This is a genomic window from Micromonospora sp. NPDC005220 (assembly GCF_040607895.1).
GTDB lineage: Bacteria > Actinomycetota > Actinomycetes > Mycobacteriales > Micromonosporaceae > Micromonospora.
In genome coordinates, this window is record NZ_JBEXHP010000006.1 from 8,600 (window position 1) to 122,566 (window position 113,967).

Genomic DNA, 113,967 nt, shown 5'->3' on the forward strand with positions numbered 1-113,967 from the left:
TGGGCGGTGGTTTGTGCGGCCGGTGTCCCCGGGGGGGGCCCGCCGGCCCCGCCGCCCCCGCCACCGGTAGGGTCTGGTCATGGCAGACCTGCTCACCGCGGACGCGGTGCGAGAAGAGCTGGGCCGGTTGCCCGACTGGTCGGGTGACCCGACCGGCATCGGTCGTACCGTCCAGCTCGGCAGTTTCCCGGACGCCATCGCTGTGGTGGACCGGGTGGCGGCGGTGGCCGAGGAGCTCGACCACCATCCCGACATCGACATCCGATGGCGGACCCTGACCTTCCGCTGTGTCACGCACTCGGCCGGTGGGGTCACCCACCGGGATATCGAGCTGGCCCGGCGCATTGACGACATCGTCCGGAGTGCGGCATGAGATTCGAGATCAGCAAGGTTCTGGATGCCATCGAGGGGCGGGTCTGCACGGACCCGTCACTGGCCCGAGCAGTGGTCGACCTGGCCGAGGTGATCCGCTACCAGGACATCGACGGTGGTCGCCCGGCCAGCCTGCTACGCCTCGGCATGGTCATCGACGCGCTCTCCCGCGAGCTGGAGGAGGACAGCGTCCAGGTGTACGCGGTGGTGCACCGGGCGTTGCTCTCCGACGCCGACCTCACCTCGAACGAGCGGATGGTGGTCCGCCGCTGGGCCGACGACGGGCTCGTCGAGGTGCTCGACAATCCGGGCGACCGGATGTTGGAGGTCGCCGACCTGCTCGGTCTGCCGGTGCTCAGCCGGGTCCGCTTCGACGGGCTGCGCGGGCGTTTCCCGTGGCTGGTCGAGCAGCCCGGCCGGGTCGTCGCGCCGGTGCCGGGCGCCGGCGGGCCGGTGTTCATCGCGCACGTCGGTGGTGGGCCCTCGCCGGTGGCCGGCAAGCGGTCGCCGACCGGTGTCAAGCTGCTGGCCCGCCAGTGGCGCTGCCCGGAGTCGGGCTGCGCGCTGTTCGGCGGCGGTGGTGGGGGTGGCGCTTTCGCCGACCTGGCCGGGGGTGCCGACCGCAGCCCCGCCGCGCAGCCGCCGCCCGCGCTGCGCAACGGCGTGCCGACCTGCCCCCGACACGGCGTACGGCTCGGTGACGCCGGCCCGCGCCCGCGTACCGAGGTGCTCGCGGTGCGCGTCGGCGGCCTGGTTCGGCGACGGTTCGTGCTCAGCGAGGAGCAGCCGATCGTGGCTGGCCGGGCTCCCGAGCAGGACGGCGGGATCATGCTCGGGCAGTGGCTCAACGACGAGGCCCGACGCTGGATCAGCCGGGGTCACGTCCGTTTCGAGCTGCGGGTCGGCGAGGTCATCGTGACCGACGTCAGCACCAACGGCTCCGGCATCCGCCCGGCCGGTTCGATGAACGAGGCGGACCGGATCCCGCTGGCCCCGCAGCAGTCCCGGGTGCTGGGTGAGAACGACATGATCGAGCTGTACCCCGGCGTGCAGATCGGCCGCGCCGAGGAGCTGCCCACAGGTGCCCCCTTCACCCCCACCTCGGTGATGGCCGAGGCCCCGACGATGGCCATGCGCCTACCCCGCCCCTGACGCGCCCCGCCCCGCCCCGCCCCGCGCCGCGCGCCCCGCCCCGCGCCGCGCCGGAGGGGCGCGGTGGGGTGCGGCGCGGCAAGATCCGCACAAAAACACGGAAAGTGCTGCCTCAGATGGTGTCGAGGCAGCACTTTCCCTGTAGTTGCGCAGATCTTGGCCAACGCGGTTGGTCAGGCGGTCAGTACCTCGGCCAGCTGGGCTACCGCCAGGTCGATCTCGTCCTCGGTGATGACCAGCGGCGGGGCGAGCCGGATGGTGGAGCCGTGGGTGTCCTTGGCGAGCACGCCGCGCTCGGCGAGCCGCTCACACGCCTCCCGACCGCTCATCAGCGTCGGGTCGATGTCCAGGCCGGCCCACAGGCCACGGACGCGAACCGCCACCAGACCCTTGCCGACCAGCCCTTCCAGGCCGGCCCGCAGCCGCTCACCCAGCTCGGCCGAGCGGCGCTGGAACTCGCCGGTGGCCAGCAGCCGGACCACCTCGATGGCGACAGCGCAGGCCAGCGGGTTACCGCCGAAGGTGGAGCCGTGCTGGCCGGGCTTGAGCACCCCGAGCACGTCGGCGTTCGCGGCCACCGCGGAGACCGGCACGATGCCGCCGCCGAGCGCCTTGCCGAGCAGGTACATGTCGGGCACGACGCCCTCGTGGTCACAGGCGAAGGTCCTACCGGTACGCCCCAGCCCCGACTGGATCTCGTCGGCGATGAAGAGCACGTTCCGCTCGGTGCAGACCTGGCCTACGCCCGGCAGGTAGCCCTCCGGTGGCACCACCACGCCCTGCTCGCCCTGGATGGGCTCCAGCAGCACGGCGACGGTGTTCTCGTCGATCGCGGCGGCCAGGGCGTCCAGGTCGCCGTACGGCACGACGGTGAACCCCGGGGTGTACGGCCCGAAGTCGGCGCGGGCGTCCTCGTCGGTGGAGAAGCTCACGATGGTGGTGGTCCGGCCGTGGAAGTTGCCGTCGGCCACCACGATGTTGGCCTGGCCGGCGGGCACGCCCTTGACCTGGTAGCCCCACTTGCGGGCCACCTTGATCCCGGTCTCCACGGCCTCGGCGCCGGTGTTCATCGGCAGCACGAGGTCCTTGCCGCACAGCTCGGCCAGCTCCCGGCAGAAGTCGGCGAACTGGTCGTGGATGAACGCCCGGCTGGTCAGCGTGAGCCGGTCCAGTTGGGCGTGCGCGGCGGCGATCAGCTGCGGGTGCCGGTGACCGAAGTTCAGCGCCGAGTAGCCGGCCAGGCAGTCCAGGTAGCGGCGGCCGTCCACGTCGGTGAGCCAGGCGCCCTCGGCGGACGAGATCACCACCGGCAGCGGGTGGTAGTTGTGCGCGGTCCAGCGCTCGGCGTCCCGGACCGCTCCCGGCGTCCGCAGCTTGTCATCCACGATCACTTGCTTGCCTTTCCCTGACGGAGTCGCAGCGTGCAGCACTTCGGTCCGCCGCCGGCCTTACGTAGCTCGGAGAGGTCGACCCCGATGGTTTCGTAGCCCCGGTCGCGCAGCTTGGCGGCCAGGTCGGTGGCCTGCGCGGGCAGCACCACGTGCCGTCCGTCGCTGACCGCGTTCAGCCCCAGCACCTCGGCGTCGGCCATGGTGGCGTGCACCGCGTCGGGGAAGAGCCGGCGCAGTACGGCCTGGCTGCCGGGGGAGAACGCCTCCGGCAGGTACGCCACGGTCCGCTCGTCGAGCACCGTCAGCGCGGTGTCCAGGTGGTAGAAGCGCGGGTCGACCAGTTGCATGGTGATCACCGGGTAGCCGAAGACCTCCTGCAACTGGGCGTGGGAGGCGTGCGCCGTACGGAAGCCGGTGCCGGCCAGCAGGTGGTCACCGGCCAGCAGGACGTCGCCTTCGCCCTCGTTGATGTGCTTCGGGTCGTACATCTCGAAGCCGGCGGCCTCGAACCAGGCCCGGTACGCCGGCGCCTCGTCGGCGCGCTGCGGGTCGCGGAACTGCACGGCCATCGCCTTGCCGTCGATAACGGTGCCGCCGTTGGCGGCGAAGACCATGTCGGGCAGGCCGGGCACCGGAGTGATCTCCTCGACGGTGTGGCCCAGGTCAAGGTACGTCTGGCGCAGCTGCTCCCACTGCCGGACGGCCAGTGCGGCGTCGACCGGCGCGCTCGGGTCCATCCAGGGGTTGATGGCGTAATCGACGGCGAAGTACGTCGGCCGGCACATCAACAGGCGCTGGCTGGTGGCGTCCATCGTCATTGTCCTGCTCCCAGGGGTCGGGCGCGCCCGGCCACCGTGGCCCACGGGCTGGCGCCGTGGCTCAACGTTATGCGGCGTCAGCGTCAGGATCCACCGCCGAGAGTTGCGCAGGCCGTAGATCCGTTGCGTGTGGTGAGCTATCTGAAGCGATTCGTTGCGTTGGAGCGTGGAGTGTCGTCTCGTGCCGTGGCCGAGTGGCCCGGAGTCGGGGTCGAGGGCCGGGGTGGGGGGCCGGGAGGCGAGCGCCGCGAGGACGGCGAGGGCCGCGAGGACGGCGAGGGCCGCGAGGGGCCGCGAGGCTCGTTCGCACCCTTTGCTCTGCTGCCTTATAGGCGCCATCAGACGGGGGCCACCCGCACCGACGAGTACCGGAACCGGTGGCCATTTTCCGGCGCTACGCGTCGGAGGCTCGCCGGACACTCGGTGGCGCATATAGGGCAGCAGAGCAAAGGGTGGCGTACGTGTTTCTGGCGGCTGCCGGGATGCGTGAGATCGCCGCGCGGTGACCTGGACCGGAACCGTCGAACGCCAAAAACACTTCAGGGGCGGCGAACCGCCGCCCCTGAAAAAGGGTGTCGCCCGGCCGGTGAACCACCGGACTGGTCGGGCTGCCGGCGAACCGCCGGCCGTTCGCCGGTGGATCACCGGCGAACGGAACAGTGCCCGCTAGAAACGATCGACAAACTGTGAGTCGAGCCACTCACGGAAGCGCTGCACCCAGTCGCCGTCGGTGGTCGGCCAGTCGAACTGACCGGTCATCGCGAGCACCCCGATCACGACCGCGGCCAGCCCGATCAGCACGCCGAAGAGCGCGTCGGTCTTGCCGGCGACGTGCCGACGGCGGGTGGCCATCAGACCGAGCACGGCGAGCACCGCGCCGAACGCGCCGAGCCCGATGCCGTAACCGGCCAGGGTGCCGGTCAGCACGAACATCGCACCGGCGACCGACACGATCAGGCCGAGGGTGGCGAGCAGGCTGGCCCGTGGCTTCGGGCCACGCGTCACCGGCGGCTCGGGCGTGGTCACGCCAGGGGTCGCGTCGACGGGGCGGTCGGTGGTGACCCGGTCGGTGGTGTCCGGCCGACGGCTGGTGGTGTCGAGGTCGGCGTCCCGCTCGGCGGTGCCCGCCGTGGTCGGGGCAACGGTGGGCTTGGCCTCGGTCTCCACCTTCTCGGCGGTGCGCGGCTCGGGTGCGACCGGGCGGGTCGTGCCGTTCGAGGGTTCGGGTGCGACCGGGCGGGTCGTGCCGTTCGAGGGCTCGGGCGCGACCGGGCGGGCGCTGACGGCCCTGGGCTCGGTCTCCACCGGTCGCGTGGTGGCGGCTCGGGCCACCGCCGCCCGCTCGTTGGCCCGTCGCTCGGCCTCGCTGGTCTTGCCGCCGGTCGCGCCGGCGCTGCGGTACGTCGTCTGGTCGGCGTCTCGGTCGGTGACCACCGGGCGACCGACGCCGTCGTCGGACTGGCCGGTCTCGGTGACCGGGGTGTCGCGGCCGTCCACGCGGCCGTCGAGGTTCTCGTCCCGCGTCGGTGCCGGCTCGGACCGGCGGGACAGCGAAGGAATCCTGACCACTACACACCTCCTGATGAATGCGTGGTGGCCGACGGAGAGGGTGGCACCCACGCGGTGTCGCCCCTCAAATACCCACCTGGGCGTTTCCTGACACCAATCCGGGGTACGGCGGCCTAAGCCGGCCGGGGGCGGTGCACGGCACCGACTGCCCGGTGCGGACGACGTGCCGGGTGCGGGGCGGAGCGCGCGGGGTGCGGGCGCGGGCGCGGCGCGGAGCACCCGTACGCCGGCCTTTTGCACGAACACCTCCCGCTTGTCGACGGCCCGGCCCTTGTCGTCCAGTACGTAACCGCTCAGCCAGACCCACCCGTGGTAGGTCGGGCGCGGGTCCACGTTCACCAGTCGAAGACGCAGCGCCCGGTCACCGGTGAACTGCACCGAACACGCCTCGCCGATCAGCAGCAGGTCGCCGGGCTTCAGGTCGGTCACGTCGGCCAGTGCCCGCGGTTGATCGGGATGCGGTGGCGCGCCCGGCAGGGCAGCTCGGCGCCGCAGCGACACACCGTGCGCCAGCGCGTCCAGCTCCAGACGGGCCGGTGTCGACGGGCGAGGGTCAGCGCGGTGACCAAGAGGTATTCGTTGTACGACACGCGCACGGTGACGTCCTTCCCGAAGAACAGCGTCGCGCCGATTCACGGTTCATACGTGCGCGCGGGCTATTGTCGACGCCATTCCCGACGCCATTCTGGCTTCTCCTGACGCGTGACAGCATGTTCCACGCTGGCCACCTTGTGCAACGCCGAAACCCGCCCTAACCTCAGGCCATATCGACGCACGAGGAATGGTAAGGAAATGCGGGCGGGGTGAAACATTCGGTGTTGCAGGAGGAGAGCGGTGATGTTGCATGGTGGATGAAACAAGCGGGTCCACGGTCCCTCGGCGGCAGCTCGGACGGCTGCTCACGCAGCTCCGCGAGGATGCCTCGGTGACGCTGGACGCCGCGGCCGAAGCACTTGACTGCTCGCGGCAGAAGGTGTGGCGCATCGAGAAAGGGCTGGTCCCCGTGCGCGTGGTGGACGCCCGCGCGATGTGCGTTCTCTATCGGGTTACCGACGCCATGGGGGAGATCGTGGCCGGCCTCGCGAAAGAGACTCGCGCCCGGGGCTGGTGGCATTCGTACGGTGATGTCGTCCCGGCGTGGTTCTCGCTGTACGTCGGCCTGGAATCGTCGGCCATACTGATTCGCCGATATGATTCGGAGTTGATCCCAGGGCTTCTGCAAACCCGGGAGTACGCCAGCGAGTTGTTCCGCCGGAAGAATCCGACGATGCGCGCGGAGGACCGGGAAAAGTTGGTGGAGGTGCGGCTGCAACGGCAGGGCATCCTCGTGCGCCGGCTGCCCACCGCGCCCACCCTGCGGGTCGTCCTGAGCGAGGCCGTGCTGCGGCGCACGATCCCCGATCGGCGGGCGATGGCTCAGCAGTTGCGGCACCTGCTCGACGTGGCCGCGCTGCCGAACGTGAGTCTGCGGGTGCTGCCGCTCGCCGCCGGTCCGCCGTTGGCCAGCGAGACCGGCACCTTCGTCCTGCTGGACTTCCCGCAGGCGTTCGGCCGGGCGTCGACCGAACCGACCACCGTCTACCTGGAGAACATCACCGGCGCGCTCTATCTGGACAAGCCAGCCGAGGTCGCCGCCTTCGAACATGTCTGGTCGGATCTGGAGGCGCTCGCGTCGGGTGAGGCAGAATCAGAGAAAATGATCACTTCGATCATCGAGGAGCATCATGACTGACCTTGCCGGTGCCACCTGGCGCAAGAGCACCCGCAGCGGCGGGAGCGGCGGTGACTGCGTCGAGGTGGCCGACAACCTGCCCGACGTCGTGGGCGTACGGGACAGCAAGGACCCGAGCGGTCCGGCGCTGGCCTTCGCCCCGACCACCTGGGCCGCATTCGTGAGCGGCGTCAAGGGGCAGCGCCAGAGCTGACCACGCCGTCAGGGAATCGGAGCGCGGGCCGGTCCGGCGGGGCTGGGTATCGTTGGCACCCGTGCCAGAGGGACACACGATCCATCGCCTGGCGGCCCGGCACGCCGAGCTGTTCGCCGGGGACAAGCTGCACGCCGCGAGCCCGCAGGGGCGCTTCGCCGAGGGTGCCGCCCGGCTCTCCGGGACGGTGCTGGAGGGCACCGAGGCGTACGGCAAGCACCTGCTGCACCACTACGCCGGCGAGCTGATTCTGCACGTACACCTTGGGTTGTATGGCAAGTTCACCGACGGGCCGGGAGAGCCGCCGGAGCCGGTCGGTCAGCTGCGGCTGCGGCTGGCCAGCGACCGGCACTGGCTGGACCTGCGCGGGCCCACGGCCTGCGAGCTGCTCACCCCACCCGAGGTGGCCGCGCTGCGGGGCCGCCTCGGGCCGGACCCGCTGCGCGCCGACGCCGACCCGGAGCGGGCGTACGCCCGGATCTCGCGCAGCCCCACGCCCCTCGCCGCGCTGCTGCTGGACCAGTCGGTGGTGGCCGGCACCGGCTTGATCTTCGTGACCGAGGCGCTGTTCCGGGCGGGGCTGCCGCCGAGGATGCCGGGCCGGCAGCTGACCAGAACCGGCTGGGACGCGCTCTGGGCCGACCTGGTCGGGCTGATGCGGCTCGCGGTCGAGCACGGCCGGATCGACACCGTCCGCGACGTGCACCTGCCGGAGGCGATGGGCCGCCCGGCGCGGGTGGACCGGCACGGTGGCGAGGTGTACGTCTACCGCCGCCCGGGAGCGCCCTGCCACGTCTGCGGCACCGAGGTCAGCCGCGGTGAGCTGGCCGGTCGCAACCTCTACTGGTGCCGTACCTGTCAGGCCGCCTGACCCACCGGGTCCCGCCGCCCGGGTTCGGGGGACTGGCGCGCTGCCCGACCCCTGCGCGATCGTGCGTCGGGTTCGGGGGATTCGCGACGCTGCCGGGCCTCATTCGTCGTCGAGTAACCAGCGGACCACGTCGATCTGCTGCGAAAAGACGACGTCGCCGGCTACGCCCCAGGCCAGCGTGTGCCCGATTGTCCAGCCTCGGACCCGCTCCCGGTCCAGCCCCAACTGGGTGCTGAGCCGGTCCAGCCGGTGCCGGACGGCGTCCGGTGCGTGACCCAACTCCGGGCCGCGCACCATCGGCACGACCGAGAACTCCCGTTCCCCGGTCAACGGCTTGGGGTCGATCGCCAGCCACGGCCCCCGGTCCGCGGCGAGCGCGTCAGCGGCGAGGATGTTGCCGGCGTGCAGGTCCTGGTTGACCAGCACCTGCTCACTCTGGCTCGACGCCAGGCCGGTGAGCAGGTCGAGCGCCGCGTCGAGCAGCCGCCGCTCGTACGGTCGGCCGGTCCGCTCCCAGGCTCGGGGCATCCGGTCGATCCAGCCGGCGGCCTCCTGCGCCAGCGGGGTGAACGGCGCGCCGGCCGGCCGCCAGAGTCGGGGGAGCAGCCCGGTCACCGCGTCCAGCGCTCGGCTCGGCGGAAGGTCGTGCAGGGGAGTGCCGGGTCGGCAGCGTTCCAGCAGCAGGGCACGCCGTTGCGGATCGTGGGCGAGCAGCCGGATCGCCCCGTCGCCGTCCCAGTGGGCCAGCGCGTCGGCTTCGTAGCGGCTCTCCTCGTCGGGGTACTGGAGTTTCAGCACCGCCGCTGTGCCGTCGGGCAGGTCGACGGGGAGCGCCAGTGAGGCGTACGCGTACCGGAAGGGTGGCCCGATCCGCAGCGACCAGCGCTCGGCGCACTCGGTCAGCCACGTCGGGAGCGTGGCCAGCCAGTCGCGGCCGGCCGGTGACCCGCGTACCCAGTCAAGTCCCTCGGGCAGATCCATCTGGCCCTCCTGAGCCGTGCGTGGTTCGTGCCGGCCGCCCGGGTGTGCTTCCGCCGGATCACGGCGTTCCCACGCCGGTCCACAGTGGCTAGCGTAGGGCCCGTGCGAATTGGCGCGAACGAGATCCGCCAGCCCGAACGCGCGTGGCGAACCCTTGCGGCCGTGGCCGCGTACCGCACATCCCAGGAGGACCGATGACCCCCGATGACGAGACGTTTCTCCGCCACGCGGTGGAGATCGCCAGCCGGGCCGGGGCTTCCGGCGAACGGCCGTTCGGGTCGTTGCTGGTCGACGCGGACGGCGTCGTCCTGATCGAGGACCACAACACCGTGGTCTCCGACGCGGACATCAGCGCCCACCCGGAGTTGAAGTTGGCCCGCTGGGCGGCTCGGGAGCTCGCGCCCGAGGTGGCCGCCGGCACCACCATGTTCACCAGTTGCCAACCCTGCGCGATGTGCGCGACGGCGATCGAGCGGTCCGGCCTCGGGCGGGTGGTGTACGCCCTGTCGACCGAGCAGTTCGAGGAGGTCAAGCCGGCCAGCCCGCCGCTGCCTCCGGTCCGTTACGAGGGGCCGGCGCTGTTCGACGTGGCGCGCCAGCCGATCGACGACTACTACTGACCGAGGCCGTCCTTGGGCGGTGTGACGCAGCCGGGATTGACAGTCGGCCGGCTGCCGGAGCAGGGTTGAACGCGTGACAACGATGTCAACGGACAAAAGGGAAGAGGGGTCCTACGTATGATCTTCTCCCGGTCGCACCCGGTGCGCGCTGTCCCGTTGACGGTTTCCCGGCGCGGACCTGGTCCGTCCACCGATCCTGGCCGTATGTCCCTTTTCCTACCCCACGGTGACCAACTGAGATGACCGACGTGCCCCGATCCGACGCCGTAACCACCCCCGCTCCGGCGGGTTCGCCAGACCTGCCCGACCTTGACGAACTCCTCGTCGACCAGACCCGGACGCTGCTCGACACCGCCCGCCGCTCGGTCCGGCCCGAGGGCGGCTTCTGGTGGCTCACCGACGACCGCACCCCGGATCGTGGCGAACCGATCCACACCTGGATCACCTGCCGGATGACCTACGTCGCCTCCCTCGCCCTTCGTAACGGCGACCCGGACGCCGCCGCCCTGGTCGACCACGGGATCGCCGCGCTCAGCACGCTGCTGCGCGACGACCGGTACGGCGGCTGGTTCGGCGCGGTGGATCAGCAGGGCGTACCCGTCAACGATCGCAAGGCCGGCTACGACCACGCGTTCGTACTGCTCGCCGCCTCCAGCGCCGCGCGCGCCGGACGGCCCGGCGCGGACCGGTTGCTCGCCGACGCGCTGACCGTCGTACGGGACCGGTTCTGGGACGACGACGCCGGCGCGGTCCGGGAATCGTGGAACCGGGACTGGACGGTCACCGAGGACTACCGCGGTGCCAACAGCAGCATGCACATGGTCGAGGCGTTCCTCGCCGCTGCCGCCGCCACCGGCGACGCGAGCTGGGCCGACCGGGCCCGGCAGATCGCCACCCACCTCGTGCACGGTGAGGCGGCCCGGCACGATTGGCGGCTGCCCGAGCACTTCACCGCCGACTGGACGCCGCTGCCCGACTACAACCGGGACCAGCCCGCCGACCCGTTCCGGCCCTACGGCTCCACCGTCGGGCACTGGCTGGAGTGGGCCCGGCTGCTGCTGGAGTTGGAGGCGGTGCTGCCGCAGCCGCCCCGCTGGCTGCTCGCCGACGCCCGTGCCCTGTTCGCCGCCGCCGTGCGTCGCGGCTGGGCGGTCGACGGCGCGGACGGCTTCGTCTACACCATCGACTGGGACGACCGGCCGGTGGTGCGCTCCCGGATGCACTGGGTTCTCGCCGAGGCGATCGGGGCGGCGATCACCCTGCACCGCCGCACCGGGGACGAGGTCTACCTCGACTGGTACCGCGTCTTCTGGGCGTACGCCCGCCGCACCCTCCTCGACCAGACCGGATGGCGGCACGAGTTGGACGCGCAGAACCTGCCCGCCGACACGGTCTGGCACGGCCGACCGGACGTCTACCACGCCTACCAGGCGGTACTGCTGTCCCGCGCGGCCGACGGGCTCGGTGGCCCCGGCCCGCTCGCACCGGAGGGGGTGGCCGCGTGATCGTCGTCGCGGGTGAGGCACTGATCGACCTGGTCGTCACCGGGGAGGGGCAGCGGGCGGTGCCGGGTGGCTCCCCGGCGAACGTCGCGGTCACAGTGGCCCGGCTCGACCAACCGGTACGGCTGCTGGCCCGGCTCGCCGACGACGAGTACGGTCGGCAGCTCGTCGCGCATCTGAGCGCCAACCGGGTGGACCTGGAGTGGGCGGTGCGCGCCGAGGAGCCCACCTCGGTGGCGGTGGCCACCCTGAACGCCGCCGGGCAGGCCAGCTACGAGTTCCGGCTGGCCGGTGCGGCGGACTGGCAGTGGACGCCGCAGGAGCTGCCCGAGCTGGCCGGCTCGCCGGCGGTCGCGCTGCACACCGGGTCCCTCGCGCTCGCGTTGGCACCCGGCGCGGCGGCGCTGGAGGGCCTGCTCGCCCGGGAACGCCGACGGGACGGGCTCACCCTCTCCATCGACCTCAACCTGCGGCCGAGCATCGTCACCGACCGGGCCGCGGAGCAGCAGCGGGTACGCCGGCAGGTACGCCTCGCGCACCTGGTCAAGGCCAGCGACGAGGACCTGGCCTGGCTCTACCCGGACCGTTCGGCGGCCGACGTGATGACCGAATGGCGTACGGCCGGCGTCTCCTGCGCCGTGGTGACCCGGGGCGGGGAGGGCGCCTGGCTGCTCGCGCCCGACGGCTCGCTGCACGAGGAGCCAGCGGTCCGCACCACAGTGGTCGACACCGTCGGCGCCGGCGACTCGTTCACCGGTGGCCTGCTGGCCGCGCTGGCCGACCTCGACGCGCTCGGCGTCCACCCGGCCGACCGGCTCGCCAAGGTGACCCCGCAGCAGTGGGCGGAGGTGCTCCGGCAGGCCGCCACGGTGGCCGCGTTGACCTGCGCCCGCCGAGGCGCCAACCCGCCGACCCGCGCCGAGGTCGAAGCCCCGCTCAGTACGCCTTAGGTCAGGCCGCGCTTCAGCAGGCGGGTGGGGAGGACCGTGGTGGTGGGCGGGGTGTCGTCTCCGGCGATGCGTTGGAACAGGCGCTCGGTGGCCACCCTCGCCAGCTCCCTGGTGTCGTACGCGACGACGGTCAGCGGGCGGGGCATCAGGTGGGACAGTTCGAAGTCGTCGAAGCCGACCAGCGCGGCGTCGCTGCCCCGCCGATGCAGCTCCTGGAGCGCGCCGACGGTGAGCCGGTTGTTGGCGCAGAAGAACGCGGTGGGCGGCTCCGGGAGGTCGAGCAGCGCGGCGACGGCCCGGCCGGCCTCCTCGGGAGCGATCAGCCGTTCGCGGATCAGCGACTCGTCCGGCTCGACCCCGGCGGCGTCCAGCGCGGCCCGTGCCCCGGTCAGCCGCTCACGCATGGTGGGCACGCTCGGCGCGCCGAGCAGCAGCCCCACCCGTCGGTGCCCCTCGTCGAGCAGCGCGTTCACCCCGGCGTGGCTGCCACCCCGGTTGTCCAACAGCACCGCGTCGGCCTGCAACCCCTGCGGAGGCCGGTCCAGGAACACCACAGGCATGCCCAGCTCGACCTCACGGCGCAGGAACGAGTGGTCGAGGCCGGCCGGCACCACCAGCAGACCGTCGACCCGGCGCTGGGTGAAGTCCTGGAGCAGTGCGCGTTCCCGCTCCGGGTCCTCCTCCGACGACGCGGTGATCAGCATGGTGCCGTGGGCGGCGGCGATCTCGGCGGCGACGCTGGCGATGGTCGCGTAGAACGGGTTGGCGATCTCCTCGATGAGCAGCCCGACGGTGGCGTTGAGCTGCCGGGAGCGCAGGTTACGAGCGATGTCGTTGCGCCGGAAGCCCAGCTCGGCGATGGCGGCCAGCACCCGGCCGACCAACTCCTGCCCCACCGGCTCGTCATTGACGACCCGGGAGACCGTCTTCAGGCTGACGTCGGCGCGCCGGGCCACGTCGACCATGGTGGGACGCCGACGCGTGGTCGGTCGGGTCGGGGTCTGGGTCACGGGGTGGTCCTCCACGGCGGGCGCGGGTCAACGGTCGAGGGCGGCGAGCGCGTCGACCGCTTTTCGGGCGGCGATAAGCACCGGATCCCACACCGGCGCGTACGGCGGAGCGTAGCCCAGGTCCAGTGCCGTCATATCGTCCACCGTCATGCCGTTCCACAGTGCCACGGCCAGCGTGTCGATCCGTTTGGCCGCCTCGGACCACCCGACGATCTGCGCGCCGAGCAACCGGCCGCTGGGGCGCTCGGCGATCAGCTTGACCGTCATCGGCCGGGCACCCGGGTAGTAACCGGCCCGGTTGGTCGACTCGGCGATCACCGAGACGAAGTCGAAGCCGGCCGCCCTGGCCTCGCGCTCGCGGAGGCCCGTCCGACCCACCTCCAGGTCGCAGACCTTGGTCACCGCCGTGCCGATCACGCCGGCGAAGGTGGCGTACCCGCCGCCGATGTTGATTCCGGCCACCCGACCCTGCTTGTTGGCGTGCGTGCCCAGCGGCACGTGCACCGGCATGCCGCTGACCCGGTGCAGCGTCTCCACGCAGTCACCGGCAGCCCAGATTCCGGGCTGTCCCGGAACTCGCATCTGGCGGTCCACCCGAACCCCACCGGTCGGCCCGATCGGCAGCCCGGCAGCCTCGGCCAGCGCGGCGTTGGGGCGTACGCCGAGGCCCAGGACCACCACGTCGGTCGGAATCGGCCCCTCGGCGGTGACCACCGCGGACACCCGGCCGTCCCGCTGCTCCAGGCCGGTCACCAGCAGGCCGGTGCAGATGGTGATGCCGAGGCCGCGCATGGCGTCGGCCACCAGCTCGCCCATGTCGCCGTCCACCGTCGACATGGGCTGTTCGCCCGCCTCGATCAGGGTCACCGAGAGGCCGCGGAGGAGGAGCGCCTCGGCGATCTCGACGCCGATGTAGCCGCCGCCGACCACCACGGCCCGGCGCGGCTGCGGGTCGGCGTCCAGCCACTCGCGCAGCGCCGCACCGTCGTCGAGGGTCTGCATGCCGAACACGCCGCCCGCGTCGGTGACCGCCCACGGCGGCTTCACCGGCATCGCGCCGGTGGCGTACACCAGGTCGTCGAAGCGCTCGCGGACCTCGTCGCCGCCGTCCAGGTCCCGGGCCACCACCTCGCGGCGTTCCAGGTCGATGGTCGTGACCTCGTGGCGCATCCGGACGTCCATCGCGTACTCCGTGCGGAACGTCTCCGGGTCCCGGGCGATCAACGCTTCGGGGCCGGGCACCAGTCCACTGATCCAGTAGGGGATGCCGCACGCCGAGTAGGAGGTGAAGTGGCCCCGCTCGAAGACCACGATCTCCAGGTCGGCACGCTTTCGGCGGCGTCGGGCCTGGGACGCCGCCGACATTCCGGCGGCGTCCCCGCCGATGACGATCAGCCGCTGCGCCACGGGGTCCATCCTGTCACGTGGTGATCAGCCGCGGGTCTGTCGTGCGACGTCCTGCACCACGTCGGTGAGGCTGCCGGTGCGCTCGAACACCGCGCGCTGCCGTGCCGCGCCGCTGCCGTGCCGGCGCAGGCCACCCAGCAGGTCGGTCACCTCGGCCCAGTCGCCGTGCTGCTCCAGCGCCGGCCGCATCCGCTCCACGAACCGGTCCAGCAACTCCCAGGCCGGGCGCAGCTCGCCGGTGGTGACGTCGACGGCCTCACCCTCCAGGCCGTCGTGGGCGGCCCGCCAGTGCGCCCCGACCAGCAGGTGGTGGTCGGTCTGCAACGCCGGCCGGCCGGCCTCGACATCCGCCATCGCGGTCGCGACCAGTGCCCGGACCAGCGCGGCGACCAGCACCGCGTCGTCCACCGACGGGCAGACGTCGCCGATCCGCAGCTCCACCGTCGGGTACTTCGCGGACAGGCGGGCGTACCAGTAGAGCATCCCCTCGTCGAGCATCACCCCGCTGGAGATCAACTGACGGATCAGCCGCTGGTAGTGCTCGTGCGACTCCAAGAACGGCGTCGGCGCCACCGACGGCCAGCGCTCCCACTCCACCGAACGCCAACTGGCATAGCCGGTGTCCTCGCTCCGGGAGAACGGCGAGTTGGTGGTCACGGCGTGCAGCATCGGCAGCCACGGCCGCACGTGATTGAGCACCTGCACGCCGGTGTCCGGGTCGGGCACCCCCACGTGCACGTGCATGCCGTTGTTGCCCGGCCCGGGAACGAGCAGCCGGAACCGCTCGATCATCCGGTCGAAGCGAGGCTTGTCCACCACCGGTGGCACCGGGCCGTCCACCGGGCCGGTGCCGATGGCGAGCAGGCGTACACCGGCCCGCTCGGCGGCGTCGGAGAGCGCCCGACGCAGTACGCCGAGGGAGTGTCGGATCGACGAGAGTTCCAGGCCGGGCGGGCTGCCGATCTCGATCTGACTGGTCTGGAACTCCCGCTCCACCTGTCCGCGAAGCTCGGCCGGCACCTGCTCCATGACCAGGTCCACGGCCGGAACCGCGGCCCCGGTGTGTGGGTCGACGAGCAGGAACTCCTCCTCGACACCCACGGTGAGCAACCCGGTCGCCGCAGCCATGTCGCTGGGCGCCTCCGCCACCTGACCGGTCATCGACATCACCCGTCCGTTTCTACCGTTCGCGGTCCGTCCGCGTCGGTCCGCCGTTGGTTACCCAACGTGGCGATGCCGGGAAACGTGGCGGCGGCACGTCGTACTCCGGGCGGGCCGCCGGATGCGGCTGTGACGTGACAGCCGGTCCTATGCTGAGCCCGTGCCGGTGCTGCTGGGCTATGTCGGGGTTGCGTGGATGTCCGCGTTCGCCCAGCTCACAGTGCTCGCGGGCCGGCCGGTCGACCTGCTCGCCGGGGCCGCTCTGACCGCTCTGGTGCTGCTCGCGGTGGTGCTGGCGGCGCGGCTGCACGGCCGGGCGGGCACGCCCGGCGGCGGGCCCCGGTGGGCCGGTCTGCGGGCCCGCTCCCGAAGTCGCCGAATGCCCCGCCAGCTCGACCCGGATGCCGCCGGTCGGCCTCGTCCCCGTGCTCCGGGGCACCCCTCGGCCGCGTAGCGTCTCGCCGCCGCGCGGCCGATCCCGCCGTCACCGGCCCCCCTTGTCGAGCGGATGCCGCCCGGGGGAGGGCCTCACCGGAATCGGACCGAGGGGTTTTCCCATGCTTGCCTTCGCACCACTGCACGACGCCGTCGGCGCTGCCGGCAGCGCGTTGTCCTGGCTCACCGAGCTGCTCGAACCACTGGCCGGCGGTGCGGCGACCGCCGCCGCCATCGTGCTCTTCACCATCGCCGTCCGGCTGCTGATCTCGCCGCTGACCGCCGCGCAGGTCCGCGGCGAGCGGCGCCGCGCGGCGCTCGCCCCACAGGTGCGTGACCTTCGGCAGCGGTACGCCGACGACCCGGCGACGCTTCAGCGCGAGGTGTTCACGCTGTACCGCGAAGCCGGCGCGAACCCGATCGCCGGCTGCCTGCCGTTGCTCCTCCAGGCGCCGTTTCTGCTGGTGCTGTACCGGTTGTTCGGCACCAGCGAGGGTGGCACCGGGCTGCTCGACGAGCGGTTGGCCGGGGTGCCACTGGGTCACCACCTCAACGACGGGCTGGCCGGTGCGGCCGGGCCGCTGTTCGGCGTACTGCTGGTGGTGTTGCTGGTGGTGGCCTGGTGGTCGTCGCGCCGGGCATCGGCGGCGGTCGGCACGGTGGCCGGTACGCCGACCGAAGGGGCGGGTGCGGCGACGCTCGGCCGGCTGCTGCCCCTGCTGCCGTTCACGACGGTGCTGGTGGCGCTGGTGCTGCCGCTCGCCGCGGTGATCTACCTGGTGACCACGAGCGTGTGGTCGGCGGTCGAGCAGGCCGTGCTCCGCCGACCGCAGGCGGCACCGCCGACCGCAGGCGGCACCGGCGAACGCTGACATAGATCGACGTTGACAACTGTCCTGGCGAGACGTACAACTCTGAGAGAGCGCTCTCTCGACCCGTCCCCCCGCAGAGAGGCACGTCCATGCCACCTCCTCCGGCGGCCACCGCCACCCCGCCCGTCCGACGCCGCCTGCTGGCGTCCGTCCTGCTCATCGCCACCACCACCGCCCTGGCCGGCATCACCATGAACGCGCAGGCCGCCGTTCCGCCTCCCGCCGCCGGCTGGAGCACGGTCTGGAGCGACGACTTCACCGGCGCGGCCGGCACCCTGCCGTCGGCCGCCAACTGGATCATCGACACCGGGCACAACTACCCCGGCGGCCCGGCCAACTGGGGCACCGGCGAGATCCAGAACTACACCGCCAGCACCGCCAACGTCAGCCACGACGGCGGCGGCAACCTGCGGATCACACCGCTGCGCGACAGTGGGGGAGGCTGGACCTCCGCCCGGATCGAGACCGTCCGCAGCGACTTCAAGGCCCCGGCCGGCGGCGTGCTGGCCATCGAGGGCCGGATCCAGATGCCGAACGTCACCGGAGCGGCGGCCGCCGGCTACTGGCCCGCGTTCTGGGCGCTCGGCGCGCCCTATCGGGGCAACTATCAGAACTGGCCGGGCATCGGCGAGTTCGACGTGATGGAGAACGTCAACGGCATCAACTCGGTCTGGGGCGTGCTGCACTGCGGCGTCGCCCCGGGTGGGCCGTGCGACGAGTTCAACGGCATCGGCGCGTCCCGGGCCTGCCCGGGGGCCAGCTGCCAGTCGGCGTTCCACACCTACCGGTTCGAGTGGGACGCCTCGATCAGCCCCCAGCAACTGCGCTGGTACGTCGACGGGCAGCTTTACCACACCGTCACGCAGAGCCGGGTCGGCGAGCCGGCCTGGTCGCAGATGACCTCGCACGCGGGCTACTTCCTGCTGCTCAACGTGGCGATGGGTGGGGCGTTCCCGAACGGGGTGGCCGGCAGTGGCACGCCCACCGCCGCGACCGTCCCGGGTCGGCCGATGCTGGTCGACTACGTGGCGGTGTACCGCCGCGGCGGCGGGACCACCCCGCCCCCCACCACGCCGCCGCCCGGCGGCACGAGGGACGCGTACGCGCAGGTCGAGGCAGAGTCGTTCAACGGGCAGAACGGGGTGCTCGTCGAGGCGTGCTCGGAGGGCGGGCAGAACATCGCCGCGCTGCGTAACGGGGACTGGGTTCGCTACGACAACGTCGAGTTCGGCTCCACCCCGGCCCGGGACTTCGTGGCGCGGGTGGCCTCCGGCGCGGGCAGCGGGGTGAGTGGCCTGGTGGAGGTGCGGCTGGACAGCCCGACGGCGGCGCCCATCGGCAGCTTCGCGATCGGCAACACGGGCGGCTGGCAGAGCTGGCGCTCGGTGCCCGGCAACGTCGGCGCGGTGACCGGCCGGCACGCCGTCTACCTCACCTTCAGCAGTGGCCAACCGAACGACTTCGTCAACGTCAACTGGTTCACCTTCCGCCGCTGAGGCGGGCCTTCCCGGTTCTCCCGTCGGTCGCCTTCTCCCGTCGGTCGCCGCCCGACGGGAGAACCGGTTGTCCACGTCAGCCCCTGGACAGAAACAGTTAACTATCTTAATAATAGTCCGACGTTGACACCCGTGGATGCCCGTACGGGCGTGGAGGGCCGCATGAAACCAGCCAGACCCCTTGTCCTGTCCCTGGTCGCCGCCCTCGCGGCAACACTCGGCGCGGCCTGGGTGGCGCTGCCCGCGTACGCCGCCGGAGCCACCGCCAGCTTCGCCAAGACCGCCGACTGGGGCTCCGGCTGGGAGGGGAAGTACACCATCACCAACGGCGGCAGCTCGACCATCAACGGCTGGAGCCTCACCTTCGACCTGCCGTCCGGCACCACCCTCGGCAGCTACTGGGACGCCCTGCTCAGCTCCGCCGGCCAACGGCACACCTTCACCAACCGGTCCTGGAACGGCACCATCGCCCCCGGCGCTTCGGTCTCCTTCGGCTTCCTGGCCAGCGGCTCCGGCTCGCCGAGCGGCTGCCAGCTCAACGGCACGTCCTGCGGCGGCGGCACCCCGCCCACCACGCCCCCGCCCACCACGCCTCCGCCCACCACGCCTCCGCCCACCACCCCGCCGCCGACGGAGCCGCCCACCGGTGGGCTGCCGAAGCACCTGCTCACCGGGTACTGGCACAACTTCGACAACCCGGCCGTCGAACTGCGGCTGCGCGACGTCCCCGCCGAGTACGACCTGGTGGCGGTCGCCTTCGCCGAAGCCACCGCGACGCCCGGCGCGCTCACCTTCGGCATCGACCCCGGCCTGGCCGCCGCGCTCGGCGGCTACACCGACGCGGACTTCACCGCCGACGTCCGCACCCTGCACAGCCGGGGCAAGCGGGTCATCCTCTCCGTCGGCGGCGAGACCGGCCGGGTCACCGTGAACACCGCCGCCTCGGCCACCGCGTTCGCCGACACGGCCGCCGCGCTGATCGCCCGGTACGGCTTCGACGGGATCGACATCGACCTGGAGAACGGGCTCAACCCGACGTACATGGCGCAGGCGCTGCGCGCGCTACGTGCCAAGGTCGGGTCGGGTCTGATCATCGCGATGGCGCCGCAGACCATCGACATGCAGAACCCGGCCGGCGGCTACTTCAAGCTGGCGCTCGACATCAAGGACATCCTCACCGTCGTCAACACCCAGTACTACAACTCCGGCGCGATGCTCGGCTGCGACCAGAACGCGGCGTACGGCCAGGGCACTGTGAACTTCATCGTCGCGTTGGCCTGCATCCAGTTGGAGGCCGGACTCCGCCCCGACCAGGTCGGCCTGGGCCTGCCCGCCGGAGCGGGGGCGGCCGGCGGCGGCATCGTCGCGCCCAGCGTGGTCAACGCCGCCCTGGACTGCCTGGCCCGGGGCACCAACTGCGGCAGCTTCCGCCCGCCGCGCACCTACCCCGGCATCCGGGGCGCGATGACCTGGTCGGTGAACTGGGACGTCAGCAACGGCAACGGCTTCGCCAACACGGTGGGCCCGCACCTGGACACCCTGCCCTGACCGTGCTCGCCGGCGTCCGCTCCGGGCGCCGGCGGCACGCGGCAACGCGGATCAGCGACCGGCGGTCACCGACCGCCGGTCGTCGCGCTCCCGACGCTTGCGGACCTTACGGATCACCCAACTGACCACCATCACCGCGAAGACCGCGCCGATGGCGTAGTTGAACCAGTCGCTGTAGCGGGCCACGTCCTGCCACTGGCTGCCCAGCGCGTACCCGGCGCCCACGATGAGACCGTTCCACACGCCGCTGCCGATGGTGGTGAGCAGGATGAACTCGCCCAGCGGCATCCGGTTGGCCCCGGCCGGCACGGAGACCAGGCTGCGGACCACAGGCACCACCCGGCCGATCAGCACCGCCCACCGACCGTGCCGCTCGAACCACCTGTCGGCCTTCTCCAGGTCGTCGCGATCCACCAGCGGGATGTGGTCCAACCAGCGTTTGAGCCGTTCCTCGCCGAGCGCCGCCCCGAGCCAGTAGAGCACCAGCGCGCCGACCAGCGAACCGACCGTCGCGGCCAGCATCACCACGACGACGTTGAACTTGCCCTGGTGCGCCAGGAAGCCGGCGAGCGCCAGCACGATCTCGCTGGGGATCGGCGGGACGATGCTCTCCAACGCCACCAGCAGCGCCACGCCGACCGGGCCCATCGCCTCGATCACCGAGGCCACCCAGCCGGTCAACCCGGTGAACTCGGACGGGTCGCCAGCCTGGGCGTACGCCATGGTCGTCCTTCCGGTCGGCTCGGCTTTGGGGATCGGAGGGCCATACCCGCCTGGGCCCGATCTACACCTCCGGGTGCAGCGCGGTGTCCGCCGGCCCCTGTCGCCAGCCGGTGAACACCACCGTCAGGCCGGCGCGGGACGGCGCGCAGCAGAACGGGCCGGCCATCGCGTCGGCCGCCGGGTCCAGCGGGGCGAGGCGGACCAGTTGCCACGGCTCGTCGTCGACCCGGGCGCGGACGGTCAACGCGTCACCGGCCCGGCTGACCCGGACGGTCACCTCCCGACCCGCCCACGCCGGGATCGGCCCCACCGACCAGTCGGAGAACTCCCGGGTCACCACGGCGCCGAGCTGCACCTCGCCGTCGCTGATCTCGACACCGGCCTTGGTCCAGGTCCGTTCGTCGACCCGGACGAACGCGCCGGCCTGGTCGAACTGCGCCGAGAAGTCGAGCCGGAAGCTCACCTCCATGGCGGTGCCCACCGGCAGCGGCGCCAGCAGGGCCGGGCCGTTGTCGTGGACGAAGCCGTAGCTGGTCCGCCGCCAGAAGTCGCTGTCCGCCGCCGGCTCGACGACCAGCTCACCGGCCGGGCCCTCCTCGACGCGTACCGGCGGGTGCAGCCAGCTGCCCCGGGACCAGTCCAACAGTTCGCTCGGCGGTACGAGGTCGTTCTCCATGACGGCACGGTAACCAACGCCGCCGGACACCCGCGGAACGGGTTTGCCGCGGTGATCAATCGGAGATGTTCCTTCGGCATGGGTGACCGTTGGTATTCCGAAGCCGTCGTCTACTGCCTCGACATCGACACGTACGCCGACTCAGACGGCGACGGGGTCGGTGACATCCGTGGGTTGATCGGGAGGCTGGACTACCTGGCCCGGCTCGGGGTGACCTGCCTGTGGCTGCACCCGATCCACCCGTCGCCCAACCGCGACGACGGCTACGACGTCACCGACTTCTACAACGTGGACCCGCGCTTCGGCACCCTGGGTGACTTCGCCGAGCTGCTGCACCAGGCGCAGAACCGGGGCATCCGCGTGATCATCGACCTGGTGGTCAACCACACCTCCGACGAGCACCCGTGGTTCCAGTCCGCCCGATCGTCGCCGGACTCGCCGTACCGGGACTGGTTCGTCTGGTCCGACACCGAGCCGGCCGACCGGCACCAGGGCATGGTCTTCCCCGGCGAGCAGAAGGAGACGTGGAGCTACGACCGGACCGCCAAGGCGTGGTTCTACCACCGGTTCTACAAGTTCCAGCCGGACCTCAACTTCGCCAACCCGGAGGTCCGGGCCGAGGTCAAGAAGATCATGTCGTTCTGGCTCCAGCTCGGTGTCTCCGGCTTCCGGATGGACGCGGTGCCGTTCATCATCGAGCTGACCGAGCCGGGCAACCCGAACTCGCCGAAGGACTTCGAGTTCCTCACCGAGATGCGCCAGCACGTGCAGTGGCGGCGCGGCGACGCCGTCCTGCTGGCCGAGGCGAACGTCGAACCGGACCAGCTGCCCACGTTCTTCGGCGACACCAGCGGCTCCGGCAACCGCATCCACATGCTGTTCGACTTCATGCTCAACGGTCGGCTCATGCTCGCCCTGGCCCGCGAGGACCCGGAGTCGCTGATCGAGGCGCTCCGCGACACCCCGAAGCTGCCGGTCGGTGGGCAGTGGGCCACCTTCCTGCGCAACCACGACGAGATCGACCTGTCCCGGTTGACCACCGAACAGCGCAACCAGGTGTACGCCAAGTTCGGCCCGGACGAGACCATGCGCATCTACGACCGGGGCATCCGTCGCCGGCTCGCCCCGATGCTCGGCAACGACCGACGGCGCATCGAGCTGGCGTACGCCCTGCAGTTCTCGATGCGCGGCACGCCGGTGCTGCGCTACGGCGAGGAGATCGGGATGGGCGAGGACCTGTCGCTGCCCGGTCGGGAGGCGATCCGTACCCCGATGCAGTGGTCGTACCAGCCGAACGCCGGCTTCTCCACCGCGGACCCGGAGAAGCTGGTCCGGCCGGTGATCGACAAGGGTGAGTTCGGCTACCAGAACGTCAACGTCACCGCCCAGCGCAGCGACTCGAAGTCGCTGCTCGCCTGGTTCGAGCGCATGATCCGTACGCTGCGGGAGGCCCCGGAGATCGGTTCCGGCTCGACCACCCACATCGACGTGGCGATGCCGGCCGGAGTGCTCGCGCACCGGGCCGACGGGCCGACCGGGACGATGGTCTTCGTGCACAACCTGGGCACCGACGACGTCGAGGTGGACCTCAGCAGCCTTGAGCCGGAGGCCGACCTGCCGATCGACGTGCTCGCCGACCGGGGCTACGGCGAGTTGGGCAAGCTCGGCGCGGTGAAGGTCTCCGGCCACGGATACCGGTGGATTCGCCTATGCCGGGGTCGGGGGTTCTGACGTTAAGCTCCTCCGATCGACCCCAAGTTACCCGGAGGTAGTCATGTCGGAGGAGTCCCGCGTCGCCATCGTCACCGGAGCCGCACGCGGCATCGGCGCGGCCACCGCCCGACGGCTGGCCGCCGACGGCATGGCCGTCGCCGTGGTCGACATCGAGGAGGCGGCCACCAAGGAGACGGTGGACGCCATCGCCGCGGCCGGCGGCCGGGCGCTCGGTGTGGGCGCCGACGTGTCCGACCGGGACCAGGTCGAGGCGGCGGTGAGCCGGGTCGCCGCCGAGCTGGGCGCGCCCACCGTGCTGGTCAACAACGCCGGTGTGCTCCGCGACAACCTGCTGTTCAAGATGACCAGCGCCGACTGGGACACGGTGATGGGAGTGCACCTGCGCGGCGCGTTCCTGTTCAGCCAGGCCGCCCAGAAGCACATGGTGGACCGGAAGTGGGGGCGGATCGTCAACCTCTCCAGCACCTCCGCGCTGGGCAACCGGGGCCAGGCGAACTACGCCGCCGCCAAGGCCGGTCTGCAGGGCTTCACCAAGACGCTCGCGATCGAGCTGGGTCCGTTCGGGGTGACCGCGAACGCGGTCGCACCCGGCTTCATCGTCACCGACATGACCGCGGCCACCGCCGCCCGCATGAAGGTCGACTTCGACGACCTCCAGAAGCACGCCGCCGCCGAGATCCCGGTCCGTCGCCCGGGCCGGCCGGAGGACGTCGCGCACACCATCTCGTTCCTGGCGAGCGAGGGTGCCGGCTTCGTCTCCGGTCAGGTCATCTACGTCGCGGGCGGCCCACGGGGCTGACAGGTACTCCCGACGAGGGCGCTCCCGGAAACGGGGCCGCCCTCGTCGTTCAGTCCTCGCCGGGTGCGCGCCGGCCAGACCGCTACGCGGCCGTCAGCGGGGTGCGCGGCGGGTCAGGCGGGTGTGCGGCGGGTGCGCCAGAGCCAGATCAGGCCGAGCACCGGCAGCACCAGTGGGATGTAGCCGTACCCGCTGCCGAACTGCGACCAGACCGTCTCGTCCGGGAACAGCTCCTTGTCGACCAGGCTGAGGACGCCGACCGCGACCACCCCGACCAGCTCCACCGAACAGCACGCCACCGCGACCCGGCGGCCGATGTGCCCGGCGCGGGCCAACCCCACCGCCGCCACGATGTAGATGAGCGCGGCCACCGCGGAGAGCAGGTACGCCACCGGCGCCTCGTCGAACTTGGTGGCGATCTGGAGGCCCGCCCGACTCGTCGCGGCGATGGCGAAGAGCAGGTAGACAGCGATCAGCAGCCGACCCGGGCCGGAGTTCGTACGCTGCCGAGCCGGTTCTGTGTCAACCACCGAGCACCTCCCAGGTCTGCTGCAACCGGACCACCACCACCGGGGCCACCAGGCAGACCGCGCACACGATCGCCGAACCCCAGCGGGTCGGTTCCATCCGGGCCAGCACCCAGGCCAGTGGCGGCAGGCACACCAGCGTGACCAGGTAGCCGAAGAAGGCGCCGGGCTCGCCGGGCCGATCCCCGCCGCCGACCGCGACGAGCGCCAGCACGCTCAACACCAGCAACGCCACTTCGAGTACGGCCAGACCGACGAACTGCATCCGGTCCGGTGGCCGGTGGCGTACCGCCGCCACCAGCGCCCACGCCGCGACGAGCAGCGACAGCACGATCGGCACGGTCGCGACGATCCCGTCCACCGGTGAGTCGGTGCCCACGCTGGTCACCGGACCCACCCGGTCGTTGCCTCAGTCACCGGCACAGCCTACTAACCGTCGTAGTAATCGGTTGACCCCGCCTGGCCACTGCCCGCTTGGCCGTTCCCTGCTTGGTCGCTGGCTGCTTGGTCGCTGCCTGCTTGGTCGCTGCCCGCCTGGCCACTGCCCGCTTGGCCGTTCCCTGCTTGGTCGCTGGCTGCCTGGTTGCTGGCCGTCTGGCTGCTGCCGGTCTGGTCGTCTTCGGGGCCGGGCGACTCCGGGCCTGGCTGCTCCCGGCGTCTCTGCTGGGGGTCGGCCGTCTTGCGCCGCCCGTCGCACGCCGTCTCGGCCCCGTTTCGGCTCTGTATCGTGAGATCTTGGACAGTTTCCGTTAGCAGCTAACGGAAACTGTCCAAGATCTGCGAGCCGCCATCGACCGAACCCCTTCTTTGCCTGCCGGACGACCTGGCAGCGCGTCATATCCAGCCGCGACCAGCGAGCGGGTGCCTACGGCGGGACGTGGCCGCGCCCGCCGCTCCTGTCGACCTGGCCTGGGTTGGGCGCGCGAGAGCTGCCGAGCACATGGCGCGTGAAAGCTGCCGAGCGCAGGGCGCGTGAAAGCTGCCCCGCACATGGCGCGTGAAAGCTGCCCCGCACATGGCGCGTGAAAGCTGCCGTGCACATGGCGCGTGAAAGCTGCCGCGACTGACGCGCGTCAGGTGGCGGGTGGGCCGCCCCAGAGCTGGAGGTCTACAGCCATCGACCGAACCGGGTCCGACCTCTGCGACATGGGCCGTGAGCTGCGCCGGTTGGTCGACCCGCCGCCGGTTCCCCCGGTCGGGCGACTAGCGTGGATCAGGTCCGTGGCGTTGCCGCGGTGCGGGGAGACAGCGGAGGTACACGTGCTGCGGTTCGGTTTGTTCGGCACCGGTCACTGGGCGATCGAGACGCACGGGAAGGCGCTGCACGCCCATCCCGACGCGGAGCTGGTGGGGGTGTGGGGTCGCAACCCGGAACGGGCGTCCGCGCTGGCCGAGCGGTACGGGGTGCCCGCCTACGCCGACGTCGACGCGCTGATCGAGCAGTGCGAGGCGATCGCGGTCGCCCTGCCGCCGGACATCCAGGCCGACATCGCGGTCCGGGCGGCCCGCGCCGGTCGGCACCTGCTGCTGGACAAGCCGCTGGCGCTCAGCGTGGCCGACGCCGACCGCGTGGTGGCCGCGGCCGATGAGTCCGGTGTCGCCTCGGTCGTCTTCTTCACCCAGCGGTTCCAGCCGAACGTGACAGCGTTCCTCGCCGCCACCGCCGCCGCCGGGGGCTGGCAGCACGGCCGGACCACCGCGTTCGCCTCGATCTTCCAGGACGGCAGCCCGTACGGCGGCTCGCTGTGGCGTCGGGAGCACGGGGCGCTCTGGGACATCGCCCCGCACGCCCTCTCGATCCTGCTGCCGGTGCTGGGCCGGGTGACGCAGGTGGCGGCGATGGACGGACCGAGCGGGATGGTGCACCTGCTGCTCACCCACGAAGGCGGTGCCACGAGCAGTGCTTCGCTCTCCCTGGATGCCCCGACCGAGTCGATGGCTCGGGAGTTCGTGTTCTACGGCGAGAACGGCATCGAGAACGTCCCGTTCGGCGAGAACGACCCTGCCATCGCGTTCGGCGTCGCCATCGATCAGCTCATCGAGCAGGTGCGGGCCGGCACCCAGGACCACCGCTGCGACGTCCACTTCGGCCGCGAGGTCGTCGCCATCCTCGCCGCCGCCGAAACCGCCCGCACCGAATCCCGCACCATCCCCCTCCCCTAACCCCACCCACCAGTCCAGGTTGATCAAGAGGTTTGCGTCACGACACGCCACTCGGCATGACGCAAACCTCTTGATCACCGGGCCGGGCCGAGCCGGGCCGGGCCGAGCCGGGCCGGGCCGGGCCGAGCCGGGGCGGAGCCGGGGCGGAGCCGGGGCGGAGCCGGGCCGGGGGCTGGGTTGGGCGGGGCTGGTTGGGCTGTTAGGTGAGGGTGGAGAGGGCTGCGTTCAGTTCGTCGGGGGAGTTGAACTGCTCTGGTGGCAGGGCCTGCAGCATCTGCAACATCGCCGTGCTGGCGCCGTTCTCCTGTCCCCAGCGGATCAGGTCCTCCCGCGAGACCGGGTAGTCGAGCCCGGCCAGGTACTCCTGCAACTGAACGCCGGTGACGGTCATGTCGGTCGGCTACCCGCTCGCGGTGGTCGTACACCGGCTTGGTTGGGCCTACGACGGCCCCGGCGGCCGGCGTGTCGGCCCGCGACGCGCGCAACGGTTTGCCGCAGCGGCGGCCGGGTAGCCGCTGGCATGCTGGTTCAGCGGCTCGGCGCGCCGAGCGACTTCGACCCGATGCTGGAGCGCGTTCGCGACGCCCGGGTGGTGATGATCGGAGAGTCCACCCACGGCAGCTACGACTACTACCGGTTGCGTGAGCAGCTCACCCGCCGGTTGATCGCGGAGTGCGGCTTCTCCTTCGTGGCGGTGGAGGGTGACTGGCCGGACTGTGATCGGGTGCACCGCTCGGTGACCGCCGCGCCGGGTGGCGCGCTCGAACCGCAGCTCGCCCTCGAGCAGTTCGAGCGGTGGCCGACCTGGATGTGGGCCAATGCCGAGGTGGCCCGGTTCGCCAGCTGGCTGCGGGCCTGGAACGTGGAGCGGCCGGAGGGGCAGCGGGCCGGGTTCCACGGGCTCGACGTGTACAGCCTCTGGGAGTCGATGCAGGCGATCTTCGACTACCTGGGGGAGGAGGACCCGAAGTCGCTGGAGGCGGCGCAGGACGCGTACCGGTGCTTCGAGCCGTACGGCAAGCGGGTCGAGGAGTACGGCGCGGCCAGCCGGTTCGTCTCCGCCCGCTGCGAGGAGGAGGTCGTCCGGCTGCTGGCCCGGACCCGTGAACACGCCCTCTCCGACGGCCCGGATCGCTTCTCGGCCTGGCAGAACGCCGAGGTGGTGGCCGGCGCGGAGCGCTACTACCGGGCGATGGTGGCCGGCGGCCCGGACTCGTGGAACATCCGCGACACCCACATGCAGGACACCCTGGACCGGCTGCTGGACCGCTACGGCCCCGACGCCCGGGGCATCGTCTGGGCGCACAACACGCACGTCGGGGACGCGCGGGCCACCGACATGGCCGCCGACGGGATGGTCAACATTGGTCAGTTGGCCCGGGAGCGGCATGGAGAGGACGCGGTGGCCCTGATCGGCTTCGGCAGCTACCGGGGCACGGTGATCGCCGCACCCCGGTGGGGTTCGCCTCCCGAGGCGATGGTGGTGCCCCCGGCCCGGGAGGGATCGATCGAGCGGCGGTTGCACGAGCTGATGCCGGAGCGGGCGGTGCTGATCTTCGGCGGCGACGATCAGCCGGGCTGGGTCACCGACACCGCGGACCACCGGGCGATCGGGGTGGTCTACGACCCGTCCTTCGAGTCCTGGGGCAACTACGTGCCCACCCGGCTCGGCGACCGCTACGACGCCTTCATCTGGTGCGACGACACCACGGCCCTGCACCCGCTACCGGTCCCGGCCGCCTCCGGCGAGATGGAGACCTACCCGGCGGGCGTCTGACGCAGCGCCTGATCGCGCCGATCATGGAGTTGTGGTGCTGGACGAAGGCCTCTCATCGGGGCACGACGGGCACCACAACTCCATGATCGACAATGGTGGTGCGGGTCAGACGTGCGTGGGGGTGCGGTCTTCGAGGTGCTCGCGTAGGCCTTCGCCTTCGATGTCCACGTTGGGCAGGGCGCGGTCGAGCCAGCGGGGGAGCCACCAGGCACGGTCGCCGAGCAGGGACATGACCGCCGGCACGATGGTCATCCGGACCACGAAGGCGTCGATGGCCACGCCGATGGCGAGCGCGAAGCCCATCGACTTGATCACCGGGTCCTCCAGGAACACGAAGCCCCCGAAGACCGAGATCATGATCAGCGCGGCGGCCGTGACCACCCGTGCGCCGTGCCCCATGCCGCTGATGGTGGCCTGTCGGGCGGTCTCACCGTGGACGAAGTCCTCTCGCATCCGGGACACCAGGAACACCTCGTAGTCCATGGCGAGCCCGAACAGGATGCCGATGAGCAGGATCGGCAGGAAGCTGATCAGCGGGCCGGGCGTGTCCAGGCCGACGAGGTCGGCGAGGTGTCCCTGCTGGAAGACGGCCACCGTGATGCCGAACGTGGCGGCGACGGTGAGCAGGAAGCCCAGCGCCGCCTTGATCGGCACGAGAAGTGAGCGGAACACCAGCATCAGCAGCAGCACCGAGAGCCCGACCACCAGCAGCAGGTAGATCGGCAGCGCGTCGGAGAGCTTCTCGGAGACGTCGATGCCGATGGCGGTGACGCCGGTGAGCAGCACGTCCGCGTCGGGGATCCCACTGACCGCGCCACGGATGTCGTGGACCAGGGTCTCGGTGGCCTCGTCGGTCGGGCCGGTCTTCGGCACCACACCGAGCAGTGCGGTCCGACCGTCCGGGCTGAGCTGGGGCGGGGCCACCGCGAGGACGTTCTCGGTGCGCTGGAGCAGGGCGGTCACCTGCGGCACGGCGGCCGAGGTGGCCTGGGGCGTGTCACCGGCGACGACCACCGCGAGCCGGCCGGTGAAGCCCGGTCCGAAGCCCTCGACGGTCAGGTCGTTCGCCACCCGGGCGGGTGAGCCGACGGCCGCCGTCGCGGCGCCCGGCAGGGCCAGCCGCATGTCCGGCGTGGGCAGCGCGAGCAGCCCCAGGCCGAGCAGGCCGACCAGGATGACGGGTACGCGGAACCGGGTGACCAGTCGCGCCCAGCGGAAGCCGAACCGGTTGCGGTCCTCGGTGGTGGTCGTCTGCGCGGCCGGCCGATCGGTGATGTCCGAGTCGTCCTCGTCGTCGGCGGTGCTGTCGGTGGCGACGGCGCGCAGCCGGCGGGGGAGCACCCGGCGACCGGCGAAACCGAGCAGTGCCGGCTGGAGGGTGATGGCGACGAGTACGGCGACGGTGACCGTGCCGGCGGCGGCGAGGCCCATCACGGTGAGGAACGGGATGTCCACCACGGCGAGCCCGGCCAGGGCGATGACAACTGTGGCGCCGGCGAAGACCACTGCCGAGCCGGCGGTGCCCACGGCCCGGCCGACCGCCTCCTCCGGGGACAGGCCGTCGAGCAGGTTCTGCCGGTGCCGGGAGGTGATGAAGAGCGAGTAGTCGATGCCGACCGCGAGACCGAGCATCAGCGCCAGGATGGGTGCGGTGCTGGTGAGCTGGACGACACCGCTCAGCGCGAACAGGCCGGCCATGCCGACGCCCACGCCGATCAGCGCGTTGAGCATGGTCATGCCGGCGGCGACCAGTGAACCGAACGTGATGATCAGGACGATCGCGGCGACCAGTACGCCGAGCGCCTCGGTGGAGCCGATCTCCGGCTCACCACCGAGCACCTCGCCACCCGGGGCGACCTGCCAACCCTTCGCCTCGGCGGCAGCACCGACCTTCTCGTACGCGGTGCGCTGCTCGTCGGTCACCTCGTCGCCGCCGGTGGCGAACTGGACCTGGACCAGCGCGTACCGGCCGTTGGGCGAGACCGCGCCGACCTGGAACGGGCTGACCGCGCCGACCACGCCGGGCAGTGTCGAGGCCTCCTGGACCAGCTCCTGCACCACGCCCTGACCCTCGGGGGTGGCCAGTTGGCCGTCGGCCGGCGCCTTGACCGCGATGGTGCCGGTGGCGCCGCTGGCCGCGGGGAACTGGTCGGCCAGCAGGTCGAGCGCGCGCTGGCTCTCGGTGCCGGGCATGGTGAAGTTGCTCGCCGTCGGGCCGCGCAGGGTCGCCGCGGCCAGGCCGGCGACGACGAGTACGACGAGCCAGAGCGCGACGACGAGCCGTCGCCGGCGCAACGCGCCCCGGCCGAGCCGGTAGAGCAGGGTGGCCATCAGGAGTCCTTGTCCTCGGTCGTGGGTGGTTGGGGCAGAGGTGCGTCGACGGGTTCGACGGCCCGCCGGACGAGGGTGAGCAGGGCGGAGCGCAGGTCGTCGTCGGTGATGTCGGCGAACTCGCCGCACGCCTCGGAGATCCCGGCGAGCAGCACCAGCGCGGCGATCCGCGCACCGGGCCGCTCGGAGTGCCCGGCCAACGCGTCCCGCAGCCGGTCGGAGATCTGCTGGATGTGCGCGAAGGCCGGCTGGCACAGCAGCTCCGGGAACTCGCCGCGCAGCACGGCGATCTCCCGCCGGAACCGGACCGCGAGGTCGACGAAGCCCTGTGCGGCGACCTCCTGCGCGGCCGCTCCGGTCAGGCCGGCAAGTCGGTCGTCGAGGTCCCGCAGCACGTCGATAGCGGGGGCCATCAGCTCGGCGAGCAGGGCTTCCTTGTTGGCGAAGTGGTAGAGCACGGTGGCCTTGGAGCAGCCGACCTCACGGGCGATGTCCTGCAGGGAGGTGCCCCGGTAGCCGGTCACCGTGAACTGCCGCGCCGCCGCGGCGAGGATCTCGCCGTGCGTACCGGGTACCGCTCGAACCATGGCCGGTCCACCTCCCGCAAACCAGCATGCCTGACCGATCGGTCAGACACTGACCGATCGGTCAGACGGAAGCGGTGGCGTTCACCACACCCCGCGAGGGGTTTACCCGGCGTGCTCGGCGTCGTACCTGGTCCGCGCCTCGGCGATGGCCCGGCGGTGCCGTTCGGCCCAGCTGGTCAGCGCGACAAGCGATTCGTACAGCTCCAGTGCCATCGGGGTGGCGGTGTACTCGACCTTGGGTGGGACGGTCGGATAGACCGTGCGGCGCAGCAGGCCGTCCCGTTCCAGATTGCGCAGCGTCAGCGTGAGCATCCGGCGGCTGATGCCCTCGATGTGCCGCTCCAGCTCGGTGAAGCGCACCGGCCCGTTCGAGGCGGCCACCAGGATGCCGATGCTCCACTTGCCGCCGACCCGGTCGAGCACCTCGCGGACGGTGCACGCCCGCGCCTGCCCCGGGGTGAACGGCACGTTCTCGGCCGCGCAGGTCAACTCGGCCTCGACCAGCACGGACACATCGCTGTTCCTCTGGGACATCACAGTGCCTCCTTCCGCTCCGGTTCATGGTCACAGACGATGACCTCGGTAACAAACCGTGCACCAAGGAGGTTTTCATGGACCGTGTCGTCCCGTCCCGCTGGCCAGCGCTGCTGGTGCTCTGCGCCGGCAGCCTGATGATCATTCTGGATGGCACCGTCGTCGCGGTGGCGCTGCCCGCCGTGCAACGCGACCTGGGCTTCACCGCCGCCGGTCTGGCCTGGGTGGTGAACGCCTACCTGGTCGCGTTCGGCGGGCTGCTGCTGCTGCTCGCCGGCCGGCTCGGCGACCTGCTGGGCCGGCGCGGGGTCTTCCTGGCCGGCGTCGCGCTGTTCACAGTGGCCTCGCTGGCCTGTGCGGTCGCCACCGGGCCGGCCCTGCTGGTGGGCGCGCGGTTCGGGCAGGGCGTCGGCGGGGCGCTGGCGATGGCGGTCGGCCTCGGCATGATCGTCCGGCTCTACCCCGATCCGGTCGAGCGGGCCCGCGCCATCGCCGTCTTCAGCTTCACCGGCGCGGCCGGCGCGTCGGTCGGCACGGTCGCCGGAGGGGTGCTCACCCAGGCCGCCGGGTGGCGGACGATCTTCCTGGTCAACGTGCCGATCGGGGCGGCCATCCTCGTCGCGGCCCTGCGCCGGCTCCCGGCCGAACGGGGGATCGGCCTGCGGGCCGGCCTGGACCTGCCCGGCGCGCTGCTCGCCACCGCCGGTCTGATGGCCGCCATCCTGGGCATCGTGGGGACGGGCGAGCACGGCTGGACCAGCCCCCGGACCCTCGGCGCGATGGCAGTCGCTGCGCTGCTGCTCGGCGGGTTCGCGCTGCGCCAACGGGTGGCGGCCACCCCACTGGTGCCGTCCCGGGTGCTGCGCATCCCGGGTCTGGTGGCGGCGAACGCCGTGCAGTTCCTCATGGTCTGCGCGTACTTCGGGTTCCAGTTCCTGCTCGCCGTGGAGCTGCAACTCGTGCTGGGGCTGGACGCCGCCGCGACCGGCTGGGCCTTCCTGCCCACCCCGGTCGTGATCGCCGTGGTCTCGCTCGGCCTGGCTGGTCGGCTGATCGCCCGCTGGGGCGCCCGGACTGTCCTGCTGGCCGGGCTCGCCCTGGCGACGGTCGGCTTCCTCCTGCTCGCCCGGCTGCCCGCCGACGGCGCCTACGTCGTCGACGTACTCCCGGCGATGTTGATCTTTGGGGTGGCCGGTGGCCTGACCCTGCCGGCGGTCACCACGGTGGCCATGGCCGGCGCGACCGACACCGACGCTGGTCTCGCCTCCGGTCTGGCCAACACCACCCAACAGGTCGGTGGGGCGGTCGGCCTGGCCGTGCTGGCCACCCTGGCCGCCGCCCGCAGCGACGGGCTGCGGGCCGTCGGTTGGGCCGAGACCGCCGCGCTCGCCGGCGGCTACCGGACCGCGTTCGCCGTGGCCGCCGGTCTCGTGATCGCCGCGTGGCTGGTGGCACTGACCACGCTGCCCCGACGCTCGACCGGGCCGTCGGCGGCCACCGATCCGTCGGCCCCCGCCACGGTGGGTGCCGGAACCGATCCGTACCGAAGCGCCGCGTCCGGTTGACCGACGGCGGCGAGGCCGGGAGGGTGGTCGGGTGAGTGAGGCCGACGAGACCCGGGACGGCGTGGCCCTGACCAACCTGGACCAGCCGCTGTCCGACCGCGACGACGCGACAAAGCGTGACCTGGTCGACTACCTCGACGCGGTCGGGGACCGGATCCTCCCGCACCTGCGGGGCCGGCCGCTGTCGGTGATCAGGGTCCGCCCCGGCCAGCCGCCGTTCATGCAGAAGAACCTGCCCCGCTACACCCCGGACTGGGTCCGCCGGGCCCAGATCTGGGCGGAGGCGTCGCACCGGGAGATCTCGTACGCCCTCTGCGACGACCGCCGCACCCTGCTCTGGTTCGCGAACCAGAGGGCGGTCGAGTACCACCCGACGCTGGCCACCGTGGCGGATCTGCACCGGCCGACCCACCTGGTCCTCGACCTGGACCCGCCGGACGGCGACGGGTTCCGCGCGGCGGTCGACGCGGCCCTGCTGGTGCGCCAGGCGCTCGCCGACGCCGGCCTGGCCGGTGCGGTAAAGACCAGCGGCGCCAAGGGCGTGCACGTCTTCGTCCCGGTGACCGACGAACCCACGGCCGAGGAGTTGGCCGCCGCCACCCGGGCGCTCGCCGTCCGCGCCGAGCGGCTCGACCCGGCGCTGGCCACCACTGCGTACATCAAGGAGGACCGGGGTGGCCGGGTCTTCGTGGACGCCACCCGGGCGGGCGGGGCGACAGTGGCCGCCGCGTACAGCCCCCGGCTGCGCCCCGGCATGCCGGTCTCGTTCCCGGTCGACTGGGCCGAGCTGAGCGAGGTGACCCCCGCCGACTTCACCATCCGGACCGCGCCGGCGCTGCTCGCCGACGGTGACCCCTGGTCCGCGCTGATGCCGGCCCCGCAACCGCTCCCCGCGGACCTGGTCGCGGAGGGGCGGACCATCCCGGTGGCCCGGGTGCAGGCCATGCACGAGGGCAAGCGCCGGGCCCGCGCCCGTCGCGAGGCCGGCTGACCGCTCGTCAGCCCCCCGCCCGCGCCCGACGACGGCGGTTTGTCGGTGGGTTGTGGCACGATTTCCCAGGTGAGCAGCAAATCCGACGCGACCCAGCGACTGGCCGACCTGGCTCGACTGCGCCGGGTCCGCGACCGGATCGACCGGCAGTACGCGTCTCCGCTGGACGTCGAGGCGCTCGCCCGTGGCGCGCACATGTCCGCCGGGCACCTCAGCCGCGAGTTCCGGCTCGCCTATGGCGAATCGCCCTACAGCTACCTGATGACCCGACGGATCGAGCGGGCGATGGCCCTGCTGCGCCGGGGCGACCTGAGCGTCACCGATGTCTGTTTCGCGGTCGGATGTTCGTCGCTGGGCACCTTCAGCACCCGCTTCACCGAGCTGGTCGGCGTGCCGCCCAGCGTCTACCGGCGGCAGGCGGCCCAGGCGACGGCGGGGATGCCGTCGTGCGTGGCCAAGCAGGTGACCAGACCGGTCAGGAATCGAGAAGCGCGGGTCACCGCGGCGCAACTAGCGTGACCAGCATGGACATCACCATTCACTCCAGTTTCCTGCCGCACACCGACCCGGACGCCTCGCTGGCCTTCTACCGCGACATCCTCGGCTTCGAGGTCCGCCTCGACGTCGGCTACGAGGGGATGCGGTGGATCACGGTCGGGCCGGTCGACCAGCCCAGCACGGCCATCGTGCTGCACCCACCGACCGCCAACCCCGGCATCACCGACGACGAGCGGCAGACCATCCTCGAGCTGATGGCCAAGGGCAGCTACTTCGGCGTCAACCTGGCCACCACCGATCTCGACGCCACCTTCGCCAAGCTGGAGGCCAGCGACGCCGAGGTCGTCCAGGAGCCGACCGAGCAGCCGTACGGCGTGCGCGACGCTGCCTTCCGGGACCCGGCCGGCAATATGGTCCGCATCCAGGAAGTGCGCTGAACCGTCCGCGCGCGACACAGGGAGACACGATGAGCACGGCCAGCAAGCCGCACGTCGCCGACAGCCATGACCTGATCCGGGTGCAGGGCGCGCGGGTGAACAACCTCAAGGACGTCAGCGTCGAGATCCCGAAGCGGCGGCTGACCGTGTTCACCGGTGTCTCCGGCTCCGGCAAGAGCTCGCTGGTGTTCGGCACCATCGCGGCCGAGTCGCAGCGGATGATCAACGAGACCTACAGCGCCTTCGTGCAGGGTTTCATGCCGACGCTGGCGCGGCCCGAGGTCGACCTGCTGGATGGCCTGACCACGGCGATCATCGTGGATCAGGAGCGGATGGGCGCCAACTCCCGCTCCACCGTCGGCACCGCCACCGACGCCAACGCGATGCTGCGCATCCTGTTCAGCCGGCTCGGGCAGCCGCACATCGGCTCGCCCAACGCGTACTCCTTCAACGTCCCCTCGGTGAAGGCGACCGGTGCGATCACCGTCGATCGCGGCGCCGGCAGGACGAAGACCGAGAAGGCGACCTTCAACCGTCTCGGCGGCATGTGCCCGCGGTGCGAGGGCATGGGCGCGGTGACCGATATCGACCTGTCGGCGCTCTACGACGACAACCTCTCGCTCAACGAGGGCGCGATCACCATCCCGGGTTACAGCATGGAGGGCTGGTACGGCCGGATCTTCCGGGGCTGCGGCTACTTCGACCCGGACAAGCCGATCGCCAAGTTCAGCAAGCGGGAGCTGCACGATCTGCTCCACCGGGAGCCCACCAAGATCAAAATCGATGGGATCAACCTGACGTACGCGGGCCTGATCCCGTCGATCCAGAAGTCCTTCCTGGCCAAGGACATCGACGCGTTGCAGCCGCACATCCGCGCCTTCGTGGAGCGCGCGGTGACCTTCACGACCTGTCCCGACTGCGCCGGCACCCGGCTCAGCCAGGAGGCCCGGTCGTCGAAGATCAAGGGAAGGAACATCGCCGACGTGTGCGCGATGCAGATCAGTGACCTGGCCGCCTGGGTGCGCGAGATCGAAGAGCCGTCGGTGGCCCCGCTGCTGGCGGGCCTGCAACACCTCCTCGACTCGTTCGAGGAGATCGGGCTGGGTTACCTGTCGCTCGATCGGCCGTCGGGCACCCTCTCCGGTGGCGAGGCGCAGCGCACCAAGATGATCCGCCATCTCGGCTCCTCGCTCACCGACGTCACCTACGTCTTCGACGAGCCGACGATCGGGCTGCACCCGCACGACATCCAACGGATGAACGAGCTGCTGCTCCAGCTGCGCGACAAGGGCAACACAGTGCTGGTCGTGGAGCACAAGCCGGAGGCCATCGTGATCGCCGACCACGTCGTCGATCTCGGTCCGGGAGCTGGCACCGACGGCGGCACGGTCTGCTACCAGGGCACCGTGGCGGGCCTGCGGGCCAGCGGCACCATCACCGGCCGCCACTTCGACGACCGGGCGACGCTCAAGGAGACGGTGCGGACGCCCACCGGCAAGCTGGAGATCCGGGGCGCCACTGCCAACAACCTCCAGGACGTGAACGTCGACGTACCCCTCGGGGTGCTCGTCGTCGTGACCGGCGTCGCCGGCTCCGGCAAGAGTTCGCTCGTGCACGGGTCGATCCCGGCCGGCGCGGGTGTGGTCTCGATCGACCAGGGCGCGATCCGCGGCTCACGGCGCAGCAACCCGGCCACCTACACCGGGCTGCTCGACCCGATCCGCAAGGCGTTCGCGAAGGCCAACGGTGTGAAGCCGGCGCTGTTCAGCGCCAACTCCGAGGGCGCCTGCCCCACCTGCAACGGCGCCGGCGTGATCTACACCGACCTGGGGATGATGGCCGGCGTCGCCGCCCCCTGCGAGGACTGCGAAGGTAGGCGGTTCCAGGCGTCGGTGCTGGAATACCGTCTCGGCGGGCGCGACATCAGCGAGGTGCTCGCGATGTCGGTGACCGAGGCCGAGAAGTTCTTCGGTGCCGGCGAGGCGCGTACGCCGGCAGCGCACGCCATCCTCGACCGGCTCGCCGACGTCGGGCTCGGCTACCTGAGCCTGGGTCAGCCGCTCACCACCCTCTCCGGCGGCGAGCGGCAACGACTCAAGCTGGCCACCCACATGGCCGAGAAGGGCGGCGTCTACGTCCTCGACGAGCCGACCACCGGCCTGCACCTGGCCGACGTCGCGCAACTGCTCGGCCTGCTCGACCGCCTGGTCGACGCCGGCAAGTCGGTGATCGTCATCGAGCATCACCAGGCGGTCATGGCGCACGCGGACTGGATCATCGATCTCGGCCCCGGCGCCGGCCACGACGGGGGCCGGATCGTCTTCGAGGGCACACCGGCCGACCTCGTCGCCGCCCGCTCCACCCTCACCGGCGAGCACCTGGCGGCGTACGTCGGCGGCTGACGGGCTCCTGCTCAGGCGGTGGGTGAGTGCAGCGGCGCCTAACTTCCCGTCCTTCAGGCGCTCCGGTGGTAAGCCTTGTTGGCGATGCGCCAACTGTCGTTGACGCGGACCAGCAGAAAGACGTCGGTGAAGGTGTCCGCGCCATGCCAGAGCGTCATCGAGGCGGTCGCAACGGTGCCATGGACGTCGATGGCGTCGATGCGGCGGGAGCGGGTTGATTCGTCCGGGGCTGGCAGACCGCGAAAGAGGGCGCAGTATTCGTCCAGGCGCCACGACACGAATTCGCCATCCCGGATTCCCTCGATGTGGGCGGTGGGCAAGAACGCGTCGCGGAAGTGGGCGGGGTCTGCGGTGGCGTGTCCGCGGATGTATGCGCGTAGCGGTTCGAGTACCGCATCACCCACGGCGGGGACGGTGGCGGCAACGGCGATGTCTGCCTCAGGGTCGGCAGGGGTGTCGGCCAGATCGGCTGCGTTGTGCAGGGGCGTGTTTGACGCGGCGGCCAGCAGTGCCATGTCCTTGGCCAGGGCGCCGATCGTAAATTCGGCAGTGGCCGTGGCGGCGGTCGGCTGATTTGTGAGGAAGGTTCGCTTGCGGGCGACGAGCCCGCCGAGCTGGCCGAGTTCGAGGACGTCCAGCACCTTGTCACGTGGCAGGCCCAAGGCGTCGGCTTGCCGCAGTGAGTCGCGCAGCGCGAAGACGGCGCCCGCGAGACTGCTGTTGGCGACCAGCTTGAGTGTGGCGGCGGTTGCGACGTCGTTGACGTGCCGCACGGTGCCGAGCGCTTCCAGAACCGGCCGGACACGATCGAGCGCGTCTTGGTCGGCGGCGGCGAAAATCTGCAGCGCGCCGGCGGCGGCAGCCGGTACGGAGCCGAGCACGGGTGCGTGGACGTAGGACGGACCGAGCCGCCGGGCCATCCGCGACGCCTCTTCGGGCGCGATCGTGCTGGTGTTCAGCACGATCGTGTCCGTTCGCAGCGATCTGCGGACCCGTTCGAGGACCTGTTCGCACGCTTTGCCGTCGAACAGAGCCAGGAGCGCGATGTCGGCCTTCGCCACAGCCTCGTTCGGGTCGCCGGTCGTCTCGACAGCGCCAACCGTGCGCCCGGAACGTGTCCAACCGACGACGTCCCAGCCGTGGTCGATGAGTCGTGTCGCTATCGCGGAGCCCATGCGGCCCAGGCCGAGGACGGCGATCGTGTGCGGTGCGGTCATGGATCCCACTGTCGGGCACCGCGACGGATGCGACAAGCGCAGAGTTGGCAGGGCAGCGATGCGGGTCACGCATATCGGCGCTGGGCATACTCGTGCCATGGAGTTGACTGCGTGGCGGACGTTTGTCATGGCTTGCCAGCTCGGATCGCTGTCGGCGGCGGCCGCCGAACTCGGTTACACACAGTCCGCCGTCTCGCGGCAGATCGCCGGGCTGGAGCGCCGACTCGGAGTGCCGCTGGTGCAACGGCACGTGCGCGGCGTGCGTCCGACGCCTGCCGGCGGGGTGTTTCTTCACCACGCCTTGGTCGTGCTGAAGGAGATCGACCGCGCGGTAAGCGCCGTACGGGATGCTGTGGACGGGGCGCTCAGCCGGCCGCTGACCGTCGGCGCGACTCCGTCTCTGGCTGCCGGGATAGTGCCCGCCGCGATCCGCCGCTTGCTGGACAGCGCCGGCCCTCTCCGGTGGAGCCTGTTGCCCGGGCTGAGCGCACAACTGCACGACCGAGTGATCGCCGGCGATCTCGACCTCGCCGTTGTCACCGACGCGCCACCGGGGTTACCCAACGACCCGCGTGTCGAACGACGGTTCCTGGGAATGGACGAGATGGTTGTCGTGCTGCCCGTCGGCCATCCGTGGGCCGGGCGCGGTCCGGTGCACATTCAGGCGCTTGCCAACCAGACCTGGGTCGAGGACAACGACGGCTCGGCCGCGCTGCTGCGCCAGCACGCCGCCCGCGCCGGAGTCACCACGCATATCGACCTCACTGCGGCCGATCTGCCCGGCAAGGTAGCCCTGGTAGCAACCGGCCACGCCATCGCCCTGATACCCGGGGTGCTGACGTGCGCGCTGCGAACCGACGTCACTACGGTGACTCTTGTCGATCCCCCAACCCGCGGCATCTACATGATCACACCACGTCGCGACCCACACCCATCCGCGACGCCACTGTTCGACCAGTTCGTGTCAGCATTCGGGCACGCCGACCCACCTCAGCCGCGTCGCCCGGCTGAGGTGGAGGCACGTCCCTGGTGATGCGTACGGCGCGTGCGGCTCCGCGCACAGCGCCAAAGCGGGTGCGCCTGTCGAGCACGACAGTTCGGAGAAGCCGCCGACCTGAGGCTTGGGCACGCGCTTGCAAGCCAGCCGTCAAACACCTGTGGTGCGCTGGCGGAGGAACCGTGACCACCCTGAGCGAGGTCACATGCCCGATCCTGCCGCGATCCGGGTGCTTTCGGCGTCCGCACATTGAGGCAACACGCCGATGCCCCGGCCGGGCGGCCGGGGCATCCTTGATCGTCTAATCCCACGCGAGGCTGACTTTCACGATCAGTGATCGACCGGTCGCATTTCGCGTTTGCAGTTCTGTGATGTGCCCCCGGCAGGATTCGAACCTGCGCCCCCGCCTCCGGAGGGCGGTGCTCTATCCCCTGAGCTACGGGGGCTCAGCGACTGGAGAAGACTAGCAAACGTCCCCTGCGTACGCCGAATCGGTATCGGGTGAGCCGATCGGGTCGGCCCGGCCCACCCGGTGCCTGGACGATCTATTCCAAGGGACCTGACCGCCGACGCCCGTTGGTTGGAAACGTGTCGCGGCGAGTCGACCTCCGGCTGCGACAGGGACCAGATACTCCCGTGCGGCACGACCTCGGGCCCGCTCCACCCGCCATCGCCGGCAATCTTGGACACTTTCCGTCAGCTGCTAACGGAAACTGTCCAAGATCTACCCGGTCAACCGCCTTGGAAGGCGTCGCCGGCACGGTCTTCGACTCTCAGGCGCACCACCACCACCCCCGCTCACCGAACCCTTGGAATAGATCGTCTAGGCGGCTACCGCTCGCCCGCAGCTGGGCAGCGGGTGCAGGACGATCCGCCGGGGAAGCCGGCGGGGCCACTCGTTGCGGGGCCAGGAGCCGTCCACGATCAGGTGGACGGTGCGCTGCTCCTCGCCGCTGAGCCGCAACACGAAATCGCGGGGGAGCGGCGGGTCCACCGTCGGTGTGGTGATCATGAAGCGCACCCGACCGCGGGACGACACGGCAGAGATCACGTCGGCCGCCGGCATGGTGCCGCGTAGCCGGATCCGGCCGATCCAGTAGACCTCCGCGAGGTGCTCCTGGGCGGCCCGGGTGATCGCCGGGTACTCGCTGCGGACCCAGCGCTCGACCGCGCTCACGCAGAGCCCACAGGCCCGCTCGCGCGGCTCGCGCGGACCCAGCCCCCAGGCCCGCAGGTACGCCCCGACCGCGCCGGCGTCCAACGGCAGGTCGAAGCGCCGCTGGATGAGCGTCGTGAGGCTCTGCCGCGTCCACAACTCCTCGTCCAGGCCGAACTCGTCGGGGTGGACGCCCCGCAGTGTGTCGATCAGTTCGAGTTCCTGTTCACGGCTGAGCATTCCCGGCTCGCCCTGCCGCTGTCCGCGACGGACGGCTGCCACCGCCCCGTCACCGCCGATGGTGTGGCGTCGGCACCAACTGGTGACCGAACGCCGTGCGTCTCTGAGTGCAACCCCCACGTCTTGCGCAACGAGCCCGAATCACTACTGGTCACGATATGTGGGGAGAAAACTCTCTAAGCGACGTAATCACCTGTGCGACGCAAAACGACCACAAGGTATGAAGTTGGGCGATCGGGTCACGCGTGTGGGCCCGGCCGCCTTGATCGACTCGGGTTCCTGGAAGTCGGGGTGTCCCGGCCGCTCGGACAGCGCGGTTTCCTGAAAGCCGAGTCGATCAAGGCGGCCGGGCGGCCGGGGCTGGGAGGTCAGGCTGCCGGGGCTGGGAGGCCCGGGGACCGGAGGCCGGGCGGCGGGATGCGTTGGTGGGGACATGGTGCGGCCCGGGCGGCGGGGTGCGTTGGTGGGGACATGGTGCCGCCCGGGCGGCGGGGTGCGTTGGTGGGGGACATGGTGCGGCCCGGGCGGCGGATGCGTTGGTGGGGACATGGTGCGGCCCGCGCCTCCGCCGTGGCGGTGACGCGGGCCTGGTGCGTACGCCCGATCCGGTCAGCCCCTGGCTGCCTGCGCCTGGAGCTGCCGGAGGTTGTTCAGCTCGGTCTGCTGGGTGTTCTTCATGGTCTGGGCCACCCGCACGACCTCGGCGTTGTCGGTCTCGTCGAGTGCCGCGTCGATCATGTGGATGCCGCCCAGGTGGTGGGCGTACATCAGGGTCAGGAACTGCCTGTCCACCTCGATGCCCTGAGCGTCGCGCAGGGCGGTCATCTGCTGCGGCGTGGCCATGCCCGGCATCAGACCGTCAGTGACGGTGGTGCCGTCGGACATCCACGACATCGGCGGCTTCGACCCGGTCGGGCTGAGGTCCCATTCGCGCAGCCAGGTCTGCATGGCGCCGATCTCGCCCTGCTGCCCGGTGGCGATGTCGACGGCGATCTGACGCACCTCGGGGAGGGTCGCCGACCGGTACGCGATCAGGCTCATCTCCACCGCCTGCGCGTGGTGGGTGGTCATGTCCCGGGCGAAGCCCGCCTCGACCGAGGCGTCACCGGGGCGGGTGAGCCGAGGGGTGAGGAGCCCGCCGGCGTACCCGAGCAGGAGCCCCACCACCAGCAGGGCGGCCAGCGCGAGCACCCCGTAGCGCCGCGCCGGGGCCCGGCCGCCCTCCTCCGGGACGGCCTCGGCCTCGTCGTACTCGCTGTCGGTGGTGGTGGGGGCTGTCATCGACGTCCTTACTGGGTGGGCGGCTGCTGCTGGAGCTCACGCGGCGTGGTGCCGGTGGCGGTGATGCCGGTGTTGCAGAGCGCCGTCGGGCCCTCGGCGGAGGCGTTCACCCGCAGGTCCTTGATGAACTCGTCGATCCGCGAGTCGTCGGCGTTGTCGACCTTGAGCTGGTAACCCCAGGCCTGCAGCGAGATCGGCTTGTCCAGGCCCTCGTACGGGCTCATCAGCGTCTTTTCGACACCGCGCACCTTGCCGGCGAGCTTGTCGACCTGGTCCTTGGGCAGGTCCGGGCGGTAGGTGATCCACACCGCACCGTGCTCCAGGCTGTGCACCGCGTGCTCGCTGGCGATCGGGGCGTCGTACACGTCGCCCATGCAGTTCTGCCAGGCGGCGTTGTGCACCCCACCCACCGGGGGCGAGTACTTCCAGGTCAGCGGGCCCGACTTGTGCGACTCGTACTTGAGGCTCTCCGGGTCGGACTTGCGGATGTTGACGATGCCGTCGATGGCGTTGGCCCGCTTGTCCCACGGCTTGGAGCCCTGGAACGACGCCCAGGCGCCGTACCCGATGATGCCGGCCGCGAGCACGCCCACCGCGACGAAGAGCGCGATCGGACCCCAGGCGCGGCCCTGGCTCACCTTGACCGGGGTGACCGGCTTGCGCGGGCCCTTGCCGCCGGCCCGGGGGGAGCCCGTCGGCTTGCCGGAACCGGCCTTGGCGCCGGACGCCGGCCGGCCTGCGGCCGGCTTCTTGCCGGTGCTGACCACGGTCGGGCGGCGCTCAGGGCCACCCGGGGTGCTGATGCTCATCGTGCCTCGTCAAGTCGGTCGGTCAGGGGAGTGGCGGGCCGGATGACGCGCAGGGGAGCCGCCGAGTGCCCGAGTCTACCCCCGATAACATGGTTGGGTGACTCCTGCAGAACTAGCCTCGGTCGTCCTTGCCGCCGTCCACGCCGTCTTCGAGCAGCGTGGGCTCGACCGCGCCGCGCTGCCGGCGAGCACTGTGGTGGAGCGACCGCGCAACCCCGAGCACGGCGACTACGCCTCGACGCTCGCGCTGCAGTTGAGCAAGAAGGTGGGCGTCCCGCCCCGGGAGTTGGCGACGGCCCTGGCCGACGAGCTGGGTCGGGCACCGGGTATCAAATCGGTGGAAATCGCCGGGCCGGGCTTCCTGAACATCCGGCTCGACGCCGCGGCAGCCGGTCAGCTCGCCCGGGTGATCGTCGAGGCCGGCGCGGAGTACGGCCGCAGCGACCGGCTCGCCGGCGAGAAGATCAACCTGGAGTTCGTCTCGGCCAACCCGACCGGGCCGGTGCACATCGGCGGGGTGCGTTGGGCGGCAGTCGGTGACGCGCTGAGCCGGCTGCTGCGGGCCACCGGCGCCGACGTCGGCACGGAGTACTACTTCAACGACGCCGGTTCGCAGATCGACCGGTTCGCCCGGTCGCTGCTCGCCGCCGCCAAGGGCGAGCCGGCGCCGGAGGACGGTTACGGCGGTGCGTACATCGCCGAGATCGCCGCCGAGGTGCAGGCCCGCCGGCCGGAGGTGCGCTCGCTGGACGACGCCGCCGCCCAGGAGATTTTCCGGGTCGAGGGCGTCGCGCTGATGTTCGACGAGATCCGCACCTCGCTGCGCGACTTCGGGGTGGAGTTCGACACCTACTTCAACGAGAAGGACCTGCACGACCGGGGTGAACTGGACCTGGCGTTGAACCGGCTGCGCGAGCAGGGGCACCTCTACGAGTCCGAGGGCGCCACCTGGCTGCGCACCACCGACTTCGGCGACGACAAGGACCGGGTGCTGCGCAAGTCCAACGGCGAGTGGACGTACTTCGCCGCGGACTGCGCCTACTACCTGGACAAGCGGGAGCGCGGCTTCGAGCGGGTCGTGATCATGCTGGGCGCCGACCACCACGGCTACATCGGCCGGATGAAGGCGATGGCCGCCTGCTTCGGCGACGACCCGGAGCGCAACCTGGAGATCCTCATCGGGCAGCTGGTCAACCTGCTGCGCGACGGCGCGCCGATGCGGATGAGCAAGCGGGCCGGCACCGTGATCACCCTGGAGGACCTGGTCGAGGCGATCGGCGTGGACGCCTCCCGGTACGCGTTGGCCCGCTACTCCAGCGACTCCCCGATCGACATCGACATCGAGCTGTGGACCCGGGCGACCCGCGACAACCCGGTCTACTACGTGCAGTACGTGGCGGCCCGGACGGCGGGCGTGGCCCGCCAGGCCGCCGAAGTAGGCCTGGTTCGGGGCGACGCCGACGCCTTCCGCCCCGAGCTGCTCGGGCACGAGAAGGAGAACGAGCTGCTCAAGGCGCTCGCCGAGTTCCCGGCCGTGGTGGCGACCGCCGCCGAGCTGCGCGAGCCGCACCGGGTCGCGCGCTACCTGGAGGAGAGCGTCGCCGCCTCCTACCACCGGTTCTACGACACCTGCCGGGTGTTGCCGCTGGGCGACGAGGAGATCACCGACCTGCACCGCGCCCGGCTCTGGCTCAACGACGCCACCCGCACGGTGATCGCCAACGGCCTGCACCTGCTCGGCGTCTCCGCGCCCGAGAGGATGTGACATGCGGGCTCACGAGGCTGGTGCGCTGCACGCGGACATCAGCAACCAGGGGCCGGCCTGGCTGCGTACCCCGGCCGACGTCAACGACCTCGTGCCGGCGCTGTGGCCGCGGTCGGTGACCCGCGGCGCGGACGGCGCGGTCGCCGTCGCGGGCCTGAGCGTCCGCGACATCGCGGCCGAGTTCGGCACCCCGGTGTACGTCCTCGACGAGGCCGACCTGCGCTCGCGCTGCCGCGACTTCCGGGCGGCCTTCCCGACCGAGGACGTCTTCTACGCGGGTAAGGCGTTCCTCTGCCGGGCGGTGGTCCGGATGATCGCCGAGGAGGGGCTGTACCTGGACGTCTGCACCGGCGGCGAGCTGGCCACCGCGCTCTCGGCCGGGATGCCGCCGGAGCGGATCGGCTTCCACGGCAACAACAAGTCGGTCGCCGAGCTGGGTCGGGCGTTGGACGCCGGGGTGGGCCGGATCATCGTCGACTCGTTCACCGAGATCGACCGGCTCACCGCGCTGGCCCGCGAGCGCGGGGTCCGGCCCCGCGTGCTGGTCCGGGTCACGGTGGGCGTCGAGGCGCACACCCACGAGTTCATCGCCACCGCCCACGAGGACCAGAAGTTCGGCTTCTCCCTCGCGGGCGGTGCCGCCGCGAACGCCGCGTTCAAGATCCTCGACGAGGACGTGCTGGAGCTGCGCGGTCTGCACTCGCACATCGGCTCGCAGATCTTCGACGCCAGCGGCTTCGAGGTCTCGGCCCGTCGGGTGCTCGCCCTCCAGGCGCAGATCCGGGACGCGCGCGGGGTGGAGCTGCCCGAGCTGGACCTGGGCGGCGGCTTCGGCATCGCGTACACCACCCAGGACGACCCGGCGACGCCGCAGGATCTGGCCAAGCGGCTTCGCAAGATCGTCGATTCAGAGTGCGCGGCGGAGAACCTGGCCGTGCCGCACCTGTCGATCGAGCCGGGCCGGGCCATCGTCGGGCCGGCCGTGTTCAACCTCTACGAGGTCGGCACGGTGAAGGATCTCGACGGCATCCGGACGTACGTCAGCGTCGACGGCGGGATGAGCGACAACATCCGCACCGCCCTCTACGACGCGTCCTACTCGGCCACGCTGGCCTCGCGGGCCTCCGGCGCGCAGCCGTTGCTCGCCCGCGTGGTGGGAAAGCACTGTGAGTCCGGGGACATCGTGGTGAAGGATGAATTCCTGCCCGCCGACGTGCAGCCCGGAGATCTTGTCGCAGTGCCCGGCACCGGCGCCTACTGCCGGAGCATGGCCAGCAACTACAACCACGTGCCCCGGCCGCCGGTCGTGGCGGTGCGCGACGGCCAGGCGCGTCTGATCGTCCGGCGGGAGACCGAAGACGATCTGCTGGCATTGGATGTGGGATGACGTCACCTGTGCGCTTGGCACTGCTCGGCTGCGGCACGGTCGGCCAGGAGGTGGTCCGGCTGCTGCACGAGCAGTCGGCCGACCTGGCCGCCCGGATCGGCGCTCCGCTGGAGATCGCCGGCATCGCCGTCCGTCGGCTCGGCCGCGACCGCGGTGACCTGCCGGTCGACGAGAGCCTGTTCACCACCGACGCGCTCGGCCTGATCAAGCGCGACGACGTGGACGTGGTGGTCGAGGTCGTCGGCGGCATCGAGCCGGCCCGGGGCTGGCTGGTCGAGGCGCTGCGCGCCGGCAAGAGCGTGGTCACCGCCAACAAGGCGCTGCTGGCCGAGGACGGCGTGGCCCTGCACGAGGCGGCGGCCGAGGGCGGCGGCGACCTCTACTACGAGGCGTCAGTGGCCGGGGCCATCCCGCTGCTGCGCCCGCTGCGTGAGTCGCTGCACGGCGATCGGATCAACCGGGTCACCGGCATCGTCAACGGCACCACCAACTTCATCCTCTCCGCGATGGACGCGACCGGCGCCGGCTTCGCCGAGGCCCTGGAAGAGGCCACCGCTCTGGGGTACGCGGAGGCCGACCCGACCGCCGACGTGGAGGGCTTCGACGCGGCGGCGAAGGCGGCGATCCTCGCCTCGCTGGCGTTCCACACCCGGGTCGGCGCGGCCGACGTGCACCGCGAGGGCATCACCGAGGTGACCGCCGCGGACATGGCCAGCGCCCAGGCGATGGGCTGCACGATCAAGCTGCTCTGCATCGCGGCCCGGGGCGTCGACCCCACCGGCCGGGAGACGGTCAGCGTCCGGGTGCACCCGGCGATGATCCCGCGCAGCCACCCGCTGGCCAGCGTCGGGGACGCGTTCAACGCGGTCTTCGTGGAGGCGGACGCGGCCGGGCAGCTCATGTTCTACGGTCGCGGTGCGGGCGGCGCCCCGACCGCCAGCGCGGTGCTCGGCGACGTGGTGGCGGTGTCCCGTAACCGGCTCGCCGGGGTGCGCGCGGCCAGCGAGAGCGCGTACGCGGCCCTGGCGGTCCGGCCGATGGGTGAGGCGTTGACCCGCTACCACGTGAGCCTGGACGTGGCCGACCGCCCGGGTGTGCTGGCCTCGGTGGCGAGCGTGTTCGCCCGGCACGACGTGTCGATCGCGACAGTGCGGCAGGGCTCGGCCGGCGGGCCGGCGGGCCGCGACGGCGACGCCGAGTTGGTCATCGTGACGCATGTGGCGCCGGACGCCGCGCTCGCCGCCACCGTCGGCGAGCTGCGCGGTCTGGACATTGTCCGGTCCGTGACCAGTGTGCTGCGGGTCGAGGGCGACGCCTGAGTCGTTGCATCATCGACGGGGCGGCTCGCGCGTCCCGCCAGGTGGGTAAGCCGGGGTGTGCCATCGACCGCTCCGGCAGGCTGGTCCAAGGTGGCCCTGCTGTTCGGCTGGGCGCGGTGGTAGAGGCGAGGAGAGCGACATGTGGCGGGGTCTGATCGAGGCGTACCGGGATCGGCTGCCGGTCACCGCGGCCACGCCCGTCGTCACTCTGCACGAGGGGAACACCCCGCTGTTGCCGGCGCCGGTGCTGTCCGCCCGGCTCGGTTGCGACGTGTACCTGAAGGTCGAGGGCGCCAACCCGACCGGTTCGTTCAAGGACCGGGGGATGACCCTCGCGGTGTCCAAGGCGGTCGAGGCCGGTAACAAGGCCATCATCTGCGCCTCCACCGGCAACACCAGCGCCTCCGCCGCGGCGTACGCGGCTCGGGCCGGGTTGACCTGTGCCGTGTTGGTGCCGCAGGGCAAGATCGCGTTGGGCAAGCTGGCCCAGGCCCTTGTGCACGGCGCGAAGCTGCTCCAGGTGAACGGCAACTTCGACGACTGCCTCGCGACGGCCGCCAAGCTCGCCCAGGACTACCCGGTCGCGTTGGTCAACTCGGTCAACATCGACCGGTTGCACGGCCAGAAGACCGCCGCCTTCGAGATCGTCGAGGCGCTCGGTGACGCGCCCGACATCCACTGCCTGCCGGTCGGCAACGCCGGCAACATCTCCGCGTACTGGATGGGATATTCGGAGGAGATGGCCGCCGGCGCGACCACCCGGACGCCGAAGATGTACGGCTTCCAGGCCGCCGGCGCGGCCCCGATCGTGACCGGCCAGGTGGTGCCGGAGCCGTCGACCATCGCCACCGCGATCCGGATCGGCAACCCGGCGAGCTGGACCAAGGCGTTGGATGCCCGGGACGCCTCCGGTGGCCTGATCGTGTCGGTGACCGACCGGGAGATCCTCTCCGCGTACCGCCTGCTCGCCCGCGAGGTGGGCGTCTTCGTCGAGTTGGGCAGCGCGGCCAGCGTGGCCGGCCTGCTCCAGCAGGCCGCGGCGGGCGCGGTGCCGCCCGGTTCCACTGTGGTGTGCACGGTGACCGGCCACGGGCTCAAGGACCCGGAGTGGGCGATCTCCACCGCGCCGGCGCCGGTGACCATCGCGAACGACCCGCTGGCCGCGGCCCGCGCCCTCGACCTGGCCTGAGCGGCTGGTGCTCGACGGCGGGCAGGCGGCACGCGGGACGGCCCGGGGGCGGCGGGGGCCCAGGTAGGCGAGTCCGGCACACTTTCGGGTATCCCCGCCCGCATTCTCGTTCAGGAGTGAGCCAGGCCGATGTCGCTGCTCGCCAGATTCAGCCTCGCCAACCGAGGGTTGATTGCCCTCATCGCGGTGGTGACCACGGTGTTCGGAGCGTTCGCCGTGCCGTCGCTGAAGCAGCAACTGCTGCCGTCGCTCGAGTTCCCGGCCGCGTTCATCGTGGCCCCCTACCCCGGCGCCGGCCCCGAGGTCGTCGAGTCGCAGGTGACCGAGCCGATCGAGAACGCCCTCCAGGGCATCCCCGGGCTGGACAAGGTCACCTCCACGTCCCGCGAGGGTTCGGCCACCGTCCAGGTGATGTACGAGTTCGGCACCGACCTCGACGACGTGGTCAACAAGATGCAGACCGCGCTGAGCCGGATCGACTCCCAGCTTCCGGAGGGCGTCGACCCGCAGGTCATCGCGGGTAGCACCGACGACCTTCCGGCGGTGGTGCTGGCCGCCGCCGGTGGGGGCGACGAGCGGGCGCTCGCCGAGAAGCTGCGCGCGACCGTGGTGCCGGAGCTGGAGAGCATCGAGGGGGTCCGCACGGTCGAGGTGACCGGCACCCGCGACGACGTCGTGGTGGTCACCCCGGACCCGGTGAAGTTGGCCGCCGCGAAGATCCAGCCGACGGCGATCGGCGCGGCGCTGAAGACCAACGGCGTGGCGGTTCCGGCCGGCGCGGTGACCGACGGCGCGCTGGCTCTCCCGGTGCAGGTCGGCACGCCGATCGCCACCCTGGAGGAGCTGCGCGGAATCGTGATCGCCCCGGCCGCGGCACCGGTCCGCCTCGGTGACGTGGCGACCGTCGAGCAGCAGCTCGCGCCGGCCACGGCGATCACCCGGACCAACGGCAAGGACAGCCTCGGCATCGCGGTCACCGCGGCGCCGGACGGCAACGCCGTGCAGATCTCGCACGAGATCCGCGACCGGCTCGACGACCTGAAGGACGCCGCCGGCGCGGAACTGACAGTGGTCTTCGACCAGGCGCCGTTCGTCGAGAAGTCGATCGAGTCGCTGACCACCGAGGGCCTGCTGGGCCTGGTGATGGCGGTCATCGTCATCCTGGTCTTCCTGCTGTCGGTGCGCTCGACGGTGGTCACCGCGGTCTCCATCCCGCTCTCCGTGCTGGTGGCGCTGATCGCCCTGTGGATCGGTGACTACTCGCTCAACCTGCTCACCCTCGGCGCGTTGACCATCGCGGTCGGTCGGGTGGTCGACGACTCGATCGTGGTGTTGGAGAACATCAAACGACACCTGGAGTACGGCGAGGAGAAGCGGCACGCCATCGTCACCGGCGTCCGCGAGGTGGCCGGTGCGGTGACCGCGTCCACCCTCACCACGGTGGCGGTGTTCGCGCCGATCGCGCTGGTCGGCGGGTTCGTGGGCCAGCTCTTCGCGCCGTTCGCGATCACCGTGACGGTGGCCCTGCTCGCCTCGCTGCTGGTGTCGCTGACCGTGATCCCGGTCCTGGCGTACTGGTTCCTCAAGCCGCGCGGCGGCACCGCGGACGACGAGGCGGTGCGGCACGCCGCGGAGGAGAAGGAGCTGCGCAGCCCGTTGCAGCGGGCGTACCTGCCGGTGATCGGGTTCGCCACCCGCAAGCGGTCGACCCGCTGGATCACCGTCGGGCTCGGCCTGCTGGTGCTCTTCGGCACCTTTGGTCTGGCACAGAAGTTGGAGACCAACTTCCTGGACGACTCCGGCCAGGACACCCTCAACATGAGCCAGGAGCTGCCGGCCGGCAGTGGCCTGGCGGCCACCGACGCGGCGGCCAAGCAGATCGAGTCGGTGCTGTCCCGCACCGAGGGCGTCGAGACGTACCAGGTGACGGCGGGCGGTGGGGACAACCCGTGGGCGGGCGGCGGCGGCAACAACGTCGCCAACTGGTCGCTGGCGCTCGACGGCGACACCGACGCGAAGCAGATGCGTGAGGTGCTGCGCAAGGAGTTCGACAAGCTCGGCACCGGGGTGGGTGAGATCAGCTTCGGTGGCGGGCAGGAGGCGTCGACCAGCCAGCTGGAGGTGATCGTCCAGGCCAGCGACCCGGAGGTGTTGACCCGGGCCGCCGAGGAGGCGCGGGCCGCAATGGCCGGCGTTCCGGACGTCGAGGATGTCTCGACCAGCCTGGCCGAGCGGGTGCCGCGGGTCGACGTGACTGTCGACCGGGTCGCCGCCGGGCGGGTCGGGCTCACCGAGGCCGCCGTTGGGCAGCTCGTGTCGCAGGCGTTCCGGGGAGCGCCGCTGGGTCAGGTCGCGCTCGACGGCCAGCAGCAGAACGTGGTGCTGCGGTTGGGCACGCAACCGCCGATGACAGTGGAGGAGCTGCGGGCACTGCCGGTGGGTCCGGTCAAGCTGGGCGACATCGCGCAGGTCACCCAGGGCGAGGGTCCGCAGCAGGTGACCCGGATCGACGGTGAGCGCAGCGTGTCGGTGACCGGCGCGGCGACCGGCTCGAACCTGGGCGCGACCAGCACGGAGTTGCAGAAGCGGCTGGACGCCATCGACGTGCCGGGCGCGAGCTTCACCATCGGTGGTGTCAGCGCGGATCAGGCCGACGCCTTCGCGGACCTGGGCCTGGCGGTGCTGGCCGCGATCGCGATCGTCTTCCTGATCATGGTGGCCACGTTCCGTAGCCTCACCCAGGCGCTGATCCTGCTGATCTCCATCCCGTTCGCGGCGACCGGCGCGATCGGCCTGCTGTTGATCACCGGGACGCCGCTCGGTGTGCCGGCGCTGATCGGTGTGCTGATGCTGGTCGGCATCGTGGTGACAAACGCGATCGTGTTGCTCGACCTGATCAACCAGTACCGGGCGCAGGGCATGGGGGTCCAGGAGGCGGTGGTCGAAGGTGGCCGTCGCCGGCTGCGCCCGATCCTGATGACGGCGGTGGCGACCATCTTCGCGCTGCTGCCGATGGCGCTCGGGTTGACCGGTGAGGGCGGCTTCATCTCTCAGCCGCTGGCGGTCGTGGTGATCGGTGGTCTGCTCAGCTCGACGCTGCTCACGCTGATCCTGGTGCCGGCGCTGTACTCGATGGTGGAGCACACCACGGAGTCGCTGCGCACCCGGCGCGCCCGGCGGCGCTCCGGCGGGCCGGCGGTGACCACGACGGAGACCGACGAGGTGTCGGCCCCGAACCAGGTCGCGGTGCCGAGCGGCGCGCCGGCCCCGGCCGAGGGTACGCAGCCGGCCGGGCCGCCCGCGCCGTCGGCCGCGCTGGTCGAGGGTACGGACCAGTTCGAGGTGCTCCGGCTGCCCCGTAGCCGTACCTCGCCCCTGCCTCCGGCGGAGCCGACCGAGTAGGTCGCAGAGTGGTTCGGAGCGCCCCCGGCGGATTTCCGCCGGGGGCGTTCCCGTTCATCCGGCCGAAAACACTCCGACCCGACCGCCCCCACACTTTGTGTAACTTCTTGCATACTCCTCGTAGATGCGTGGGGGTGTGGGTGGATCGGGGCGGGCAGATGGCCGAAAGCGGGCGCGGGTGGGGGCGACGCGACCTGCTGCGCCGTGGCCTGCTGGTGGTGGGCGGTCTGGCCGTCGGAGCGGGGACGTCCGAGGCGTGGTGGATCACCCATCGCGAGCTGCCGATCGCCGGCGGCCCGGCCAGTGCCACCCTCGGTAGCGGCCAGCAGGATGTCGGCTCCGGCGCGCTGGAGGTCGTCTGGTCGGGGCGGACCAACCAACGCCTGGTGGCCCTCACCTTCGACGACGGCCCCGCACCACAGTGGACTCCAATGGTGCTCGACACCCTGGCCCAGCACCGGGTTCCGGCCACCTTCTTCATGGTCGGGGCGCAGGTCCGCCGGCACGCCGACGTCGTCCGCGACCGGCTCGCCGGACACGAGGTGGGCAACCACAGCTGGGAGCACCGGGACCTGGCGAAGTTGGACGCCGGCGAGGCGTACGACGACCTGCGCCGCAGCCACGACGCGATCGCCGAGCTGACCGGGACGCCGCCGGTGCTGCTTCGTCCGCCGTACGGCCACCTCGGCGGTGCGGTGCTGCACGCGGCGGCCCGGCTGGACTATCGGCTGGTGCTCTGGTCGTTGCAGATGGTGGAGCGTCAGTTCCCCGACGATCCGGCCGGCCACGCCCGGCGGATCGTGGCCGAGGTCCGACCGGGAACGATCGTGCTCGGCCACGATGTCGGGTCACCCCGGCGGCTGGTCGCGTTGCGCGGTCTGACCGACATGATCAACGGGCTACGGTCGCGCGGTTACACATTCGTCACGGTCTCGGCGCTGCTGGGAGCGGGCCTGGCTCCGAAACCGACCAGGTAGGGTCGCGCTCCGTGGCGTCCACCCTCTCTGTTCTGACCGGCAATCGGAGCTTCCGCAACCTGTTCCTCGCCGAGTTGGTGGTCTTCGGCGCCGACTGGTTCGTCATGGTGCCGCTGCTGGTGCTGCTGCCGCAGTTGACCGGCAGCGGAGTCTGGGGCGCGCTGGTGTTGGCGGTGGACACCGGCATCGTGGCGTTGCTGCTGCCGTACACCGGCACGATCGCCGACCGGTTCGACCGCCGGAAGATCATGATCGCCGCGAACGTGGCCGCGCTGGCTGGCGTGCTGTTGCTGCTGGGCGTGCGGAACGCCGGGACGGCGTGGCTGGCACTGGTCGCGATCGGCGTGGTGGCGGTCGCCAAGGCGTTCTACTCGCCGGCCGCCCAGGCCGCGCTGCCCAACGTGCTGGAGCCGCACGAACTGGCCGCCGGCAACGCCGTCGCCGGCTCGGCCTGGGGCACCATGACCGTGGTCGGTGCCTCGCTCGGCGGCGTGCTCAGCACCGCTGCCGGCCCGTACGCCTGCTTCTGGGTGGCGGCGGGCGGCCTGGCGGTGGCCGCGGGCCTCGCCACCCGGATCCGCCGGCCGTTGCAGGCCCCCCGGGACGCCGACCAACCGGCCCAGCGGACCTGGTCGGCGGTCCGCGAGGCGCTCGGCTACATCGGTCACCGCCCCCGGGTGCTCGCGCTGGTCACGGTGAAGTCGGCGGTGGGCCTGGGCAACGGCGTGCTGACCGTGTTCCCACTGCTGGCCGGGGTCTACGGTGTCGGCTCGCTCGGTGCCGGCCTGCTCTTCGCGGTACGCGGCGCGGGAGCGTTGGTGGGGCCGATCCTGATGCGCCGGGTGCTCACCAACCGGGCCTGGCTGCTGCCCGGGCTCGCGCTGTCCATGTCGCTCTACGGCCTGTCTTACCTGGGCACCTCGGTGGTGCGATGGTTCCCGCTGGTGCTGCTGCTGGTCTTCGTGGCGCACTTCGCCGGTGGCAGCAACTGGGTGATGTCGAACTTCGCGCTTCAGGGCGAGGTCCCGGACCGGCTGCGCGGCCGCGTCTTCGCCACCGACATGATGCTGGCGACGCTGGCGATCTCGGTGAGCCAACTGGCGGTGGCCCTGGTGGTGGACTCGGTCGACGAACGGGTGGTGCTCGCCGGCTGCGGTCTGATCACCGTCGTGTACGCGGTCGGCTGGCGGATCGCCACCCGTCGGCTCTCGCTCACCGATTCGGCCGCTGAGCAGGCCGCCGAGCCGGTCCCGGACCGGGCCGGCTGAGTTCGGCGGTCCCAGGCAGCGGGCGCGCCGCCGGTTCGTCGGGGCCGAGCCCTAGCATGAGCGCGTGCCGACGAACTTCACCGCCGGGCCGGTCCGGGTCCGGACTCCCGCGACCAGCGCCAACCTGGGCCCGGGCTTCGACGCGCTGGGTCTCGCCCTCGGGCTCTACGACGACGTGGCCGCGGAGGTCGCGCCGAGCGGTGCCCGGGTGACAGTGACCGGGCAGGGTGCCGGCGAGCTGCCCGACGACGACCGACACCTGGTGGTGCGGGCCATGCGCGCCGCGTTCGACGTGCTCGGGGCCCACCCCGACGGGCTGAGCGTGGAGTGCGTCAACCGGATCCCCCAGGCGCGGGGGCTGGGCTCCTCGTCCGCCGCGATCGTCGCCGGGGTGCTGCTGGCCCGTGCCCTCGTCGTCGACGGGGAGCACCGCCTCGACGACGCTGGCGCGCTCCGGCTGGCCGCCGAGATCGAGGGCCACCCCGACAACGTGGCGCCGTGCCTGCTCGGCGGTTTCACAGTGGCCTGGTCCGAGCCGGGCGGTGCCCGGGCGGTGTCCCTGCCGGTCGCCGACGCGGTGCGGCCCACAGTTTTCGTCCCGGCGGAACGCGGACTGACCGCGACCGCGCGGGCGGCTCTGCCGGCCACCGTGCCGCATGGCGACGCCGCGTTCACCGCGGGGCGGGCGGCTCTGCTGGTGCACGCGCTCACCACGGACCCGACCCTGCTGCTGCCGGCCACCGTCGACCGGCTCCATCAGGATTACCGCGCAGCCGGGATGCCAGGCACATTTTCCCTGGTCAGCGCGTTGCGTGCGGCGGGTGTGGCGGCTGTGGTCAGTGGGGCGGGGCCGACTGTCCTGGCGCTCAGCGAGCCTCCAGCGGGCTTCGGAGTGGGAACAGACTGGGAGATCTGGCAGTTACCGATAGACGTCAGCGGCGCGCGGGCCGCACGGGGTAGACTTGGACACGCCGAGCGGGACCCTGTTGCCGCAGGTCGGAAGAGTTGATTACGCTCTAGACCTAGCACAGCCGCGAAGCACGCGATCTCCTGCGGGGCGGCGCACCCCCGAAGCTCTCGGCGGTCAGCCCGTCTACCCCTGCCAAGGCCCACGCCGCACCGCAGTTTCCACAGGTCGCCGCAGACGGCGAGACCTGCTCACCGACGTTGGTGAGTCGGGATACCGACCGGCTGCTGTGTCACAGACTCCCGCGACGCGTCCTTGCGAGGCGGGTGCACCGAGGCCGCCCGGCCACCTGAGTTCCGACTCCGGGCAGTCCCGGCCTTATCGAGGGAAGGAATCCATTGAGCGACACCACCGACGTGACGTCGGATGTTTCCAACGTCGCTGGCGATGCCACCGCCGCCGCTCCCGCCCGTCGTCGGCGTAGCGGCACCGGTCTGTCGGCGATGCTGCTGCCAGAGCTGCAGAGCCTGGCTGCGTCGCTCGGCATCTCCGGCACGGCTCGCATGCGCAAGGGCGAGCTGATCGCCGCGATTTCCGAGCGGCAGGGCGGCAACGCCGCCGGGACCCCTCGACCGCGGGCCGAGGTCGCGGCCGCGGCCGCCCCGACCCGTGAGGGGGTGCGCGCCGAGGTGCGGGAGACCGCCGACCGGCCGGCAGCCGAAGGGCGCGGTGCCGAGCAGGCGCCAGCCGAGCCGGCTGCCGAGACCGAGGGCCGTAGCCGCACCCGGCGGAGCCGGACCGCGACGGCGGAGGCCCGTGCCACCGAGGCACGCCCCGCTGAGGCGCGTGCGACCGAGACGCGCACCGACGAGGCGGAAGCCGGCGAGCGGGCCGACCGTGGCGAGAACCGCCGCGACCGGGCCGAGCGTCCGGAGCGGGCCGAGCGCACCGACCGGACCGAGCGTGCCGATCGCGGTGACCGTTCCGATCGGGGTGAGCGTTCCGATCGGGGTGAGCGTTCCGATCGGGGCGAGCGTGCCGACCGGGGCGAGCGTGCCGATCGCGGCGAGCGTGCCGACCGGGGCGAGCGTTCCGATCGGGGCGAGCGTTCCGATCGGGGCGAGCGTGCCGAGCGCAACGACCGGCCCGACCGCAACGACCGCAACGACCGTGGTCAGCGCGCCGAGCGGGACAGCGACGACGAGGACGGCGAGGGTGGCGGCCGGCGCGGCCGGCGCAGCCGTTTCCGGGACCGTCGCCGTGGGCGCGGCGAGCGCACCGAGACCGGTGCCGACACCGGCGGGCGTGAGCCGCAGGTCAACGAGGACGACGTGCTCGTCCCGGTGGCCGGAATCATCGACGTGCTCGACAACTACGCCTTCGTGCGGACCACCGGTTACCTGGCCGGCCCGAACGACGTGTACGTCTCGATGTCTCAGATCAAGAAGTACGGCCTGCGCCGCGGTGACGCGATCACCGGTGCGGTGCGGGCGGCCCGCGAGGGCGGCAACAGCGGTGACCAGCGGCGCGACAAGTACAACCCGCTGATGCGGCTGGACACGATCAACGGGATGGAGCCGGAGGAGGCGCGGCGTCGTCCGGAGTTCTACAAGCTCACTCCGCTCTACCCGCAGGAGCGCCTGCGGCTGGAGACCGAGCCGCACATCCTGACCACCCGGGTCATCGACCTGGTCATGCCGATCGGCAAGGGCCAGCGGGCACTCATCCAGTCTCCGCCCAAGGCGGGTAAGACGATGGTGCTGCAGGCGATCGCGAACGCGATCACCCGCAACAACCCGGAGTGCCACCTGATGGTGGTGCTGGTGGACGAGCGGCCCGAAGAGGTCACCGACATGCAGCGGTCGATCAAGGGCGAGGTCATCGCGGCCACGTTCGACCGTCCGCCGCAGGACCACACCACTGTGGCGGAGCTGGCCATCGAGCGGGCCAAGCGCCTCGTCGAGCTTGGCCACGACGTCGTCGTGCTGCTCGACTCGGTGACCCGGCTCGGTCGGTCGTACAACCTGGCGGCGCCGGCCAGCGGCCGGATCATGTCGGGTGGTATCGACTCCACCGCGCTCTACCCGCCGAAGCGCTTCCTCGGCGCGGCCCGCAACATCGAGAACGGCGGGTCGCTGACCATCATCGCCACGGCGCTGGTGGAGACCGGGTCCATGGCGGACACGGTCATCTTCGAGGAGTTCAAGGGCACCGGCAACGCCGAGTTGAAGCTGGACCGGAAGATCGCCGACAAGCGGACCTTCCCGGCCATCGACATCAACCCGTCGGGTACGCGTAAGGAAGAGGTCCTGCTCGCACCTGAGGAGCTGGCCATCATCCACAAGCTCCGGAAGGTGCTGCACTCGCTGGACTCGCAGGCCGCGATGGATCTCCTGCTGGACCGGCTCAAGCAGTCCCGCACGAACATCGAGTTCCTGATGCAGATCGCGAAGTCGACGCCGGGGGAGTGACCCTCCTCCGCTGACCGACGACGAAGGGGCACGGCCACTGTGGCCGTGCCCCTTCGTCATGTCGAGGGCTCTCGGGCCGTCAGAAGTCGCCGTCGGCCACTTGGAAGACGGTGAGGCCGAGGGCTCGCCACATCCTGACCACTTGGACGCGGTCGTCGAAGACGCCGGCCACCCGGTAACGGTCCCGGATCTCCCGGTCGTAGATCTCCCGCTTGACGATCGAGTCCTTTCGGGAGTCGCCGACGGCCCGCAGGTGCAGGCCCAGGTAGGGCACTCGGACGTGCCGGGCCAGCCACGCCTCGGTGGCCGCGCGGGCGTAGGCGTCCCGCCCCGAGCAGAAGACCACCCCGTACCCGGCGGCGTGCATCGCCCGGACCGCCGCGATCACCGCCGTGTTCGGCTGGTCCTCGCCCACCCGGGTCATGTCGTACGGGCTGCGCGAGACGGCCAGAGCGACGGTGCCGTCGATGTCCACCAGCACGATCTCCGGTGGCTCGGTCGACGGCGGGTGCAGAACGGCGGGGCGTCCGGTGCGTGCCTCGGGCACCGGCAACGGCAGGGTCCGTCCCTCCAGGTACCGCTCGTGCAGCCGGCGGATCGCGTCCGCGCCGACCTGGTCGGCGGCCGGGCGGGCGGCGTCGCGGCGCAGGCACTCGTCCAGCGGTACGTCGGTGAAGTCGTGCACCTCGAAATCCGCGCCGTGCCGGGCGGCCAGATCGGCCCAGCCCCGCAGGGTCCGCGCGCGCAGGTTCGTGTCGTCCACGCAGACGTCCGCGCGGGCCCGCAGCAGCGCCTCTACCTGAGCCTGCTGTACGGCGGTCACCTGCGCCTCGGCCCACTGGGTGAAGAGACGCTCGCCATGCAGCATCCGGCGCAGGTCGTCCCGGTTGACCCGGGCGACGGACGGCTGGAGCGTGCGGGCGAACGTGGTCTTGCCCGAGGCGGGCAGTCCCCGGGTGGCGATCAGGCGGGTCATCGGGGCCCCTCGGGCTCGGCTGGCGTACCCCCGGCGGGGCACGCGGCGTCGGTTCGCCGGATGCGCGAATGCCCCGCCGGGCGGCGGGAATGCGGACGGGTAGGCACGTGTTGACGATGCCGGACGAGGTGTGCGGCCCGATTACCGGGTCGGCTCAGGCCCATGGCACACTGGTCAATCGGCCACCGGTTCCGGTTCACGCCCGAGCCCGTCGCGTACGGCGCGACGAGTGATGACGGCGACCCGGCGACCACCAACGAGAGGACCGAGGCGACATGAAGGCAAACATCCACCCGGAGTACGTGACCACCGAGGTCAGCTGCTCCTGTGGCAACACGTTCACGACCCGCAGCACCGCCAAGGGCGGGGCGATCCACGCCGAGACCTGCAGCGCCTGCCACCCGTTCTACACCGGTAAGCAGCGCGTTCTCGACACCGCCGGCCGGGTCGCGAAGTTCCAGCAGAAGTACGCCAAGGTTCAGGCCAAGAAGGCCAAGTAACTCCTCGTTCGGCGCCCGCGTCCGGTTTCCACCGGACGCGGGCGCCGTCCGCGTTTTCCCCCGTTTCCGTCCCGGCCGCTGGCCTCCCGGCCCGGCCCGGTCGTCGCGCACCGTCGAAGGAGCATCCGCAGCATGAGCAGCGAGCGTCTGGCCGGCCTTCTCGACGAGTACGCGGAGCTGGAGAAGCGGTTGGCCGATCCGGCCATCCACGCCGACCAGGCCACCGCGCGCAGGGTCGGCCGCCGGTACGCGGAGCTGGTGCCGCTGCACAAGGCCGCCGGCGAGTTGGAGCAGGCCCGCGCCGATCTGGCCGCGGCTCGCGAGCTGGCTGCCGAGGACCCGTCCTTCGCCGGTGAGGCGGACGCCATCGCCGGCTCCCTGCCGGTGCTGGAGGAGCGCCTCGCCGAGCTGCTCATCCCGCGCGATCCGCACGACGCCAAGGACGTGATCGTCGAGATCAAGGCCGGTGAGGGTGGCGAGGAGTCGGCGCTGTTCGCCGGTGACCTGCTGCGGATGTACACCCGGTACGCCGAGCGGCACGGCTGGGTGACCGAGGTGATCGACGCGCAGGATTCCGACCTCGGCGGGGTCAAGGACGTCTCCCTGGCGATCAAGACCAAGGGTGTGCCGGAGGGCGGCAACGGCGTCTGGTCGCGGCTCAAGTGGGAGGGCGGCGTACACCGGGTGCAGCGTGTCCCGGTGACCGAGTCGCAGGGCCGGATCCACACCAGCGCCGCCGGGGTGCTGGTGCTGCCGGAGGCCGAGGACGTCGACGTCACGATCGACCAGAACGAACTGCGCATCGACGTGTTCCGCTCGTCCGGCCCGGGTGGCCAGTCGGTGAACACCACCGACTCGGCGGTGCGGATCACCCACCTGCCGACCGGCATCGTGGTCTCCTGCCAGAACGAGAAGTCCCAGTTGCAGAACCGGGAGCAGGCGATGCGGATCCTGCGGGCCCGGCTGCTCGCCGCCGCCCAGGAGCAGGCCGACGCCGCCGCCTCGGACGCGCGCAAGGCCCAGGTGCGCACCGTGGACCGCTCGGAGCGGATCCGCACCTACAACTTCCCGCAGAACCGGATCACCGACCACCGGATCGGCTACACCGCGTACAACCTGGACCTGGCGCTCGGCGGCGACCTGGACGGGGTGCTGGACGCCCTCACCGAGGCCGACCGCGCCGCCCGCCTGGCCGGCGACACCGAACTGTCCCGCCGCTGACCGCGACCGGACTGTCCCGCCGCTGACCGCGGCCTGACGACGGCACGCCCGGTCGATCATGCAGTTATGGTGGGTGATTGTGGTGTTGTGGGCTTTTTGTGAGGCACCACAACTCCTTGATCGACCCCGCCCGGCCGGGGGGCGGGGGGCGGTCAGCTCGCGCGGGGGCGGGTCTTGGCGCGGAGCATCTCGCGGTCGGCCTGCTCGAACGCGACGCTGAGCGCGTCGCGCAGCCCGCTGCCGCCGGAGACCTCGGCGAAGCCGATGCTGACCCCGACCGGGGTGCCCGGCACCAACGATTCCCAGTCCTCCAGGCGGACCGCGGCCTCGATCCGGCGGGCCACCTCGGCGGCCTCGGCCATGCCGGTGTCCGGCAGCACCACCACGAACTCGTCGCCGCCGTAGCGGGCCACGAAGTCGCCCCGGCGCATCACCCGGTTGATCACCCCGGCGATGCGTTGCAGCACCAGGTCGCCCGAGTGGTGCCCGTGCCGGGTGTTGACCGCCTTGAAGCCGTCCAGGTCGCAGACCCCGATCACCACCCGTTCGCCGCGGGTGACCACGGCGGTGATGTACCGCTCCAACCGGCGGCGGTTGGGCAGCCCGGTGAGCGGGTCGGTCAACGCCTCGCCCTCGAAGCGCGCCGCCTCGCGGCGCATCTCCTCGTGGTCGATGCGGGCGGCGATGCCGTCGATGTACACGTCGCGCAGTCGGTCGTTGCGCTGCGCGGCGAGCCGGAACGCCAGCCGGTCGGCCCGGTGCGCCGCCAGGTGGTCCCCGGCGCGGGTCAACGCGATGCTGCGCAGCCGGGCGGGCTCGGCCGCCCCGAGCGTCTCGTTGGAGACCCGGACGGTGTCCAGTCGGGCGACCGCCTCGATCGGCCGTCCGTCGGCGACGGCGAGGCACACCTGCCCGAGCTGACGCAGGTCGCGGGCGCGGGCGCTGTCCCCACCGTGGCTGATCAACCGGGCCGGCTGGGCGCCTTCGGTCGCCACCTGGTCGCCGAGGGCGGCCTGTCGGGCGGCCGCGTAGCCGTACGCGGCGAGGCTGCTCGGGCGCAGCTGGCCGGCCCGCCCGCTGCGCACGAAGCGGGCCAGGTCGGCGGCCACGTCCCGGAGCACCCGCAGGCAACCGTCGCTGTCGCCGTTGTGGTCCAGGGCCACGGCGTTGCGCAGCCGGATGCCCGGTGCGGCGAACGTCTCCTCCGGGATTCCGGCGGTCAGCCCGAGCTGCCGGGCCCGCTCGATGGCACCCAGCGCGTACCCGTGGAAGCTGAGGTAGCTGTAGGCCATGGCCAGGTCGTGCCAGCCCCAGGCGGTGTCCCGGTCCGGGTCGGCGACGGCGCCCAGCGCCCGGGCGGCTCGGACGAGGTGCATGACGCAGCGGTCCAGTGCGCCCTGGTGGTGCGCGGCGAGCGCGGCGAGGGCGTTGAGGTGGCCGTGCAGATAGGGCTCAGCGAGGTCGCGGACCGCCGCCGACGCCTCTTCGATGGCCCGGGTGAGCTCAGCGGTCCGACCGAGATTGATCAGCGCGGAGAGGCGCTGCACCATGGCGTCCGCCCGCGCCGCCGGGTCGGTGGTGGTGCGGATCACACGCTCCAGCAGCACGTACGACTCCGCGGAGCGGCTGGCCTCCTGCAACGCTCGGGCGTGCGTGAGGGCGTCAACCTGGTCATCGACCCGGTCGAGCCAGCCCACCCGCCAACCTCCTGTCGTGCGCCTCGGGGCGCACCTGGTCGTCGCGTCGCCCGCGACGCTTCATGATTATGTCGTGAGTACTTTGCCGCAACACCCCTCCGAAGGGACAGGCCCCATCCGGCCGTCCGCCGCGGTGGCCCGAACGGCCCGCGCGCTCGCTGCCGCCGGGGTCGGCTCCGCCCGGGTGGAGGCGGAGCTGTTGGCGGCGTACGTGCTGGGTGTTCCCCGGGGTCGGCTGGCGCTCGCCGACGACCTCGGTGCCGACGAGCTGGTCCGGCTCGACGAGCTGACGCGCCGCCGCGCCGCGCGTGAGCCGTTGCAGTACCTGACCGGTCGAGCCGGGTTCCGGCACCTGGAGCTGTCGGTCGGCCCGGGGGTCTTCGTGCCCCGGCCGGAGACCGAGCTGTTGGCCGGCTGGGGCGTCGAGCAGGCCCAGGGCCGGCCCGACCCGGTGGTGGTGGACCTGTGCAGCGGCTCGGGCGCGATCGCGCTGGCGGTGGCTCAGGAGCTGCCGGCGGCGCGGGTGATCGCGGTGGAGCGGTCCCCGGCGGCGCTGGCCTGGCTGCGGCGCAACGCGGCGGAGCGGGCCGCGGCGGGGGACCGGCCGATCGAGGTGGTCGAGGCCGACGTGACAGCGCCGGACCTGCTGGCCGAACTGGTGGGCCGGGTGGACGTGCTGCTCTGCAACCCGCCGTACGTGCCGGACGACGTGCCGGTCCCGCCGGAGGTGGCCGGGCACGACCCGGCGGAGGCGGTCTTCGGCGGCCCGGACGGTCTGGTGGTGATCCGGCCGGTCATCGCCCGGGCGGCGGTGCTGCTGCGCCCGGGGGGCGTGGTCGGCGTCGAGCATGATGACACCCACGGCGCGGCGGTGCCGGCACTGCTCGCCGAGGACGGCCGCTTCACCGCTGTCGCGGAACATCTGGACCTCACCGGGCGTCCCCGCTACGCGACCGCGTCCCGACGGGCGGACGGCCAGCACGCCCCGATCGGGGCGGCGTGGCAGACTGACTCCTCGTGATGCTCTACGACTGCCGGTCGCCCGCCGATCGGGACCGCGGCATCGCTGCGGCCATCGAGGCGGTCAAGAACGGCGAGCTGGTTGTTCTTCCGACGGACACCGTGTATGGGATCGGCGCGGACGCGTTCACCCCGTACGCGGTGAAGGCGCTGCTGGATGCCAAGGGCCGGGGTCGGCAGATGCCGCCGCCGGTGCTGATCGGCTCGCGGCACACCCTGGACGGGTTGGTCTTCTCGCTGCCCACCGCCGCGCGGGACCTGGTGGAGGCGTTCTGGCCGGGTGCGCTGACCATCGTGGTCGAGCACTCGCCGAGCCTCCAGTGGGACCTGGGCGACAAGACCGGCACGGTGGCGGTGCGGATGCCGCTGCACCCGGTGGCGTTGGAGGTGCTGCGCGAGACCGGCCCGATGGCGGTGTCGTCGGCCAACAAGACCGGCCAACCGGCCGCGGTCACCGCCGACGAGGCACGTGACCAGCTCAGCTACTCGGTGCGGGCCTATCTGGAGGCCGGGCCCTGCCCGGACCCGGTGCCCAGCACGATCGTGGATCTGACCGGTGAGGTGCCGCAGCTGTTGCGGGCCGGGGCGATCCCACTGGAGAAGCTGCGCGACGTGGTTCCGGATCTCGTCGACATTCGGGCGGTCTGAGTGCCCCCGTTCACGGTTCTGCACGTCTGCATGGGCAACATCTGCCGCTCGCCGATGGCGGAGCGGCTGCTCGCCCTGGCGGTGCGGGAGCGGCTGACCCGGCGTGCGCAGGACCCGGCTCAGGCTGAGGGGCTGGTGCACAGCCACAGCGCCGGCACGGGTGGCTGGCACGCGGGCGAGGAGATGAACCCGCCGGCGGCGCGGCAGGTCACCGGCCGTGGTGGGGACGTGGCGGGGTTCGCCGCGCGCAAGCTGCGCTCGGACCACATCGACGCCGCCGACCTGATCCTGACCGCCACCGCCGACCAGCAGGAGTACGTGGTGGCGCTCCGTCCGGACGCGGCGGCCCGCACGTTCGTGCTGGGCGAGTTCGGCCGGCTGCTGGCCGCGGTGGACGCCGCCGCACTGCCGTCGGGCGAGGCCACCCCGGAGGCTGTGTACGCCCGGGGTGTGGCCCTGGTGGCGGCGGCTCACGACGCGCGGCTGGGCGCCTCGGCGCTGCCCACCGATGATCTGGACGACCCGTGGGGTCGTGGTGACCAGTGCTTCAGCCGGGTCGCCGACGAGATCGAGGAGACGGTCCACCCGCTGGCCGGCGTGCTGCTGCCCTGAGCGTGGCGCGAGTTTCCTCCGGGTTTGGGGAAAACCCGGGGCTAAAGGGGTGTTCCGGGTCATTCTGAACGGGTCCTAGCGTGACCGGCTCCTGCGGGGAGAGCTGATGATCCGGGCCCAATTCGACAAACTGCTGACCGTGGTGATCGCCGGTGTGCTGGCCGGGTTGGTGCTGGCCGTCGCCGCACTGCCGGCGGCCCTGGTGTTCGGGATCGGCTTCAGCGCCCTGTCGACGCCGTACTCGGAACTGCCGAACACACTGCTTACGCCGCCCACCGCGCAGCGCTCCAACCTCTACGCCAACGACGGCACCACACTGATCACCTCCTTCTACCAGGAGGACCGGGTGGACGTGCCGCTGCACGAGGTCGCCCCGGTGATGCGCAAGGCGATAGTGGCCGCCGAGGACGTCCGGTTCTACCAGCACAGCGGGGTCGACCTGCGGGGCGTGGTGCGCGCGTTCACCGTCAACAAGCGTGACGGCCAGACCCGGCAGGGCGCCTCCACGCTGACCATGCAGTATGTCCGCAACGTGCTCAGCAACGACCCCCGACTGACCGAGGCGCAGCGGAACGCCGCCAGCGAACTCACCACCGTGCGCAAGCTCCAGGAGATGCGGTACGCGCTCGCGTTGGAGCGGGAACTCGACAAGGAGGAAATCCTCACCCGCTACCTCAACATCGCCTACTTCGGCGCCGGGGCGTACGGCATCGCGGCGGCCAGCAAGCGGTACTTCTCCCGGTCCCCGGCCGAGTTGACCCTGGCCCAGGCGGCACTGCTCGCCGGGCTGGTGCGCTCACCGGACAGCGACGATCCGATCAACGGCGACGCCGACAGCGCGGTGGCCCGGCGGTCGTACGTGTTGGAACGGCTGGTCGAGACGGGGCAGGTGCCGGCGGACGCGGCGGCGGCGGCGCGGGCCGAACCGCTGCAACTGCGGCCCAGCGAGACCCCGAACGACTGCACCGGCGTGCCCGAGGCGCACAACGACTGGGGCTTCTTCTGCGACTGGTTCAGCCGCTGGTGGAGCAGCCAGTCCGCGTTCGGGGCGACCGCCGACGAGCGGCAGCGCACCCTGCGCCGGGGCGGGTTCTCCATCGTGTCGTCGCTGGACCCGGGGGTGCAGCGGGCCACCACCGAGCAGGTGCTGAAGATCTATCCGAGGACGAAGGCCGAGGCGGTGCCCACCGCCGTGGTGCAACCGGGCACCGGCCGGGTGCTGGCGATGTCGGTGAACCGCGCCTACAGCGTGGCGGACAACCCGATCGGGCAGAAGAACCGCCCGAACACCGTCAACCAGCTGGTCGCCGGCGGCGGCGCGATCGAGGGGTACCAGGGCGGCTCGACGTTCAAGCTCTTCACCCTGTTGGCCGCGCTGGAGGCCGGCCTGCCGCTGTCGACCGACTTCGTGGCGCCGACCCAGTTGCTCACCCGCTTCCCGGTGACCGGGGAGGCGAGTTGCGACGGACGGTGGTGCCCGGTGAACGCCAGCCCGTCGTCGATGGACGGCCCGCGCACCATGTGGAGCGCGTTCGGCCGCTCGGTGAACACCTACTTCGCCTGGCTCACCGAGAAGGTCGGTGCCGACCGGGTGGTGGAGATGGCCGAGCGGCTCGGCATCGTGCTGCGGGCCGAGTCCGACGCCAAGCTGGCCCGCTACGGCGCGAAGGACTGGGGTCCGTTCACCCTGGGGGTGGCCGCCACCACCCCGTTGGACCTGGCCACCGCGTACGCCACGGTGGCGGCCGAGGGGACCTGGTGCGCGCCGCTGCCGGTGGTGTCGATCACCGACTCGGCCGGCCGGCCGGTCGACGCCGCCAAGCCGGACTGCCGACAGGTGCTCGACACCGACGTGGCGCGGGCGGCCACCGACGCGGCCCGCTGCCCGGTCGGCGACCAGTCGATGTACGGGGGCTGCGACGGTGCCACCGCAGCGGGGCTGCGGGCGAAGCTCGGCCGACCGGTGGCGGGCAAGACCGGCAGCTCGGAACGGTACGAGACGGAGACGGTGGTGGCGTTCACGCCGCAGCTCACGGTCGCCTCGATGGCCGCGAACCCGGACGATCCTCGGGACGCCGTCGGTCAGGCCGTGCAGGCCCAGATGGTGAACGCGGTAGGTGAGGTGCTCGCCTTCGCCCTGCGCGATCAACCGGTCCGCGACTTCGTACCGCCCAGCGAACGAACCGCCTTCCAGACCCAACCCCGAGCCGGCAACTGACCCACGACGTCAGCGGGGGTGTTCGGCGTTGCGGGCTATGTTGCGGGCCATTCCGCCGAAGACCACCGCGTGGAACGGGGCCACCGACCCCCAGTAGGCGTGCCCGGCCAGGCCGCGCGGCAGGAAGACGGCGCGCTGCTGGTAGCGGCTGCGGCCGCCGTCGGCCGGCAGCACCCGCATCTCCAGCCAGGCCCGGCCGGGCAGCCGCATCTCGGCGCGTAGGCGCAGCAACTCGCCCGGGACGATCTCCTCGACCCGCCAGAAGTCCAGCGCCTCACCGACCTGGAGGCGGTGCGGGTCGCGTCGCCCCCGCCGCAGCCCGACCCCGCCGACCAGCCGGTCCAGCCAGCCTCGGATCGACCAGGCCAGCGGGAACGAGTACCAGCCGTGTTCGCCGCCGACGCCTTCGACGACCCGCCAGAGCGCCGCGGGTGGCGCGTCGACCGCCCGCTCCCGAACGTCGGTGTACGCGGTGCCGCCGGACCAGTCCGGGTCGGTGGGCAGCGGCTCGGCGGGCGCGTCCGGGCCGCTCGCGGTGGACCAGCGGGTCTCCACCTGGGCGTCGCGCACCTTGGCCAGCGCGAGTGCCACCGCCTCGTCGAAGCCGGTCAGCCCGCCGGGCGGGTCCGGGACGTACCGGGCGATGTCGTGTTCGTGGGCGACCGCCTCGTGGATGAGGCTCTCCACCAGCGGGCGGGCGATCTTGTTCGGCACCGGGGTGATCAGACCGACCCAGTGCGAGGAGAGCGACGGGGTGAGCGGACGGACCGGCACGATGATCCGCCGACGCAGCCCGGCCACCCGCGCGTAGCGCTGCATCATGTCGCGGAAGGTCAGCACGTCCGGCCCGCCGACGTCGAAGCCCCGGTTGACCTCCGCCGGCAGGTCGGCGCAGCCGGCCAGGTAGTGCAGCACGTCACGGACCGCGATCGGTTGGATCCGGTTGCGAACCCAGCGCGGGGTGACCATGGCGGGCAGCCGCTCGGTCAGGTAGCGCAGCATCTCGAACGACGCCGAACCGGACCCGATGATCACTGCGGCCCGGAGCACCGCCGTGGGTACCCCGCTGTCCAGCAGGATCCGGCCCACCTCCGCGCGGGAGCGCAGGTGTGGGGAGGGCACCTCCGCGTCGGGCGCCGGCTCCGGGCCGCCGAGGTAGACGATCCGGCGTACGCCGGCCGCGCGCGCCGCCGCCGCGAAGTTGGTCGCCGCCGCCCGGTCGGCCGCCTCGAAGTCGGACCGGCCCAGCGAGTGCACCAGGAAGTACGCGACGTCCACGTCGGCGAACGCGGCGGCCAGCGTCTCCGGTCGGCTCAGGTCTCCTTCGACGATCTCGGCCGCCGAGGCCCAGGGCACGTCCCGCAGCCGCACCGCCTTGCGGGCGAGGCAGCGCACGGTGTGCCCGTCGGCCAGCAGCAGCGGCGTCAGCCGCCCACCGATGTACCCGGTCGCGCCGGTGACGAGGCATCTCACGGATCCCAGTGTGCGGCCGCCTAGACTCGTTCGCTGTGGAGACCGAGACGAGCACCTTCTGGGGGCCGGATTTCGCGCAGCTCAGGGCCACCGATCCGGAGATCGCCGGGGTGGTCCTCGGCGAACTGGACCGGTTGCGGGGCGGCCTACAGCTCATCGCCAGCGAAAACCTGACCTCGCCGGCGGTGCTGGCGGCGCTCGGTTCGACGCTGACCAACAAGTACGCCGAGGGTTACCCGGGCCGGCGCTACTACGGCGGCTGCGCCGAGGTGGACCGGGCCGAGGAGATCGGCATCGCCCGGGCCAAGGAACTCTTCGGGGCCGAGCACGCCAACCTTCAACCGCACTCCGGGGCGAGCGCCAACCTGGCCGCGTACGCCGCGCTGGTGCAGCCGGGGGACACGGTGCTGGCGATGGACCTGCCGCACGGCGGGCACCTCACCCACGGCAGCCGGGTGAACTTCTCCGGCAAGTGGTTCCACCCGGTCGGCTACCCGGTCCGGCCGGACACCGAGCTGATCGACTACGACGAGGTACGGGACCTGGCGCGGGCGCACCGACCCAAGCTGATCATCTGTGGCGCCACCGCGTACCCGCGCCTGATCGACTTCGCGCGGTTCCGGGAGATCGCCGACGAGGTCGGCGCGTACCTGATGGTGGACGCGGCGCACTTCATCGGCCTGGTCGCCGGTCGGGCCATCCCGTCCCCGGTGCCGTACGCCGACGTCGTCTGCGCCACCACCCACAAGGTGCTGCGCGGGCCGCGCGGCGGCATGATCCTGTGCCGCGAGTCGCTGGCTCAGCGGATCGACAAGGCGGTCTTCCCGTTCACCCAGGGTGGCCCGCTGATGCACGCGGTCGCGGCCAAGGCGGTCGCGCTGCGGGAGGCGGCCCAGCCGGAGTTCCAGACGTACGCCCGGCAGGTGGTCAGCAACGCCCAGGCGCTCGCCGCCGGGCTGGCGGACGAGGGGATGCGGCCGGTGTCCGGTGGCACCGACACCCATCTCGCCCTGATCGACCTGCGGGAGCTGGGGGTGACCGGCACCGAGGCCGAGCGTCGCTGCGACGCCGCGTCGATCACCCTGAACAAGAACGCCATCCCGTACGACCCGCAGCCACCGATGGTGGCCTCCGGCATCCGGGTCGGTACGCCGAGCGTCACCACCCAGGGGATGCGCGAGGGGGAGCTGCGTCAGGTGGCGACCCTGATCGCCCGCGCGGTGCGCACCGATCCCGGCGCTCCGGGCGGGGCGGACGAGCTGACCCGGCTCGGTGCCGAGGTGGCCGAGCTGGTCGCGGCGTTTCCGGCGTACCCCCGTGGCTGAGCCCGGGGTGGTCGAGCCGGACACCGACCGGCGGTGGCGGTTGCGCCACCTGCCGGTGCTGCTGGGGGCGTCGCTCGCGCTGGCCGCGGTCGCCGCGGTGGTGGGTGCGGTGACCGGCGGCGCGACGGCCGCGCTCGGCGCGGCGGCCGGGGTGGGCGTCACGGTGCTCAGCTACACCCTCACCACAGTGGTGTTGGCCCGAGCCGACCAGATCAACCCGCAGTTGCTGCTGCCGCTCGGCCTGGGCCTGTACGTGCTGAAATTCAGCCTGCTGGGTGCGGTGCTGGTGGCGGTGGCGTCAACCGGTTGGCCCGGTTTGATCCCTCTCTGCCTCGGCATCGTCGCCGGGGTGGCAGTGTGGACGGCGGTACACATCTGGTGGCTGACCACGGTGCACGCTCGTCGGGCGCACGGCTGACGCGACAGTCGTCCCATTTTTCGGACGCGCGGCAATGTATCGGCCTCCGGTCATTTTCCGACGGGCGGAAGGGGAGTAGCGTGCCCACAGACGACGGCGCCCACGAGAAGCCCACACAACGACGGTTGTGCGGGGGGTGAGGCACAGCCTCGTCTTCCCGGCTGATATCGTTCGCCCCGTCATGGCTGGTGACCAAACCCCCCGTCCAGCCGGTGAACCGGACGACTATCCGTCCGGCGCCGGTCAGGGTTGGACCGCGCTCAGCTACCTCATCGGAGGCATGCTCGTGTGGGGTTTCATCGGTTGGCTTGTTGACCAGTGGCTCGACACCGGCGGCGTCGCCACCGGGATCGGCGTCGTGCTCGGTATGGCCGGGGGCATCATCCTGGTCGTCCGCCGACTCGGCACGCCTACTTAGGAAGGGACGCGGTGTTCGGACAGGCGAACGTTCTGGCAGCGGGCCAGGCGGGATTCCCACCCACGGTGGACGACTTCTACCTGCCCAGCATCCTGCCCTGGGGTGTGGAGAACTCGTACTGGTTCACCAAGGTCACGGCGATGGTCTGGATCGCGGTCGGCGTCCTGATCATCTTCTTCCTGGCGACCTACCGGAACCCGCAGTTGGTGCCGACCAAGAAGCAGTGGTTCGCCGAGTCGATCTACGGCTTCGTGCGCAACAACATCGCGGTCGACATGATCGGGCACCGGGGTGTGCGGTTCGCGCCCTACTTCACGACGCTCTTCTGCTTCGTGCTGCTGACGAACGCGTTCGCGATCATCCCGTTCTTCCAGATCTCGCCGAACTCGCACATCGCCTTCCCGGCGATCCTCGCGATCATCAGCTACGTGCTGTTCAACTACATCGGCATCAAGCAGCACGGCTTCGTCAAGTACTTCAAGAACTCGCTGGTCCCGCCGGCACCGTGGTACATCCTGCCGCTGCTGATCCCGATCGAGCTCTTCTCCACCTTCATCGTCCGGCCGTTCTCGCTCGCGGTTCGTCTCTTCGCGAACATGTTCGCCGGTCACATGCTCCTGCTGGTCTTCACGCTCGGCGGCTTCGCGATGCTGAGCGCCAACGCCTGGCTGGCTCCGGTCTCGGTGCTCTCCTGGGTGATGACCATCGCGCTCACCTTCCTCGAGTTCCTGGTGATCTGCCTGCAGGCATACGTCTTCACCGTCCTCACCGCCAGCTACGTACAGGGCGCGCTCGCCGAAGAGCACTGATCCACCGCACCAACCGTTGTCGTCCCGCGTGAGAGTCACGCGTGATAACCAGGAGGAACCACACCAATGGACGCTAGCGTTCTCGCCGAGGTCACCGGTAGCACCGCTGCCATCGGCTACGGTCTCGCCGCCATCGGCCCGGGTATCGGCGTTGGCCTGGTCTTCGCTGCCTACATCCAGTCGACCGCCCGCCAGCCGGAGTCGTCGCGGATGACCCTGCCGTACGTCTGGATCGGCTTCGCCGTCATCGAGGCGCTGGCGCTGCTCGGCATCGCCTTCGGCTTCATCTGGGCCGGCTCCGCCGCCTGATCCAGCCCCTTTGACCGGGAGGTCTTCCATGTACTTCCTCGCCGCTGAGGGTGGTGAGTCCGCCCACAACCCGATTCTCCCGCTCTGGCAGGAGATCGTCGTTGGCTCGGTGGCCTTCGCCGTGCTCTGCTTCGTGCTGATGAAGTTCGTCTTCCCGCGCATGGAGCAGACGTTCCAGGCTCGGGTCGACGCGATCGAGGGCGGCATCAAGCGCGCCGAGGCCGCCCAGGCCGAGGCGAACCAGCTGCTCGAGCAGTACCGTGCCCAGCTCGCTGAGGCCCGGACCGACGCCGCCAAGATCCGTGACGACGCGCGGGCCGACGCCGAGGGCATCCGGCAGGACATCCTCGCGAAGGCGCGGGAAGAGTCCGACCGGGTCATCCAGGCCGGCAAGGACGCGCTCGCCGCTGAGCGGGCCACCATCGTGCGCGAGCTGCGCGCGGAGGTCGGCACGATCGCGGTGGACCTGGCCAGCAAGATCGTTGGCGAGTCGCTGGCCGACGAGGCGCGGCGTAAGGGCACCGTCGACCGGTTCCTGAGCGGTCTCGAGAGCACGGGGGCCCGCTGATGCAGGCCGCCAGCCGGGAGTCGTACAAGGTCGCGGCCGAGCGCCTCGACGCGTACGTCCGCGGCGCGGAGCCGTCGGCGGTGACCTCCACCGCCGACGCCATCCTCTCCGTGGCGACCCTGCTGCGGCGTGAGCCGCGGCTGCGCCGGGCGCTGTCCGAGCCGGCTCGTTCCGGTGCGGATCGCGGCGCCCTGCTCGGCGACATGCTGGGCGGGCGGATCGGCGCCGACGCGCTCGACCTGCTCGTGGTGCTGGTGTCCGGCCGCTGGTCGACACCGTCGGAGCTGCTCGACGGCGCCGAGCGCCTCGGCGTGGAGGCGCTGCTGGCCAGCGCCGACAAGGCCGGCGAGCTGGGCGAGGTCGAGGACGAGCTGTTCCGCTTCGGTCAGGTCGTGGCCGGTCAGTCGGCGCTGAGCAACACGCTCGCCGACCCGGTCGCCCCGGTCGAGCAGCGGGCCACCCTGGCCCGCGAGCTGCTCGCCGACAAGGCCCGTCCGGTCACCGTCCGCCTCGTCGAGGTCGCACTCGGCGGGTTCGGGGGACGTTCCTTCAGTGGGGCGCTCACCCGGTTGGTCGAGCTCGCCGCCGACCGGCGTGACCGGCAGGTGGCGTACGTGACCGTCGCGGCCCCGTTGAGTGACGAGGACGAGCGTCGACTGGGTGCGAGCCTCACCGCGATATACGGTCGAGAGGTGTCCGTCAAGCAGACGGTCGACCCCGCCGTCCTGGGTGGCGTGAGCGTCCGGGTCGGTTCCGACCTGTACGACGGCACCATCCTGCGCCGCCTCAACGAGACCCGCAACGCGCTCGCGAAGCGCTGAGCGGCTTCGCCGCCCAGTGTCAGGGCGGTTGTGTCGCCCAGCATCCGGGCGGCTCCGCCGCCCAGCGCTCGGATTGACAGACGCCATTCGGACCGGTCGGTACTAGGTATCCCGGGCCCCTGAATTTTAAGGAAGCAGAGGATGGCCGAGCTGACCATCTCGACGGAGGAGATCCGCGGCGCCCTGGAGCGCTACGTCTCTTCCTACTCGTCCGACGTCTCCCGCGAGGAGGTCGGCACCGTCGCCGACACCGGTGACGGTATCGCCCACGTCGAGGGCCTGCCCTCGACCATGACCAACGAGCTCCTGGAGTTCGAGGACGGCACGCTCGGCGTGGCGTTGAACCTCGACGTCCGGGAGATCGGTGTCGTCGTTCTCGGTGACTCCGCCAAGCTGGAGGAGGGGCAGCGCGTCAAGCGCACCGAGCGGGTTCTCTCCGTTCCGGTCGGCGACGCCTTCCTCGGCCGCGTGGTCGACGCGCTCGGCCAGCCGATCGACGGCCTCGGTGACATCGCCAACGAGGGCTACCGCGAGCTGGAGCTGCAGGCTCCGAACGTGATGGCCCGGCAGTCGGTGTTCGAGCCGCTGCAGACCGGCATCAAGGCCATCGACGCGATGACGCCGATCGGCCGGGGTCAGCGGCAGCTGATCATCGGTGACCGGAAGACCGGCAAGACCACCGTCGCCCTGGACGCCATCCTCAACCAGCGGGACAACTGGCGCACCGGCGACCCGAAGAAGCAGGTCCGCTGCATCTACGTCGCCATCGGCCAGAAGGCCTCCACCATCGCCTCGATCAAGGGGCAGCTGGAGGAGGCGGGCGCGATGGAGTACACGACCATCGTCGCCTCGCCGGCGTCCGACCCGGCCGGCTTCAAGTACCTGGCCCCGTACACCGGCTCGTCCATCGGGCAGCACTGGATGTACGGCGGCAAGCACGTCCTGATCGTCTTCGACGACCTGAGCAAGCAGGCCGAGGCGTACCGGGCCGTGTCGCTGCTGCTGCGTCGCCCGCCGGGCCGTGAGGCGTACCCGGGTGACGTCTTCTACCTGCACTCCCGCCTGCTGGAGCGCTGCGCGAAGCTCTCCGACGAGCTGGGTGGCGGCTCGATGACCGGTCTGCCGATCATCGAGACGAAGGCCAACGACATCTCGGCCTTCATCCCGACCAACGTCATCTCGATCACCGACGGCCAGATCTTCCTGGAGACCGACCTGTTCAACCAGGGCGTCCGTCCGGCGATCAACGTCGGCACCTCGGTCTCCCGGGTCGGTGGCGCCGCCCAGGTGAAGCCGATGAAGAAGGTCTCCGGTTCGCTGCGGCTCAACCTGGCCCAGTACCGCGAGCTGGAGGCGTTCGCCGCCTTCGCCTCCGACCTGGACAAGGCCTCGCAGAACCAGCTGAACCGGGGTTCGCGTCTGGTGGAGCTGCTCAAGCAGTCGAACTACTCGCCGTACCCGGTGCAGGAAGAGGTCGTCTCGGTCTGGTCCGGCGTCGAGGGCAAGCTCGACGACATCCCGGTCGGCGAGGTGCGGCGCTTCGAGTCGGAGTTCCTCCAGTACATGCGGCACAAGCACGAGGGTGTCCTCGCGGCGATCGCCGACAACCAGTGGAACGACGACATCACCAGCTCTCTGGACACCGCGATCGCGGAGTTCAAGCAGGTCTTCCTCGGCAAGGAGGACGAGCGCAAGGTCAACGACGCGCCGGCCGCCCCGCTTGAGGGCGACGAGAACCGCGAGACGGTGACCCGCTTCCGCGACAGCGCGACCGACCGCCCGGCCGAGAGCTGATCCCATGGCGGCTCAGGTTCGCGTTCTTCGTCAACGGATCCGCTCGGCGAAGTCGATGAAGAAGATCACCAAGGCGATGGAGCTCGTGGCGACGAGCCGGATCGCCAAGGCCCAGGCCCGGGTGCAGGCGTCCCTGCCGTACGCCCAGGCCATCACCAGTGTGCTCACGGCGCTGGCATCCAACGCGCGGATCGACCACCCGCTGCTCACCCCGCGCGAGCGGGTGCGGCGGGCGGGCGTCCTGTTGGTCACCAGCGACCGTGGCCTGGCCGGCGGTTACAGCTCCAACGCGATCAGGATGGCCGAGTCGCTGATCGCGCGGCTCAAGGCGGACGGCAAGGAGCCGGTGCTCTACGTCATCGGGCGTAAGGGCGTCGGGTTCTACCGGTTCCGCGACCGGCCGATCGAGGCGAACTGGACCGGCTTCAGCGAGCAGCCGTCGTTCGAGGACGCCCGTGCCGTGGGTGAAACGCTGATCAAGGCGTTCACGGCCGGTGCGGACGACGCCGACGGCGGCGCGGGGGCGGACGGGGTGCGCGGCGTCGACGAGTTGCACATCGTCTACACCGAGTTCCACTCGCTCATGACGCAGACCCCGGTCACCAAGATCATCGGTCCGATGCAGGTGGAGGACCGGCCGCGCTCCGAGGGGCTGCTGCCGGCGTACGAGTTCGAGCCGGAGGCGGAGGCGCTGCTCGACGCGCTGCTGCCGAGATACATCAACACGCGGATCTACGCGGCGTTGATCGAGTCGGCGGCCAGCGAGTCGGCGGCCCGGCGGCGGGCGATGAAAGCCGCCACCGACAATGCCGAAGACATGATCGAGAAGTACACGCGCGAGATGAACTCGGCTCGCCAGGCCGGGATCACCCAGGAGATCAGCGAGATCGTCGGCGGCGCCAACGCGCTTGCCGCGTCGGGAAGTGAAGTGTGATGACTGCACCAGTAGAGACCAAGACGGCCACGGGTCGCGTGGTCCGGGTCATCGGCCCGGTCGTCGACGCCGAGTTCCCGCGCGACGCCATGCCGGCCCTGTTCAACGCGCTCAACGTCAACGTGAACCTGTCCGGCGGTGAGAAGACGCTGACCCTGGAGGTTGCCCAGCACCTGGGTGACAACCTGGTCCGCGCCATCTCGATGCAGCCGACGGATGGTCTGGTTCGCGGCGCGGAGGTTCGTGACTCCGGTAAGCCGATCACCGTTCCGGTGGGCGACGCGGTCAAGGGCCACGTGTTCAACGCGATCGGCGAGGTGCTCAACCTCAAGGAGGGCGAGACCCTCAACCCGGACGACCACTGGGGTATCCACCGCAAGGCCCCGGCCTTCGCGGACCTGGAGCCGAAGACCGAGATGCTGGAGACCGGCATCAAGGTCATCGACCTGCTCGCCCCGTACGTCAAGGGCGGCAAGATCGGCCTGTTCGGCGGCGCGGGCGTGGGCAAGACGGTGCTCATCCAGGAGATGATCACCCGGGTTGCCCGCAACTTCGGTGGTACCTCGGTCTTCGCCGGCGTGGGTGAGCGCACCCGTGAGGGCAACGACCTCATCGCTGAGATGACCGAGTCCGGCGTCATCGACAAGACCGCGCTGGTCTACGGCCAGATGGACGAGCCGCCGGGCACCCGGCTGCGGGTGGCGCTCTCCGCGCTGACCATGGCGGAGTACTTCCGGGACGTGAAGAAGCAGGAGGTGCTGCTCTTCATCGACAACATCTTCCGCTTCACCCAGGCTGGTTCGGAGGTCTCCACCCTGCTCGGCCGTATGCCGAGCGCCGTGGGTTACCAGCCGACCCTGGCCGACGAGATGGGCGAGCTCCAGGAGCGGATCACCTCCGTCCGGGGTCAGGCCATCACCTCCATGCAGGCGATCTACGTGCCGGCGGACGACTACACCGACCCCGCCCCGGCCACCACGTTCGCCCACCTGGACGCGACCACCAACCTGGAGCGGTCGATCTCCGACAAGGGCATCTACCCGGCCGTGGACCCGCTGGCGTCCTCGTCCCGGATCCTCGCCCCGGAGTTCGTCGGCCAGGACCACTTCCAGGTCGCCACCGAGGTGAAGCGGATCCTGCAGCGCTACCGCGACCTGCAGGACATCATCGCCATCCTCGGTATCGAGGAGCTCTCCGAGGAAGACAAGATCACCGTGGCCCGCGCCCGGCGGATCGAGCGCTTCCTCTCGCAGAACACCTACGCGGCGGAGCAGTTCACCGGCGTGCCGGGCTCGACGGTCCCGATCAAGGAGACCATCGAGGCGTTCCGCAAGATCAGTGAGGGTGAGTACGATCACTTCCCCGAGCAGGCGTTCTTCATGTGCGGCGGCCTCGAGGACCTTGAGAAGAAGGCTGAGGAGCTGATGAAGGGCTGACCAGCCCCCATCCGATTCGTAGCAAAAAGACTGCCCCGGCAATGCCGGGGCAGTCTTTTGTTCATGTTGGCGTCCTACCATCGTCGCGGTCCGTTACTCGTTGTCGTCACTCCCGAGGCTTCCGAGATACGGTTCGTTCCGCGCGCTCACCTGAACGAGCGTTGATCTTTGCAACCTTTCGACGACGTGCGCCCGTCTTTCCCTCGTGTGGGCGTAACGAACGGAGATGCTCGTGGGTAAGGCCGGCAAGAGTGGCCGCAAGCCGTCCATCTGGCGGGGTGTGCCGCGGTGGGCCAGGCTCTGCACGGTGTTCGGCACCGTGCTGACCATGCTCAGCGGCGCCGTGCTGGTCGGCACCGAGGTGCTGATGGCCCGCTACGAGGGGGCTGTCGGCAAGGCCGACCTCTTCGGCGACCAGGCGGCCGGCGCCCAGGCGAAGAAGAGCGAGATCAAGGGTCCGCTCAACATTCTGCTCGTCGGCATCGACCCGCGTACGCCGACGGCCGCGCCGCTTGCCGACTCGATCATGGTGCTGCACGTGCCGGCCTCGATGGACCGGGCCTACCTGTTCTCCGTGCCACGTGATCTCTACGTGGACATCCCCCCGTTCAAGAAGGCCGAATTCCCGGGCGAGACCACGAAGATCAACGCCGCGATGTCGTTCGGCAGCAAGGTGCCGGGGGCCAACCCCGACGCGGCACGGGGCTTCGAGCTGCTGGCCACCACAGTGCAGAAGGTGACCGGAATCAAGCGCTTCGACGCTGGCGCGATCATCAACTTCACCGGCTTCCAGAAGATCGTCGACGCCATGGGTGGTGTCAACATGTACATCGAGCGCGACGTGAAGTCCGAGCACAAGCAGCCGGACGGCAAGCCGCGGCCGGGCAACACCCGTGGCGAGGGCTACGTCGGCCCGCAGGCGCTCTACAAGAAGGGCAACCAGCACCTGAGTGGGTGGCAGGCGTTGGACTACGTCCGGCAGCGCTACCCGAAGAACGGCGTCCCGGATTCCGACTATGGCCGGCAGCGTCACCAGCAGCAGTTCGTCAAGGCCATGGTCGGCCAGGCGTTCAGCGCCGACGTGGTGTCCAACCCGATCAAGCTGGACAAGGTGCTCCGCGCCGCCGGCCAGTCACTGATCTTCAACGGTCGGGGTAACAGCGTGGTCGACTTCGGGCTCGCCCTGAAGGACATCCGCCCGAACACGATCGAGATGATCAAGCTCCCCGGTGGTGGCGTCTTCGAGGGCAAGAGGTACCTGGGCGAGCAGTTCCAGCCGGGGGTCCCGGACTTCTTCACCGCCCTGCACAACGAGCAACTCGACCCGTTCCTGCTCGAGCACCCGGAATTCGTGAACAAGACCAAGTAGTCAGGCCGGCGTTGTCCCCACCCGCGTTGGGCGCGCCGCGTCGTCAGGCTAGACTTTCGGCAATCCGTAGCCGCAGCAAGGAGACAGCGTGGCACAGCAGCTTCACGTCGAGCTCGTCGCCGTCGAGGAGAAGGTCTGGTCCGGTGACGCCGAGATGGTCGTCGCCCGGACGACCGAGGGCGAGCTCGGTGTCCTGCCGGGGCACGCGCCGCTGCTCGGCCAGCTCGCTGAGCCCGGCCAGGTACGCATCAAGCTGGCCGGTGGCCAGCAGGTCGCCTACGACGTGGCCGGCGGCTTCCTCTCGGTGAGCGCCGACGGTGTGACCGTGCTGGCCGAGAGCGCAACCCCGGTTTCCGCGCCGAGCCGCTGAGCCACACCGGGGATGGAGATCGTCGAAGGAATCGGAATCGGCGTTGTCGTCATCCTCGGCGCGCTTCTGACCCTCTTCGTCCGGCGAGCTCTCGTCACCCGCAGCGGTGGCATCATCCGGCTCAGCGTCCGGGTCTCCACCATGCTCGACGGCCGCGGCTGGTCGCCCGGCTTCGGCCGGTTCGCCGGTGACGAGCTGCGCTGGTACCGAATGTTCAGCTTCGCCATCCGGCCCAAGCGGGTGCTCTCCCGCAAGGACCTGGCCGTGGAGCGCCGACGGTTGCCCGAAGGCCAGGAACGGTTCTCCATGCCGGCCGACTGGGTGATCCTCCGCTGTACCAGTCACCACGCACCGGTGGAGATCGCCATGGCGCGATCGACCGTGACCGGTTTTCTCTCTTGGCTCGAGGCCGCCCCTCCGGGGGCGGTCTCGCCGCGTATGGCCTCCCAGGACTGGCCGGCTGCCTGATCTGCTCATCTGTGGTTGCTCTTGGGTCTGTGGTCGCTCTTGCGGGTTTCCGGGGCAGCCCACCCGGCTCCGGGCGGTCAGGCTTGATCCCTCCGCCGGGCGGGCTGCCCCGGAAACCCTGTCGTTGCCGCTGTGCGTCGGTCCGGCACCTTTTCTGATCACCTGCCGTTACCGGTGCGGTCGGTCCCGCCTTTCTTGCGGGTGATCGACTCGGATTCCTTGAAATAGTGGTGTCCAGGTGGCCGGGATAGCCCGACTTCAAGGAACCCGAGTCGATCTAGACGCTGGGCCGCCCGACGGACGAGTCAGCCGTCGCGACGCGTGGTGGCGGGCAGAGTGGGAACCCAGACCTCGACGTGGTGCGGAGCGCCGACGTTCAGCGCTTGCCGCCCGGCACCCATAGCACATCTCCTGCCGGATTTGCCGTTCTTGACAGGATAAAGAGCAGATCGGAGAGCCGGTTGAGATACTTTGCCGGGAGCGTGCTGGTTCGTTCCGGATCGTGGCTGAGCAGCGCCCACGCTGCCCGTTCGGCACGCCGGGCGACGGTCCGCGCCACGTGCAGCAGTGCCGCGCCTGCGGTGCCGCCGGGGAGGATGAAGGAGTCGAGCTTGCTCAGGCGTGCGTTGTACTCGTCGCACCAGCCCTCCAGGCGCTCGACGTACTCCTCGGTCACCCGCAGCGGCGGGTACTTCGGCTCCGGCTCGACCGGGGTGGACAGGTCGGCACCGACGTCGAACAGGTCGTTCTGCACCGACCCCAGTACGCCACGCAGCTCCTCGTCGAGGTTTCCCAGCGCGAGCGCCACGCCGAGCGCCGCGTTGCACTCGTCGACGTCGGCGTACGCGGCGATCCGTGGGTCGGTCTTCGGCACCTGCTCGTTGTTGCTCAGCCTGGTCATGCCGGCGTCGCCGGCCCTGGTGTAGATGCGCGTGAGGTGGACGGCCATGACGCACAGCCTACGGATTCCCGACCTGACGATCCCGGCGCGGCCGGACAGCACCGCCGGCTGGCCGGTGGTGGGCCCCGGCGACGCCGGCGATACGGCGGTCAACGACGTCGACGTCATCCGGGTCCGCGGTGACGCCCGGCTGGCCGGCACCGTGCACGTGGTCGGTGCCAAGAACTCGGCGTTGAAGCTGATGGCCGCCGCGCTGCTCGCGCCGGGCCGCAGTGTGATCACCAACGTTCCCCGGATCACCGACATCGCGATCATGGGGGAGGTGCTGCGCCGACTGGGCTGCGACGTCCAGTTCGACGCGGACGACCCGGTCGATCCGATGGTCGCTCGTGGCGGCGTGGCCCGGTCCCGGTCGGTGACGATCGACGTACCCGAGCAGCCGGGCGCGGAGGCCGACTATGACCTGGTCCGACGGTTGCGGGCGTCGATCTGCGTGCTCGGCCCGCTGCTGGCCCGTCGGGGGTACGTGCGGGTGGCCCATCCCGGCGGCGACGCGATCGGCTCGCGGGGGTTGGACATGCACATCTCCGGGCTGACCCGGATGGGCGCGGAGATCTCCGGTGAGCACGGGTTCGTCATCGCCTCCGCCCCGCACGGGCTGCGCGGCGCCGACATCGTGTTGGACTTTCCGAGCGTGGGCGCGACCGAGAACCTGGTGATGGCGGCGGTGCTGGCGCAGGGCACCACGATGATCGACAACGCGGCCCGGGAGCCGGAGATCGTCGACATCTGCACGATGCTCAACCAGATGGGCGCGCGTATCGCCGGCGCGGGCACGTCCACGTTGCGGATCACCGGTGTGCCCGGTCTGCGTCCGGTGCGTCACGCCACGGTGGGGGACCGGATCGTCGCCGGCACCTGGGCGTTCGGCGCGGCGATGACCCGGGGCGACGTGACGGTGACCGGGCTGGACCCGGCCTTCCTGGAGGTCGCCCTGGACAAGGTGGTGGCCGCCGGCGGGCTGGTGGAGACCCGGGGGGACGGCTTCCGGGTACGGATGGACGAGCGGCCCCGGGCGGTGGACGTGGTGACGTTGCCGTACCCCGGCTTCGCCACCGACCTGCTGCCGATGGCGATCGGGCTGGCGGCCGTCAGCGACGGCGCCTCCCTGATCACCGAAAACATCTTCGACGGCCGGTTCATGTTCGCCAACGAGATGATGCGGCTCGGCGCGGACATCAAGACCGATGGGCATCACGCGGTGGTTCGCGGCCGGGATCGGCTCTCCGGTGCCCCGGTGCGGGCCACCGACATCCGGGCCGGAGCGGGGCTGATCATCGCCGGGCTCTGCGCGGAGGGCGTCACCGAGGTCTCCCACGTGCACCACGTGGACCGGGGTTACCCGGACTTCGTGGCCGACCTGCGGGCGCTCGGGGTGGCGGTGGAGCGGGGCACCACGCCGGAGGAGCCGGCACTGGAGATCTGAGGTCGACCCGCGACCCCGGCCCGACCGCCACTTAGCCATCGTTCAGGCTCGCCGACTAGGGTGCAGGCAGGCACTCAATCGCAGCGAGGGAGAAACAGATGGCGGGTCGACTCGCGGTCGTCGGGGCCGGGTTGATGGGTTCCGGCATCGCCCAGGTGGCGGCGCAGGCGGGCTGGCAGGTGACGCTGCGCGACCTGGACGACGCGGCCACCACCCGGGGTCTGGGCGGCATTCGGAAGTCACTGGAGAAGTTCGCCGAGAAGGGCCGGATCGAGGCGTCGGAGGTCGAGGCGACGCTGGCTCGGATCACCCCGACCACCGACCTGGAGGCGGCGGCGGACGCGGACATCGTGGTCGAGGCGGTCTTCGAGCGGCTGGACATCAAGCACGAGGTGTTCCGCGCCCTGGACAAGATCTGCAAGGCGGACGCGGTGCTCGCCACCAACACCTCGGCCATCCCGGTCACCCAGATCGCCGCGGTGACCGAGCGGCCCGAGGCGGTCGTCGGCACCCACTTCTTCTCCCCGGTGCCGATGATGCAGCTCTGCGAGCTGGTCCGCGGTTACAAGACCAGCGACGCCACGCTGAACACCGCGCGGGTCTTCGCCGAGGAGATCGGCAAGACGGTCGTCGTGGTCAACCGGGACATCGCCGGTTTCGTCACCACCCGGCTGATCTCCGCCCTGGTGATGGAGGCGGTCAAGCTGGTCGAGGCCGGCGTGGTGTCCGCGGAGGACCTGGACACCGCCTGCCGGCTCGGCTTCGGGCACGCGATGGGCCCGCTGGCCACCACCGACCTGACCGGCGTGGACGTGCTGCTGCACGCCTCGAAGAACATCTACACCGACACCGCCGACGAGAAGTTCTTCCCGCCGGAGCTGCTCCAGCGCATGGTCACCGCCGGCGACCTGGGCCGCAAGACCGGCAAGGGCTTCTACACGTACTGAGGTGTGGCGGCCGGGGCGCGTCACCGCCCCGGCCGGCCGCTCAGCCGTCGCGCCTGGTGGTCCAGCGGAAGGTGGTCAGGCAGAGCACCACACCGATCACGCACCACAGGGCCAGCACCACCGCCACCCGGCCCAGCTCGAACGAGCCGCCCGGCTCCTGGGCGCCGAAGCTCTCCGGCAGGAAGACCGCCCGCAGCCCCTGGCACATCCACTTGAGCGGGAACAGCGCCGCCACCTGCTGCATCCAGGCGGGCAGGTCGGTGAAGACGAAGAACACCCCGGAGATGAACTGGAGTATCAGGGCGACCGGGGTGACCACGGCCGAGCCGCTGCGGGCGGTGCGGGCCAGCGACGAGATGGCGATGCCGCACAGGGTGCACGCGGTCACCCCGAGCACGGAGACCCAGCCGAAGGTGAACCACTTCGCCGCGGTGCCCGGCAGGTCGAGGTCGAACAGCGCCACCGCGAAGGCCAGCAGCAGCGCGGTCTCGGCGATCCCGATCGCCACCACCATGATCACTTTGCCGGCGAACCAGACCCACTTCGGCATCGGTGTGCCCCGGTAACGCTTGAGCACGCCCCGATCCCGCTCGATCGGGATCCAGATGCCCAGGTTCTGGAAGCTCACCGTCATCAGGCCGGTCGCGATCATGCCGGTGATGAAGTACTGGGTGAACTTGACCCCGCCGCCGATCGTGCCGTCGAAGATCGACGCGAAGATCAGGATCATGATGATGGGGAAGCCCATCGTGAAGACCACCGACTCCCGGCTGCGCAGGAACTGGGTGATCTCCAGCCGGCCCTGGCGCAGGGCGAGCGCTCCGGCACCCGGCCGTCGGCCGCGGGTCGCGGTGACCGGCGTCGCCGGCTTCGTCGTGGTCGTCATCGCGCGTGTCCGATCATGGTGAGGTAGACGTCCTCCAGGGTCGGCCGGGTCACCGTGAGCCCGGGGACCTCGCCGCCGTGACGCGCGGCGAGGTCGGCAACGAAGGCCGTCGGCGTCGCGGTCTGCGCACGTTCCAGCGTCCCTTCCGGGGTACGCCAGGAGACCGTGGCGACGGCCTCCTGTCGATTGCCCAGCCGGTTGGGAGCGGCGACCTCGACCAGCCGGCCGCCGGCGATCACGCCGACCCGGTCGGCGAGGGCCTCGGCCTCGTCCAGGTAGTGGGTGGTGAGCACGATCGTGGTGCCGGCCGCGGCGAGGTCGCGGATCAGCTCCCAGAACTCGCGGCGCGCCTCCGGGTCGAAACCGGTGGTCGGCTCGTCGAGGAAGAGCAGCTCCGGTCGGCCGATGATGCCCAGCGCCACGTCCAGGCGGCGCTTCTGCCCGCCGGAGAGGGTGTGCGTACGGGCCTTCGCCTTGCCGGCCAGCCCGACCCGCTCGATCACCTTCGCCGGGTCGTCGGCGTCCGGGTAGAAGCCGGAGAAGTGCCGGATCACCTCGGCCACGGTCAGTTCGTCGAACTCGCCGGTGCCCTGGAGCACGATGCCGACCCGGGAACGCCAGTCGGCGTCCGGGTGGGCCGGGTCCGCGCCGAGCACGGAGACCTCACCGGCGTCCCGGTGTCGGTAGCCCTCCAGGATCTCCACGGTGGTGGTCTTGCCGGCGCCGTTCGGGCCGAGCAACGCGAACACCTCGCCGCGGTGCACGTCGAGATCCACGCCCGCCACCGCCACGTTGTCGCCGTACGCCTTGCGCAGCCCCCGTACGGAGATCGCCAACTCATCGTCCATGGCGTCCAGTGTGCGCCTGACCAGGGCGGCCTGGTGCCCCGGGTATGGCGGTCCGCGCCATTGCGCCCGCTTCCCACCCGGACGTCCGCGACATGGACCTGTGTGGTTTTCCACAACCCTATTTACTGAACGGTAACTTAGACTCCGGCCATGGACGAGAAGGCCCTCCCGGGACGGTTGCCGGAGCGCGACCGGCCGTGGGTGATGCGCACCTACGCCGGGCACAGCTCGGCCGCCGCGACCAACGCGCTCTTCCGCCGCAACCTGGCCAAGGGTCAGACCGGCCTCTCGGTCGCCTTCGACCTGCCGACCCAGACCGGGTACGACCCGGACCACGAGCTCGCCGCCGGCGAGGTCGGACGGGTCGGTGTGCCGGTGGCCCATCTCGGCGACATGCGGGCGCTCTTCGACGGTCTCCCGCTCGCCGACACGAACACCTCGATGACCATCAACGCCCCGGCGATGTGGCTGCTCGCCCTCTACGGCACCGTCGGGCTGGAGCAGGGCGCCGACCTGACCCGCTGCGCCGGCACCACCCAGAACGACATCATCAAGGAGTACCTGTCCCGGGGCACCTACATCTTTCCGCCGGCCGCGTCGCTGCGGCTCACCGCCGACGTGGTGGCGTACACGCTGCGCGAGATGCCCCGGTGGAACCCGGTCAACATCTGCTCGTACCACCTCCAGGAGGCCGGCGCGACGCCCGTGCAGGAGGTCGGCTTCGCGCTGGCCACCGCGGTCGCCGTGCTCGACGCGGTCCGTGACTCCGGTCAGGTGCCCGCCGAGCGGATGGGCGACGTGGTCCAGCGGATCTCGTTCTTCGTCAACGCCGGGGTGCGGTTCGTCGAGGAGATCGCCAAGATGCGCGCGTTCGGCGTGCTCTGGGACGAGATCACCCGGGAGCGGTACGGGGTCACCGACGCCAGGCAACGACGGTTCCGTTACGGCGTGCAGGTCAACTCGCTCGGCCTCACCGAGGCGCAGCCGGAGAACAACATCCAGCGCATCGTGCTGGAGATGCTCGGCGTGACGATGTCCCGCGACGCCCGGGCCCGCGCGGTCCAACTGCCCGCCTGGAACGAGGCGCTGGGCCTGCCCCGCCCGTGGGACCAGCAGTGGTCCCTGCGGATGCAGCAGGTCCTGGCGTACGAGTCGGACCTGCTCGAATATCCCGACCTCTTCGCCGGCTCGCACGTGATGACCGCGCTGGTCGACGAGGTCGTCACCGGGGCGCGGGTCGAACTGGACAAGGTGCTGGAGCTGGGTGGCGTCGTCGCCGCCGTGGAGACCGGCTACCTCAAGAGCGCGCTGGTCGCGTCGCTGGCCGAACGCCGCCGGCGGATGGAGTCCGGTGCCGACGTGGTGGTCGGGGTCAACAGGTATACCGAGACCGAACCCTCCCCGCTGACCGCCGCCGGTGCGGGCGCCGTCGAGCAGGTCGATCCCGCGGTCGAGGCGGCCGCCACGGACGGCGTACGCCGGTGGCGGGCCGACCGGGACGCGGCCGTCGTCGACGCGGCGCTGGCCCGGCTCCGCGCGGACGCCGCGACCACCGCCAACCTGATGCCGGCGACAGTGGAGTGTGTGCGGGCCGGGGTGACCACCGGCGAGTGGGCTGGCGCGCTGCGCCAGGTCTTCGGTGAATACCGGGCGCCGACCGGCCTGGCCGGCGCAACCGGCGGCGGCGGCGAGCCGGGCCTCGCGGCGGTCCGCGAGCGGGTCGCCGCCACCGCGCGGGAGCTGGGCAGCGGCCGGCTGCGGCTGCTGGTCGGCAAACCCGGCCTGGACGGGCACTCCAACGGCGCGGAGCAGATCGCGGTACGTGCCCGCGACGCCGGCTTCGAGGTCGTCTACCAGGGCATCCGGTTGACCGCGGGGCAGATCGTGGCGGCCGCCGTGGAGGAGGACGTCGACCTGGTCGGGCTCTCCGTGCTCTCCGGCTCGCACCTGGCCGCCGTGCCCGCGGTGCTCGACGGGCTGCGCGCCGCCGGCCGGGCGGACCTGCCGGTGGTGGTGGGCGGCATCATCCCGGCCGGTGACGCGGACACCCTCCGGGCGGCCGGGGTCGCCCGGGTCTTCACCCCGAAGGACTTCGCCCTCACCGGCATCATCGACGACCTGGTGACGGTCATCCGTCGCGCCAACGACCTGCCCTGATCGAACTCGGTCCGATGCGCGCCCGGTTGCCTGTGCCAGGGTCGGCCGGGTGCCCGAGGGCCGCCTGTGTGGTTGCCAGCTCGGCGGGTTGCCGGCCGGCGGCAGGTCAGCGGCCGGCGTAGGTCATGCAGTCGGCTATGTCGTTGTCCGGGCCGACCCGGATGGACGCCGCGTGGCACTCCAGCTGCTCGTTGTGCCGGCAGTCGGCGCGCTGGCAGGCGCCCACCTGCGCGACCAGCCCGTCCACGCCACCGCGCACGGGCGACTCGACGAAGGTGTGGCAGTGGGCGTGATCCATGCTGCCGATCGTGATCGCGAAGGCGTGGCAGTCACCCGACTGGTTGTACGCACATGCTGCGACCACACATTCCTGGACTCGGGGCATCTCCAACGCTGCGGTCATGCCGACCCCCTCTAGGCTTCTTGTCACGATCATAGGCATTTGTCCGTCGCGGCGGCCCGATATGTCCGTCTGGTGATCAGCGACGGCCCCGTGCTCGGGCCGGATACCCCGTCTCGGCGTGATCAACACGAGATGGGCGATGTCGGGGTGTCAACCCGTCCCGGACACCCGACATCGGCGATCCCGAGTCGATCACCGCCCGTACGCACTCCATCGACGGCGTCCGCGGATGGGCCGGATGTCCGTTTCCCTGCGTGTGACCGGATGCACCCGTGGGCTGGAATCGTGGCCGGGCCGGGGTCGTTACATAGCCTGACGATCGCAGGACCACGGCCACCCCGTCCGCTCAACCGGCGGGGGAATGACCGGCCCGGCCGGGTCGTTGCAGACCCCCGAACGACCGTGGGCTCGCCCCCGGGTCCGCTACCTGGCCCCGGGAATGACCACGGCCCCCGGGTCGTTACACACGGTCCCGGCGCCACGAGCCCCCCGGCTCGTCAGGTCGCCGACCCCGACGCCCCAGTAGGCGTCAACCCCAAGACTTCCCCCCTTGTTTTGTGCAGCGCCGGACGAGGTGCTCACACCCTGCCGCCGTCCCCCTTTTGGCGGTGTGGGTGTTCTACCCCCGAAGGAGCTACCCCCATGAACACGATCATGCGTAAGAGTGTGTTGTCTGTTGCTGGTCTCGCGTTCGCCGGTGGTGTGTTCGCCGGTCCGATCGCCGCGCACGCCAACCCGGTGGACGCCAAGCCCGTCGCGGTTGCCGTGCAGACCAATGCGCCGAAGCCGCAGGGCGACCAGTCCCGGATCGCCCTTAACGGTGAGCAGACGGCCAACGTGAAGGCGATCATCGCCGCGACGAAGAAGGCCGGTCTCCCGGAGCGGGCCGCGGTCATCTCGATCGCGACGAGCCTGCAGGAGTCGAAGCTGGAGAACCTGGGCCACCTCGGCGACATGAACGACCATGACTCGCTGGGTCTGTTCCAGCAGCGCCCGAGCTCGGGTTGGGGTACGCCGGAGCAGATCACCGACCCCGCGTACTCGACGACCGCGTTCCTCAAGGGCCTCAAGCAGGTCGACGGCTGGCAGGACATGCCGCTGACCCAGGCCGCGCAGACCGTACAGGTCTCCGCGTACCCGGACGCCTACGCCCAGTGGGAGCAGCAGGCCACCGACCTCGTCGCCCAGCACTGGAACAGCTGACCCCCGAACCGACCGATGGCCGGCACCCGAGAACGGGTGCCGGCCATCGGCATGCCCGCGAGAGCTTGGAGGCGCGAGCGGGCGAGCGGAGGGTCAGCGCCGCGAAGCCGGTGCGCCCCGCAGGGAAGGTTCCCCAGGTCAGACGCGGAAGCCGGCGGCGCGGGCCGCCTCTCGTTCGCGGCGTCGTTCGGAACGACGGCGGACGAACCAGAAGGTGAAGGACACCAGGCCGACCAGGAAGACGAGCACCAGCACCGGCAGGATGATCGCCACCAGGGAGACCACCACGCTGGTGGCGTCCTCGGCGGTGCTGGCCACCGGGGCGCCGAACCCGGCGGTCGTCGCGTTGATCACCGGACGGGCTGCGGACTTGAGCAGGTGCACGCCCAACGCCAGCAGTACGCCGGTGACGACCGGCACCCACTGGTGGGACGAGAAGAAGCTCCCCGGGTCGCTGACCGTCACCGTCTCCGACGAGGAGCCGGCGCCGAAGGCCAGGCCACCGGCGGTGGGCCGGACCACGGTCTGCACCACGTCGTTGACGTGGTCGACCACGGGCACCTTGTCCGCCACCATCTCCACGGCGAGCAGCACGGCCATGATGGCGATGACCCAGCCGTTGCCGAGCCAGGCCCAGCCGCTGGGCAGGTCGATCAGGTCGGTGTAACGGCCGAGCACACCGAGGATGAGTAGGGGTATGTAGGCGTTCAGCCCCGCCGATGCGGCGAGACCGGTGCCGGTGAGGACTTCGAACACGGTCTCAGCATCGCATCGACGCGCCAGTGCCGCTCGCTGGCGACCGGTGGGTGCTCGGCTACCCTCGTCGGGTGCGGTTGGTCATTGCGAAGTGCTCGGTGGACTACGTCGGACGGCTCTCGGCTCACCTGCCGCTGGCCACCCGGTTGCTGATGGTGAAGGCGGACGGGTCGGTGTCCATTCATGCCGACGACCGGGCGTACAAGCCGTTGAACTGGATGAGCCCGCCGTGCCGGTTGGAGGAGGCCCCCGGTGTGTGGCGGGTCGTCAACAAGGCGGGCGAGGAACTGCGGATCACCCTGGAGGAGATCTTCCAGGACACCTCGTACGAGTTGGGGGTGGATCCGGGCCTGCGCAAGGACGGGGTGGAGGCGCACCTACAGGAGTTGCTGGCCGCCAACCCGGGTGCCCTGGGTGAGGGGTTCACGCTGGTCCGCCGCGAGTACATGACGGCGATCGGCCCGGTCGACCTGCTGTGCCGGGATGCCAACTCGGGCTCGGTGGCCGTCGAGGTCAAGCGGCGTGGCGACATCGACGGGGTGGAGCAGTTGACCCGCTACCTCGAGTTGATGAACCGTGATCCGCTGCTCAGCCCGGTCGTCGGGGTCTTCGCCGCGCAGGAGATCAAGCCGCAGGCCCGGGTGCTCGCCACCGACCGGGGCATCCGGTGTGTGGTCGTGGACTACGACAAGCTGCGCGGCATCGTGAAGGACGAGCTGACCCTCTTCTGAGAGCTGTCACTGATCCTCGGTGATGATCGGTTGTCCGACACTCACCTCCCGTACATGACCTTGATCGCCTTGACGAGCCGGGCCACGTCGGTGGGGGTGCGGTCGAAGGTCATCGACGGCAGCAGCGACCGGGCGCGACGTCGGGTGATCGCCTTGGCTCGGCCGAACTCCCGCAGGCCGTCCTCGCCGTGGATCCGCCCGAAGCCGGAGTCGCCGACACCGCCGAACGGCAGGGTGGACATGCCGGCGAAGGTCAGCGTGGAATTGATCGAGGCCATCCCGGAGCGCAGCCGCCGGGCGATGGCCACCGCGCGGCGCCGGCCGAAGACCGAACCCCCCAGGCCGTACGACAGGGCGTTGGCGCGGCTGACGGCCTCGTCGGCGTCGCGGACCCGGCTGATGGTCAGCGTCGGGCCGAAGGTCTCCTCGCGGACCGCGGCCGACTCCTCCGGCACGTCCACCAGCACGGTGGGGTGGACGTACGGCGGCTGTACGGCGCTCGGACCGCCGAGCACGGCGCGCCCGCCTGAGGTGATCGCGGCGTCGATGTGCCGGCGGATCACGTCGATCTGCTGGGGCATGGTGATCGGGCCGATGTCGGTGCCCTCCGGCCCGACCGTCAACTGACCGGCGCGGGCCACCACCTTGTCGACGAAGGCGTCGAAGACGGCGTCGACGGCGTACACCCGCTCGATGCCGATGCAGGTCTGGCCCGCGTTGGTCATGCCGCCCCAGACGCACGCCTCGGCGGCCGCGTCCAGGTCCGCGTCGCTGTCGACGATCATGGCGTCCTTGCCGCCGCCCTCGATGAGCACCGGGGTCAGCGTCTCGGCGCAGGCCGCCATCACCTTGCGGGCGGTGGCGGTGGAGCCGGTGAAGGCCAGCTTGTCGACCCCGGAGCGGCACAGCGCCGCGCCCACGTCGCCCAGCCCGTGCACGGCGGTGAACACCGGCTGCTCGGGCACCACCTCGGCGAAGCTGTCCACCAGCCACTGCCCGACGGTGGGCGTGTACTCGCTCGGCTTGAGCACCACGCCGTTACCGGCGGCGAGGGCGTACGCGGCGGAGCCGATCGGCGTGAAGACCGGATAGTTCCACGGGCCGATCACGCCGACCACCCCGTACGGCTGGTATTCGAGGTGCCCGGAGAACTCGGCGAGGATGAGCCGGGAGCGCACCCGGCGGGGGCCGAGCACCCGGCCGGCGTTGCGGGCGGCCCAGTCGATGTGTTCAATCGCGGTGACGATCTCGACGATGGCGTCGGCGACCGGCTTCCCGCCCTCGACGTGCACCAACTCGGCCAACTGCTCGATCCGCTTGGCGAGCAGGGCACGCCACCGCAGCATCCGCTCGCGGCGGCCGGTGAAGCCGAGACCGGCCCACCACTCGCTGGCGGCACGGGCGCGGTCGACGGCCTGCCGCACGTCGGCGTCGGTGGCGACCGGGAGGCGACCGGCCTCGGCGCCGGTCGCCGGGCTGGTGGAGACCAGTTGACCCGCGTCGATGACCGGAACGCCCGGGATATGCACTGCCGTCATGGCGGAAGTCTAGACCTGGGGATTACTCACCGGTAGGGTCCGCGATTCGAGTCCCCGGGACCGGCGTCGCACCAACCCGACCGATCGTTGATCAATGCAGGTCAGGGCGTTGGTGACGGATGCGGCCCGCCCGAATCGTCGAATGGCAGGTGGCCGGGAGGTGGGGAGAGGCTGACCGGCCGGTCGGTACTGACGACTACCGTCTGATGGCAAGCTGACGCGCGGAGTGACGGTGTGGGGTGGAGGGGCTGACTGTCCATGGAGGAACATCCGGAACTGTTGCCGCTGTTAACGGTCGCGGGTGGGCCGATGCGCGGAGCGAGCTTTCGCATGCGAGCCGAGATACAGGTGATCGGCCGGGCGCCGACCGGTGATGTGGTCATCAACGACCCACACCTGAGCCGTCGCCACGCCGAGGTGTGGCTGGCGCCGGAGGGCCCGTCCCTGCGGGACCTGGGCTCCACCAACGGCACCTGGCTCAACGACCGGCGGATCACCGAGGTGGAACGACTCTCCGACGGTGACGTGATCCGGCTGGGCCGCACCGAACTGCGCCTCTTCGACCCCGGGGTGGCGCTCACCGACCCGGTGGGGCTCAGCTTCGGCCCGTCCCGGCGCGACGTCCGACCGACGTTGCCGCTACCGCTGGCCGCGCCGCCCGGCACCCGGCGCTGACCGCCTGGCGGTCGACCACACCGGGCAGCGCCGTCGGGTGGCGGTCCGCCACCTGGACCGACGGGATCCCGGGTGGCAGCATGCCGCGGATGGAGACCGAGCAGCGGACCGTGACGGCGAACGGCATCACCCAGGCGGTACGGGTGGCCGGCCCGCCGGACGGCACGCCGGTGCTGCTGATCCACGGCAACTGCTCCTCCGCGCTGTTCTGGGAGCCACTGGTCCGGCGGCTGCCACCGACGCTGCGGGTGGTCGCCCCCGACCTGCGGGGGTACGGCGACTCAGCGACGGCCCCGGTGGACGCCACCCGGGGCCTGCGGGACTTCGCCGACGACGTGGCCGCCCTGCTGGACGACCAGACACTCTTCGCCGCCGACGCGCGCCCGGTGGTGGTCGGGCACTCGCTCGGCGGCGGAGTGGCGATGCGCCTGCTGGTCGACCATCCGCACCGGGTGGGGGCGTTGCTGCTCGCCGCGCCGGTCTCCCCGTACGGCTTCGGCGGCACCCGCGACCTCGTCGGCACGCCGACCACAGCCGACTTCGCCGGCACCGGCGCCGGCACGGCGAACCCGGACTTCGTCGCCCGCCTCGCGGCCGGCGACCGGAGCACGGACGCGCCGGCCAGCCCGCGCGCCGTGCTGCGAGCCACCTATGTGGCCGATCCCGCCTCGTTGGGCGCGGACGAGGATCTGCTGCTGGACACCGTTCTCTCCACCGCCACCGGCGACGACAACTACCCGGGCACGGCGGTGCCCTCGGAGAACTGGCCGGGCACCGCGCCGGGCGAGCGTGGGGTGCTCAACGCGCTGGCGCCGACCTGGTTCCGGCTCGCCGACGAGTTGGTGGCCGTCGCCGAGAAACCGCCGGTCACCTGGGTACGCGGCGACGCCGACGTGATCGTCTCGGACACCTCGCTCTTCGACCTGGCGTACCTGGGTTCGCTGGATCTCGTGCCCGGCTGGCCGGGCGCGGACGCCTGCCCACCGCAGCCGATGGTCGGCCAGACCCGGGCGGTGCTCGACAGGTACGCGGCGGCCGGCGGGGCGTACCACGAGGTGGTGCTGCCCGGCTGCGGGCACAGCCCGCACCTGGAGCGCCCGGCGGAGTTCGTCGCGGAGTTGTTGGCCCTGACCAGCGGGCCGGCCGCCGGAGCGGCGGTGCAGCTGTCGGCCGGGTAGCAGCGCTGCCGCGCCGTGGGTGAAATATGCCACGGCGTCTCGACAACTCAGCGTCACGTGGCAGACTCGCGCGCATAACCTTAGCGGCCGTTCAGTGGTCGTGCGGAGTCTCTGGGGAGGCCGGTCGTGGCGCGCGAATTCAGCACCGTTGGCGTGGTGGGGCTGGGCACCATGGGTGCCGGCATCGTCGAGGTCTTCGCCCGCAACGGCATCGACGTGGTGGCTGTGGAGATCTCCGCGCCGGCGCTGGAGCGCGGCCGGGCCACCCTGAAGGGCTCCACCGACCGGGCGGTCGCCAAGGGCAAGCTCGCCGAGGCGGACCGCGACGCCCTGCACGAGCGGGTGCACTTCGCGGTCGGGCTGGACGCGCTGCACTCCGTCGACCTGGTCATCGAGGCGGTGCCCGAGCACCTGGACCTCAAGCAGCGGATCTTCGCCGAATTGGACCGGGTCTGCCGACCGGAGACGATCCTCGCCACCAACACCTCGTCGCTGAGCGTCACCGAGATCTCGGTGGCCACCAGCCGACCCAACCAGGTGATCGGCATCCACTTCTTCAACCCGGCCCCGGTGATGAAGCTGGTCGAGGTGGTCCGCACTGTCGTCACCGCGCCCGAGGTGGTAGCCGACGTCGAGGCGCTCTGCGCCCGGCTCGGCAAGGTCGACGTCACCATCAACGACCGGGCCGGCTTCATCGCCAACGCGCTGCTCTTCGGCTACCTCAACCACGCCGTCGGCATGTTCGAGTCGCACTACGCGACCCGGGAGGACATCGACGCCGCCATGAAGCTCGGCTGCGGCCTGCCGATGGGCCCGCTGGCGCTGATGGACCTCATCGGCCTGGACACCGCGTACGAAATCCTGGACACCATGTACCGGCGCGGCGGGCGGGACCGCCGGCACGCCCCGGTGCCGCTGCTCAAGCAGATGGTGACGGCGGGGCTGCTCGGCCGAAAGTCGGGCCGGGGCTTCTACACCTACGAGCGGCCCGGCTCCCCTGTGGTCGTACCGGATGAGGCGACGCCGCTGGCCACGGACGCCGCGCTCGCCGACGGCGCGCGCGCCATCGCGAAGGTCGGCGTGGTCGGCTCCGGGACGATGGCCACCGGGATCATCGAGGTCTTCGCGAAGGCCGGCTACGAGGTCGTCTCGGTGACCCGCGGCATGGAGAAGTCCGCGAAGGTCTGCGAGGCGGTGAAGACCTCACTGAACAAGGGCGTGGTGCGCGGCAAGCTCACCGAGGCCGACCGGGACGCCGCCCTGGGCCGGATCAGCTGGTCCGCCACCCTCGACCACCTCGCCGACGTCGACCTGGTGGTCGAGGCGGTGGTCGAGGAGTTGAGCGTCAAGAAGGCCCTCTTCGCCAGCCTCGACGAGATCTGCAAGCCGGGCGTCGTGCTGGCCACCACCACCTCGTCGCTGCCGGTGATCGACGTGGCGATGGCCACCCAGCGGCCGGCCGACGTGGTGGGGCTGCACTTCTTCAACCCGGCGCCGGTCATGCCGCTGGTCGAGGTGGTCCGCACCATCCGCACCTCCCCGGAGGCCACCGCCACCGCCCGCGCCGTCTGCGCCGCGCTCGGCAAGACCGGTGTGGTCTGCGGCGACCGGTCCGGGTTCATCGTCAACGCGCTGCTCTTCCCGTACCTGAACGACGCGGTGAAGATGCTGGAGGCCAGCTACTCGACGGCCGACGACATCGACCACGCCATGAAGCTGGGCTGCGGCTACCCGATGGGCCCGTTCGAGCTGCTCGACGTGGTCGGGCTGGACGTCTCCCTGGCCATCCAGCGGGAGCTGTACCTGGAGCTGCGCGAGCCGGGCTTCGCGCCCGCGCCACTGCTGGAGCACCTGGTCACCGCCGGCTACCTGGGCCGCAAGACCCGCCGCGGCTTCCGCGACCACTCGCACCGCTGACCGGGTCAACGCCGACGGGCTCCGGCGGCGTCTGCATGGTGTGACCTTCGAGGAGTACGTCGACAGCCGGGGGCCAGCCCTGATCCGGCTGGCGCGGCTGCTCACCGGTGACCAGCACCGGGCCGAGGACCTCACCCAGGACGTGCTGTCCCGGGCGTACGTGCACTGGCGCAGGATCTCCCGGGCGGACCGGCCCGACGTGTACGTGCGCCGGATGCTGGTCAACGCCAACAACTCCTGGTGGCGACGCCGGTCCAACCGCGAGCTGGCCATCGACACGTTCGTGGACCGGCCGCACCGCGGCGACCTGGGCGGCGAAGCGGCCGACCGGGACGAGATGTGGCGGCTGATCCTCGGCCTGCCCGACCGCCAGCGGGCGGTGCTGGTGCTGCGCTACTACGAGGACCTGGACGACGCGACCATCGCGCAGATCCTGGACTGCTCGCCGGTCACCGTCCGCACCCACGCGATGCGGGCGCTCGCCAACCTCCGGGAGCGCTGCGGTGCCCCGGCCACCAACGGGAGCCGACCGTGACCGACCTCGACCAGCGGATCATCTCCACCCTGCGGGAGCACGCCGAGGCTCAGGTGGATATCGGCCGGCTGGCCAGCGGGGCGGTTGCCCGGGGCCGGGCCCGGCGGACGCGGCGACGGGCGGCGGTGGGCGGGACGGCGCTCGGCGTGGCGGCGGTGCTCGGCCTCGGAGTGGCCGGCGGCGGTGGGCTGCCCGTGGAGGTGCCCTGGACGGGGGCGAAACCGGCAACCCGGGTGGCCGCGCCGGCGGTGGCGGCCGGGGTGCCCGGCGCACTCGCCCGACCTGATCTGGTCGGAAAGGACCCCGGTCTGCTGCACTTCGGCGTCGATACGGCCCGCGCTCGCTACCTGAGCTGGCGATCGGCGGCCGGCCTGGAGAGCGCCGAGCTTGATCTGGGTGGCCCCGAGCCGGTCAGTTTCTACCTCGCCCGCAGCGCCGCCGTGGCCGAGGAGGTTCACCTGGAGGGCGACAGGGCCATCCCGCAACCGGCGGACCCGCCCTACGACGGCCAGCTGGAGCGGTCCTCCACGGCCGGCGCCGACCCGATCTGGGTGCTGCGGTGGCAGCCGGTGCCCGGCCTCTTCGCCCGCCTGCGCACGGTGGCGCCCACCAGCGCGGCGCTGCGGGCCGCCAGAAGCGCCCTCCGGCTGGATGTGGCGCACCAGTGCAGCGCCCCGGTGCGGCTGACCACGATGCCGGCCGGGGCGTGGCCGGCCGGCTGCGAGGTCACCGTGACCAACTTCCCGGCCGCGCTGGACGTCTCGCTGGTCGTCAACGGGAGCGGGTTCCGCTCGATGGAGGTGCGGCTTCAATACGCGCGCAGCATCGCCGGTGCGCGCACGGAATCCAACGCGACGGCGGCCGGCCGGCCGGCCTACCGCTACCCGCAGGGCGGGATGATGGAGCTACTGGGGATACCGAAGGCTCATCTCACCGCCGGTTGGGGCTGGCCGAACGAGGGGTTCACCGAGGAGGACGCGGCAACGGTGCTGGGCGGGGTGCAGGTCGCCGAGCACCTGGACCGGCCCGACACCTGGTGACCTCCCCGGACCGCCTTCCCCGCCGGACGTACGCTTGGTGACTGTGAGCCCCCGTCGCAATCGCCCTCGCCGGGACGAAAACGCCAACCTGGACGCCGACCGCGTCCGGCAGGGCGTCGCCTCGGTGCAGCAGTGGACCGACGGTGCCTGGCAGGTACGCGGGATCGGCGCGGGCGCGTCGGTCAAGACGTACCGTTGCCCCGGCTGTGACCAGGAGATCCGGCCTGGGGTGGCGCACCTGGTGGCCTGGCCGGCGGACGGCCTGGGTGACCTGACCGACCGGCGGCACTGGCACAGCGGCTGCTGGCGGGCCCGGGACCGGCGCGGCCCGGCGGTGCAGCGCGGTCGGGGCGCCCCGCGCTACTGAGCGCCCCGGCTGAGCGACCTGGGTCACCCTGTTCGTGCCTGGGTGGGCGGCGGCGGCGACTTCGCGACAGACTTGGGCGGTGAGCACAGCGATCCGCGCGTCGTCGATCCTGCCCGGCCGCCGGGAGGACATCGAGCTGCACACCGCCGACGGTCTGCGGCTGGTCGGTGAGCTGGCCCTGCCGGCCGACCGGCCGCCGGTGGCCACCCTGGTCTGCCTGCACCCGCTGCCCACCCACGGCGGAATGATGGACAGCCACGTTTTCCGCAAGGCGGCCTGGCGGCTGCCCGCGCTGGCCGACCTGGCGGTGCTGCGGTTCAACACCCGGGGCACCAGCAGCGTGCGCGGCACCAGCGAGGGCGCGTTCGACGGCGCGGTGGGCGAGCGGTACGACGTGGCCGCCGCCATCGAGTACGCGGAGTTCGCCGAGCTGCCCAACATCTGGCTCGTCGGCTGGTCGTTCGGCACCGACCTGGCGTTGAAGTACGGCTGCGACCCGGCGATCGCCGGGGCGATCCTGCTCTCCCCGCCGCTGCGCTTCTCCGCCCCGGAGGACCTGGCCACCTGGGCCAGCTCGGGTCGGCCGCTGGTGGCGCTGGTGCCGGAGTTCGACGACTACCTGCGCCCCACCGAGGCGCGGGAGCGGTTCGCCGCCGTGCCCCAGGCCGAGGTGGTCGGGGTGCCGGGCGCCAAGCACCTCTGGGTGGGCGACGCGGAGACCGTGCTCGACGAGATCGTCCGGCGGGTCAATCCGGCCGTCGAGGTGCCGCTGCCGACGACCTGGGACGGCCCGATGGAGGCCGGCGACGTCAGCGCGTACGCCGACCGGACGGTGGCCGCCTTCGCCGACACGCCCGTCCCCGGCCCGGCCGCCACCAAGGCGGACTGACCGGCCCGGCCCGGCGGCCCCGCCCGGCGGCCCGGCTGACGCTCAGCGGCGCTCCTGGCGGGGCAGCACCACCTCGCGCAGGATCAGTTGCAGCGCGGCCACCGTCGGGATGGCGATCAGCGCGCCCACCACGCCCAGCAGCGCCACCCCGAGCAGCGCGGCCAGCAGGGCGGCCACCTCGTTGACCTCCACCGAGCGCCGCATCACCTTCGGGTAGATGAGGTAGTTCTCCACCTGCTGATAGATCAGGAAGAAGGCCGCGCAGGCGATGCCGGTGGGCAGGCCCGCGGCGAAGCCGACCAGGCTCACGATCACCGCGCCCAGGGTGGCGCCGATCTGCGGGATGAGGTCGGTCACCGCGACCACCACGGCCAGCGCGAACGGGTACGGCAGGTCGACGATCAGCGCGAACACGAAGGTGGTCGCGCCGGCCAGCACCGCGATGCTCAACGCGCCGACCATGTACGCGCCAACCTTGGCCAGTATTTCGTCCCCGATCAGCTGCACCCGCTGCCGCCGGGACCGGGGCACCAACGCGTAGCCCAGCGAACGCAGCCGGTCGAAGTAGGCCAGGAAGTAGATCGTCAACACCAGCACGGTCAGCGTCCGGAACACCGTGCCGAAGATCAGTTGTGCACCGCCCAGCACCCCGCCGAGCGCCCGCCCGACCGTGTCCGCGTTGGCCGCGCCCTGCACCCGCTCCACCACGTCGTACCGTTCCACCAGGTCGTTGACCGTCGGGTTGCGGCGCAACTCTTCGAGCAGGCTCGGGATCTGGTCGATGAACTGCCCCGACTGGGTGACAATCGGCGGGACCAGCGCCACGATGCCGCCGCAGAGCAGCAGCACCACAGTGAGGGCGACCGCCGCCACCGCCAGGCCGTGCGGCACACCCCAGCGGGCCAGCCGGACCACCGCCGGGTTGAGACCGACCGCGAGGAAGAGCGCGATCACCACCAGCACGAGGATGCCGCCGGCATTGCGAATTCCCAGATAGAGGGTGTACGCCAGCAGCACGCCCAGCGCACCGGTGAAGCCGATCAGGAAGCTGCTGCGGCGCAGTGGACGCCCGGGTGTGCCGAACTTTCCGGACGGAACTGCCGGCGGCTCATCCGGGTCGATCCCGGGGGCGGGGACCGGCACCGGCGGTGGCGTTTCCGCCGCCGTCGCCGTTTCCGCCGCCGTCGCCGTTTCCGCCGGCTGAGGTGTTTTCGCCGGCTGTGGTGTTTTCGCCGGCGGGGGACCGGGGGTCACGTCCGGGTCGCCGCCGGCCGGGTCGTGCTGTGGCACCAGAGACCTCCCGGCTCAGGCCGTCGGGCGACGGGCGACGGCCACGAACGCCCGCCACGCGGCAGGCGCGAACACCAGCACCGGACCGGTCGGGTCCTTGCTGTCCCGCACCCCCACGACCTCGGGCAGGTTGTCCGCCACCTCGACACACTCACTATTGCCGCTGCGAGTGGAGGTGCGCCAAACTGCGCCGCTCAGGTCCATGAGGTCACAACTTCCTTCATCAGTTCGATCGACTGCGGCGGAACAACGCACCGTTTCTGATCATCTCCCAGCGCGCCAGCAGCGTAGCCACCTCATGGTCGCCATCGACCACGAGACCGTCAATCTGGTGCTCCCTGTGCCCCACCCAACCACCGTCAACGCCCCGGGCCAGATTGAACGGTCCAGACCCGCAGATCCTGGACAGCTTCCGTTCCGGGGGCTGACGGTAAGTGTCCAAGATCTGGTGGTGCGGCGGCTTGCTGGCGTGAAGGCTGTTCGGATGCTGCCCGCCGATGACGCCGACGCACTCGACTGGCTCGCCTTCGAGCAGGCGGGCGTGCTGACCACCGCGCAGGTCACCGGGCTGCTCAGCGAGGGGGCGGTGCGGGGCCGGATCCGCACCGGCCGGTGGCGGTCGATCTGCCGGGGGAATCCTGCTGACCGGCAACGGGCGCCTCACCCGCGACCAGCAGCTCTGGGTCGCGGTGCTGGCGTCCGGACCGGGGGCGATGCTGGCCGGGGTGACCGCCGCCGCCGAAGCCGGGGTACGAGGGCTGCGCCGCGAACCACTGCACGTGCTGGTGCCGGCCGCCCGCCGTGCGGCGCGGACCACCCTGCGTCGCCTGCCGATCGACATGCCCTCGGTACTGGTGCATCGCACGACGGTGCTGCCCGAATCACACCGTCAACTGGCCCGTCCGCCGCGCACCACTACGGCGCGGGCCCTGGTGGACGCGGCGGGGTGGGCGGCCGGCGTGGACGAGGCGCAGGCGGTGCTGGCCGCCGGTTGCCAGCAACGCCGGGTGCTGCCCGAGGAGTTGCGGGCGGTGCTCGACGTGCTGCCCCGGGCGCCGCGTCGGCACCTGATCGGGCAGACGGTCGGCGACATCGCGGGCGGCGCGCAGGCGCTCTCCGAGATCGATTTTCTGCGGCTGTGCCGCCGGCACCGGCTGCCCGCACCCGATCTTCAGGAACACCGGGTCGACGCGGCCGGCCGAAACCGCTGGCTGGACGCGTACTGGCGGAAGTGGCGGGTGCAGGTGGAGATCGACGGGGCGCACCACATGGACGCGCTGCAGTGGGCGGCCGACATGCGTCGGCAGAACGACGTCTGGACCAGCGGCGACCGGATTTTGCGCTTCCCGGCCTGGCTGGTCCGTGCCCGCCCGGACGAGGTCGCGGACACCGTTCGCCGCGCTCTCGTAGCGGCCGGCTGGACCTCCACCCCACCGCTGCCCCACCCGACGCCACAGTGAATCTTGGACACTTTCCGTCAGGTGCTGACGGAAAGTGTCCAAGATCTCGAAGCCTGGGTGGGCAGCGGTCAGTCCTTGTCGAGGGTGACCTTGCTGGGCTTGGCGCTGCGCTCGTCGATGGTCGGCTTGGTGGGTCGCTTGCCGTTCTCACCGGTGCTAGTGATCTTGGTGGGCTTGGCGCCCCGGCCACCCTCGCCCGGAACGGCGGCCACCGTCGGCTCCCCGTCCACCCCGGCGCTCGCCGTCCCACCATCCACGGTGGTCACCGGCTCGGCCACCGGCCGCGTCGTCGACTGCCCGGTCTCCTCCGCGCCCGCGTTCACCGGCTGACCGGTCTCGGTGGGCTCGGCAGCCAGCCCGGTGTCCGTGCCTGGGCCGGAGCCGGTGTCCGTGCCCGACCCGGTGTCCGCGCCTGGGCCGGTGTCCGTGCCCGACCTGGTGTCCGTGCCTGAGGCGGTGTCCGTGCCCGACCTGGTGTCCGTGCCCGACCCGGAGGCCGTGCCCGACCCGGAGGCCGCGACTGGGCTGGAGGCCGCGACTGGGCTGGAGGCCGCGACTGGGCCGGCGGCCGCGCCGGCGGTAACGCTCACGCCGTCGTCACCACCATCGGGCGCCCTCCCGCTCGCGCCGTCCTCAGCGACCGGCGCGGTCGGGCCGTCGATCGGGCCGGCAACGCTCTGCAACCGCAGCTCCGACATCTGACGCTGGAGCTCGTCGGACTCCTGCCTGGCCTTCCAGGTTTCCTGCCGCAGATCCGCGAGCTGCTGCTGGGCCTGGGCGATCTCCAGCATCACCTGGGCCAACTGCTGCCGGCCCGCCGCCGACTCCTGCTGGGTCGCCGCCAGGTGCTGTTGGGTGGTGGCCAGGTGCTGCTGCGTGGTGGCCGCGTACTCCTCGAACTGCCGTCGCGACGCCGCGACATGCTCGTCGGCCTTGCGGCGCTTGTCGCTGGCCTCGGTCTCGGCCCGGCTCAGCAACTCGGCGGCCTCCGCCTCGGACCGCTGGCGCAGCGCCGCCGCGTCCTGCTCGGCCGCCTGTCGGATGCCGGCCGCGCCCTGCTCGATCTCGTTCTTGCGAGCGGTGTACTCGGTCTCCAGCTCGTTCTTCCGGGTGGAGTATTCGGTCTCCAGCTCGTCCCGGCGGGTGGTGAAGCCGGTCTCCAGCTCCTGCTGACGGCTGGCGAACCCGGCTTCCAGCTCCTGCTGACGCGACGTGTGCTGCTTGTCCAGCTCATCGCGACGCTTGGCGAACTCCTGCTCGGCCGTGGACCGTCGCTGCGCCAACTCCCGGTCGGCGGCCTCCCGACGGGAGTTGACCTCCTGCTCCACCCCGGCCCGCCACGCGCCCAGCTCCTGCTGGGTTTGCGCCCGGGTCTGCTGCACGTACGCCTCGGTTTCGGTGCGCATCCGCTGCACGTACGCCTCGGTCTCGGCGCGGCTGCGCTTCGCCGACTCGGTGGCCTGCGTAGTCAGCCGCTCGGCCTCCTGCTGCGCCTTGGCGCGGGTGGCTCGGCCGGCCATCGACGCGTCGTCGATGATCTGCTTGGCCTCCTGCTGCGCCTTGGCGTGGGTGGCTCGGCCGGCCTCGGTCGCGGTGTCGGTGAGCCGCTTGGCCTCCTGGAGCGCCTTGGCATGCACCTCCTTGGCGGTATCGCGCAGATCGCTGGCCTCTTGCCGGGCGTTGGCCAGCGTCTCGCGGGCCGTCTCGCGTAGCTTGGTGGCTTCCTGCTGAGCCCGGGTGTGGATCTCCTTGGCGGAATCCCGCAGCTGGGTGGCCTCCTGCTGGGCCTTCGCCAGCGCGTCCTGCGCCGCCTTGCGCAACTGCGCCGACTCGTCCTTGGCCGACCGCAGGGTCGCGTCCGCCTCGGCCCGCCGGGCGGCGCTGTGCCGCTCCTCCTCCGCGCGTCGGGCGGCGAGGGCGATCTCGAAGTCCTTCAGTGCCCGCGCGGCCTGCTCGCGGGCCTCCTCGATGATGTGCTCGGCCGCGGCTCGACGGGCCTCGATTTCACCGTTCGCGTCGACGAGAATCTGCTCGGCCTGCTCCTCGGCGAGCGTGAGGATCGACTCGACCCGCGGGCCGAGGTGCCGGAACGACGCTCTGTCGACCACGTTCATCTGCTTGCGCACCTGGGTCAGGTCGCGCTGAAGAACCTCGACCTGGCCGGCGAGCTTGTGGATCTGTGTGTACGCCTGTTCACGTTCGGCAGCGAGGGTCGCGATCTCGTGCTCAGCACGTGCGACATAACGGTCAACCTGTTTCTTCTCATACCCTCGCAGAGCGGACTCGAAGCTGGGCTCCGTCGTCACGTCCCCGCCGAGCGCGAACAGTTCCTCGCCGTGCGACATACCCCCATCCTCACACGCAACAGGCCCTGCTGGGGCGATACGGACGGGCCTTGTGGGAGCTACTTCACTCCGTTGCGGCTGGGTGACACCACGGGCTTGGAAACGCATACGGCGCGAGGTAGCACTGGTTACCCAGTGTCACCTCGCGCCGTCGATGCCCCGACCTGACGCCTCGCGTCAGCCGGCGGACTCCGCGGGAACCCGCTCCTGACCACCGTCGGTCTTCTTGGCGTCCGGCTTCGCAGCCGGAGCGGCCTGCGCCGGCATTCCCGGCACGATGCCGGCGAGGCCGGAGAGCATCTGACCCAGCTGCGAGGTGACCGCGTCCTTCTGCCGGGTGAGGTCCTCGACCTCGCGGCGGGCGGCCTGCGTGGTCAGCTCCGCCTCGGTGCGAGCCTCGGTCAGCAGACGCTGCGACTCGGCCTTCGCCTCGTTGAGGGTCTTCTCCGAGTGGGCCTTGGCCTTGTCGACCGTCTCGGCGGCGTTGCGCTCCGACTCGACCCGCCGCGCCTCGGCGCGCTGCTCGATCTCCTTGGCCCGCTCCTGCGCGGCCCGGGCACGCTGCTCGGCCTCGCTGACCATCTTCTGGGTCTGCGCGACCTGGGCGGCGTGCCGCTCGGACTCCTCGCGCTCGGCCTTCTCCCGCCGCTCGGCCAGCTGAAGCTCCAGGGCCTGCAGGTCCTTGTCGCGCTTGTCCCGCGCGTCGGTGAGCAGCTTGGTCGCCTCGGCGCGCTTCTCCTCAGCCTCGCGGGCGGCCTTCGCCCGCTGCTGGGTGATCTCCCGCTCGGCGGTGGCCCGCAGGGTGGCGACCTCCCGCTCGACGGTCGACTTCAGCTCGGCCACCTCGTGCGCGGTGACCGTACGCAGCTGCTTGGTCTCACGGTCGGCGTCGGCGCGCAGCGTGTCAGCCTCGCGGCGGGCCTGCACCCGGACCTCGGCGGCCTCGCGCTCGGCGGCGGTGCGCAGGTTGCCCGCCTCGCGCTCGGCGCTCGCCTTCATGGCGGCAGCCTCGGCGCGGGCCTTGTCGGTGATCTCACGGGCCTCGAGGCGGGCGGCGGAGAGGATGCCCTCCGACTCGCGCTTGGCCTCGTTGCGGTGGTCGTTGGCCTGCTCTTCGGCGAGCCGGAGGATCTGCTCGACGCGGGTGCCGAGCCCGGAGAGGGTGGGCCGGCTGTTCTCTTCGAGCTGCTTGTTCGTGTCGGTGAGCTTCTGCTCCAGCGCACTCATGCGCTGCTCGGCCTGGCGGAGCCGACGCTGGGCGTCGTTCATCCGCTGCTCGGCCTCGGCACGGGCCTGCTCGGACTGGGTCAGCGCGGCGGTCATCCGGCCGAGGAAGTCGTCGACCTGGTGGGTGTTGTATCCGCGCAGGCCAACGGTGAAATCTGGCTGCGAGTTCGCGTTATCGAAGAACGCGAGAGGGGAGGACTGCTGCTGGGGCATTGGGACATACTGGCAGACGCCCCAGGGTGCTTCGCAAGAGCGGTGCGAAGCTTTCGTGCCCTCTTTACATGGTCAACTCCGGCGATCGGCGAGGTTGGACCAATCGGCGATCTTGCCAGGTCCCGGCCGGTGGGACGCCACGCAGCGTGACGCGGAAAAGGGCCCCGGGGTTACCCCGAGGCCCTTTGTTCGATCCGGGTGGGTTATCCGCTAATGAGGGCGGAAGAACAATGAGCGATCAGCGCAATGGTCATCAGGCGTTCCACCGTCCGGCCGGGACCCGGGACCGGCGGTGCCGGTCAGTGGTCCTGGGACCGGCGGTGCCGGCCAGTGACCCCTTAGGACCGGGCGGTGCCGGTCAGTGACCGGCACCGTCGGTCAGTGACCGCGGAACCGGTTGATCGCGTCCTCGTGCCGGGCCCGCAACTCCCCGTCGCGTACGCCCAGCCCGTCGGTGGGTGCCAGGCAGCGCACGCCGACCTTGCCCTGGTGGGCGTTGCGGTGTACCTCGTACGCGGCCTGGCCGGTCTGCTCCAACGGGTAGGTGCGCGACACCGTCGGGTGCACCTTGCCGAGCGCCACCAGGCGGTTGGCCTGCCACGCCTCGTGGTAGTTGGCGAAGTGGCTGCCGACGATCCGCTTGAGGTGCATCCACAGGTAGCGGTTGTCGTACTGGTGCTGGAACCCGCTGGTGGAGGCGCAGGTGACGATGGTCCCACCGCGCCGGGCCACGTAGACGCTGGCGCCGAAGGTCTCCCGACCCGGGTGCTCGAACACGATGTCCGGGTCCTCGCCGCCGGTCAGCTCGCGGATCCGCTCGCCGAAGCGCCGCCACTCGTCCGGGTCCTGGGTCTCCTCGTCCTTCCAGAAGCGGAAGCCCTCCGCCGCCCGGTCGATGACCAGTTCCGCGCCCATCCGGCGGCACAGCTCGGCCTTCTCCGGTGAGGACACCACGCAGACCGGGATCGCCCCGCCGTTGAGCGCCATCTGCGTGGCGTACCCGCCGAGGCCGCCGGACGCGCCCCAGATCAGCACCACGTCGCCCTGCTTCATGTTGGCGCCGTGGTGCGAGACGAGCTGCCGGTACGCGGTGGAGTTGACCAGCCCGGGGCTGGCCGCCTCCTCCCAGCTCAGGTGCCGCGGCTTGGGCATCAGCTGGTTGGCCTTGACCACGCACAGCTCGGCCAGCCCGCCGAAGTTGGTCTCGAAGCCCCAGATCCGCTGCTGCGGGTCGAGCATGGTGTCGTCGTGCCCGGCCGCGTCCTCCAACTCGACGGAGAGGCAGTGCGCGACCACCTCGTCGCCGGGCGCCCAGCGGGTCACTCCGGGGCCGGTGCGCAGCACCACGCCCGCCGCGTCCGAGCCGACCACGTGGTACGGCAGGTCGTGCCGGCGGGTCAGCTCGGAGACCCGGCCGTAGCGCTTGAGGAACTTGAAGGTGGACACCGGCTCGAAGATGCTGGTCCACACCGTGTTGTAGTTGATCGCGCTGGCCATCACCGCAACCAGCGCCTCGCCCGGCGCCAGCTCCGGCGTCGGCACCTCCTGCACGTGCAGCGCCTTGCGCGGGTCCTTGTCCCGGGTGGCCATGCCGTCGAACATCCGGGCCTCCTCGGCGCGGACCACCACGCCCCGGTAGCTCTCCGGCACGCGCAGCCCGGCGACGCGGGCGAGTTCGCGGTCCGGATCGTTCGATTCCTCCGCCGCCATGATCGCTTCGAGGATGTCCTGCACGGTGACCTCCGGTTCGTCCGCACCCGCACGGGCCTGGGTGCTGCCATCGTCGGCGCCGGTGCGCACGACCGCCATGTCGGCATTCGACACATCCAGCGCCGGTCGCGCTCCTGTGGGGCCGGACGTTACTGAACGGTAGCTAGGCCGGGAAGTCCTCTGTGAAAAACTGCATCCGCCGATGCGTGAAGGTGTCCAACCACCCTGGCAATCGCGCACTGACGTGCGCGCCGGCCCGGCCCCAAGGGCGCCATCCCCTGTTGATCAAGAGCTTTCGGTCACGTACGAGGCGCCGGATGACGCAAACCTCTTGATCAACAGGGGAGAGGGCGACAGGGGAGAGGGCGGCAGGAGGCGGGCGGCAGGCAGGGGCTGTCAGTGGGGGGTGGGGGCGGGTTGGACCAGTTCGACGAGGACGCCACCGGCGTCCTTGGGGTGGACGAAGTTGATCCGGCTGTCCGCGGTACCCCGCCTCGGGGCGTCGTAGAGGAGGCGCATGCCGCGCTCGCGCAGCGCGGCGCAGGCCGCGTCGATGTCCACCACGGTGTACGCGACCTGCTGTACGCCCGGCCCGTTGCGGTCCAGGAACTTCGCGATGGTCGACTCCGGGGTGAGCGGGGCGAGCAGCTGCACGCAGCCGCCCTCGGTGGTCGGCCCGACCGCCAGCATCGCTTCCCGTACGCCCTGCTCGGCGTTGGTCTCCACGTGTACGCAGCGCATCCCGAACGTCCGCTGGTAGAAGTCGATCGCGGCGTCCAGGTCGGCCACGGCGATCCCGACGTGGTCAATCTTGCGAAGCCCGATGTCTGTGACGTAGTCCGCACCGGGCTCGACGGGGGAGTTCTCTGCCATGGCGCTAGTCTGACCGAACAATCGTTAAGGCGTACAGCTCGGCACCCCCCTCGGAGGCAGGCATGGCTTCGGTGATCGTCAGCGGCGCGCGGACCCCGATGGGCCGGCTGCTGGGCAACCTCAAGGACCTCCCGGCCACGAAGCTCGGCGGGATCGCCATCAAGGCGGCGCTGGAGCGGGCCGGCGTCAGCCCGGACCAGGTCCAGTACGTGATCATGGGGCAGGTGTTGCAGGCCGGCACCGGTCAGATCCCGGCCCGGCAGGCGGCGGTCGAGGCGGGCGTGCCGATGTCGGTGCCGGCGCTGACCATCAACAAGGTCTGCCTCTCCGGGCTGGACGCGATCGCCCTGGCCGACCAGCTGATCCGCGCCGGCGAGTTCGACATCGTGGTGGCCGGCGGCATGGAGTCGATGACCAACGCCCCGCACCTGCTGATGGGCCAGCGCACCGGCTACAAGTACGGCGACGTGGTGGTCAAGGACCACATGGCGCACGACGGGCTCAGCGACGCCTGGGACTGCTGCTCGATGGGCGAGTCGACCGAGCGGCTCGGCGTCAAGCACGGCATCTCCCGCGCGGAGCAGGACGCCTTCGCCGCCGCCAGCCACCAGCGGGCCGCCGCCGCGCAGAAGAACGGCCACTTCGCCGACGAGATCGCCCCGGTGGTCATCCCGCAGCGCAAGGGCGACCCGCTGGTGATCAGCGAGGACGAGGGCATCCGCCCGGACACCACTGTCGAGTCGCTGGCCAAGCTGCGTCCCGCCTTCGCCAAGGACGGCACCATCACCGCCGGCAGTTCCTCGCCGATCTCCGACGGCGCCGCCGCGGTGCTGGTGATGAGCAAGGCCAAGGCGAAGGAGCTGGGGCTGACCTGGCTGGCCGAGATCGGTGCGCACGGCAACGTGGCGGGCCCGGACAACTCCCTGCACTCGCAGCCGTCCAACGCGATCAACCACGCCCTGAAGAAGGGCGGCCTGAGCGTGGCGGACCTGGACCTGATCGAGATCAACGAAGCGTTCGCGCAGGTCGGCATTCAGTCCACCCGCGACCTGGGCATCAGCCCGGACAAGGTCAACGTCAACGGTGGCGCGATCGCGCTGGGCCACCCGATCGGCATGTCCGGCGCGCGTCTCGTACTCACCCTCGCCCTGGAGCTGAAGCGGCGCGGCGGTGGCACCGGCGCGGCGGCGCTCTGCGGCGGCGGTGGCCAGGGCGACGCGTTGATCATCCACGTGCCGGGCCAGTGAGCGGAGCGGACGAGCAGGTCCCGGCGGCGGGCACCACGTCGGTGCGCCGCAGCCGGGACGTACCGCTGCTGGTCGAGCGGGCCCGCGCGGGTGACCCCCGCGCGGTGGCCCGGCTGATCACGCTGGTGGAGAACGGTGACGCGCTGTTGCCGGCGATCGCCGCGGCGCTGGCCCCGTACGCCGGGCAGGCCCAGGTGGTGGGGCTGACCGGTTCCCCCGGGGTGGGCAAGTCGACCACCACGAACGAGCTGGTCCGCGCGCTGCGGGCGCGCGGGCACCGGGTGGGCGTGCTGGCGGTCGACCCGTCCAGCCCGTTCACCGGCGGAGCGATCCTCGGCGACCGGGTGCGGATGCAGGACCACGCCACCGACCCGGGCGTCTACATCCGGTCGATGTCCAGCCGGGGGCACCTCGGCGGGTTGGCCGCGGCGACGCCGCAGGCGGTCCGGGTGCTGGAGGGCGCCGGCTGCGACGTGGTGCTGGTGGAGACCGTCGGCGTCGGGCAGGCCGAGGTGGAGGTCGCCTCGCTGGCCGACACCACGCTGGTGCTGCTCGCGCCGGGGATGGGCGACGCGATCCAGGCGGTCAAGGCCGGCATCCTGGAGATCGCCGACGTGTTCGTGGTCAACAAGGCGGACCGGGACGGCGTCGACGCCACCGTCCGCGACATCCAGGGCATGATCGCTCTCGGTGAGCGCGGGCCGGGGCAGTGGCGGCCACAGGTGGTCCGCTCGGTCGCCGCGCGCGGCGAGGGCATCGACGACATCGCCGCCGCCATCGACAAGCACCGGGGATGGCTGGTCGAGCACGGCGAGCTGCGCCGCCGCCAGGAGACGCGGGCCGCCGCCGAGATCGAGGCCATCGCGCTCGGCACCCTCCGCGCCCGGATCGGTTCCCTGCGCGACGGTACGGAGCTGAGCACGCTCGCCGCCAAGGTCGCCGAGGGTGCGATCGACCCGTACTCGGCGGCGGACGAACTGCTCGTCCAACTCGCCCGCTGACCGTCCACCAGGGACCTGCCGGCGACACCCTGCCCTTGTAGGCTCGCACCGCCCCACGGCGGTGGGGGCTGGCGCGAGAGCAGGGGAGCGGGCATGGATCACGAGGCGACGCAGGAGCTGAGCGCGGCGACGGTGCCGGCTGGCGGTACGACGCACGTCTCCGACGAGGTGATCGAGAAGATCGCCGTCGCGGCGGCCCGCGCGGTGCCCGGGGTGGCGGAGCTGGGTGGGGACGTGGCCCGATTCTTCAACTCCGTCCTCGACCGGGTCGGGCTGGACCAGGTGGGCGACGCCCGGCGGGGCTGCTCGGCACACGTGACCGGCGACGCCGCAGTGGTCAACCTGGTGCTGGTGATCCAGGCCGGTCAGCCGGTTCCCCAGATCACCAGCGAGGTGCGGGCCCGGGTCACCGAGGCCGTCGAGGCGTACGGGCTGCGGGTCGACGAGGTCAACATCCGGGTCGACGACGTGGCGATGGGTGGTCCTACGGTGTGAAGACCACGCAGATCGCATGTGCCCCTCAATAACCCCGCAAGGGTCTGCCAGACGTGCGGACACCGGCGCGACCGCGGGAGGCGGTTGAAAGGGTAGATCTTGGACAGTTTCCGTTAGCAGCTAACGGAAAGTGTCCAAGATTGCCAGCGATGGCGGGTGAAGCGGCCCGAGGTCGTGCCGCACGGGAGCGTTTGGTCCCTGTCGCAGCCGGAGGTCGACTCGCCGCGACACGTCCCCGACCGACGGGCGTCGGCGGTCAGGTCCCGGTGAGACCACCGTCTCGGCCGAGGACGACCAGTGCGTACGCCATCGGGTTTTCTGTGACCTGCGGCTCGTCGGCGGCCGGCGCTGCCGGCTGCGGGCCGACCACGACGGCCCGTGCGCCCGCCGGGCGGTCCGGTGACCCGCGCCGCCGACGTTACCCATGGGTACGACGTGACTTAGTGATCGTTCAGGTGAGGGCTCTACACTCGACGTGCAGTCGAGGACCCGAGGAGGAGCCCTGCTCATGGACGCCGACGAGATCGACGCCGGACGGGCGCGCTGGCAGGCCCGGTACGACGCCGCGCGCAAGCGGGACGCGGACTTCACCACGCTCTCCGGAATGCCGGTGGAGCCGGTGTACGGACCGCCGGAGGGCGCCACCTATCCGGGCTTCGAACGGATCGGCTGGCCGGGCGAGTATCCGTACACCCGGGGTTTGTATCCGACCGGCTACCGCGGGCGGACCTGGACGATCCGGCAGTTCGCCGGCTTCGGCAACGCCCAGCAGACCAACGAGCGTTACAAGATGATCCTCGGCGCCGGTGGCGGCGGCCTCTCGGTGGCGTTCGACATGCCGACGCTGATGGGCCGCGACTCGGACGACCCGCAGGCGCTCGGGGAGGTCGGCCACTGCGGGGTGGCCATCGACACCGCCACCGACATGCAGGCGCTCTTCGACGGCATCGACCTGGCCGGCGTCACCACCTCGATGACCATCTCGGGCCCGGCCGTGCCGGTGTTCTGCATGTACCTGGTGGCCGCCGAGCGGCAGGGCGCCGACCTGTCCAAGCTGGACGGCACCCTGCAGACCGACATCTTCAAGGAGTACATCGCGCAGAAGGAGTGGCTCTTCGACCCGGAGCCGCACCTGCGCCTGATCGGCGACCTGATGGAGTACTGCGCTCGGGAGATCCCGCGCTACAAGCCGCTGTCGGTCTCCGGCTACCACATCCGCGAGGCCGGCTCGACCGCCGCGCAGGAGCTGGCGTACACCCTGGCGGACGGTTTCGGCTACGTCGAGCTGGGTCTCTCGCGCGGGCTGGACGTGAACGTCTTCGCGCCGGGGCTGAGCTTCTTCTTCGACTCGCACCTCGACTTCTTCGAGGAGATCGCCAAGTTCCGGGCCGCCCGCCGGATCTGGGCCCGCTGGCTGCGTGACGTCTACGGTGCGACCAGCGAGAAGGCCCTGTGGCTGCGGTTCCACACGCAGACCGCCGGGGTGTCGCTGACCGCGCAGCAGCCGGTCAACAACGTCGTACGCACCGCCGTCGAGGCGCTCGCGGCGGTGCTCGGCGGCACGAACTCGCTGCACACCAACGCCCTGGACGAGACCCTGGCGCTGCCCACCGACGAGTCGGCCGAGATTGCCCTTCGAACCCAGCAGGTGCTGATGGAGGAGACCGGTGTGGTCAACGTGGCCGACCCGCTCGGTGGCTCCTGGTACGTCGAGGCGCTGACCGACAAGATCGAGGCCGAGGCCGAGGAGATCTTCGCCCGGATTCGGCAGCTCGGCGGGGACGGGCCGCACCAGATCGGCCCGATGACGTCGGGCATCCTGCGCGGCATCGAGGACGGCTGGTTCACCGGGCACATCGCCGAGTCCGCCTTCGTCTACCAGCAGGCCCTGGAGAAGGGCGACAAGAAGATCGTCGGCGTCAACTGCCACACCGGCACGGTCGCCAAGGAGCTGGAGATCCTGCGCATCTCGCACGAGGTGGAGCTGGAGCAGCGCCGGGTGCTCGCCGAGCGCAAGAGCGCGCGGGACGAGGCGGCGGTCCGTGCCGCGGTGGCCCGGATGGTCGAGGCGAGCCGTACCGACGAGAACATGATCCCCGCCATGCTCGACGCGGTCCGCGCCGAGGCGACCCTGGGCGAGATCTGCGACGCGCTGCGCGCCGAGTGGGGCACCTACCGCGAGCCCGCCCGCTTCTAACTCCACCCCCGTCACCCCACCCCCCGGGATCCCTCCCACCCCGTCGATCTTGCACTTTTTGCGGCGACATAAGTGGCGAAAAGCGGCGTAACAGCGACAGAAACTGCAAGATCGACGGGCAGTTGGGGCGGGGGCGTGGGGGCGGGGTTGAGGTGGGGTGAGAGTTGCAACGTCGGGGTTGCGGGTGAGCTGAGAATCCGGGCTCACGTGCGAGACTAGGTAACCATGAGCGACCCACGGATCACCTCGTCGATCTTCACCCGCGGCGCGGTCGACCTCAGCACGCTGCGTGGCCCCGCACCAGCAAGTACCCGCCCCGGCACGCCCCCGCAGGGCGGCCCGTCCAACGGCCCCGGTGCGCCCACCGCCGGCGGTGACACCGCCATCGTGGACGTCACCGAGGCGACCATCCAGTCCGACGTGCTCGAACGCTCGATGGCCACGCCCGTCGTCGTGTTCTTCGGCGCGGCCGGCTTCCCGGAGAGCGACGAGTTCGCCCCGGTGCTGGAGCGGCTGAACGCCGAAGGCGGCGGCACCTGGGTGCTGGCCCGGGTCGACGTGCAGGAAAACCCCCGAATTGCCCAGATGTTCCGTGTGCAGGGCATCCCCATGGTCTACGCGGTCGTCGGCGGCCAGCCGGTCGACGCCTTCTCCGGAGTGGTGCCCGAGGCGCAGCTGCGGCAGTGGATCCAGGCCGTACTCAAGGCCGGCGGCGTGACCGTCGCCGAGCCGGAGGACCCCCGCCTCGACGAGGCGGACGACGCGCTGATGAGCGGCGATCTGGACGCCGCCGAGCAGGCGTACCGGAAGATCCTCGCCGACGCCCCGGCGGACGCCGCGGCGACGGCGGGGTTGGCCCAGGTCGGGGTGGCCCGCCGGGTGGCCGGCGCCGACCCGTCCGCCGCGCTGGCCGCCGCCGAGAGCGCCCCCGACGACGTCGACGCCCAGCTGCTGGCCGCCGACATCGAGGTGCTCAGCGGCCTGGCCGAGCAGGCGTACGCGCGGCTCGTCGGTCTGGTCCGGCGCACCGCCGGTGAGGACCGTGAGACGGTTCGCCAGCACCTGGTCTCACTCTTCTCCATCGCCGGCCCGGATGACCCGGCGGTCGCCTCGGCGCGTCGGGCCCTGGCCAGCGCCCTGTTCTGAGTTCGTAGCACGCCAGCGCGGGCCGGCGTTCCGGCCGGCCCGCCCGACCACCGAGGACGGGAGCTCATGATGCGCCGGATCGCCGTCCTCGACGCGCCGACAAATCTCGGTCTACGGCCGCCGACGCCTACGTCGGTCCCGGGTTGCGCCAAGGCGCCCGGGGCGCTGCGCGACCACGACCTGCTGGCCCGGCTCCGCGCCCGCGACGCCGGCTGCGTCACCCCCGCCCGGTACGACCCGGGCGACTGGCGGCCCGGCGACGGGGTCTGCCACGCCCGGGAGATCGCCGACTACTCGCTGGCCCTCGCCGAACGCATCGGCTCGATCATCGACCGGGGCGAGTTCCCGGTGGTGCTGGGTGGCGACTGCTCCGTGCTGCTCGGCTCGGCCCTGGCCATGCACCGCCTCGGCGAGGCCGTCGGCGGGCGGATCGGGCTGGTCTTCGTCGACGGGCACTCCGACTTCCGGCACCCCGGCAACGCCTCCTACGTGGGCGCGGCCGCCGGTGAGGACCTGGCCCTGGTCACCGGGCGAGGGCAGGCCGACCTGGCCGCGCTGGAGGGCCGCCGGCCCTACTTCCGCGACATCGACGTGGTGGTGCTCGGCATTCGCGCGCAGGACGAATACCGGCTCGACCTCCAGGCCGCCGGGATCACCACCCGCCCGGTGCCGGCGCTGCGGGCCGAAGGCGCC

At 71.3% G+C, this 113,967-nt stretch carries 103 protein-coding genes, 1 tRNA gene and 2 pseudogenes (1 of these 106 running past the window's edge); 70 read left to right on the forward strand and 36 right to left on the reverse strand.

All coding sequences use genetic code 11. From position 1 onward, the window contains the following. Positions 1-79: 79 nt before the first annotated feature. Together ABZU52_RS04205 and ABZU52_RS04210 are read left to right on the forward strand one after the other, a co-directional pair. Positions 80-373 (forward strand): 4a-hydroxytetrahydrobiopterin dehydratase, encoded by a 294-nt coding sequence (locus ABZU52_RS04205; RefSeq protein ID WP_354969636.1) that lies wholly within the window; start codon positions 80-82, stop codon positions 371-373. After that, positions 370-1,524 (forward strand): FHA domain-containing protein, encoded by a 1,155-nt coding sequence (locus tag ABZU52_RS04210; RefSeq protein WP_354969637.1) that lies wholly within the window; start codon positions 370-372, stop codon positions 1,522-1,524. The genes ABZU52_RS04205 and ABZU52_RS04210 overlap by 4 nt, the downstream gene beginning before the upstream one ends. A gap of 173 nt (positions 1,525-1,697) precedes the next feature. On the opposite strand, the gene rocD is transcribed toward ABZU52_RS04210, so the two are convergent. The 4 genes from rocD to ABZU52_RS04230 all read right to left on the reverse strand — a co-directional run bounded on the left by rocD (position 1,698) and on the right by ABZU52_RS04230 (position 5,898). Continuing rightward, entirely contained in the window at positions 1,698-2,912 is a 1,215-nt protein-coding gene (rocD, locus tag ABZU52_RS04215; RefSeq protein WP_354969737.1) for an ornithine--oxo-acid transaminase, read from the reverse strand. Next, positions 2,912-3,727, reverse strand: a complete 816-nt coding sequence (gene ddaH, locus ABZU52_RS04220; protein WP_354969738.1) for a dimethylargininase — start codon at positions 3,725-3,727, stop codon at positions 2,912-2,914. Before ddaH ends, rocD begins: the two co-directional genes overlap by 1 nt. A 672-nt stretch (positions 3,728-4,399) precedes the next feature. After that, positions 4,400-5,731 carry a hypothetical protein gene (locus ABZU52_RS04225; protein WP_354969638.1) on the reverse strand — a complete coding sequence of 444 codons (1,332 nt, stop codon included), beginning with the start codon at positions 5,729-5,731 and terminating at the stop codon, positions 4,400-4,402. Further along, on the reverse strand, positions 5,728-5,898 hold the full coding sequence (locus tag ABZU52_RS04230) for a hypothetical protein (RefSeq protein ID WP_354969639.1): 171 nt from the start codon (positions 5,896-5,898) through the stop codon (positions 5,728-5,730). The genes ABZU52_RS04225 and ABZU52_RS04230 overlap by 4 nt, the downstream gene beginning before the upstream one ends. A gap of 248 nt (positions 5,899-6,146) precedes the next feature. Between ABZU52_RS04230 and ABZU52_RS04235 the strand changes: the two genes are divergently transcribed. From ABZU52_RS04235 to ABZU52_RS04245, 3 genes are all read left to right on the forward strand, one after another. Further along, positions 6,147-7,034: a helix-turn-helix transcriptional regulator gene (locus ABZU52_RS04235; RefSeq protein ID WP_354969640.1), complete on the forward strand. Its 888-nt coding sequence runs from the start codon at positions 6,147-6,149 to the stop codon at positions 7,032-7,034. Beyond that, positions 7,027-7,227 carry a DUF397 domain-containing protein gene (locus ABZU52_RS04240; protein ID WP_354969641.1) on the forward strand — a complete coding sequence of 67 codons (201 nt, stop codon included), beginning with the start codon at positions 7,027-7,029 and terminating at the stop codon, positions 7,225-7,227. The genes ABZU52_RS04235 and ABZU52_RS04240 overlap by 8 nt, the downstream gene beginning before the upstream one ends. A 61-nt stretch (positions 7,228-7,288) precedes the next feature. Beyond that, entirely contained in the window at positions 7,289-8,098 is an 810-nt protein-coding gene (locus tag ABZU52_RS04245; RefSeq protein WP_354969642.1) for a DNA-formamidopyrimidine glycosylase family protein, read from the forward strand. A gap of 99 nt (positions 8,099-8,197) precedes the next feature. On the opposite strand, the gene ABZU52_RS04250 is transcribed toward ABZU52_RS04245, so the two are convergent. Continuing rightward, on the reverse strand, positions 8,198-9,079 hold the full coding sequence (locus ABZU52_RS04250) for an aminoglycoside phosphotransferase family protein (protein WP_354969643.1): 882 nt from the start codon (positions 9,077-9,079) through the stop codon (positions 8,198-8,200). A gap of 194 nt (positions 9,080-9,273) precedes the next feature. Between ABZU52_RS04250 and ABZU52_RS04255 the strand changes: the two genes are divergently transcribed. From ABZU52_RS04255 to ABZU52_RS04265, 3 genes are all read left to right on the forward strand, one after another. Beyond that, the gene (locus ABZU52_RS04255) at positions 9,274-9,699 is read left to right on the forward strand and encodes a nucleoside deaminase (protein ID WP_354969644.1); all 426 of its coding nucleotides are present in this window, start codon (positions 9,274-9,276) and stop codon (positions 9,697-9,699) included. A gap of 239 nt (positions 9,700-9,938) precedes the next feature. Further along, positions 9,939-11,204 carry an AGE family epimerase/isomerase gene (locus tag ABZU52_RS04260; RefSeq protein ID WP_354969645.1) on the forward strand — a complete coding sequence of 422 codons (1,266 nt, stop codon included), beginning with the start codon at positions 9,939-9,941 and terminating at the stop codon, positions 11,202-11,204. Next, positions 11,201-12,151, forward strand: coding sequence for a carbohydrate kinase (locus tag ABZU52_RS04265; protein ID WP_354969646.1), 951 nt, complete (start codon positions 11,201-11,203; stop codon positions 12,149-12,151). The genes ABZU52_RS04260 and ABZU52_RS04265 overlap by 4 nt, the downstream gene beginning before the upstream one ends. Here the strand turns inward: ABZU52_RS04265 and ABZU52_RS04270 are convergent. The 3 genes from ABZU52_RS04270 to ABZU52_RS04280 form a co-directional block, all read right to left on the reverse strand. After that, a complete protein-coding gene (locus tag ABZU52_RS04270; RefSeq protein WP_354969739.1) occupies positions 12,148-13,116 on the reverse strand; it encodes a LacI family DNA-binding transcriptional regulator in 969 nt (322 codons plus the stop codon). The genes ABZU52_RS04265 and ABZU52_RS04270 overlap by 4 nt on opposite strands. 72 nt (positions 13,117-13,188) lie before the next feature. Further along, a complete protein-coding gene (locus ABZU52_RS04275) occupies positions 13,189-14,568 on the reverse strand; it encodes an FAD-dependent oxidoreductase (RefSeq protein WP_354969647.1) in 1,380 nt (459 codons plus the stop codon). 24 nt (positions 14,569-14,592) lie between these two features. After that, on the reverse strand, positions 14,593-15,729 hold the full coding sequence (locus ABZU52_RS04280; RefSeq protein WP_354969648.1) for a glutamate--cysteine ligase: 1,137 nt from the start codon (positions 15,727-15,729) through the stop codon (positions 14,593-14,595). Between the two features lie 160 nt (positions 15,730-15,889). Between ABZU52_RS04280 and ABZU52_RS04285 the strand changes: the two genes are divergently transcribed. From ABZU52_RS04285 to ABZU52_RS04300, 4 genes are all read left to right on the forward strand, one after another. After that, on the forward strand, positions 15,890-16,183 hold the full coding sequence (locus ABZU52_RS04285; protein ID WP_354969649.1) for a DUF6412 domain-containing protein: 294 nt from the start codon (positions 15,890-15,892) through the stop codon (positions 16,181-16,183). 103 nt (positions 16,184-16,286) lie between these two features. Then, positions 16,287-17,036 carry a membrane protein insertase YidC gene (yidC, locus tag ABZU52_RS04290; protein ID WP_354969650.1) on the forward strand — a complete coding sequence of 250 codons (750 nt, stop codon included), beginning with the start codon at positions 16,287-16,289 and terminating at the stop codon, positions 17,034-17,036. 89 nt (positions 17,037-17,125) lie between these two features. Further along, positions 17,126-18,532, forward strand: coding sequence for a carbohydrate-binding protein (locus ABZU52_RS04295; RefSeq protein WP_354969651.1), 1,407 nt, complete (start codon positions 17,126-17,128; stop codon positions 18,530-18,532). A gap of 162 nt (positions 18,533-18,694) precedes the next feature. Next, a complete protein-coding gene (locus ABZU52_RS04300; protein ID WP_354969652.1) occupies positions 18,695-20,080 on the forward strand; it encodes a cellulose binding domain-containing protein in 1,386 nt (461 codons plus the stop codon). Between the two features lie 51 nt (positions 20,081-20,131). Here ABZU52_RS04300 and ABZU52_RS04305 read toward each other — a convergent pair whose 3' ends face one another. Further along, positions 20,132-20,803 carry a DedA family protein gene (locus tag ABZU52_RS04305; protein WP_354969653.1) on the reverse strand — a complete coding sequence of 224 codons (672 nt, stop codon included), beginning with the start codon at positions 20,801-20,803 and terminating at the stop codon, positions 20,132-20,134. A 61-nt stretch (positions 20,804-20,864) separates the two neighbouring features. Then, positions 20,865-21,479, reverse strand: coding sequence for a DUF1349 domain-containing protein (locus tag ABZU52_RS04310; RefSeq protein ID WP_354969654.1), 615 nt, complete (start codon positions 21,477-21,479; stop codon positions 20,865-20,867). Positions 21,480-21,557: 78 nt separating this feature from the next. Between ABZU52_RS04310 and ABZU52_RS04315 the strand changes: the two genes are divergently transcribed. Together ABZU52_RS04315 and fabG are read left to right on the forward strand one after the other, a co-directional pair. Further along, positions 21,558-23,210, forward strand: coding sequence for an alpha-amylase family protein (locus ABZU52_RS04315; RefSeq protein ID WP_354969655.1), 1,653 nt, complete (start codon positions 21,558-21,560; stop codon positions 23,208-23,210). 43 nt (positions 23,211-23,253) lie between these two features. Beyond that, positions 23,254-24,012 carry a 3-oxoacyl-ACP reductase FabG gene (gene fabG / locus ABZU52_RS04320; RefSeq protein WP_354969656.1) on the forward strand — a complete coding sequence of 253 codons (759 nt, stop codon included), beginning with the start codon at positions 23,254-23,256 and terminating at the stop codon, positions 24,010-24,012. A 113-nt stretch (positions 24,013-24,125) separates the two neighbouring features. Here the strand turns inward: fabG and ABZU52_RS04325 are convergent, their stop codons facing one another. Then, a complete protein-coding gene (locus ABZU52_RS04325) occupies positions 24,126-24,542 on the reverse strand; it encodes a hypothetical protein (RefSeq protein WP_354969657.1) in 417 nt (138 codons plus the stop codon). Continuing rightward, positions 24,535-24,962: pseudogene (locus tag ABZU52_RS04330) on the reverse strand (hypothetical protein). The gene ABZU52_RS04325 and the pseudogene ABZU52_RS04330 overlap by 8 nt, the downstream one beginning before the upstream one ends. 837 nt (positions 24,963-25,799) lie before the next feature. Between ABZU52_RS04330 and ABZU52_RS04335 the strand changes: the two are divergent. Beyond that, positions 25,800-26,702 (forward strand): Gfo/Idh/MocA family oxidoreductase, encoded by a 903-nt coding sequence (locus tag ABZU52_RS04335; RefSeq protein ID WP_354969658.1) that lies wholly within the window; start codon positions 25,800-25,802, stop codon positions 26,700-26,702. Between the two features lie 199 nt (positions 26,703-26,901). Here the strand turns inward: ABZU52_RS04335 and ABZU52_RS04340 are convergent, their stop codons facing one another. After that, positions 26,902-27,093, reverse strand: a complete 192-nt coding sequence (locus ABZU52_RS04340) for a DUF2795 domain-containing protein (RefSeq protein ID WP_354969659.1) — start codon at positions 27,091-27,093, stop codon at positions 26,902-26,904. Between the two features lie 129 nt (positions 27,094-27,222). Here ABZU52_RS04340 and ABZU52_RS04345 point away from each other — a divergent pair, with 129 nt between their 5' ends. Beyond that, a complete protein-coding gene (locus ABZU52_RS04345) occupies positions 27,223-28,479 on the forward strand; it encodes an erythromycin esterase family protein (RefSeq protein WP_354969660.1) in 1,257 nt (418 codons plus the stop codon). A 105-nt stretch (positions 28,480-28,584) separates the two neighbouring features. Here the strand turns inward: ABZU52_RS04345 and ABZU52_RS04350 are convergent, their stop codons facing one another. From ABZU52_RS04350 to ABZU52_RS04360, 3 genes are all read right to left on the reverse strand, one after another. Then, the gene (locus ABZU52_RS04350) at positions 28,585-30,810 is read right to left on the reverse strand and encodes an MMPL family transporter (protein ID WP_354969661.1); all 2,226 of its coding nucleotides are present in this window, start codon (positions 30,808-30,810) and stop codon (positions 28,585-28,587) included. After that, positions 30,810-31,397 (reverse strand): TetR/AcrR family transcriptional regulator, encoded by a 588-nt coding sequence (locus ABZU52_RS04355; RefSeq protein ID WP_354969662.1) that lies wholly within the window; start codon positions 31,395-31,397, stop codon positions 30,810-30,812. Before ABZU52_RS04355 ends, ABZU52_RS04350 begins: the two co-directional genes overlap by 1 nt. A 102-nt stretch (positions 31,398-31,499) precedes the next feature. Next, positions 31,500-31,934, reverse strand: a complete 435-nt coding sequence (locus ABZU52_RS04360; protein ID WP_354969663.1) for a helix-turn-helix domain-containing protein — start codon at positions 31,932-31,934, stop codon at positions 31,500-31,502. A gap of 74 nt (positions 31,935-32,008) precedes the next feature. On the opposite strand from ABZU52_RS04360, the gene ABZU52_RS04365 reads away from it, so the two are divergent. The 5 genes from ABZU52_RS04365 to ABZU52_RS04385 all read left to right on the forward strand — a co-directional run bounded on the left by ABZU52_RS04365 (position 32,009) and on the right by ABZU52_RS04385 (position 37,824). After that, on the forward strand, positions 32,009-33,496 hold the full coding sequence (locus ABZU52_RS04365) for an MFS transporter (protein WP_354969664.1): 1,488 nt from the start codon (positions 32,009-32,011) through the stop codon (positions 33,494-33,496). A 31-nt stretch (positions 33,497-33,527) separates the two neighbouring features. Next, the gene (gene ligD / locus ABZU52_RS04370; protein WP_354969665.1) at positions 33,528-34,487 is read left to right on the forward strand and encodes a non-homologous end-joining DNA ligase; all 960 of its coding nucleotides are present in this window, start codon (positions 33,528-33,530) and stop codon (positions 34,485-34,487) included. 69 nt (positions 34,488-34,556) lie between these two features. Continuing rightward, the gene (locus ABZU52_RS04375; RefSeq protein WP_354969666.1) at positions 34,557-35,006 is read left to right on the forward strand and encodes a helix-turn-helix transcriptional regulator; all 450 of its coding nucleotides are present in this window, start codon (positions 34,557-34,559) and stop codon (positions 35,004-35,006) included. A gap of 5 nt (positions 35,007-35,011) precedes the next feature. Beyond that, positions 35,012-35,422, forward strand: a complete 411-nt coding sequence (locus tag ABZU52_RS04380) for a VOC family protein (protein WP_354969667.1) — start codon at positions 35,012-35,014, stop codon at positions 35,420-35,422. Between the two features lie 29 nt (positions 35,423-35,451). Next, complete coding sequence (locus ABZU52_RS04385; protein WP_354969668.1) at positions 35,452-37,824, forward strand: excinuclease ABC subunit UvrA; 2,373 nt, start codon at positions 35,452-35,454, stop codon at positions 37,822-37,824. A 53-nt stretch (positions 37,825-37,877) separates the two neighbouring features. On the opposite strand, the gene ABZU52_RS04390 is transcribed toward ABZU52_RS04385, so the two are convergent. After that, positions 37,878-39,041, reverse strand: coding sequence for a nuclear transport factor 2 family protein (locus ABZU52_RS04390; protein ID WP_354969669.1), 1,164 nt, complete (start codon positions 39,039-39,041; stop codon positions 37,878-37,880). Positions 39,042-39,138: 97 nt separating this feature from the next. On the opposite strand from ABZU52_RS04390, the gene ABZU52_RS04395 reads away from it, so the two are divergent. After that, on the forward strand, positions 39,139-40,074 hold the full coding sequence (locus tag ABZU52_RS04395; protein WP_354969670.1) for a LysR family transcriptional regulator: 936 nt from the start codon (positions 39,139-39,141) through the stop codon (positions 40,072-40,074). 338 nt (positions 40,075-40,412) lie between these two features. On the opposite strand, the gene ABZU52_RS04400 is transcribed toward ABZU52_RS04395, so the two are convergent. The 4 genes from ABZU52_RS04400 to ABZU52_RS04415 all read right to left on the reverse strand — a co-directional run bounded on the left by ABZU52_RS04400 (position 40,413) and on the right by ABZU52_RS04415 (position 43,524). Then, a tRNA-Arg gene (locus ABZU52_RS04400) sits at positions 40,413-40,484 on the reverse strand. A gap of 377 nt (positions 40,485-40,861) precedes the next feature. Beyond that, positions 40,862-41,554: a winged helix-turn-helix domain-containing protein gene (locus ABZU52_RS04405; RefSeq protein WP_354969671.1), complete on the reverse strand. Its 693-nt coding sequence runs from the start codon at positions 41,552-41,554 to the stop codon at positions 40,862-40,864. 489 nt (positions 41,555-42,043) lie between these two features. Next, complete coding sequence (locus tag ABZU52_RS04410; protein ID WP_354969672.1) at positions 42,044-42,715, reverse strand: DUF305 domain-containing protein; 672 nt, start codon at positions 42,713-42,715, stop codon at positions 42,044-42,046. A gap of 8 nt (positions 42,716-42,723) precedes the next feature. Beyond that, complete coding sequence (locus tag ABZU52_RS04415; protein ID WP_354969673.1) at positions 42,724-43,524, reverse strand: DUF3105 domain-containing protein; 801 nt, start codon at positions 43,522-43,524, stop codon at positions 42,724-42,726. A 97-nt stretch (positions 43,525-43,621) separates the two neighbouring features. Here ABZU52_RS04415 and argS point away from each other — a divergent pair, with 97 nt between their 5' ends. The 9 genes from argS to rho all read left to right on the forward strand — a co-directional run bounded on the left by argS (position 43,622) and on the right by rho (position 58,209). Then, positions 43,622-45,289, forward strand: coding sequence for an arginine--tRNA ligase (gene argS / locus ABZU52_RS04420; protein WP_354969674.1), 1,668 nt, complete (start codon positions 43,622-43,624; stop codon positions 45,287-45,289). A gap of 1 nt (position 45,290) precedes the next feature. Then, entirely contained in the window at positions 45,291-46,676 is a 1,386-nt protein-coding gene (lysA, locus tag ABZU52_RS04425) for a diaminopimelate decarboxylase (protein ID WP_354969675.1), read from the forward strand. 8 nt (positions 46,677-46,684) lie between these two features. Beyond that, positions 46,685-47,995 (forward strand): homoserine dehydrogenase, encoded by a 1,311-nt coding sequence (locus ABZU52_RS04430; RefSeq protein ID WP_354969740.1) that lies wholly within the window; start codon positions 46,685-46,687, stop codon positions 47,993-47,995. A 139-nt stretch (positions 47,996-48,134) separates the two neighbouring features. Further along, the gene (gene thrC, locus ABZU52_RS04435) at positions 48,135-49,184 is read left to right on the forward strand and encodes a threonine synthase (RefSeq protein WP_354969676.1); all 1,050 of its coding nucleotides are present in this window, start codon (positions 48,135-48,137) and stop codon (positions 49,182-49,184) included. Between the two features lie 129 nt (positions 49,185-49,313). Beyond that, on the forward strand, positions 49,314-52,586 hold the full coding sequence (locus tag ABZU52_RS04440) for an efflux RND transporter permease subunit (RefSeq protein ID WP_354969677.1): 3,273 nt from the start codon (positions 49,314-49,316) through the stop codon (positions 52,584-52,586). Between the two features lie 158 nt (positions 52,587-52,744). Beyond that, positions 52,745-53,563: a polysaccharide deacetylase family protein gene (locus ABZU52_RS04445; protein ID WP_354969678.1), complete on the forward strand. Its 819-nt coding sequence runs from the start codon at positions 52,745-52,747 to the stop codon at positions 53,561-53,563. A gap of 11 nt (positions 53,564-53,574) precedes the next feature. After that, positions 53,575-54,831 (forward strand): MFS transporter, encoded by a 1,257-nt coding sequence (locus ABZU52_RS04450; protein WP_354969679.1) that lies wholly within the window; start codon positions 53,575-53,577, stop codon positions 54,829-54,831. Between the two features lie 64 nt (positions 54,832-54,895). After that, positions 54,896-55,840, forward strand: coding sequence for a homoserine kinase (thrB, locus tag ABZU52_RS04455; RefSeq protein WP_354969680.1), 945 nt, complete (start codon positions 54,896-54,898; stop codon positions 55,838-55,840). A gap of 296 nt (positions 55,841-56,136) precedes the next feature. Then, complete coding sequence (gene rho, locus ABZU52_RS04460; protein ID WP_354969681.1) at positions 56,137-58,209, forward strand: transcription termination factor Rho; 2,073 nt, start codon at positions 56,137-56,139, stop codon at positions 58,207-58,209. Positions 58,210-58,288: 79 nt separating this feature from the next. Here the strand turns inward: rho and ABZU52_RS04465 are convergent, their stop codons facing one another. Then, positions 58,289-59,185, reverse strand: a complete 897-nt coding sequence (locus ABZU52_RS04465; RefSeq protein WP_354969682.1) for an AAA family ATPase — start codon at positions 59,183-59,185, stop codon at positions 58,289-58,291. 275 nt (positions 59,186-59,460) lie between these two features. Between ABZU52_RS04465 and rpmE the strand changes: the two genes are divergently transcribed. Both rpmE and prfA read left to right on the forward strand, forming a co-directional pair. Beyond that, positions 59,461-59,685 (forward strand): 50S ribosomal protein L31, encoded by a 225-nt coding sequence (rpmE, locus tag ABZU52_RS04470; RefSeq protein WP_030333150.1) that lies wholly within the window; start codon positions 59,461-59,463, stop codon positions 59,683-59,685. Positions 59,686-59,817: 132 nt separating this feature from the next. Continuing rightward, positions 59,818-60,906 carry a peptide chain release factor 1 gene (gene prfA, locus ABZU52_RS04475; protein ID WP_354969683.1) on the forward strand — a complete coding sequence of 363 codons (1,089 nt, stop codon included), beginning with the start codon at positions 59,818-59,820 and terminating at the stop codon, positions 60,904-60,906. Positions 60,907-61,058: 152 nt separating this feature from the next. Here the strand turns inward: prfA and ABZU52_RS04480 are convergent, their stop codons facing one another. After that, entirely contained in the window at positions 61,059-62,603 is a 1,545-nt protein-coding gene (locus ABZU52_RS04480) for a GGDEF domain-containing protein (RefSeq protein WP_354969684.1), read from the reverse strand. Between the two features lie 73 nt (positions 62,604-62,676). On the opposite strand from ABZU52_RS04480, the gene prmC reads away from it, so the two are divergent. From prmC to ABZU52_RS04500, 4 genes are all read left to right on the forward strand, one after another. Beyond that, positions 62,677-63,624, forward strand: coding sequence for a peptide chain release factor N(5)-glutamine methyltransferase (gene prmC / locus ABZU52_RS04485; protein ID WP_354969685.1), 948 nt, complete (start codon positions 62,677-62,679; stop codon positions 63,622-63,624). Next, positions 63,624-64,271 (forward strand): L-threonylcarbamoyladenylate synthase, encoded by a 648-nt coding sequence (locus ABZU52_RS04490; protein ID WP_354969741.1) that lies wholly within the window; start codon positions 63,624-63,626, stop codon positions 64,269-64,271. The genes prmC and ABZU52_RS04490 overlap by 1 nt, the downstream gene beginning before the upstream one ends. Next, the gene (locus tag ABZU52_RS04495) at positions 64,272-64,883 is read left to right on the forward strand and encodes a phosphotyrosine protein phosphatase (protein ID WP_354969686.1); all 612 of its coding nucleotides are present in this window, start codon (positions 64,272-64,274) and stop codon (positions 64,881-64,883) included. It begins immediately after the preceding gene. Between the two features lie 106 nt (positions 64,884-64,989). Continuing rightward, on the forward strand, positions 64,990-67,101 hold the full coding sequence (locus tag ABZU52_RS04500; RefSeq protein WP_354969687.1) for a transglycosylase domain-containing protein: 2,112 nt from the start codon (positions 64,990-64,992) through the stop codon (positions 67,099-67,101). Positions 67,102-67,110: 9 nt separating this feature from the next. On the opposite strand, the gene ABZU52_RS04505 is transcribed toward ABZU52_RS04500, so the two are convergent. Beyond that, complete coding sequence (locus ABZU52_RS04505) at positions 67,111-68,574, reverse strand: SDR family oxidoreductase (protein WP_354969688.1); 1,464 nt, start codon at positions 68,572-68,574, stop codon at positions 67,111-67,113. A gap of 35 nt (positions 68,575-68,609) precedes the next feature. On the opposite strand from ABZU52_RS04505, the gene glyA reads away from it, so the two are divergent. From glyA to ABZU52_RS04570, 13 genes are all read left to right on the forward strand, one after another. Next, positions 68,610-69,899 carry a serine hydroxymethyltransferase gene (gene glyA, locus ABZU52_RS04510; RefSeq protein ID WP_354969689.1) on the forward strand — a complete coding sequence of 430 codons (1,290 nt, stop codon included), beginning with the start codon at positions 68,610-68,612 and terminating at the stop codon, positions 69,897-69,899. Then, a complete protein-coding gene (locus ABZU52_RS04515; protein ID WP_354969690.1) occupies positions 69,892-70,317 on the forward strand; it encodes a hypothetical protein in 426 nt (141 codons plus the stop codon). Before glyA ends, ABZU52_RS04515 begins: the two co-directional genes overlap by 8 nt. A 181-nt stretch (positions 70,318-70,498) precedes the next feature. Then, a complete protein-coding gene (locus ABZU52_RS04520; RefSeq protein WP_088991414.1) occupies positions 70,499-70,735 on the forward strand; it encodes an AtpZ/AtpI family protein in 237 nt (78 codons plus the stop codon). An 11-nt stretch (positions 70,736-70,746) separates the two neighbouring features. Then, a complete protein-coding gene (gene atpB / locus ABZU52_RS04525) occupies positions 70,747-71,544 on the forward strand; it encodes a F0F1 ATP synthase subunit A (protein WP_354969691.1) in 798 nt (265 codons plus the stop codon). Positions 71,545-71,610: 66 nt separating this feature from the next. After that, positions 71,611-71,853, forward strand: a complete 243-nt coding sequence (locus tag ABZU52_RS04530; RefSeq protein ID WP_130404096.1) for a F0F1 ATP synthase subunit C — start codon at positions 71,611-71,613, stop codon at positions 71,851-71,853. A 28-nt stretch (positions 71,854-71,881) separates the two neighbouring features. Continuing rightward, on the forward strand, positions 71,882-72,421 hold the full coding sequence (locus ABZU52_RS04535; RefSeq protein ID WP_354969692.1) for a F0F1 ATP synthase subunit B: 540 nt from the start codon (positions 71,882-71,884) through the stop codon (positions 72,419-72,421). After that, positions 72,421-73,242 (forward strand): F0F1 ATP synthase subunit delta, encoded by an 822-nt coding sequence (locus tag ABZU52_RS04540; RefSeq protein WP_354969693.1) that lies wholly within the window; start codon positions 72,421-72,423, stop codon positions 73,240-73,242. The genes ABZU52_RS04535 and ABZU52_RS04540 overlap by 1 nt, the downstream gene beginning before the upstream one ends. A 141-nt stretch (positions 73,243-73,383) precedes the next feature. Further along, positions 73,384-75,036: a F0F1 ATP synthase subunit alpha gene (atpA, locus tag ABZU52_RS04545; protein WP_354969694.1), complete on the forward strand. Its 1,653-nt coding sequence runs from the start codon at positions 73,384-73,386 to the stop codon at positions 75,034-75,036. 4 nt (positions 75,037-75,040) lie between these two features. Further along, a complete protein-coding gene (locus ABZU52_RS04550) occupies positions 75,041-75,970 on the forward strand; it encodes a F0F1 ATP synthase subunit gamma (RefSeq protein ID WP_354969695.1) in 930 nt (309 codons plus the stop codon). Further along, positions 75,970-77,406 carry a F0F1 ATP synthase subunit beta gene (gene atpD / locus ABZU52_RS04555; protein WP_354969696.1) on the forward strand — a complete coding sequence of 479 codons (1,437 nt, stop codon included), beginning with the start codon at positions 75,970-75,972 and terminating at the stop codon, positions 77,404-77,406. The genes ABZU52_RS04550 and atpD overlap by 1 nt, the downstream gene beginning before the upstream one ends. A gap of 226 nt (positions 77,407-77,632) precedes the next feature. Further along, entirely contained in the window at positions 77,633-78,775 is a 1,143-nt protein-coding gene (locus ABZU52_RS04560) for an LCP family protein (protein ID WP_354969697.1), read from the forward strand. An 88-nt stretch (positions 78,776-78,863) separates the two neighbouring features. Next, complete coding sequence (locus ABZU52_RS04565) at positions 78,864-79,145, forward strand: F0F1 ATP synthase subunit epsilon (protein ID WP_354969698.1); 282 nt, start codon at positions 78,864-78,866, stop codon at positions 79,143-79,145. Positions 79,146-79,157: 12 nt separating this feature from the next. Beyond that, entirely contained in the window at positions 79,158-79,613 is a 456-nt protein-coding gene (locus ABZU52_RS04570; protein ID WP_354969699.1) for a DUF2550 domain-containing protein, read from the forward strand. A gap of 376 nt (positions 79,614-79,989) precedes the next feature. On the opposite strand, the gene ABZU52_RS04575 is transcribed toward ABZU52_RS04570, so the two are convergent. Then, complete coding sequence (locus ABZU52_RS04575; RefSeq protein ID WP_354969700.1) at positions 79,990-80,562, reverse strand: cob(I)yrinic acid a,c-diamide adenosyltransferase; 573 nt, start codon at positions 80,560-80,562, stop codon at positions 79,990-79,992. On the opposite strand from ABZU52_RS04575, the gene murA reads away from it, so the two are divergent. Both murA and ABZU52_RS04585 read left to right on the forward strand, forming a co-directional pair. Then, positions 80,561-82,000: a UDP-N-acetylglucosamine 1-carboxyvinyltransferase gene (gene murA, locus ABZU52_RS04580; protein ID WP_354969701.1), complete on the forward strand. Its 1,440-nt coding sequence runs from the start codon at positions 80,561-80,563 to the stop codon at positions 81,998-82,000. The genes ABZU52_RS04575 and murA overlap by 2 nt on opposite strands. A 98-nt stretch (positions 82,001-82,098) precedes the next feature. Beyond that, positions 82,099-82,947 (forward strand): 3-hydroxyacyl-CoA dehydrogenase family protein, encoded by an 849-nt coding sequence (locus ABZU52_RS04585; protein ID WP_354969702.1) that lies wholly within the window; start codon positions 82,099-82,101, stop codon positions 82,945-82,947. Positions 82,948-82,987: 40 nt separating this feature from the next. Here the strand turns inward: ABZU52_RS04585 and ABZU52_RS04590 are convergent, their stop codons facing one another. Both ABZU52_RS04590 and ABZU52_RS04595 read right to left on the reverse strand, forming a co-directional pair. Further along, entirely contained in the window at positions 82,988-83,833 is an 846-nt protein-coding gene (locus ABZU52_RS04590; protein WP_354969703.1) for an ABC transporter permease, read from the reverse strand. Further along, the gene (locus tag ABZU52_RS04595) at positions 83,830-84,681 is read right to left on the reverse strand and encodes an ABC transporter ATP-binding protein (RefSeq protein ID WP_354969704.1); all 852 of its coding nucleotides are present in this window, start codon (positions 84,679-84,681) and stop codon (positions 83,830-83,832) included. Before ABZU52_RS04595 ends, ABZU52_RS04590 begins: the two co-directional genes overlap by 4 nt. Before the next feature lie 150 nt (positions 84,682-84,831). Here ABZU52_RS04595 and ABZU52_RS04600 point away from each other — a divergent pair, with 150 nt between their 5' ends. Further along, entirely contained in the window at positions 84,832-86,838 is a 2,007-nt protein-coding gene (locus tag ABZU52_RS04600; protein WP_354969705.1) for a protein meaA, read from the forward strand. 106 nt (positions 86,839-86,944) lie between these two features. Here the strand turns inward: ABZU52_RS04600 and ABZU52_RS04605 are convergent, their stop codons facing one another. Next, entirely contained in the window at positions 86,945-87,241 is a 297-nt protein-coding gene (locus ABZU52_RS04605) for a DUF1540 domain-containing protein (RefSeq protein WP_354969706.1), read from the reverse strand. A 642-nt stretch (positions 87,242-87,883) separates the two neighbouring features. Between ABZU52_RS04605 and ABZU52_RS04610 the strand changes: the two genes are divergently transcribed. Next, positions 87,884-88,444, forward strand: a complete 561-nt coding sequence (locus tag ABZU52_RS04610; RefSeq protein ID WP_354969707.1) for a hypothetical protein — start codon at positions 87,884-87,886, stop codon at positions 88,442-88,444. A 138-nt stretch (positions 88,445-88,582) separates the two neighbouring features. Here the strand turns inward: ABZU52_RS04610 and ABZU52_RS04615 are convergent, their stop codons facing one another. Then, positions 88,583-89,200, reverse strand: a complete 618-nt coding sequence (locus ABZU52_RS04615) for a DUF4126 domain-containing protein (RefSeq protein ID WP_354969708.1) — start codon at positions 89,198-89,200, stop codon at positions 88,583-88,585. A 71-nt stretch (positions 89,201-89,271) separates the two neighbouring features. Here ABZU52_RS04615 and nucS point away from each other — a divergent pair, with 71 nt between their 5' ends. Continuing rightward, entirely contained in the window at positions 89,272-89,931 is a 660-nt protein-coding gene (gene nucS, locus ABZU52_RS04620; protein WP_112584054.1) for an endonuclease NucS, read from the forward strand. Between the two features lie 41 nt (positions 89,932-89,972). Here nucS and ABZU52_RS04625 read toward each other — a convergent pair whose 3' ends face one another. Further along, positions 89,973-91,469, reverse strand: a complete 1,497-nt coding sequence (locus ABZU52_RS04625) for an aldehyde dehydrogenase family protein (RefSeq protein ID WP_354969709.1) — start codon at positions 91,467-91,469, stop codon at positions 89,973-89,975. Between the two features lie 309 nt (positions 91,470-91,778). On the opposite strand from ABZU52_RS04625, the gene ABZU52_RS04630 reads away from it, so the two are divergent. The 7 genes from ABZU52_RS04630 to ABZU52_RS04660 all read left to right on the forward strand — a co-directional run bounded on the left by ABZU52_RS04630 (position 91,779) and on the right by ABZU52_RS04660 (position 98,070). Further along, the gene (locus ABZU52_RS04630; RefSeq protein ID WP_354969710.1) at positions 91,779-92,144 is read left to right on the forward strand and encodes an FHA domain-containing protein; all 366 of its coding nucleotides are present in this window, start codon (positions 91,779-91,781) and stop codon (positions 92,142-92,144) included. 89 nt (positions 92,145-92,233) lie between these two features. Then, entirely contained in the window at positions 92,234-93,322 is a 1,089-nt protein-coding gene (locus ABZU52_RS04635) for an alpha/beta hydrolase (RefSeq protein WP_354969711.1), read from the forward strand. A gap of 126 nt (positions 93,323-93,448) precedes the next feature. After that, the gene (locus tag ABZU52_RS04640) at positions 93,449-95,239 is read left to right on the forward strand and encodes a 3-hydroxybutyryl-CoA dehydrogenase (protein WP_354969712.1); all 1,791 of its coding nucleotides are present in this window, start codon (positions 93,449-93,451) and stop codon (positions 95,237-95,239) included. Between the two features lie 40 nt (positions 95,240-95,279). Next, positions 95,280-95,774 carry a SigE family RNA polymerase sigma factor gene (locus ABZU52_RS04645; protein WP_354969713.1) on the forward strand — a complete coding sequence of 165 codons (495 nt, stop codon included), beginning with the start codon at positions 95,280-95,282 and terminating at the stop codon, positions 95,772-95,774. After that, on the forward strand, positions 95,771-96,814 hold the full coding sequence (locus tag ABZU52_RS04650; protein WP_354969714.1) for a hypothetical protein: 1,044 nt from the start codon (positions 95,771-95,773) through the stop codon (positions 96,812-96,814). The genes ABZU52_RS04645 and ABZU52_RS04650 overlap by 4 nt, the downstream gene beginning before the upstream one ends. A gap of 43 nt (positions 96,815-96,857) precedes the next feature. Next, entirely contained in the window at positions 96,858-97,181 is a 324-nt protein-coding gene (locus ABZU52_RS04655; protein WP_354969715.1) for a hypothetical protein, read from the forward strand. A 79-nt stretch (positions 97,182-97,260) separates the two neighbouring features. After that, positions 97,261-98,070: an alpha/beta hydrolase gene (locus ABZU52_RS04660; RefSeq protein WP_354969716.1), complete on the forward strand. Its 810-nt coding sequence runs from the start codon at positions 97,261-97,263 to the stop codon at positions 98,068-98,070. A 42-nt stretch (positions 98,071-98,112) separates the two neighbouring features. Here the strand turns inward: ABZU52_RS04660 and ABZU52_RS04665 are convergent, their stop codons facing one another. Both ABZU52_RS04665 and ABZU52_RS04670 read right to left on the reverse strand, forming a co-directional pair. Continuing rightward, positions 98,113-99,192 carry an AI-2E family transporter gene (locus ABZU52_RS04665; protein ID WP_354969742.1) on the reverse strand — a complete coding sequence of 360 codons (1,080 nt, stop codon included), beginning with the start codon at positions 99,190-99,192 and terminating at the stop codon, positions 98,113-98,115. A gap of 183 nt (positions 99,193-99,375) precedes the next feature. Further along, on the reverse strand, positions 99,376-99,564 hold the full coding sequence (locus ABZU52_RS04670; RefSeq protein WP_354969717.1) for a DUF397 domain-containing protein: 189 nt from the start codon (positions 99,562-99,564) through the stop codon (positions 99,376-99,378). Between the two features lie 485 nt (positions 99,565-100,049). Between ABZU52_RS04670 and ABZU52_RS04675 the strand changes: the two genes are divergently transcribed. Beyond that, positions 100,050-100,820: a hypothetical protein gene (locus tag ABZU52_RS04675; protein ID WP_354969718.1), complete on the forward strand. Its 771-nt coding sequence runs from the start codon at positions 100,050-100,052 to the stop codon at positions 100,818-100,820. A gap of 68 nt (positions 100,821-100,888) precedes the next feature. Here ABZU52_RS04675 and ABZU52_RS04680 read toward each other — a convergent pair whose 3' ends face one another. The 4 genes from ABZU52_RS04680 to mce form a co-directional block, all read right to left on the reverse strand. Further along, positions 100,889-103,165 carry a hypothetical protein gene (locus ABZU52_RS04680; RefSeq protein WP_354969719.1) on the reverse strand — a complete coding sequence of 759 codons (2,277 nt, stop codon included), beginning with the start codon at positions 103,163-103,165 and terminating at the stop codon, positions 100,889-100,891. Positions 103,166-103,342: 177 nt separating this feature from the next. Continuing rightward, positions 103,343-104,605, reverse strand: a complete 1,263-nt coding sequence (locus ABZU52_RS04685) for a DivIVA domain-containing protein (protein WP_354969720.1) — start codon at positions 104,603-104,605, stop codon at positions 103,343-103,345. Between the two features lie 378 nt (positions 104,606-104,983). Further along, positions 104,984-106,339, reverse strand: a complete 1,356-nt coding sequence (ccrA, locus tag ABZU52_RS04690) for a crotonyl-CoA carboxylase/reductase (protein ID WP_354969743.1) — start codon at positions 106,337-106,339, stop codon at positions 104,984-104,986. 372 nt (positions 106,340-106,711) lie between these two features. Next, complete coding sequence (gene mce, locus ABZU52_RS04695) at positions 106,712-107,188, reverse strand: methylmalonyl-CoA epimerase (protein ID WP_354969721.1); 477 nt, start codon at positions 107,186-107,188, stop codon at positions 106,712-106,714. A gap of 62 nt (positions 107,189-107,250) precedes the next feature. Here mce and ABZU52_RS04700 point away from each other — a divergent pair, with 62 nt between their 5' ends. The 7 genes and pseudogenes from ABZU52_RS04700 to ABZU52_RS04730 form a co-directional block, all read left to right on the forward strand. Beyond that, the gene (locus ABZU52_RS04700; protein WP_354969722.1) at positions 107,251-108,435 is read left to right on the forward strand and encodes an acetyl-CoA C-acetyltransferase; all 1,185 of its coding nucleotides are present in this window, start codon (positions 107,251-107,253) and stop codon (positions 108,433-108,435) included. Next, complete coding sequence (gene meaB / locus ABZU52_RS04705; RefSeq protein WP_354969723.1) at positions 108,432-109,436, forward strand: methylmalonyl Co-A mutase-associated GTPase MeaB; 1,005 nt, start codon at positions 108,432-108,434, stop codon at positions 109,434-109,436. Before ABZU52_RS04700 ends, meaB begins: the two co-directional genes overlap by 4 nt. A gap of 93 nt (positions 109,437-109,529) precedes the next feature. Further along, positions 109,530-109,931, forward strand: coding sequence for an Asp23/Gls24 family envelope stress response protein (locus ABZU52_RS04710; RefSeq protein WP_354969724.1), 402 nt, complete (start codon positions 109,530-109,532; stop codon positions 109,929-109,931). A 149-nt stretch (positions 109,932-110,080) separates the two neighbouring features. Beyond that, positions 110,081-110,334: pseudogene (locus tag ABZU52_RS04715) on the forward strand (hypothetical protein). 105 nt (positions 110,335-110,439) lie between these two features. Further along, positions 110,440-112,128 (forward strand): methylmalonyl-CoA mutase family protein, encoded by a 1,689-nt coding sequence (locus ABZU52_RS04720; protein WP_354969725.1) that lies wholly within the window; start codon positions 110,440-110,442, stop codon positions 112,126-112,128. A 225-nt stretch (positions 112,129-112,353) separates the two neighbouring features. Continuing rightward, on the forward strand, positions 112,354-113,274 hold the full coding sequence (locus ABZU52_RS04725; protein ID WP_354969726.1) for a tetratricopeptide repeat protein: 921 nt from the start codon (positions 112,354-112,356) through the stop codon (positions 113,272-113,274). A 66-nt stretch (positions 113,275-113,340) separates the two neighbouring features. Then, positions 113,341-113,967: the 5' portion of an arginase family protein gene (locus ABZU52_RS04730; protein WP_354969727.1), read on the forward strand. The gene runs 810 nt beyond the window's last position; the window shows 627 of its 1,437 coding nt (coding positions 1-627); the start codon lies at positions 113,341-113,343; the stop codon falls past the right edge of the window.

What these genes read in the sequence shown, in the direction of transcription:
- ABZU52_RS04205 (WP_354969636.1), top strand. Translation starts at nt 80, where the DNA reads ATGGCAGACCTGCTCACCGCGGACGCGGTGCGAGAAGAGCTGGGCCGG.
- ABZU52_RS04210 (WP_354969637.1), top strand. Translation starts at nt 370, where the DNA reads ATGAGATTCGAGATCAGCAAGGTTCTGGATGCCATCGAGGGGCGGGTC.
- ddaH (WP_354969738.1), bottom strand. Translation starts at nt 3,727, where the DNA reads ATGGACGCCACCAGCCAGCGCCTGTTGATGTGCCGGCCGACGTACTTC.
- ABZU52_RS04235 (WP_354969640.1), top strand. Translation starts at nt 6,147, where the DNA reads ATGGTGGATGAAACAAGCGGGTCCACGGTCCCTCGGCGGCAGCTCGGA.
- ABZU52_RS04240 (WP_354969641.1), top strand. Translation starts at nt 7,027, where the DNA reads ATGACTGACCTTGCCGGTGCCACCTGGCGCAAGAGCACCCGCAGCGGC.
- ABZU52_RS04250 (WP_354969643.1), bottom strand. Translation starts at nt 9,079, where the DNA reads ATGGATCTGCCCGAGGGACTTGACTGGGTACGCGGGTCACCGGCCGGC.
- ABZU52_RS04255 (WP_354969644.1), top strand. Translation starts at nt 9,274, where the DNA reads ATGACCCCCGATGACGAGACGTTTCTCCGCCACGCGGTGGAGATCGCC.
- ABZU52_RS04260 (WP_354969645.1), top strand. Translation starts at nt 9,939, where the DNA reads ATGACCGACGTGCCCCGATCCGACGCCGTAACCACCCCCGCTCCGGCG.
- ABZU52_RS04270 (WP_354969739.1), bottom strand. Translation starts at nt 13,116, where the DNA reads ATGGTCGACGTGGCCCGGCGCGCCGACGTCAGCCTGAAGACGGTCTCC.
- ABZU52_RS04280 (WP_354969648.1), bottom strand. Translation starts at nt 15,729, where the DNA reads ATGACCGGTCAGGTGGCGGAGGCGCCCAGCGACATGGCTGCGGCGACC.
- yidC (WP_354969650.1), top strand. Translation starts at nt 16,287, where the DNA reads ATGCTTGCCTTCGCACCACTGCACGACGCCGTCGGCGCTGCCGGCAGC.
- ABZU52_RS04295 (WP_354969651.1), top strand. Translation starts at nt 17,126, where the DNA reads ATGCCACCTCCTCCGGCGGCCACCGCCACCCCGCCCGTCCGACGCCGC.
- ABZU52_RS04300 (WP_354969652.1), top strand. Translation starts at nt 18,695, where the DNA reads ATGAAACCAGCCAGACCCCTTGTCCTGTCCCTGGTCGCCGCCCTCGCG.
- ABZU52_RS04305 (WP_354969653.1), bottom strand. Translation starts at nt 20,803, where the DNA reads ATGGCGTACGCCCAGGCTGGCGACCCGTCCGAGTTCACCGGGTTGACC.
- ABZU52_RS04310 (WP_354969654.1), bottom strand. Translation starts at nt 21,479, where the DNA reads ATGGAGAACGACCTCGTACCGCCGAGCGAACTGTTGGACTGGTCCCGG.
- ABZU52_RS04315 (WP_354969655.1), top strand. Translation starts at nt 21,558, where the DNA reads ATGGGTGACCGTTGGTATTCCGAAGCCGTCGTCTACTGCCTCGACATC.
- fabG (WP_354969656.1), top strand. Translation starts at nt 23,254, where the DNA reads ATGTCGGAGGAGTCCCGCGTCGCCATCGTCACCGGAGCCGCACGCGGC.
- ABZU52_RS04340 (WP_354969659.1), bottom strand. Translation starts at nt 27,093, where the DNA reads ATGACCGTCACCGGCGTTCAGTTGCAGGAGTACCTGGCCGGGCTCGAC.
- ABZU52_RS04345 (WP_354969660.1), top strand. Translation starts at nt 27,223, where the DNA reads ATGCTGGTTCAGCGGCTCGGCGCGCCGAGCGACTTCGACCCGATGCTG.
- ABZU52_RS04350 (WP_354969661.1), bottom strand. Translation starts at nt 30,810, where the DNA reads ATGGCCACCCTGCTCTACCGGCTCGGCCGGGGCGCGTTGCGCCGGCGA.
- ABZU52_RS04355 (WP_354969662.1), bottom strand. Translation starts at nt 31,397, where the DNA reads ATGGTTCGAGCGGTACCCGGTACGCACGGCGAGATCCTCGCCGCGGCG.
- ABZU52_RS04365 (WP_354969664.1), top strand. Translation starts at nt 32,009, where the DNA reads ATGGACCGTGTCGTCCCGTCCCGCTGGCCAGCGCTGCTGGTGCTCTGC.
- ABZU52_RS04380 (WP_354969667.1), top strand. Translation starts at nt 35,012, where the DNA reads ATGGACATCACCATTCACTCCAGTTTCCTGCCGCACACCGACCCGGAC.
- ABZU52_RS04385 (WP_354969668.1), top strand. Translation starts at nt 35,452, where the DNA reads ATGAGCACGGCCAGCAAGCCGCACGTCGCCGACAGCCATGACCTGATC.
- ABZU52_RS04390 (WP_354969669.1), bottom strand. Translation starts at nt 39,041, where the DNA reads ATGACCGCACCGCACACGATCGCCGTCCTCGGCCTGGGCCGCATGGGC.
- ABZU52_RS04395 (WP_354969670.1), top strand. Translation starts at nt 39,139, where the DNA reads ATGGAGTTGACTGCGTGGCGGACGTTTGTCATGGCTTGCCAGCTCGGA.
- ABZU52_RS04410 (WP_354969672.1), bottom strand. Translation starts at nt 42,715, where the DNA reads ATGACAGCCCCCACCACCACCGACAGCGAGTACGACGAGGCCGAGGCC.
- ABZU52_RS04415 (WP_354969673.1), bottom strand. Translation starts at nt 43,524, where the DNA reads ATGAGCATCAGCACCCCGGGTGGCCCTGAGCGCCGCCCGACCGTGGTC.
- lysA (WP_354969675.1), top strand. Translation starts at nt 45,291, where the DNA reads ATGCGGGCTCACGAGGCTGGTGCGCTGCACGCGGACATCAGCAACCAG.
- thrC (WP_354969676.1), top strand. Translation starts at nt 48,135, where the DNA reads ATGTGGCGGGGTCTGATCGAGGCGTACCGGGATCGGCTGCCGGTCACC.
- ABZU52_RS04440 (WP_354969677.1), top strand. Translation starts at nt 49,314, where the DNA reads ATGTCGCTGCTCGCCAGATTCAGCCTCGCCAACCGAGGGTTGATTGCC.
- ABZU52_RS04445 (WP_354969678.1), top strand. Translation starts at nt 52,745, where the DNA reads ATGGCCGAAAGCGGGCGCGGGTGGGGGCGACGCGACCTGCTGCGCCGT.
- ABZU52_RS04465 (WP_354969682.1), bottom strand. Translation starts at nt 59,185, where the DNA reads ATGACCCGCCTGATCGCCACCCGGGGACTGCCCGCCTCGGGCAAGACC.
- rpmE (WP_030333150.1), top strand. Translation starts at nt 59,461, where the DNA reads ATGAAGGCAAACATCCACCCGGAGTACGTGACCACCGAGGTCAGCTGC.
- prfA (WP_354969683.1), top strand. Translation starts at nt 59,818, where the DNA reads ATGAGCAGCGAGCGTCTGGCCGGCCTTCTCGACGAGTACGCGGAGCTG.
- ABZU52_RS04490 (WP_354969741.1), top strand. Translation starts at nt 63,624, where the DNA reads ATGCTCTACGACTGCCGGTCGCCCGCCGATCGGGACCGCGGCATCGCT.
- ABZU52_RS04500 (WP_354969687.1), top strand. Translation starts at nt 64,990, where the DNA reads ATGATCCGGGCCCAATTCGACAAACTGCTGACCGTGGTGATCGCCGGT.
- ABZU52_RS04520 (WP_088991414.1), top strand. Translation starts at nt 70,499, where the DNA reads ATGGCTGGTGACCAAACCCCCCGTCCAGCCGGTGAACCGGACGACTAT.
- ABZU52_RS04530 (WP_130404096.1), top strand. Translation starts at nt 71,611, where the DNA reads ATGGACGCTAGCGTTCTCGCCGAGGTCACCGGTAGCACCGCTGCCATC.
- ABZU52_RS04535 (WP_354969692.1), top strand. Translation starts at nt 71,882, where the DNA reads ATGTACTTCCTCGCCGCTGAGGGTGGTGAGTCCGCCCACAACCCGATT.
- ABZU52_RS04540 (WP_354969693.1), top strand. Translation starts at nt 72,421, where the DNA reads ATGCAGGCCGCCAGCCGGGAGTCGTACAAGGTCGCGGCCGAGCGCCTC.
- atpA (WP_354969694.1), top strand. Translation starts at nt 73,384, where the DNA reads ATGGCCGAGCTGACCATCTCGACGGAGGAGATCCGCGGCGCCCTGGAG.
- ABZU52_RS04550 (WP_354969695.1), top strand. Translation starts at nt 75,041, where the DNA reads ATGGCGGCTCAGGTTCGCGTTCTTCGTCAACGGATCCGCTCGGCGAAG.
- atpD (WP_354969696.1), top strand. Translation starts at nt 75,970, where the DNA reads ATGACTGCACCAGTAGAGACCAAGACGGCCACGGGTCGCGTGGTCCGG.
- ABZU52_RS04560 (WP_354969697.1), top strand. Translation starts at nt 77,633, where the DNA reads ATGCTCGTGGGTAAGGCCGGCAAGAGTGGCCGCAAGCCGTCCATCTGG.
- ABZU52_RS04570 (WP_354969699.1), top strand. Translation starts at nt 79,158, where the DNA reads ATGGAGATCGTCGAAGGAATCGGAATCGGCGTTGTCGTCATCCTCGGC.
- murA (WP_354969701.1), top strand. Translation starts at nt 80,561, where the DNA reads ATGACGCACAGCCTACGGATTCCCGACCTGACGATCCCGGCGCGGCCG.
- ABZU52_RS04575 (WP_354969700.1), bottom strand. Translation starts at nt 80,562, where the DNA reads ATGGCCGTCCACCTCACGCGCATCTACACCAGGGCCGGCGACGCCGGC.
- ABZU52_RS04585 (WP_354969702.1), top strand. Translation starts at nt 82,099, where the DNA reads ATGGCGGGTCGACTCGCGGTCGTCGGGGCCGGGTTGATGGGTTCCGGC.
- ABZU52_RS04590 (WP_354969703.1), bottom strand. Translation starts at nt 83,833, where the DNA reads ATGACGACCACGACGAAGCCGGCGACGCCGGTCACCGCGACCCGCGGC.
- ABZU52_RS04595 (WP_354969704.1), bottom strand. Translation starts at nt 84,681, where the DNA reads ATGGACGATGAGTTGGCGATCTCCGTACGGGGGCTGCGCAAGGCGTAC.
- ABZU52_RS04600 (WP_354969705.1), top strand. Translation starts at nt 84,832, where the DNA reads ATGGACGAGAAGGCCCTCCCGGGACGGTTGCCGGAGCGCGACCGGCCG.
- ABZU52_RS04605 (WP_354969706.1), bottom strand. Translation starts at nt 87,241, where the DNA reads ATGACCGCAGCGTTGGAGATGCCCCGAGTCCAGGAATGTGTGGTCGCA.
- ABZU52_RS04610 (WP_354969707.1), top strand. Translation starts at nt 87,884, where the DNA reads ATGAACACGATCATGCGTAAGAGTGTGTTGTCTGTTGCTGGTCTCGCG.
- ABZU52_RS04625 (WP_354969709.1), bottom strand. Translation starts at nt 91,469, where the DNA reads ATGACGGCAGTGCATATCCCGGGCGTTCCGGTCATCGACGCGGGTCAA.
- ABZU52_RS04630 (WP_354969710.1), top strand. Translation starts at nt 91,779, where the DNA reads ATGCGCGGAGCGAGCTTTCGCATGCGAGCCGAGATACAGGTGATCGGC.
- ABZU52_RS04635 (WP_354969711.1), top strand. Translation starts at nt 92,234, where the DNA reads ATGGAGACCGAGCAGCGGACCGTGACGGCGAACGGCATCACCCAGGCG.
- ABZU52_RS04670 (WP_354969717.1), bottom strand. Translation starts at nt 99,564, where the DNA reads ATGGACCTGAGCGGCGCAGTTTGGCGCACCTCCACTCGCAGCGGCAAT.
- ABZU52_RS04680 (WP_354969719.1), bottom strand. Translation starts at nt 103,165, where the DNA reads ATGTCGCACGGCGAGGAACTGTTCGCGCTCGGCGGGGACGTGACGACG.
- ABZU52_RS04685 (WP_354969720.1), bottom strand. Translation starts at nt 104,605, where the DNA reads ATGCCCCAGCAGCAGTCCTCCCCTCTCGCGTTCTTCGATAACGCGAAC.
- mce (WP_354969721.1), bottom strand. Translation starts at nt 107,188, where the DNA reads ATGGCAGAGAACTCCCCCGTCGAGCCCGGTGCGGACTACGTCACAGAC.
- ABZU52_RS04700 (WP_354969722.1), top strand. Translation starts at nt 107,251, where the DNA reads ATGGCTTCGGTGATCGTCAGCGGCGCGCGGACCCCGATGGGCCGGCTG.
- ABZU52_RS04710 (WP_354969724.1), top strand. Translation starts at nt 109,530, where the DNA reads ATGGATCACGAGGCGACGCAGGAGCTGAGCGCGGCGACGGTGCCGGCT.
- ABZU52_RS04720 (WP_354969725.1), top strand. Translation starts at nt 110,440, where the DNA reads ATGGACGCCGACGAGATCGACGCCGGACGGGCGCGCTGGCAGGCCCGG.
- ABZU52_RS04725 (WP_354969726.1), top strand. Translation starts at nt 112,354, where the DNA reads ATGAGCGACCCACGGATCACCTCGTCGATCTTCACCCGCGGCGCGGTC.